Below are 88,337 nucleotides of genomic sequence, written 5' to 3'. Positions count from 1 at the left end.
AAGACGGCGGTTAAAATCGCCGGATTCGTAGAAGACTCGGCGGTTAGAAACCGCGTCTACACAGACAAAACCCGCCTCCGCGGGTTGAAGAAAAGACGGTTAAAATCGCCGGATCTGATTAATTCTCTTCATTCCGCGGAGGCGGAATTTGTTTGTGTAGACGCGGTTTCAACCGCCGTCTTTTTCTTATATTATAATTTGACTCAAAGTCCTGTAGGTGCGATCGGCTCAATGTCTGGATCGCATCCACCAACTTGATTTGTGCGAATTACCCACAAAAAAGCTCCTTGTTTTAAGAGGATTTTGGCGATCGCATCTTGGGTACGCCTCGGCAGCATTGTTCGGTAACTCATAGCAGCTTTGAACGAATTCACGATGCCAGCAAAAAAGCTTTTTTTCAGTTCAGAATCAATACCCGCCAATCTCGCATTTTTGCGCCAATCTGGACGGACAACACCGAGGGGAATTAATACTTTTTCTAAACTCTCTCCTAAGGCTATTAACTGGTTAAATCTTTCGGTTTGTGCGGCGGTGGGATGTGTTTTCAGCCAGTCTTGAATCTGAGGATTTGACTCAATTTCCGCAGTGATTTTTTTAATTGTCGCGTAAATTGCCTGACTGGAATCTTGGACGCAAGAAGTTGCTGGCGTGACTAAACTGGCGCCGGTGCCGTCTCCGCTGCGGTAGCGCGCCATCATGATATCTAGTTGCTGGTTTAATTCAGTTAAAGGCGACAAGGTGATGCCGTCAAAGTCGTAGTCGCAACACACGCAGTCTAATTTACAGATGATATCGCACACCGGGCGATCGCCCAACCAGCCGCGCTGCAAGTCTCCCATGTAACTTTGCCATTTGCTGGAACCTGCTACAATGCCGTCTGGATTGTGGGCATAAACTTGTTTGTATTCTATGTCAAAACGCAGTTCGCGGGTAAAGCGATCGCGCACAACTTTTGCTACTCCAAAAGCAAAATGTCCGGTGACAATTCTCAGCGGTGTCGGTTCGCCGCCTTTGCCGCCGATACCGCCGAAACAGTGAATCACTATACCGATATCTCCTTCTTCCCAAGGGGAGATAGAATCGTTTTCTGTAGCATCATTTGGCATCAACAATACTCTTTTGGCTTGTCCTTTTTGCGCCCTAGTATTTAACCAGTTTTGGTCTTTTAAATAAGCGAGAGATTTTTGTAACCCGAAATGTGTTTCATCTGGGATTAATTGGGCAATTTTCCGGGGTTCGATAGCCTGAACAACAAAAATATTATCTTCATCTCTTTCGCCGTAAATGTACCAGCCCTCTGAATTTAATGGCGATTGTTCGATTTGGTGATTGGTAGACCTCGCTATCCCATTTTTGTCTGGCTGTACTTGGGGAATCCGAATGATTTCGGCGGCGCCGTCAAATTGTTGGGATGTTTGGCCCAAATGCCGGACAATAAATTTGTCGCTGTCGGGTTCTGGGCGCTGTAAAATTGAGACTAAGGCACAGAAACGTCCGATAATTTGTACTGGTTCGCGATCGATAATTAGTTCTTGCGGGTCGCTGTTGCTATGGTTGATGGCAATCACCGGTCTCCGTAACATCACAGTCACGCTGTCTTCGCGTCTGCTACCTGCTAGAGTTTCTAAAGGGCCGACATTGCGCCAGCCGTTCAATCTATCTGGATGGATGTTGCCTGATTTTTGACTTTTTTGAGTTTGTTTGGTGAAGCTGATATCTTGACTGACGGCGTGGACAAAAAATTGTACTTGGCGATCTGTACTCCACTTCAAAAATGCTATTTTGCCAATGAAATTTTGATGTTTTTTGGGTGCATTGATCACTTCAAAAAAAACTGATCCATAAATCTGGCGCTGTTCGTTTGATGGCAAAATCAAGCGCCCTTGCCAAAGTGCGATCGGGTTGTAGAGATGGGCAACTGCTGCTGCATCTTCGCAGACGATTTCTGGCTCCGGCTCTTCTAAAGTATCGCTTTCTGGTTCCTCAAAAAACGCCGGATAATTGGAATCTTCTTCGACAAATTGCGGTTCTAAAAAAACGTTTTTACCTGCGGCAATATTGGCAGTTGAATCTCGGTTTTTTAGGGGTGATTTCAATTTCAGAAAATGGCGTTTTTCCTCCAGCTTGTCCTGCAACCAATTGACAAAAACCCGAACAAAAATAAAAGCTGTGAGACCGAAAATCACAGCCAAAGCTGTCATCCCCAGAGTCAAAAGAAATTGCTCTAAAGATTGACCGGAAAGTAAAATAATTTTGGGCCAAATCAAAGAATATGCCGCCATAAATATATCTAGAAACGAGTTTTAGGTTCGATCCAGTCTGTGCTGGCTTGAGTGCCGAAAACTAGGGGTTTGTCTTGGGTGACAGATACGGTTTGGCCAGTCATATCGACGGCACAAAGAGGCCAAGATCGATCGCCCAAATGACCGGCGCGGAACAGAACTTGTCCCGGGCAAACTTGACTCCAACCCAACAATACAGCATGGGTGTAAAGACTGCGAGCCGGAGCAACGGTATAAGTATAATTATCATTTTTATCCCAAATGACCGCGTAGTCGGACATATCGGAAGAGTTGAACAACGCTTCAAATTCGCGGGCGAGAACGCGGGAACCCTCTTGATTCCAAGAAACAGGTACTAAAATTGCGATCGTCCCGGACATATCTGTGTCATCGCTAGCATACATTCCGCTTTCGGCCAGGGGCGAAGCAGCCGCCACTGTTTGCAGTTCCCCAGTTTTGAGATTTTCCACAAACATGACGCTGCTAACCCGACACCGCGACAATTCCGGCTGTACTTGCAATTCAATTCGACTGTAAGCCGCGTATTGGCCGTTAGTTGAAACTAGGGAAGGACTCCGATAGTAGCGGATACCTGTGCCAGCATTTGAACTCACCTTAGCGTGAGTCTCATTAATCCATTCCCAAGGCACGGGATAGGGGCTATTTAAAGGGTCAGACATCATTTTTTTGCCAAAAGTTCTACAGTATTATCTAACAGATTTAGGCTTACAGGCAGGGGAATAGCAATCGGGTTTTTGTCGGAAATGCTGTGCCGCCAAACCCCAGATTTGTAGAAACCGGGTGAATTTTTCAGATTTGAGATTTGTCCTCCAATCTAAAATCTAAAATCCAAAATCTAAAATTGGATATATAGGATAGTATCGAAATTAATCTGGTATGTGTACCGAGAGGGAGGAACCATGACGCGATATTCTACGGAAAAACCTTCAATCCCCCCGACTCGCGTCTCTAAGTCGCGGGGAAAAGGTTTATTTTTACTGTCGCTAATCTTTAGACTGCTGTTGCTGGGAGTAGGCAGCGGTTTTGCGTGGGTTTTGGGGATGGCGATCGCCCAAATTTATCCCTCACGCGCCACGTCTATGCCGATCGCCGAGAGATTGCTGCGCGTAACTCAAAATTTGACCTCCAGCCCGAAACGCGCCCCAGCAACGCCAATTCCAGCGCTTCCTGCACCAACCGCTACACCAACTCCCCAGTCGAAAGTCAATCCCGCCCAGAGAGAGAAATTGCAGGGAGATTTAAGAAAGTTGCAGGGCGAGCTCAACGCGCTAATTGGGCGCACAGCGGCTTTAGAAAGTCAGTTGGGTAGCAGCCGCCCGACGGAAACTTTGGAAAAGCGGTTGCAGTTGATGTCGCAGGAATTGGCTGCAACCCCAACGGAGACAACTCCTCCTCTGGCTTTACCCGCGCCGAGCCCTCTCGATGGTAACGCGCAGCCACAGAATACGAGAAATCCAGTGTTTGCAGGGGATGCGCTGATGGTAACTTTGCCCAGCGATGTTTTGTTTAATACTGGCAGCATTTCTCTGCGGGCGGGTACCAGTGCGATTTTGGACAATTTGGTGGCGGAGTTGCGGAGTTACGAGGGGGCGACGGTGCGGGTTGCAGGCCACACTGACGACGCTCTTGAAGAGGCGGAAAATCGCAATGTGTCGTTTGCGCGGGCTCAGGCTGTGGTGCAGTATTTGTCTGGTGTGCTCGGGCAGAAGTATCATTGGGTGGCGATCGGCTACGGGGAAAGTCGCCCTTCGGTGGATAATAGTTCTGAGATCAATCGGCAGCGCAACCGTCGCATTGAAGTGGCAATTAGTCCTTAGTCATTGGTCATGGGGCATGGGGCATGGGGCATGGGGCATGGGGCATGGGGCATTGTCCGTAGTGCGAGCTTAAGTCATTGGTCATTAGAATTATTTGTAGGGTGTGTCGCCGTCAACCATCTCTAAATTTCACCAATAATCGATCGGGCGACGCACCGGATTATTTGTAGGGTGTGGATACGTCAACAATCTCTAAAGTTGACAAATAATCGATCGGGCGACGCACCGGATTATTTGTAGGGTGTGGATACGTCAACCATCTCTAAAATTGACAAATAATCGATCGGGCGACGCACCGGATTATTTGTAGGGTGTGTCGCCATCAACAATCTTTAAATTTGACAAATAAACTCAGGGCGACGCACCCGATCCAATATTTGAGGAAATAAGCCTTTTACGAGTTTGGTGTTTCTGGAAATAATTTTAATGAATGGTATCAGGTGCGTCGCCCTGAGATTGTCGATATTGAGTTAAGAATTTTTCATGGCGACACACCCTACAACTATTAAAATCAGTAAAATCCTCCCTCTCTCCCTCTCTTACGCCGAAGGTGTCAAAGGTGGTAAGTCAGAATTATTTTTAGCTTGATTTATTGTCTCTCGATATTCGCTCCTCAGCTTCGGTTTTAAATACAAATTCTCAATCAAAGCAGCTACTCCCGCAAACCAAGGCGGCACAATTACCGCGCCAATAATTCCTAATACTTGCACGCCTCCCAAGACAGACAGCAATTGATACAATGGATGCACGCCAACCGAGGAACCAACCAGCAAAGGATCTAGTACGTAAGTTTCCAAGTTTTGGATAAATACAAATAACAGCAATACCCACAACAACACCCATCCACCCTTAGCTAAGGCGACGATTAAGGCGGGTACTGCACCCAAAACCGGGCCAATGAAGGGAATCAGATTTGTCACACCTGCGATCGCACCCAAGCCCAAAGCAAACTCCGGCATCCCCAAAAAGCTCAAACCTGCGGTGATAAATATCCCTAAAATCCCCGAAACTAACACCCGCCCGCGAATGTAACTCCCCATTCTTTGCCCGATGGGCGTGGCTTGGGCGGCGAGTTTTGTGTCCCAAGGTTTCGGGAAAAACTGCACCAAACTTTTAATTAATGTGTCGCTGTCCGCTACCATGTACCCGGAAATAAATAATGCTAAAACTAGGCTGAAGAAGCCGCCGAGAATGCCTCTTGTTAAACTGTACGATCGCAAAACCAGTTGTTGGCTCGATCGAATCAGCCAATTTGTCAGCGATTGAGTGTCCAGCAACTGATTCACCAAAGCAGGTGCATCATCGGTGAGGCGACTGGCTAAGCTAGTCGCTACCACTTCCAGACTTTCGGCGTAAACTGGTAACTGTCGCACCAGTAACTGTATTTGATCGATGACTGTCGGCCCGATTAACACTACCGTCCCGCTGAATCCGCCAATCAGAGTTAAATAAACCAGAATCACCGCCAGCCAGCGGGGAACGCGCATGGTTTCGGCCCAATTGACGATCGGGACGATCGACGCGGCGAGCACGACTGATATCATCAGAATTACTAGCAGACTCCGCAATTGCCACAGCAGCACTAGCAGCAAGGACGATGCTACAATGAGCAGCAAGTTAGGTATAGAAATTGTAATCCGCTGTTCAGACATGATTAAATAATAAAGGTCTGTAGTTGCGCTTATCTCCTCGCACAGGGCGGGTTTATTTATCTTCTGAGTTACCCCATATATTTTGGGTAAAACCCAGCCCTACTCATTTTATAATAAAAAGTAACATCGGCACAAAAAAATAATATGCAACCACAATATTCAACTCAAGATTTATCAGCCATTTCGTCTATCAAATCACCAACGCTGTTTTACGAATGGCAAAAATATCGCTGCGCTTATGATGTTTATCAACCAACTACTGCGACAGAAGATAGCATACCTTTGTTATTAATTCATCCCATAGGAGTTGGTTTGTCAAGAGTCTTTTGGCATAGATTTTGCGAAAGTTGGTACAAATCAGGTAACACAAATCCGATTTACAATCCCGACCTTTTGGGCTGCGGTGATTGCGAAATGCCCGCTGTGGCTTGCTATCCTGAGGATTGGGCGGCACAGTTGCAGTTTTTCTTGGAGACTGTAGTAAAAAAACCTGCGATCGTCCTCGTGCAAGGTGCTTTACTGTGTGTAGCCTTGGAATTAGCCAAAATCCAGCAGAAAAGCGGTTCTAACTTAATCCATTCCTTAGTCCTCGCCGGGCCTCCAGCCTGGGCGGTGATGAACAAACATTCGACAGATAGAGAGCAAAGAATCGTCTGGAATTTGTTAGACTCTCCCTTGGGAAACGCTTTTTATCGATACGCCAGACGCGCTAAATTTTTGCGCTCTTTTTCTGCAAAACAACTGTTTGGCGATGCTGCTAAAGTTGACAGCGAATGGTTGGATGCTTTGCAAGCTGGGGCGGCAAATCCTGACAGCCGTCATGCAGTTTTCTCATTTTTAGCGGGTTTTTGGCGGCAAGATTATAGTACCACGATTCAACAGTTTATGAATCCGGCACTCGTTATTATGGGAGAAAAAGCCTCAAGCATCAGTCAATCAGGTAAGGAAGAAAAACCAGAGGAAAGAATAGCGCAATATTTGGCTAACTTTCCCAACGCAGAGGGTTTATTAATGCCGGGGCGCAATGTTTTACCCTACGAATCTACGGCAGAATTTGTGAGTGCTGTTGCGGAGTTTGTGAATGGAAGTTTGCAACCGCAGATATCAGCAGATGAACACAGATGAACGCGGATGGAATTTCGTCTGCGTTAATCCGCGTTCATCTGCGGTTAAAAAACTCTGAATTTCAACTGCGATGCCAAATTGTTGTGCCATCTTTTTGATCGATCAGAGTAATGCCCCGATCCTTGAGTTCGTTGCGAATGCGATCGCCCTCAGCGAAATTTCTAGCTATCCGGGCATCCTTCCGCTGCTGAATCATCGCCTCAATTTCCGCATCACTCAAACCGCCAACCACCGCATCGCTGTCAGCTTCCGGCTGCACTTCCAACCCCAAAACCCCCGCCAAACTCACCAAAGTCAGCCAATGAAGCTGCAACAATTCCGGCGAAGTTTCAGTTTTGCCTTGATGCACCAAAACATTGCTTTCCTTACCCAATTCCTTCGCCAATTCAAACAAAACAGCCAAAGCAGCCGGAGTATTGAAATCATTATCCATAGCTGCTTGGAATTGCTGCACAGCTTTGGTATCTTGTCCAGTTTTCTCAACATCCCAATTTAGTTTATCGGCATATCGGAGTCCAAAAAGCAAGCCTTCGTTGATAGTATTCCAGCCATTTCTAGCAGAGGCGATCGCATCTTCAGTAAAATCTATCTGACTGCGATACTGCGCCATAAACACAAACAGCCTCACCGCCATCGGTTCCACCGCTTTTGACTTATCGCCTTGATTCTTACTCCCCCCCTTAGCAAGGGCAGATTCATTTTCACTCTTACTCCCCCCCTTAGCAAGGGGGGGCTGGGGGGGGTCAGATTCACTCTTACTCCCCCCCTTAGCAAGGGGGGGCTGGGGGGGGTCAGATTCAAGTTCTCCCGACCAATTCCCCTCCAACAAATCGCGAATTGTAATAAAATTGTGCAAAGACTTCGACATCTTTCTGCCATTAACAGTCACAAAAGCATTGTGCATCCAATAATTAGCCAAAGACTTGCCAGTCGCAGCTTCAGATTGAGCAATTTCGTTTTCGTGATGCGGAAAAGTTAAATCGGAACCGCCGCAGTGAATATCAATAGTTTCGCCCAAGCAATCGCGCACCATCGCCGAACATTCAATGTGCCATCCAGGGCGACCTTTTCCCCAAGATGATTCCCAAAAAGGTTCACCGGGTTTAGCACTTTTCCACAAAGCGAAATCTGAGGAATCTTGCTTTTTTTGAGCTTCTATTTCGGAGGTTTCTAATCTGCCGCTAGCCCCGGCTGCCATTTCTTCCAACTTGCGGCCGGAAAGTTTTCCGTAGTTGTCAAACTTGCGAACGCTGTAGTAAACGTCGCCGCTGTTCGCATAGGCAAAGCCTTTGTTTTCTAACTCGTGAATCAGCCGTTTGATGCCGTCTATTGAGTGGGTGGCGCGGGGATATTCATCGGCCCTGAGAATATTTAGTTTGTCCATGTCGGCAAAATATTCGTCGATGAAGCGTTCGGCTACGGCTTCCATTGTGGAATTTGTCTCGCGGGCGCGATCGAGAATCTTGTCATCAATATCGGTAAAATTCTGTACGTAGCGCACCGAGTATCCCCGCCACATCAGATATCGGCGCACCATATCCCAGACGATGTAAGCGCGGGCGTGGCCGACGTGGCAGTAATCGTATACCGTAACGCCGCAGCAATACATCCGCACCTTTGAGGGTTCGATGGGATCGAAAGGTGATTCGCGGCGGGTCAAGCTGTTGTAAAGCGTTAGGGACATGGGATTTGAGATTTGGGATTGATGTATTGCTCTAATTTATTATAGTACCGCGTTTGATTCCGCTATTTTTTTTGCTATCAAAATTTGATTGACGAACTCCGTCGGCATGGTGTAGCATTGAATTGAATGCTAATTTAATGTTATTATTATGATCAACCTTTCAAGAGACATACATTCTCTCACCGATTTCAAACGTAATACGACTGAGTTTGTGCAGCGACTGAAGCAAACAAAAAATCCTTTAGTTTTAACTGTCAACGGGAAAGCAGAGTTAGTTGTTCAGGATGCTGAATCTTATCAGAAGCTTTTAGATGCAGTTGAGTTATTGGAGAGTTTAAAGGGAATTAAACTGGGTTTGGCACAAATGGATCGAGGGGAAGGGAAAAAAGCGGAGGATTTTTTTAATCAACTGTTTGATAAGTTAGACAGTTCCCCATGAATCAGATGAGGAAGGTAATAGCTGATGAAAGAAAATATTTGGATTAACTTTTTAGGAAAAAATAAATTAATGCGATCGCCTGATGAAGTGACAGCTTTTGAAAATGCTTTAGCCTCAGTTGCCGATCGTCCTCACAATGAAGATTTGCCAGATTTACATCTGATTTTAGACGATCGCTGCGAACAGCCAGAAGTCATGTTCGGTTTGATTCATTTTTTAGAATCTTTTGATGTGTCAGCACAGATTCAAGCATTTGTTACAGTTATACCGCAATTAATGCTCGTTGCTTCGGAATGGACGAGAATTCTCCACAACCGCATTTTGAATGATGATGATGCTTGTCGTTTGTATCGAGATATTTTGCATTCATTGAACTCCGAAGAACCTAGTTTTGTTCGTCAATTGCTGGAAGAAAGCGCTAGTTACAATTTAAGCAAGCGGGAACCAAAATTAGAGTTGGCTAGGTAAGAATGTTTAGGCAACAGCAAAATCTGTCAAAGGGCGATCGATCGTCTGGATGGTGAAAAGCCAGCACTATATCGCTTTGATGAACTTCTTCTTTTAACAGTTCGTTGGCGATTCCTTGTCTTTACAAAAGTATTGGAAAACCTGATTTTTAGGACAATAATTAATTATGGTCAGTCGGTGGCGATCGCCATTTTTTGAGTATCGTGTGAGATATGAGTTAGAATTGGGGTTGAAAAGCTCCACATTGCGATCGCCCCTAATCGCAGTCAACTGTGGGTTCCATCTACAATCCATAATCTAAAATCCGATGACTTCACTCCCACCCAACCGCGCCAAAACACTCAAGGAAGCTTACCGCGCTTGCGATGTCAAGCCTCTAGCGGGTGATGATATTGCCCGATATTATGTAGATTTGTCCGCAGTACGCAACACAGTGGCGATCGAAAATGTTAGCACGGATTTGGATCTTCAAGAACCGGGAGAATTTAACACAATTTTGTTTACCGGACATCGGGGATGCGGCAAAAGTACAGAATTAAAACGCATTCAGTCGCGGTGGGAAAATGAATATCGGGTGATTTATATAGAATTCGATCAGGAACTAGATGTTCTTGATGCTGAATATACCGATTTATATTTGCTAGTTATCAAAAAAGTAGCTGATGAGTTAACTGAATTAGGATTGAAGTTTGATCCAAAACTATTACATAGTTTTGAATTGTGGTTTAAAGAAGTCACTAAAGAAACAGAAGAAACTGTTCAATCTTCTGTTAGCATTGAAACTGAAGCAAGTGCAGGGGCAGAAATTCCCTTTATTTCTAAGCTGATGGCAAAATTGATCGGTCAAATCCGAGGTTCTAGTCAACACAAACAAGTTATTCGCGAAACTCTTCAGCGCAATCTATCCCGCTTGCAAACAGATATGAATCTGTTGTTAAAAGATGCTTTTGACAAGCTGATACGCAAATATCCAGGCCGTTACCAAAAAGGATTTTTACTGATTGTTGATAACTTAGACCGCATTACTCCAAGAGTTGCCAATCATTTGTTTTTTGATTATGCTCCTCAACTGCAAGAACTAGACTGTACAATTATCTATACAGTGCCGATTTCGGTAATTTATTCATATAAAAATGTCAGCAATTTATTTGATAGCAATCCCAACATCGTGCCAATGGTGAATATTTATGAATTTAACCGCAGTGAGTGCGATTTAAATTGCAATCAGCAAAGATTAGATGGAGTTGCCAGTTTGATCGAGAAACGAGTTGATGTTAGTGCGGTATTTGATGATCGAAAACAGTTGCTAGATTTGGCAAAAGCCAGTGGCGGTCATGTGCGACAATTGATGCAGATAACTCGATCGGCTTGTCGCACGGCCATTACTCGCAAACACAATAAAGTTTTGGCTGAAGATGTAACTTACGCTTTAAATCAACAGCAATTTGATTTTGAAAGGTCTACTCCTACACCAGAATATTATACAATACTAGCGCGAGTTTGCATCGACAAAGATATTGCTAAAGAAGAAATCGGACAAAATTTATTATTCAATCTTTCCGTCTTGGAATACAACGGCAATAGTCGGTGGAATTATGTCAACCCACTCGTAAAACAAAGTTATGCTTTCCAACAAGCCCTGGCATCAATCCAAGGAAATCCCTGAAATACACCAGCAAAGGATAATTGAATTCAATCAAGAATCTTTTGACCAATTGCTGACATTTGTCGATATTGTTCCCGATGATGCCTTTGATTTGGGATTTATTGACTGTAATTTTGCGAAGGATACAGATGCGATTATTCAGGCTTTAATTAATCATCCCGATTGTCAAGAGATGCAGTTTGAGATTTGGGATTTTCCCGATCCTGATATGCGCTTTTTGATGGATGAAATTCTGAAGGTTTTGCCAGCAGTCAAGGTTCAACCAGACAAAAAGTTGATTTTCATTGTGCGGGGAGTGGAAAATGCGATCGGGATGACGGGGGAATATCCGCCAATGTTGGTAGATTTTAATTGGGTGCGAGATGCTTATCCGGTTATGGTACGGCATCCAATGATTTTTTGTTTGCCAGATTATGCGATTACGCGAGTTGCTAATTATGCGCCGGATTTCTGGGCCTGGAATTCGGGAACTTTTGTGTTCAAAACTCCGGCAAATACTAGGGATGATGCGATTTCTCAAACTCTGAATGCTAGCAAAGGAATTAGCAATTGTGAGTTACCGGAAAAGCAGGAACGGATTAATTTATTGAAACGGTTATTGATTGAATATACTCCGTCGAATGGGCGCGAGGAAACTCCAGGGGATTTGAAAACTCGGATCAGGGTTTTGAATGAGTTGGGGATTGCTTATCGCAGTCGGAGTGAATATAAAACAGCAAAATATCATCTAGAACAAGCGTTAGGTTTGGCGAAGGATGATGAAAATTTAGGCGATGTTAAGGCAAATTCCTTGCATGAATTAGCAATTATTGAGTGCAATGTAGGGGAAATTGAAAAGGCAATTACTTTAGAACAGCAAGCTATGAAAATCTTTGAACGCATCGGCGATGTTCAAGGGAAATCTGCTACTTTGCACTGTCTAGCCATAATCTATGCGAATAAAGGGGAAGTAGAAAAGGCGATCGCATTTTATCAAGAATCTCTCGAACTTGAGGAAAAAATTGGCGATGTTCAAGGGAAAGCTGCTACTTTGCACAATCTAGCAGGAATCTATGCAAATCTTGGGGAAGTAGAAAAGGCGATCGCACTTTATGAACAATCACTCGAACTTAAGGAAAAAGTTGGCGATGTTCAAGGGAAAGCTGCTACTTTGCACTGTCTAGCAATAATCTATGCAAATCAAGGAGAAGTAGAAAAGGCGATCGCATTTTATCAACAATCTCTCGAACTTAAGGAAAAAATTGGCGATGTTCAAGGGAAAGCAGCTACTTTCGTAATGCTTGGACAGTTGTTAGCAGCGCAGGGAGATTTTGACCAAGCTTTGAATTATTTACAGCAATCTTTGGAGATTTTACAGCATTTGCGATCGCCCGATGCGGAGATAGTGAAGGAAATTATTGCTGAGGTTGAGCAGATGGATGGAGATCGTAAGTTTGCGCGCGGGATTTAGAAACCGGGTTTCTCACGAATATCTCGTGAGGATGCGTAAAATCTCGTAGAAACCCGGTTTCTGGCCGCCCTCACCCACCAAACCCTCCAAACCCATCACCAGCCCCGTCCCAGAATATGTCATCAAACCCTGATATTTGTCCGAACATCGATCCCCTGACGCTCTAAAATATCAATATTCCCTGACATATTGATCCCCGAATCCCCGAAAATGCGTATAAGTACCCATGATTAAGGCAAAAGACCCCTTGACCAGACCGGGAGTTGTCTGCAACATTAAGTCATGACAAAGCGATCCCAAAGAAATGCTTTGATTGAGCAACTTTGGGAGTCAGATAGCGCGTGTGCTGCCGGCACAGCGTTGCTAGCAGCACCGATCGCACTCGCACAATCGATCTTGTCAATCAAGAATCGATAGATAAAGCTTTATTTAGATCGGACGGTGCGCGCAGAAGCCAATAAGTCAAAAACCCCGATCGCAATTGGGGACAAGACAAGCTAAAAACCAGCAAGGCTTCAAAGGTTGGAGAGATTCAGAAGCTCGATCGTAATTGTATTTAAAAGAGTTTCTAACTCAAAAAATCAACACATTAGTGTTGAATCGAAAAATCTAACCCGCCATCCAAATTAGTGGAGAACAAACTCATGGCAAAAGAACGCCCACCATTAGAAGAGATGACTTTGCGACAACTCCGCAGAGTTGCTAGCGAATGTGGAGTCTCTCGCTACAGCCGGATGCGGAAATCGCAACTTCTGGCATCAATTCAAGAAATTCAGCGCAACAAGTTTTCATACAGTCCATCTCGCAAACTAGAGGCACAAGAAGCAGTGGAAGCAGCAAAGTTTGAACTAGGTCAAGAAGATAGAACAGGCGGTTCTTTGGCGTCTGTAGATGAAGGTTTAGCAGATTTGCCCAACGGTTACGGCGAAAGCCGGGTTGTTTTGATGCCCCGCGATCCAGAATGGGCTTACACCTACTGGGATATCCCGAACGATCGCAAACAAGAAATGCGCCGCCAAGGCGGACAGCAACTCGCCCTGCGGATCTACGACGTTACAGATGTTAACCTCGACATCCAAAGCCCCCACAGCATTCAAGAATATCCCTGCGACGAACTGGCGCGGGAATGGTACGTGCCAATCCCCGTAAGCGATCGCGATTATGCGATCGACATTGGCTACCGCTGTGCAGACGGCCGTTGGTTGGTGTTGGCGCGATCGGCAGAAGTCCGAGTCCCGCCCATCTATCCCAGCGACTGGATTGAAGACCAATTCATCACCCTCGACTGGGAAGAAGACTTGCGCGGCCAAACCTTCGCCGAACTGGTTCCCCCGGCCAAGAAAATCGCACAAGCAACCAACGGCATCGCTTACAGCACCGGCAACGCCATCTACGAACAAATCTTCGGCATGGCAGAATCGGCAGAATCGATGCGCGTAGCAGGTTCGATGTTCGGTTCCATGCAGCACGTTGCAGGTTCGATCCAGCAATCCGCAATCCACGAACAAGCTTTGAGTTCCTACGTATTCCCCTCCGGTGTTGGAATGTGGGCTGGGGCAGGAATGTCTGCCCTCACTGCGTCAGGTGTGGGTATGTCCGGCCTCACTGCGTCAGGTGTGGGTATGTCCGGCCTCACTGCGTCAGGTGTGGGTATGTCCGGCCTCACTGCGTCAGGTGTGGGTATGTCTGGCCTCACCATGTCCGGTTTCGGTATGTCCTCCGGTGTCGGTATATCGGGAGTTGGCTTTGCCGCCCCGATGCGCCCCCGCCAGTTCTGGTTAGTTGCTGATGCCGAACTGATCGTCTACGGCGCCACCGAACCCGATGCTACCGTCTACGTAGGCGGACAGCCAATCAAACTGAATGCTGACGGCACTTTCCGCTTCCAGATGTCTTTCCAAGACGGCTTGATCGACTATCCGATTTTTGCAGTAGCAGCAGACGGCGAACAAAACCGCGCTGTCCACATGAAATTCGAGCGCGAAACCCCTGAACGTCGCACCAACACTAAGGAAGATTCTGTTGTGGAATGGTTGGGCTAATCGTAAATGTCGATCGCGATCCCGGTAGGTGTCTGGGTTTGTGCCAATTTTTTAACCATCACAAGGCCTACCCGGAGCAAATGGCGATTTGTTAGGGTTAGTTTCAGACAACAACCCATAACACCCCCTATACACCGTTCTCCTATTTTGAGGAGCGGTGTTTTTTGTATTTAGAAGGAAGAGTTGACAGTTGACAGTTGACAGTTGACAGTTGACAGTTGACAGAGGGAATAAGGAATAAGAATTATTTCTTGGTAGGGTGCGTGAGGGCGAGAAATCTTTACATCCACACTTCGAGACTATTACTCACGCACCGCCCCAACGATTGAATCATATCAATGCTAGCGTCAACGATATTAGACAAGACTCTCAACATCTGCCTGTAGATAGATGTTGACTTAACTTGCGATCGAACTCGTGACCTCAAAATTTGTAATTTTCACTCAACAATTATTAAGTAAGCTAAAGTTTACTTAAATTTTCATTGCACAAACTCGGTAAATCCCGCGAAACGAAAGAAAGCGAGTTATGAGATCAGTAAGGCGATCGCACAGTCATATCTCAAAAGCCAATGCCCAAAATAAATTCCCCGCCCCAGCGAAGGCAAAAGCGCCCCCGTCTTGTAGCCTTATTCGCTGTCACATTAGCAGCCGTCTTGCTGTTATTTATTCTGCCCGCACTGACTCAGCAGCCAGTTGTGCTCACCATGTTAATGCAAGGCCAAGACATTGCCAACTGGAAACCGTTTGTCAAAGAATTTGAACAGAAAAACCGCGATATTCGCATCAACCTCGTCGAAGGCCCCTTTGACACAAATCTCGTAGAAAATCTTTACACATCTGCCTTTCTTTTAGGCGAATCGCCCTACGACATCATCAACATGGATATCGTTTGGGTTCCCAAATTTGCCGCCGCAGGTTGGGTAAGGGATTTAACCGACAGAATTCCCCCCGAACAACTTGCAAAATTCATCCCCGGTAACGTTGAAGGCGGAAGGTATCGGGGCAAACTTTACCGAATTCCCCACGCTTCGGATGCCGGAATGCTTTATTACCGCAAAGACATTTTAAAACAAGCCGGAATTCCAGCACCGAAAAATTTTGAAGAGATGGTAAAAATCTCTCAAAACTTACAGCAACAAGGAAAAGCAACTTGGGGTTATCTGTGGCAAGGTAAACAATATGAGGGAGTATCTGCGATGTTTGTCGAAGTGCTCTCGGGTTTCGGCGGCTTCTGGGCTAATCCTCAAACTTTTGAAGTTGGGTTAGATAAACCCGAGGCCATTAAAGCAGTGGAATTTCTCAAAAATACGATCGCCTCCGGCATCTCTCCAGCGGGTGTTACTACCTACGGCGAAGAAGAAACCAGGCTGTTGTTTCAAAACGGCAAAGCGCTGTTTTTGCGAAACTGGCCCTATGTTTGGAAGCTAGCAAATGCCGAGGGATCTAAAGTGAGAGGCAAAATTGCGATCGAGCCAATGCTCAGCAGTATCGGTAAAACAGGCGGTTCTTGCTTGGGCGGCTGGGGCTGGGGAATATCCAAAACATCAAAACATCCAGAACAAGCCTGGAAAGCAATTAAATACCTCACCAGCGAGGCAACCCAGCGCAAATTCATTTTAGAAACAGGTTTAATTCCCAGTTACAAATCCCTATTTACCGACAAAGAAATAGTCGCCAAATATCCCCACTACCCGCAACTTTTAAAAGTAGTGGAACGCCCAGCCTTGCGCCCGCCCATTGCACAATACGCTCAAGCTTCTGATATTTTGCAGCGCTATTTGAGTTCAGCTTTTACTGGGAGAATGACTGCGGAACAAGCAATGAAAGCGGCGGCTAGCGAAACTCGCAATTTATTAGGAAGTTTGAAACAACCAAAAGCTTCTTGAACAGTTGACAGTTGACAGTTGACAGTTGACAGTTGACAGTCCTAAAGCCGTAAATGAGGGATAAATTAGGGCTAAAAAATATGCAATCAGACAAGATGCGACAGCGCGAACAAAGAACCGGATGGATATTAGTAGCACCAGCATTGATAATTCTGCTGCTAGTATTTGCTTACCCAATCTTGCGCGCGTTTTGGCTGAGTTTATTCACCCAAAACCTCGGTACTGAATTGAAACTGGTTTTTTCCGGCTTTGCTAACTACAGTCGAATGTTAGGCGACGGGCGTTTCTGGCAAACTTTAAGCAACACCACAGTCTTTACTTTTGCCTCTGTTGTGCTGGAATTAATTCTCGGCATGGGCATTGCCTTAGTCTTAAATCAATCTTTCACGGGGCGCGGCATTGTGCGGACAATTTCCCTGCTGCCTTGGGCGCTACCTACTGCATTGATGGGTGTAGCTTGGGCGTGGATTTTTAACGATCAATACGGCGTAATTAACGACATTTTACTGCGCTTGGGATTGATTCAAAAGAGCATTAGCTGGTTGGGAGATCCGACTTTGGCAATGATGGCAGTGATTACAGCCGATGTTTGGAAAACTACGCCGTTTGTCAGTCTGCTTTTGTTAGCGGGATTGCAATCGATTTCCGGTGATTTGTATGAAGCCCACGCCATTGACGGCGCCAGTAGTTGGCAGAGTTTCCGTCAAATTACCTTGCCGCTGCTGATGCCCCAAATTGTGATTGCTTTGCTGTTTCGATTTGCCCAAGCTTTCGGCATTTTTGACTTGATTCAGGTGATGACGGGAGGGGGGCCGGCTGGGGCGACTGAGACGGTTTCTATCTACATTTACAGCACGGTGATGAGGTATTTAGACTTTGGGTACGGGGCGGCTTTGGTGGTGTGTACTTTTTTGCTGTTAGTGGCCGCAGTTGCGATCGCCAGTTACCTATTATCGAGAGCCCGCACCACTCAAGTTTAGATTTGGGATTGGGGATTTTAGGTTGGTGGTAGTTAATGAATCAGATACGTTGAGGGAGAAATTAAAATCAGACTATTCATTGCTTCAATCTTCTTCCTTCCAGGTAGAGGTAGCTGTCAACTGTCAACTGTCAACTGTCAACTGAATGAAACGTTCCTTTCATTGGTATAAACTATGTCGATCGCCCGCGAACAACCTACCACAAAACCCTTTAACATCCGGCAATTAATCTTGCCCCTATCAGCGATATTAATTGTCGCCTATTTCCTCGCACCCATCATCTGGCAGGTGCTGACATCATTCAAAGTAAACGGCGATATCTCAGCAATTCCCAACGTCTACATTCCCGCACGAATTACCTTCGATCATTACCTGTCCTTATTCCAGCGCCGTCCGTTTGCACTTTACATTTTAAATAGCGCTTTTGTTTCCATTACTTCCACACTGCTGTGTTTAGCAGTAGGTGCTCCCGCAGCTTACGCATTAGCCAGATTGCGGCTGTGGGGCGAGAGAATTATTCTGGCAAGTGTGACAATTGTGACGCTATTTCCGGCGGTGTTGTTATTTTTAGGACTGTTGGAAATAGTCAAAGCTTTGGATTTAGGAAATAATTATTTAGCCTTAATTATCCCTTACACCGCCATCAATCTGCCGCTGACAATTTTGGTAATGCGGAGTTTCTTTCAGCAACTGCCAAAAGATTTAGAAGATGCAGCTAAAGTTGACGGTTACAACACCTTTCAAATGCTGTGGCAAATCGTGCTACCGATGACATTTCCCGCCTTAGTCACAACCGGAATTTTGACATTTATTTCAGCTTGGAACGAGTTTATTTTCGCACTGACATTTATGACTCGCGAATCTCTAAAAACAATTCCCGTCGCCACGGCTCAACTCAGCGGTGCATCAGTCTTTGAGATTCCCTACGGCCCGATCGCAGCAGCCACAGTTTTAGGAACCTTACCCTTGGTTTTGCTGGTTTTGGTGTTCCAACGGCGCATCGTTCAGGGTTTAACAGCCGGGGCTGTCAAGGGATAGTAAGGAGAGTTTTGAGTGGTGAATTTGTCAATAAAACAGTCAAATAGTTAAGGATCGCGAATTAAATAATTTACACAAGTTTGTGGAATGGGCGTCCCGCCCGTCCAGAAAGAACGGGCGGGACGCCCATTCCACAAGAACAATAAAGATTGTAAGTTATTTAATTATCATTCCTAAGTTGATTCCTAGTGACGAATAACCAATAACCAATAACCAATAACCAATAACCAATAAAAAATCATGGCAAAACTGCAACTAAAAAACCTCAATAAAACCTACAGCCCCAAAGTTGTACCAGTAAAAGACATTAGCTTAGATGTCAGCGAGGGCGAATTTCTGACCTTGCTGGGGCCCTCCGGGTGTGGCAAATCTACCACGCTGCGGTTGATTGCAGGGTTGGAACAGCCGACTAGAGGCGAGATTAGAATTGGCGATCGCGATGTGACATATCTCAGACCGGGCGATCGGGATATTGCAATGGTTTTTCAAAGTTACGCGCTGTATCCGCACATGACAGTGTACGACAATATGGCATCCAGCCTCAAACTCCGAAAAATATCCGACAGCGAAATCGATCGCTTAGTGACAGAAGTTGCAGCATCCCTCGGATTGACCGAATTAGTCGATCGCAAACCGGGTAAACTATCAGGCGGACAGCGGCAGCGAGTAGCCCTCGGACGCGCCTTAGTGCGCCAACCAGCAGTATTTTTGCTCGACGAACCTTTAAGCAATCTCGACGCCTTATTGCGAGAAAAAGTTAGGGCCGAACTCAAACAATTGTTTTCATCCCAAAAAGCCCCTGTAGTGTACGTTACCCACGACCAAACCGAAGCAATGACACTTTCTACAAAAGTCGCAGTTCTCAACAGCGGCAGCATCCAGCAATTAGACCCGCCACACTTGATTTATAACCGTCCGGCAAATCAGTTTGTAGCGGGTTTTGTAGGCAGCCCGCAAATGAATTTGCTAGTGCTTAAATGCCAGGGAAATTTTGCGATGTTGGGCGATTCTGGAGTTCCGCTACCAAATCTGCCGACAGTCCCACCAGAGATTGTCTTGGGAATTCGCCCGGAACACCTCAGCTTTGCAGATGTAGAGGCCAGGAAGAAGCCAGATCCAGAGGCAATTAAAGGTGAGGTTTATTTAGTAGAAAACTTGGGAATGCAAAATTTAGTTAGCGTCCGAGTTAAAGGTTTGGAGTCAGTAACGGTGCGCGCTTTGCTCCCAAATGACCGTCAGTGGAGTTCCGAAATTGTCGAGCTGGTTTTTCCGTCTCAGTTGCTGCACTGGTTTGATGTCAAAACTGGCGATCGCTTGAAATGAAAATTTGGCCTGTATAACACGATCGATTGAAAATAGTCTAACCCTGTGCTGAAAAATACTATTTCTGCTTTTAACTAAGTTATGACTGTAGTAAGAGGTATAAGTATTTGGCTGCTGTTAAGGTGATATTTGTGCTTGAAAAAGCTAGTTGACTGGTATCATTTGCGATCGATCGCCATCACAAAAAAGGTTTGTAGTGCGGACTTAAGTCCGCAGTATAGAGGTTTTCAGAAAGATGAGGTATGACTGACAGCTTATATAATAATAAACAAAGAGGGCTGAAGCCCAACTACGTCCGCGAATCTTTTTAAGAAAGGCTATACAAACTAATCTGCACATTTTATGTTAAATTATATCGCGAACGGTAGCATCGGTATTGTGCGATCGCTCGGGCGGTGCCTCAGTACCAATAGTCTCATAGTCGGTAGTTAAAGATTTATCGCACTGGCGCACCCTACTACTTGTTTATTTATAGAAAATAATCACATGAAGAACAAACATCTTAACAGTCTTTGCTTGGCAGGCCTGCTGTTGCTCGTGCCGATTTGTCCGGGGACAATTGCCCGCGCTCAAATTTCCGAAACTTCCGATACTAACGCCAGTCCAAAAACCTTCCTCAAAGATGAACTGTATTTTGGCTTAACTAAACCCGGAGGCGAGACAATTTCTGAGTCAGAATGGCAGGAGTTTGTCAAGGAAGTTATTACCCCTCGTTTTCGGGAAGGGCTAACTGTATTAGACGGTTCCGGGCAGTTTCTCAACCAGGGCGGAATATTGATTCGAGAAAACTCTAAAATAGTTATTTTGATTTATGAAACTAGCCAGGAAAAAAATCGAGCTATTCAGGAAATTATCGAAAATTACAAGCGCAGGTTTCAGCAGGAGTCAGTGCTGCGGACGACCAGCGCAGTTAAGGTTTCTTTCTGATTAGCTCATCCAATCAGCGTTTTTATGATATTATTCCTAGTAATCAAGGTCATACCCTCAGAGATAAGTAGGGTGCATTCAACAGTTGACAGTTGACAGTTGACAGTTGACAGTTGAATTTTGACTGCTGACTGCTGACAGTTTAGGAGCGACCTCTACCCTTAAGTCAGAGAATTGGAATAATGAATAGTCTGATTTTAATTTCTCCCTCAAAGGGAGAGGCTTTCAACCAATTTTTTCTCGTAAAAATTATAATTTGTGGGTATCGATCGCACATTGCAAAAAGTCGCCAGAAAAACCAGCCCGGGAGAAAACAAAAATATGACGAACGATGGCAACCCAAAAGCCCAAGCGCCGGATAACGACGATGTACAAAAAAATTTGGACGGTATTGGGAAAGCTTTGATTGTGAGCGTGGCTTGGTCTTACGCAGAGGCATTGGAGCGAACAAAACGAGATCGAAAAGAACAGAAAGCTACGCCGGAATCTCAACCAGAATCTCAACCAGAATCTCAACCAGAATCTTAGACATCCGCCGCTGCGAAAACAGCGCAATTGCTTTCATCTACAGAAAAGCGATCGATCGCGCACCGGCGAACCATCACAATCATCGCGCTCGAACACATTGGAATCGACTTTTTCGGCAGATTCCCGAAATTGCAGCGGTTTTTATGCCATTTTACCTCAATATATTTTATTTTACCCAAAGAGATTTAAATTAAACAAAGTACGGTTTTATAGCTACAGTGTACAGAACAAACAACCAATTTTGAGATCGGTCTCATGTCTAATTCAAAAATGATTGGCAAAGCGATCGCAGGTGGCATTTGCTTCGGCATCCTCGCCAGCAGCTTCAACGGCGCGCAAGGCCCAGCATCCGCAGCAGCACCAACAATTGCCGAAGCAGCAGCCCCCGCCGCTAGCAATATCGACAAGCAACTTCTAGGTCAATGGCAAGGTACAATCCCCTCCGGTCAGTCTTTCACCTTCGTCTTTGCCCCAGAAGGCAAATTGTTCATGATGGGTAAATGCCCCGACGGAGCCCCCTGCGCCAAAGAAACGAGGTATAAAGTTAATCTCGCTGCAAAACCGATGCACCTGGATGTCAGCCTCAACAAGACCGAAACCGTTGAGACTGTTTTTGAGTTGACTCCCGAAGGTCAAATGCGCCTTCAGGTGGAAGGCACCAATCCCGGACTGCCAAGACCGAATTCCTTAAACGACCAGGCAACCGTGTTTAAAAAGGTCTCCGAGACCACTGCACTGCCTGCTGGCACTCAAGTCATCGGTTATTGAGGAAAATTCTTCCCCCGCATTCGGCAGTTAAGTAGTTCTGGGTTTTGAGTTTTGGGTGTTGTTATAGGCAGTTTTCAATTCTATGAAATATAGTAGGGAAACGGCATTGCACATTGGTGTCAACAACCAGCTCAAACCCAGTCACAGATGGCTGTTTGACCATTAAACTTAGATCCCCCCTTAGCTTGCCCCCTACTCCCCCTTAAGAAGGGGGGGACAAGAAGTTACTCAAAGTCCCCCTTCTTAAGGGGGATTTAGGGGGATCTAGACTTGGCATAAAACCCATATTTCTCAAGGGTTTCAGCCTTAAGTTGACACGCCTTGGGCGAAGCGTAGCGGAGGGAGTGCAGTGTCCCTACCGTAGCATCTGTATTTTTTTTACTAAGCGTGAAAATCACCATCAGTTAAAGAATTTAAAATTTAAAACTGAAAATTTAAGAGTTTCCCGCTGCCTTCTGTCTTTAACAGGCCCTGCTACAATCCACTTAATCTCCTTTTAACTTTTGCCATAGACTTCCATGAGTGAAACCGTCCTAGAAGTTCGCAACCTGCGGGTTGAATTTCAATCTGCGGACGCAGACAATGCGTCCGCAACAGTCAAAGCTGTTGACGGCATTTCCTTTGAGGTGAAGCGAGGGCAAACTCTGGGAATTGTCGGAGAGTCGGGTTCGGGAAAATCGGTAACATCCCTCGCTGTTATGGGTTTGCTGTCAAGTTCGTTAACGAAAATCCAGGGCGAAATATGGTTTTCTCCGACAGCAGATGGCGTTACCAAGCAGCCTGTGAATCTGCTGGAAATGCCCGATCGGGAAAAACAAACCTACCGGGGAAGCCAGATTGCGACGATTTTTCAAGAGCCGATGAGTTCGCTAAATCCCGTTTTTACGATCGGCTTTCAACTCACAGAAGCCATTTGTCTCCACCAAAAGATATCCCAGACAGCAGCGCGGCGCAAAGCTGCTTCGCTATTGCAAGAGGTGAAGCTGCTACCGGGGGACGAGGAACTGCGGCAGCGCTGTTTGGCTTTGCGGCAAGAAGCAGGTGCCCAGGACGATCGCGATTTCATGCCACAAGTCAACAGCCAAAAACAAGCTATGCTCGATCGCTATCCCCACGAACTCTCCGGCGGTCAAATCCAGCGCGTGATGATTGCGATGGCCATTTCTTGCAATCCCACTTTATTAATTGCTGACGAACCGACAACGGCCTTAGACGTAACCGTGCAAGCAACAATCTTAGCTTTGCTGCGCGAGTTGCGGGACTCTAGAGGCATGGCAATGATTTTTATTACCCACGATTTAGGCGTCATTGCTGAAATTGCCGATACGGTGGCGGTGATGTACCGAGGTAAAATTGTTGAATGCGGTGCGATCGAGCAAATTTTCAGCAATCCCCAACATCCTTACACAAAAGGTCTCTTAGCTTGCCGCCCAACTCTCGAACGCCAAATGCGCCGCTTACCGACAGTTTCCGATTTTATGGAAGTCACCACAAATGCTAGCGGCGAATTGGTAATTGTCGAGAAAAATGTCGATTTAGACGGCGACAGCAGCGGCGGACTTTCCACTTTTCCCACCGGAAAACCCCCTCGGCTGCCGAATATTTCCGAGCCTTTGCTAGCTGTTAATAACTTGCGAGTCGGTTTTCCGGTGCAAGGAATGTTTGGCGAAACTAAACGCTTGTTTATGGCGGTAAACGATATTTCTTTTGAGGTTTACCCGGGCGAAACTTTGGGTTTAGTCGGCGAATCTGGCTGCGGTAAATCAACTTTAGCGAGAGCATTGCTGCAATTAATTCCGATATCCAGCGGCAAAGTGTTTTTTGAAGGTCAAGAAATTACCCCTCCTACCAAAAGTAGTTCCCGAGGGCAGTGGATGGCTAATTATCGGCTCAAAAAAGAGTACGATCGCCAATTGCGCCGGCTGCGGCGCGATTTGCAAATTATCTTTCAAGACCCTTATAGTTCTCTCGATCCGCGCCTGAGTGTTGGAGAAGCGGTGATGGAACCGATGGTGATTCACAGCTTTGGCAAAAACCCGAAAGAAAAGCGCGATCGCGCCGCTTATTTGTTGGATAGAGTGGGTTTAAATCCCGATTTTATGCGGCGCTACCCCCACGAATTTTCCGGGGGACAGCGGCAGCGAATTTGTATTGCTAGAGCTTTGGCTTTGAATCCTAAGTTTATTATTTGCGATGAATCGGTTTCTGCATTGGATGTATCGGTGCAGGCGCAAGTTTTAAATTTGCTCAAGGAGTTGCAAACAGAGTTTGGACTGACTTATATTTTTATTTCTCACGATTTGAGCGTGGTCAAGTTTATGAGCGATCGCGCGATCGTCATGAACAAAGGTAAAATCGAGGAAATTGGCACAGCCGAGCGTATTTACCGCCAACCGCAGCAAGCTTACACGCGGCAACTGATAGCTGCTATTCCGGCGGGGAATTTGGAGCGCATTCGGCAACAGCAATTAGGTCGCCAATCTGCTTTGTCTGCTGCGAATGCGCCCCTATCGCCTGGGGATGAATCGCAATAAATGTGATATTATCTAGCTAGCTAAATTAACCCCGAGCCTTTGGCAGCATCGGACTAAATGCCTCATCCAACCAATTTGATTGTGGTGGTTTGATGGGATACAATTCTAACCAAATCCCAGAATTAAGCCTACACATGGATTGTACCAAGGTTTGTAGTGCGGACTTCAGTCCGCTTTATACTGCGGACTGAAGTCCGCACTACAAACCGTTTTTGTGATGGTAATCAACCGGACACGATATTAATACCAGATTGATAATTGTAGCAAGAGTTTTGTGAACTTGTATTAATACAGTTAAAAAAATCAAAATCCAAATTAAACACTTAACACTGGATTCTGCCTTCGGTATGGAGAATGTCCGGTTATAGCAATTTGCAACACTCGCGAAGTACAACGGATCCATTCCCAATTCCCAATTACCCGGGAACATAGGAGTTTAACTAACAACTCCTACCAACATCTTTTTATTTTTTTTTCATAAATCAACAGTCGATCTTCATTTTAACTTCACAATTAATAGGTAGTATGAAATTTGGTTGAATTTGACGGAGAGTGCGGGTTTTTCAACCAGCAGTCAGAGAGTTCCCCGCAGTATTTTAGTACATCAAACCGGGTCATAACTTACGCAAAAAGTGGTTTGACAAGATACTCTTACGCGGTAATGTGCTTCAGGCGCACTCTAGATAATTAAATTTTGCGTGCTGGACTAGCTAGATTAGGCCAAATGTCCAATGACCAACAGCAATATCTAGTCCATTATTAAAGATAAACCCTTTATGCCCTTACAAAAAATGATAAAAGCCGCACCGCAGCTAAAAAAATATTACTCGCTAATTCCGTAAATACACTTAATTTTATGGTTGTGTTGCATAAAATAAGGAAAAAATGCCAATGCTTGATTTCGCCAGCTAGAAAAAATTTACCCGAAAGAATTGGTTGAAAGCCCCAAGCCTGCTCGGGAGAAATTAAAATCAGACTATTCATTACTCCAATCCTCGGACTTAAGGGTAGAGGTAGCTCTCAAATAGTCAACTGTCAACTGTCAACTGTCAACTGTCAACTGTTGAAAGTATTTTAACATCTTTAGAGTTGTTTTTAAGTCTTAACTCATCAAAAATTAAACTTATTCAAAAAAATGAAAGATCTAGTTCATATAGAAGAATCACAAAACACTAAATTGTTTAAATTCCTGCAACTATTATTGATAAAATTAACGGCAGCAGTCACCAGCAGACAGAAGGCAGAATGCAGTATGCAGTATGAACAAACAATCAGCCTCGCGACGATCGCCTCAGGCAGTGTATTCTCAGTTGCGAGTGTGGTACTGCTTGTATTAAACGGGTTGCTGGTAACAGGCGGAGGCGATGGTTTGTGCAAGAGCCAACTCGCCCTGGGATGTTTGGCTGTAGCCAATATTGTCATGTTGGTGGTGTCCGCGCGATCGCACGCCTCTGCTGTCTGGGCCTACAACGATCGCCAAGAGAGCAAGTTCAACCAGGGCGATCGATTTTTTAGCCTGTCGCCAGATATGCTCTGCGTAGTTGCTTTTGACGGTTATATTAAGCACATCAACCCAGCAGCCGAAAAAATCCTCGGCTATTCCCCAGCCGAAATGGTGGGCAAACTCTTCATTGAATTCGTCCATCCAGGCGATCGCGAAACTACTCTAAAACAAGCTGAAAGGATTGCTGCGGGGAATAATATCGTTGGGTTTGAAAACCGCTGGCTGTGTCGCGAGGGGTCTTACAAGTGGATAGCCTGGACTGCTAGCCCTTTCTGCGAAGAAGAATTGATCTATGCTGTCGCCCGCGACGTTACCGATCGCAAACTCGCCCAAGAGTCGCTCCAGCACAGCAATTCAATCTTGCGTTCCGTGATTGAAAGCACGCCGGATGTCATTTTTGTCAAGGATATTCAAGGCCGCTACGCGATCGGAAATTCTGCCCTAGCTAATTTTTTTGAAAAACCTATTGAGGCAATTATAGGCAAAGACGATACAGAATTATTTCCCGCTGAAATAGCCAAAAGAATGATAGATTCAGACATCGAAATTCTAGCATCAAGAATACATTTCAATCAGGAAGAAAATCTCCATATAAATGGACAAATGCAAACATTTCTGACAGCAAAATGCCCTTGGTACGACTCGGAAGGAAATGCGATCGGCATCATTGGTATATCACGCGACATCAGCGATCGGAAAGCAATAGAAGCAGCACTACAAGAAAGTAACATCCTCTTTGAAAACGTCATCGAAAGTACAGGCGACAGCATTTTTGTCAAAGATATTCAGGGCCGCTACCTATTGGTCAATTCTACGGTTGCGGGCATGATTGGCAAGCCAAAATCAGAAATTTTTGGCAAAAATGATGCCGAATTATTTCCGCTGGAGATTGCGAATATGCTGGCGGAAAATGACCGCCGGATCTGGCAATCTGGGATTGAGGAAAGCATCGAAGAATTAGTAAAAGATAGTGAGGGCAACATCCTGACATTTCTTTCTACCAAAAGCCCTTTGCGCGATCGCTCTGGAAACATCACGGGCGTGGTGGGAGTTGCTCGCGATATTAGCGATCGCAAACAGGTAGAAGCCGCCCTGCGGCGCAGCGAAGAGCGGTTGCAGCTAGCTCTTTGGGGTTCCGACAGCGGAATGTGGGATTGGAATATAGTTACTGACGAAATGTATTGCAACCACGAGTACAGTGCTTTGTTGGGCTACGAACCAGACGAACTACAAGCAAATGCGATCGGTTTGTCACAGCTAGTTTATCCCGACGATTTACTGGTATTGAACCAGAAATTAAATGCCTATTTGGAAAATCCAGAAAATGGCTATGCTGTTGAGCATAGAATGTTAGCTAAATCCGGCGAATTTAAATGGATTTTGGCGCGGGGGAAAGTCGTAGAAAGAGATGAAAATAATGCTCCGGTGAGAATGATTGGCACTATTTCTGATATTGGCGATCGCAAACAAGCCGAAAAAGCTCTCCAAGAAAGCGAGCAAAAATATCGGTGTTTAACTGAAGCCACCTCCCAAATTATTTGGGATACTACCGCCGCAGGCGAAGTTGTCGCCGAACAAACAGGATGGAGTGCATTTACGGGAGCGACTTACGACGAAATTAAAGGATGGGGGTGGCTCAATAACATCCATCCCGACGACAGAGAATATACTGCCAGGATGTGGTCTGAGGCACTTGCCGATCGCACCTTATTCGCAATAGAACACCGCTTGCTGCGGCACGACGGCGAGTACAGGTATATGACCGTGCGCGGTATACCCGTATTGAATGCAGATGGCAGCGTTCGCGAGTGGGTTGGCATCCACTCCGACATTACCCCAGCCCGCCGCGCCGAGGCAGAAATGTGGCAGCAAAAAGAATTTCTGAGCAGCATCTACGACAGTGTGAACTACAGTATTTTCGTACTAGATGTCGGCGCAGACGAAGAATTTCGCTACGCCGGCTGGAATCGAGCAGCAGAGTTACTCAGTAACATCAGCAAGGAGGAAGGATGCGGCAAAACTCCAGAAGAACTTTTCCCAGCATCTACGGCAGCGTTTTTCCGGCAGAAATTAAGAGAATGCCTGCTAAAAAATAGCTCTCTTTCTTACGAAGAATCTGTTAGTCTTGAGACTCAAGAAGTCTGCTTTATCACAACTCTGACTCCGCTGCGAGACGAATTTGGGAAAATTTGTCGCATTGTGGGAAGTGCTACCGACATTACAAAACGCAAACAAGCCGAAGCACAATTGCGCGAACAAGAAGAATTTTTAAACAGCATCTATAACGGATCGAATCAAGTTATTTTCGTGGTAGATGTCGCCGCCGGAGAGTTCCGCTATGCAGGCTGGAATGCAGCTACAGAAGCATCTACAGGCATTTTGAGTGCTGATGTCAAAGGCAAAACTCCCGAAGAAGTGTTTCCCCCAGCAGTAGCAGCAAATTTTCGGCAAAGATACCTCGATTGTTTGGCCGCAGACAGCTCGATTTCTTACGAAAATAGCGCCGAATTGGCAGGTGTAGAAAATTGGTTTATCGTAACTCTGACGCCCCTGCACGATACCTCTGGCAGCATCTACCGAATTATTGGTAATTCCACCGACATTACGGCTCGAAAACTTGCAGAAGCAGCGCTGCAAGCTAGTCAGCACTTTGTTGAGCGCATTGCCAATACCAGTCCGAATATTCTCTATGTTTACGACGAAATCGAGCAGCGAAATGTGTATGCCAACCGCGAAATCACCGACCTCCTGGGCTATACAGTGGCAGAAGTTCAAGAAATGGGCAGCAATCTGTTGCCGACAATTATCCACCCTGAAGATTTAGCTAAATTTCCCAGATATATCCAGCAAATAGAAAATGCTCCCGACGGCGAGGTGGTTGAGTACGAATATCGGGTACTCGACAGACAAAATAGTTGGCGCTGGTTAGTCAGTCGCGATATTGTATTTAGCAGAACAGAGTCGGGCAAAATCCAGCAGCGTCTCGGTGTTGCTGCCGACGTTACAGATCGCAAATTCGCAGAACAAGCTTTAGCAGAACAATTGAAACTTTCTTCATTCACAGCAGATGTGGGAATTGCTCTGACTGAAAACCGCACTTTACCTGCAACTTTGCAAAAATGTACCGATGCAGTTGTGCGCCATCTGGATGCTGCGTTTGCTCGGATTTGGACGCTCAATGAAGAGGGAAATGTCTTGGAATTGCAAGCAAGTGCGGGGATTTATACTCACATTGACGGCGCTCACAGCCGCATTGCGGTCGGCGAGTTCAAGATTGGTTTAATCGCCCGAGAGCGACAACCTCACCTCACTAATTCTGTGCAAGAAGATGCCCGAGTCAGCGACAAAGAATGGGCGAAACGAGAAGGAATGGTGGCTTTTGCTGGATATCCGTTGATTGTTGACAATCAGTTGGTGGGAGTAATCGCCATGTTTGCTCGCCAGGAGTTGACGGAATCTACACTGATTTCTTTTGCGTCAATTGCCGATTCGATCGCCCTGGGAATCAAGCGCAAACAAACAGAACTTGCTCTCGCCGCCCAAAAGCAAACTTTGAGGGGAATTATTGACAATGCTCCCATCTGGGTGTGGATGGCAAATGCTAGCGGGCGGATGTTATTAGCCAACAAAACTTTCTGCGAAGATGTAGCTATTCCCGAAGAGAAGTTCTTAGCAGCCTCTCACTATTCCGAAGTTTTTGGATTAGAAGCATCTGCTAACTGCATGGTATCAGATGCACAAGCCTGGAGCCAAGATCCTCCCTGTTATTCTGAAGAATTGCTCCAGTTGGTTGACGGTGAATACCACCAGTTGGAGATAATTAAAACTCAGGTCAAAGATGATTGCGGTAATGCGATCGGCTTAATCGGTTTGGGTTTGGACGTAACGAAACAAAAAGAAGCTCAAAGACAGTTGCAAGAGTCGGAAGCGAGATTCCGCAAATTAGCAGAGCAGGAAGCGCTGCTCAACCAACTAGCTAGCAATATCCGCAAATCTCTGGATTTAGACACTATTTTGGCCACAACTGTGCAGCAAATACGTGAATTGCTGCTGCTCGAACGGTGCATATTTATCTGGTATATAACCAACGAAACATCAGCATTTTGGAATGTAGAATACGAGGCAAAAAATGATGAACTACCTTCCTTGCTGGGTGTATTTCCGGCTAACTTGACTGGTTCTAAAGCCGAGCGAATTGCCAATATTGAAATAATTCGGGTGGATGATTTTAAAAATGTTACCGATCCAGTAGAGCGGAATTTTTTCATGTGTATAGGATTACAGTCTATGCTGGACATTCCCATTCAGACATCTTCAGGTAAAATAGGGGTAATTTGCTGTAGCGCTTCTAGCAGCATCCGGTGTTGGAGCGATGAGGAAGTGGAACTGTTAGTGGCTGTGGGCAATCAATTGGCGATCGCCATTAATCAAGCCGAACTTTACGAAACATCTCGCCTCGTCGCCGCCGAAGCTTCATCAGCAGCCATGAAGCAAAAATTGCTCAACCAGTTAGGCAGTCAAATCCGCGCTTCTCTCGATTTAGATACTATATTGGCAACAACTGTACACCAAATTCGCGACTTGCTACAACTCGATCGCTGCTTGTTTATTTGGTATGTATCCGATGTCGAGATACCCGCTTGGGATGTCGTCCACGAAGCTAAAAATGATGACTTGTTCTCGCTTGTGGGTTATTATCCTGCTGACGTAACGGGGAGTCTGGCCCAAAAAATAGCCCAATCGGAAATCTACCAAATAGATGATGTTGCAAATTTGAGCGATCCCATAGAAAGAGAGTTCTTTTTGCAGTTGGGTTACAAGTCTGTCTTGGATTTGCCGGTCAAAAGTGCAGGGGGTTTAATTGGTGTTGTGGGCTGCGTGGCTTGTCGCGAGATGCGGAGGTGGACACAAGACGAAGTGGATTTGCTATCGGCAATTGGCGATCAATTGTCGATCGCCATCAGCCAATCCGAACTCTACACCCAAAGCGTCGATTCAGCCCGAATGGCGCGAGAACAAACTGCCCAACTAGAAGCAACTCTGTGCGAACTTAAGCTTGCTCAAACCCAGCTCGTGCAAGCAGAAAAAATGTCGAGTCTCGGTCAGATGGTAGCAGGAATTGCCCACGAAATCAATAACCCAGTCAGCTTTATTTTCGGCAATCTTACCTACACAGAAGAATACACCACAAACCTGATGAAACTGCTGCAAATGTATCGAGATGAATACCCGGAACCGACCGCAGCTATTCAGGAGGAAGTAGAGGCATTAGAGCTAGATTTCTTGTTAGACGACTTGCCAAAAATGCTGTCTTCGATGCAGGTGGGAGCAACTCGCATCCGAGATATCGTGCGGAGTTTGCGAAATTTCTCTCGCCTTGATGAATCTGAAATGAAAAAAGTTAACATTCACGAAGGCATCGACAGCACGTTGATGATTTTAGAACACCGTCTGAAAGTTCAGCCCGTTAGCGCAGCGGGTACGGAGTACCATCGCCCAGCAATTCAAGTCGTTAAAGAATACGGACAATTGCCGCTGGTAGAGTGTTACGCCGGACAATTGAATCAGGTGTTTATGAATATTATAGCGAATGCAATTGACGCTTTACAAGAACCGCTTCCAAATTCAGCAATTATCCGCATTTCTACAGAGGTAGAAGGTAATTTTGCTGCGATTAGAATTGCTGATAACGGTGCAGGTATCACCGATCAAGTCAAGCAGCGGATATTTGATCCGTTCTATACTACAAAACCGATCGGTTCGGGGACGGGAATGGGTTTGGCGATTTCTCATTCTATTATTGTCGAAAAACACAAAGGTGAAATCAAGTGTTTCTCTGTGGTGGGGAAAGGCACTGAATTTACGATCAAGATTCCGATTCAAAGAAGAGAAAATTAAATAGGTTCTATAGGGTTAACTCTTAGGTACGTAGTTGCGCTTCAGCGCTCTTTCGGGTGCATCTGGCGCAAGGCGAATATATCCGTATGGGCTATAGCATGACCTCGGTGAATATGAGATGATAACTAATAACTTATATGCGATCATGCTTCGCCCTCTTCCTTGCGCCAGATGCACCCGCTCTTTCATATGTATAAAAGCGCTGAAGCGCAACAACGTACCTTTATACAGTTGCGTAAATTCAGTTAATATGATATGAACAATCTAAAATCTGAAATCTAAAATCTAAAATGGCATTACCTCCAGGCACTTTCAGTTTACCGCTAATTGGCGATACCCTCAACTTTTTGCAAGATTCCCAATTCGCCAAAAAACGACACCAGCAGTACGGGCCAATTTTCAAAACCAGCATCTTCGGACAGCCTACCGTGTTTGTGTCCGGCTCAGAGGCGAATTTGTTTGTTTTAAGCCATGAAAATCAATATTTTGTTATGAGTTGGCCTCCGAGCATGAAAGCGCTTTTAGGGCCGCTTTCCTTGGCGCTGCAAACGGGTTCGGAACATCAAAATCGGCGCAAGCTGCTGTACCAAGCGTTTCAACCGCGAGCTCTGGCGGGCTACATCGGCGGGATGGAAGATATCACTGGGCGCTACTTGGAAAGATGGACGCAGATGAGCGAGTTTGCGTGGTATCCCGAACTGAGAAATTATACTTTTGATGTTGCTAGTAAGTTGTTAGTTGGGATTGATGCTGGTTCGGAGACGGCGCTGGGACATTATTTTGAAACTTGGTGCGAGGGTTTATTTTCGATTGCTTTAGATGTGCCGTGGACTAAGTTTGGAAAGGCGAAAAAGTGCCGAAAGTTACTGTTATCAGAACTTGAAAAGATTATTCGCGATCGCCAACAAGATATGGGAGAAGGGAATGATGCTTTGAGTTTGCTGATTTCGGCTCGCGACGATGACGGAAACAATTTGAGTTTGGAGGAGTTGAAAGATCAAGTGCTGCTGCTGTTGTTTGCGGGACACGAGACTTTGACTTCGGCGATCGCCTCTTTTTGCCTTCTCCTAGCTCAAAACCCCGATGTGATGGCAAAAGTTCGCGCGGAACAACAGCAGTTTTCGGCAACTGAACCGCTAGACTTGGAACAGCTCAAACAAATGACTTATTTGGAGCAGGTGATGCGAGAAGTGCTGCGGTTGGTTCCGCCGGTGGCAGGCGGTTTTCGTCAGGTAATTCAGGCTTGCGAGTTCGGCGGCTACGAAATTCCCCAGGGTTGGAGCGTGCTTTACGAAATCAATCAGACGCATCAGGATAGCTCAGTTTATCCCGAACCCGATCGCTTTGACCCCGATCGATTTAGTTTGGAGCGATCGACAAATGCTAAACCTTTCAGTTACGTGCCCTTCGGCGGCGGTTTGCGGGAATGTTTGGGGAAAGAATTCGCGCGGTTAGAGATGAAACTGTTTGCGGCGAGGATGGTTCGAGAGTGCGAATGGGATTTGTTACCGGATCAAGATTTGAATTTAATCCGAGTACCGACTCCACACCCGCGTGACGGTTTGCGAGTGAAGTTGCGGCGAAAAATTGCAGGTTCGTAGTGAGGACTTCAGTCCGCATTCAGGTTCGTAGTGAGGACTTCAGTCCGCATTCAGGCTCGTAGTGAGGACTTTAGTCCGCATTCAGGTTCGTAGTGAGGGGAGCATCTCAGTTTTGCATTTATAGTGCGAGCGTCCCCGCTCGCGTATGCTACAAATCGCGAGCGGGGACGCTCGCACTATAATAAAAAAAATGCTTTTTGCAAAATTGAGATGCTCCCAAGCGTGAGGACTTTAGTCCGCATCTATCCGAGGACTAAAGTCATCACGCTCCGGTGCATTTGGTTTTTGAAGAGGGCGAAGCATGACCGCAGATAAGTTATTAGTTATAATCTCATATTGACCGCGGTCATGCTTCGCCCCTACAAATATATTTGACAAACCCAGATGCACCTGCGATCGCCTACAATATTACAACTCCATCGGCCCCAAATACTTAGTCAAATAAGGCGAAAACACCTCATAAATCAGCGTCAGCGGCTTCCCGTGATGCCAAAACAAATAGTGTCGCCCCCAAAAAGGCCCCGACTCTTGAAAAGCAGCCTCCAAAGCCACCGACTCACCGCAATAAATACCTTGCACATCGCGATACAATTCTGTCCGCAGGCGCGCTAAACTTGCCCAAATTGGCAAAGATTTATTTTCCAAATATTCATCTACGTGACTCGCTTCCCACCAAGAAGTCGCGTAGGCGAGGCGCTGTCCCGAAGCAGTCCGCAGCCACACTTGGCGGCGCAGGCGCGGCCCGGGAACCGCGACAATTTGTGGCGGCGCGCCGTCTGCATCCTCACCCACTAAGGACATATCGATCACATCTACTTCTGTGGGTTCCCCTGTCAGCAGTTGCAGGTGACGGGTGGGGGAACCGTCGCCGAGGAGCAGTATTTGCCATGCCGGTGCTAGCTTGGTGTGGGGTAAACCCTTCTGTACTGCGTCTTCTGCTCCTTCCCACAGGGGGTTGAGAGCGTGCCAGGTTTGGCTGTTTTTTGGTGTAAATGTTGCAGTCAAGGGTCTTTACAAAACTTAATTTTTTGTTTATTATAACGCTTCTGCAATCTACAGTTTAAATCTGTTTAGAAACGGGTTCTCCGGCCCGTTCCACAATAAAATTGAGTTTTTGTGGAACAGGCATCTTGCCTGTTTTGAGAATGTTACGGGCTCTCCGGTCCGTTCCACAATAAAATTGAGTTTTTGTGGAACAGGCATCTTGCCTGTTTTTGAGAATGTTACAACATCTCAGTTAAATCCATTACCCAATCCGTTGCCGAACTTCTTTGCCCTATATGTTACGAATAACCGAAATAAAACTTCCCCTCGATCATCCTGAAGATGCGATCGCCAGCGCCATAGTCAAAAAGCTGCAAATTCCCCCCGAAGAATTGCTCAGCTATACCATCTTTAAGCGCAGCTACGATGCTCGTAAAAAAGCACAAATCGTCCTTGTCTATATTGTGGATGTCGAGACAACACAGGAAAACGAACTTCTGCAACGCTTCAAAAAAGACCCTCATGTCATGGTGACGCCAGACACGAGTTATCGCTATGTAGCCCGAGCCCCCAGCAATTTGACGACAGTTCGGCCCATTGTGATCGGTACGGGGCCGTGCGGTATGTTTGCAGGGCTGATGCTGGCACAAATGGGGTTTCGCCCGATCCTTTTGGAACGTGGCAAAGCTGTGCGCGATCGCACGGCTGACACCTTTGGATTTTGGAAGAAAAAAACTGAATTCAACCCAGAATCTAACGCCCAGTTTGGCGAAGGCGGTGCGGGAACTTTTTCGGATGGGAAACTTTACAGCCAAGTTAAAGATCCTCAGCATTACGGGCGCAAGGTGCTGACAGAACTTGTGAATGCGGGTGCTTCACCGGAAATTTTATATATTAATAAGCCGCATATTGGTACGTTTAAATTGGTGGGAATTGTCCAAAGTATTCGCGCCCAAATTGAATCCTTAGGCGGTGAGATTCGGTTTCAAACTCGTGTCGAAGATATTCATATCGAAAATGGCAAAGTGCAGGGAATTACTACAGCCAGCGGAGAATATATTGCTAGTAATTATGTAGTTCTGGCGGTGGGACACAGCGCCCGCGATACTTTTGAGATGTTATTCTCGCGCGGTGTTTACATTGAGGCTAAGCCTTTTTCGATTGGTTTTCGGGTGGAACATCCCCAAAGTGCGATCGATCGCTGTCGTTTTGGCGATCGGGCGGGCCACAAGCTTTTAGGTGCCGCCGATTACAAACTGGTTCACCACTGTGCAAATGGTCGTTCTGTCTACAGTTTCTGTATGTGTCCCGGCGGTTTGGTAGTGGCGGCGGCGTCGGAACCGGGGCGACTTGTGACGAATGGGATGAGTCAATATTCTCGCAACGAACGCAATGCTAACAGCGGGATTGTGGTGGGTATCACGCCGGAAGATTATCCGGGTCATCCGTTGGCGGGAATTGAGTTTCAGCGTCGCCTAGAAGAACGGGCATTTGAGTTAGGAGGTGGCACTTACAACGCCCCTGGGCAGCTTGTGGGAGATTTTTTGGCGAATCGCCCTTCGATCGCCCTAGGCGCTGTGCAGCCTTCTTATACGCCCGGAGTTGTGATGACTGATTTGAGCGAAAGTTTGCCGGATTTTGCGATCGTAGCCATCCGCGAAGCACTTCCGGCTTTTGACAAACAAATTAAAGGATTTGCGATGGATGATGCGGTTTTGACTGGAGTGGAAACGCGCACTTCTTCACCAATTCGGATCAAGCGCAAAGACGATTATCAGAGTTTGAATACTGAAGGGCTTTATCCTGCGGGGGAAGGTGCGGGATATGCGGGTGGAATTCTGTCGGCGGGGATTGATGGGATTAAGGTGGCGGAGGCGGTTGCTTTGAGTATTTTACAATCTTTAAAGCACAAAGTTTGAGGTAGGATTAACTAAGATTTTGCACAATGTCAATTAGCCTTTTATGAACAGGCAAGATGCCTGTTCCACAAAGATTAAATTTCTTGTGGAACAGGCATCTTCCCTGTTGCTGTTGATGTAACATCTCAGATCAACCAACTGCAAATTCGGTGTATTGTCGGACATGAGGTGCATGATAGGCTAGCACAATTTCCTGGGATGGGACGCCTCGTGCTATTAATTGATTGGCGATCGCCTCTTCAGTTCCGTCATGCTGTACCCAAATTTTCCCATCTTTAATGTCTACATGAATTATGCAGCCATAAATTCGAGTGTTACTATCTTTCCAACCCACATGAACCAGTTGATAGCGATCGCTGACTAAATCGAAAATTGTCTCGCTGGAAACTGGATCGTGAGGCGATCGCCTCTGAGATCGTTCAGTTAGCAATTCCTGAATATATTGACGATACAAACTTACTTTATCCATTCAGAAATCTCCTGTTTTTCGGTGTCGTAAACTAAAAGTGGAATTTGATTGCGTTCAATTACCGTTTGAATAAATGAGTATTTGAAAAATTTTCTGTGAATACCTAATGGAATTGCCAGGTAAAGAGTTCTCTCTGGATCGTCAAATTCTAATGCAATCCGATAGTTGATAAATTGTCCCACTGCGGTATGAAACTCTGAAATCGTCGATGGTGCCAAAAACGTTTTGATTTCAATCGCAATTTTTTCATTATCCTTTGTAGCTGCTAATAACTGTTCTGCACCCAGATCGATATAAAAATCAACAAATCCGAGATCGATATGATAAGGGTCATCGGTAATTGTCCAACCCTGATTTTCGAGGGCAGTTTTGACGAGTTCGTGAAACTTATCTTTAGCTGGCATATTTAAACAGTAGCTAATTGCGATCGAATTTGAGTATCCGTATATTCCGGTGTCCAACCGACCGTGGTGGTAAAATAGCGCACAGCTTTAACTTTCCGGGCTGCTGTCAAATAAAACCAGTGTTCCGTATTCGCTGGTACGTTGATAAATTCTTCGGGCTGTACAGTCACTTCTACTTGACTACCGTCGGGACGCACAAAACCGAAAATTCCTTCTCCTGCTACAATGTAGCGGACTTCATCGTCAGCGTGAATGTGACACTTGTCGAATTTGGAGAGCAGAGTGTCGAGGCTTGGAATGTCTGGGTGTAGTACAATTAAGTCGCGGGATTGATAGCCTGCGCTTTCCTTGAGTTGCTGAAAGTAGCCGTCGAGGGCTTGTAGCACTTGCTCTTTTTGATTGTCGTCGATCGCATCGAGAGCCAGCAATTCCCGAATTTCTGGGTTGTCACCCACCGGCCAACTATTGAGTTGAATGTTCAAAGGAGCAAGTTCGCGGGTAATATCGCTCAGTTGAGTATAGGTTCTACCGTTTTCGAGTCGCAGGATAGCCATTTTTGCACGTTCCTATTTTTGATTAACAGACACAGCGAAAGACGCTTGTCGATCGCGCCTGTACAATAAAAACAATTTTAACTCACATTTTGCAGCATTCTCAGGCAAGATGCCTGTTCCACAAGAGTTGAAGATTTATCGCGATAAGATTGATAAGTCAGGCGCCCGGTAGCAACCGCTGCGATCGGCAACACTGAGATATTTTAGATGTAACTTTTGCAACAACTATGCCTACTTATACAGGAATTTCTAGCGAAGCTTTTCAGCATCCCCTCGATCGCCAGGCCGAGGCCGCATTACGCAGCGTACCTGGATTTGACTTAATTGCCAGCAAATTTGTAGAGTTTGTCTACGAACGACCGCAGTTCGTTTACCTAATGGGAAATAGCATACAAGTCGGCCCGCGCCAATATGCCAGCATTTATCATATATTTCGGGAGTGCGTGCAGGATTTAGATATTTTTCCAGAACCGGGTTTGTTTGTGTCTCAGAATCCCGCTGTTAACAGCTATGCCCTCGGGAAAAATCAACCCTATATAGTTTTAAACACAGGTCTTTTAGATTTGCTGGATGAGTCAGAAATCAAAGTAGTCCTGGCTCACGAGTTGGGACACATCAAATGCGGTCATCCAACTTTAAATCAAATGGCGATGTGGGCGATGAGCATCGCATCAACAATTGGCGAGATGACTTTTGGGCTGGGAAACATTGTCGGTAGTGGTTTAATTTTTGCTTTTTATGAGTGGCGGCGGAAGGCTGAATTATCGGCAGATAGAGCAGCTTTGTTGGTGACGGATGATTTGAACAATGTGATGAAGACGATGATGAAACTTGCGGGAGTTAGCAGTAAATATGCAGATCAATGCAGTTTGCAAGAATTTATCCGCCAGTCTGACAACTATCAAGAACTCGATCGCGACAATCTCAACCAAGTGTATAAATTTTTACTTTACAACGGTGGCCAAGGCGTGATGCTGAGTCACCCTTTCCCGGTGGAAAGGCTGCGGTATTTGCGAGATTGGGCGGCTTCCGAGGAATACCGGCAAATTAAGCTGGGTAACTACAAGCGGGCTGTAGCTGAGGGTGCGGTTGATGTGAAGTCCCAAACATCTAACAGCGAGACGGAGGCTTTGCGCCGTCAGATTGAGGAGTTGCAGCGGGAGATCGATCAACAAAAATCTAAGCAAAAATAAGTTGAGGATGTGCCGCAAGTACCTTGCGGCTGTCATTAGCGCCTTCAACCACTGTTTGCGTAAGTCTTTGAAAATTTACCGGATTTGGGGGAGGGAGGAAAGTAAAAGGAAGACAGGCTGCGGATCTCCCATCCCGCTACCTCGGAATTATATTAGAGTGCGATCGTCCCCAAAAGCCATAGCCTGCACTCGCAACTCGCCTCCAATCTACAAACTGTCCTCTTTTTTCTGAAATCTGTTTCTCAGAAGGTGTAGTTTAAATCTAGATAAGCTTATAACTCAATCGGGGCAAGAAAAAAATGATTATTGATAAAGCAATGAATACTCACAAACCAACTTCTAATTTTTTCGGGAATATCGGAAAAATTGCGATCGCCCTCAGCGTGCTAGTCGCCGGAATGGCCTTTACAAATCCTCCGAGAGATAAATACCTAACTTATGCTTCCGGCGTGCTCGAAACCGAGTTTAAAAACACCGTGCGTAATGATTCCCGCGTACCCAAAGCTTTGAGTGGCGTTGCAGAGACTTTCCTGACTTCCCAGCGCGGCTCGATCGAACACTTGCTCGACAATACAACGGAACGTCAGAACTTTGGCGTTGTCAGCATTTACACAACTCAACTAGGTAAAAAAAGCTATCAAACGGTTGGAGCTTTTGGCAATTTCGTTACCCTCCCACCTAGTTCGGCAAATGCTGAAAAGTAATGTCAAATTAAGTTAAATTATAGAAACCGGGCTTGCGATCGAACCCGGTTTTTACTTACTAGAAATAATTGGTTTAAGGCCGGAACCTTTGTAGGGAGAAATTAAAATTAGACTATTAGACCTATTGCAAAAAACAATCTATTCTATAATTAATAGTTAGCATTTTATTATGCTAGTTTTAGCAGCAGGTACGTAGTTGCGCTTCAGCGCTCTTTCCGAGATCCAAAAAGAGCGCTTTCATCGCAACTACGTACCTAAATTTAATAGACATCTTGCCAAAAAGATATCTGCGATCATTAAAGATTTATAGCAATCCTAAATGATTGATGAAGATTGGTAGCGGTAGTGGATGGTGCGTGCCTACCACCTATCTATCGGGGCAACCTGGATCTTTAAGAGCAACTACAAAAATTATCCAAATGATGGGAAGACTACTATATTATAAAAATATTAAGTTTTATTAAACACGAAAATTTCTCGTCCCACTTACTATTAAAATAAATAAGATAAATTTTTATGTTTGACAAATAAGCAGATGGCTATGCAATTAAGTAAGGGTGAGAGATTTAATCTCTCTCAAGAAGCACCGGATTTAAAAAAAATGGCGATCGCCCTCGGTTGGCAGGTAACGGAGGCAGGACAAAGCTACGACATTGATGTCTCTGCATTTATGCTAGGTTCGGACGGCAAATTACCTGACGATAATTTTTTTATCTTTTACAATAATCTGCAATCCTCTGACGGTTCGGTACTGCAATCGATTCCTGAAAACAACCCAGCTAAAGAAAATAAGACTATTTACGGCATTATCTTAGAAAAAGTTAATCCTGAAATTGTGGAAATAACTTTTGTTGTGACTATTCACGAAGCAGATAAAATCAATGCAAGTTTTAGGAATATCAGAAATAGTTTCATCAAAATTGTCAATTTGGATACCGGAATCGAACTTGTCCGGTATGAATTAACAGAGAGTTTTACACTAGAAACGGCTCTAGAATTTGGTCGTTTGTATAGAAAGAATGGAGAGTGGAGATTTCAGGCGGTAGGAGCAGGATATCAAGCTGGATTAAAGAGTTTTGTTGACAAGTATTGTAGGTGAAATAGCAATAACATTACTGCAAAGCAGCGATGAAAAAATATCGCCGACAGATTCTGATAGCAGCACAAAAACTCGCCGCCGGAGAAGAAATAAAAGGTAAACTTTAGTCGAGTTAGTTAATAGATGACAAAATGTGCTGGTAAGCTTCGATGGTTTTTCGGGCGATCGCCTCCCAGTTATAATATTTTTTAGCATAAGCTTGCCCGTTAAAGCCCCTGCGCTGCCTTTCCTGTGGTGCGAGGAGGGCTGATTCGATCGCGCGGGCGATCGCCCCTACCTCCAGAGGCACCACCCACCCAGCCTCCGCTTGCTGAATGTCATCCCAGATATAAACGCGATCGGAAATAACCACAGGTACACCCGCAGCCATCGCTTCTGCTACGGCAATACCAAAGTTTTCGTAATAAGAAGGCAACACAAATAAGTCAGCTTTTCTCAACATCTCAGCTTTTGAATCACCGCTAACAAAACCCGTTATTGTAGTAAATCTTTCTAAAATTGATTTTTTTATTTTGACTTTAATTTTGGCTTCGTAATCGGCATCTTGGGGATTAGAACCTGCTAAAATAAAGTTAAATTTTAGACCATCTTCTAAAATACTTTCCAGTGCCGTAATTAGCAATTCTAATCCTTTTTTAGGTTCGATTCGCGACATAAATAAGATGATTGGTATTTCCGAATCAGGCAATATTTCAGGGTAAGCATCTGCCGTCACCCCCAATGGAATTATCAAATCTTTTGGAACAGACATCTTGCCTGTGCTATCTAATAGTAAACAATCTTGTGGCACAGGCATCTTGCCTGTGCTATCCAAACCAAACCTTTCTGAAATTTTAGCTTCTTGCTTGCTAGTGAAATGAATTGCTGCCGCACCTGCTAAATTAGGTCGTTCTAAAAGTGTAGCATAAACCTGTTTTAAAAGCTTTTTCTTCTGCAAATCTGCGGGGTCAAGCATACCGCAGGGCCGGATAATATACGGTAACTTGTGCCCTCTGGCAATTGTCGCGGCGAAAGTAGTTACTGGCGAGAACAAAGCGTGAATGTGAGCGAGGTCAAATTGCCGCGCATTTTCATTCAACCACTGCAATAAACTCAGAGAAAACTTATATCTGCGAAACGGAGAACAGCGGAAATAAATAATTTGATAACCGTTTTGTTTTATTGGTTGATTTAAGGGAACATCTAAGGGAGGTTGACCGATATCTCCGTTAGAATCTGTAGTTATAATTGTGACATCAATACCTTGGGAAGCGAGGGCGGCAGAAAGTCCGAGTACCATTTGACTCGGGCCGCCGTAGACGAGGGAAATTGAGGGGATAATTTGAAGGATTCGCATGATTAGCCCTTGGTCTTAATTGCGGTAGCTGGTTGTGTTATTATATAAAAAATTGCAAGATTTGCACTTTATACTAATTTAGGCGATCGGAGGCAAGTTATGCTGATTGGATTCAGCGTCGGCAACTACAAATCTTTTAAAGAAACTGTCACACTCAGCATGGTAGCTTCGTCAATTACGGAGGACGATCGAGAGCTTGACGAAAATAATGTATTTGAAATCAATCATAGATTAAAATTGCTAAAAAGTGCTGCTATTTATGGAGCAAATGCCAGCGGCAAAAGCAATCTTGTTGCTGCTGTTAACTTTATGAAGTGGTTTGTCCTTAACTCATCCAAAGAAACGCAAGTTTCAGAGGCGATCGATATTGAAGCATTCAGGCTAAGCACAGAGACAGAAAAAGAGCCATCATTCTTTGAAATAGTTTTCTTGCTAGAAGGCAAAAATTTTAGATATGGTTTTGAGATTAATTCTGAACAGGTTGTTGCTGAGTGGTTGTTTCAAAGTGATGAAGATTCAGAAACAATGCTTTTTGAACGGGATTTTGACAGCTTTATATTAGATGATTTCCCGGAAGGGCAAGGTATTAGCGATAAAACTAGAAATAATGCTTTATTTCTTTCTGTTGTTGCACAATTTAATGGTAAACTTTCTGGCAAAATCCTGCTGTGGTTCAGTAAAACTTTGCAATTGATATCAGGCTTGCAAGATAGGCAATACCGCAAGGAAACTTTAGAGTCTTTTGAGAACGATCGCCACAGGCATGATATTATTGAATTCATTAAAAAATTAGACTTGGGTATTGCTGATATCCAAATCACAAATCAACCTGTATTTATTATTTCCAATAATACAGCATTATATGGTAATTCCTACGGTAGTTTATATCCTATTTCTGAAAGCAAACCAGCCGTGAAAACAGTTCATCGGAAATATGATGCTGACGGTAAGCAGACTGCTATAGAAATATTCGATATTGAAAAGCATGAGTCTGAGGGAACAAACAAATTGTTTGCATTAGCAGGGCTGCTTCTCGATACTTTGAGGACAGGAAAGATTTTATTCATAGATGAACTTGATGCCCGACTACATCCGTTGATTACTCGTGAATTAATCTGCTTATTCAATTCTAACGAGACTAATCCCCACAACGCACAGCTTATATTCACGACACATGACACAAATCTGCTTAGCAGCAAGACTTTTCGCCGAGATCAAATATGGTTTACCGAGAAAGACAATAAGGGCGCTACTGATTTGTACTCTTTAGTAGAGTATAAAGTAGGAAAAAATGCCTCATTTGAACACGATTACATCATCGGAAAGTATGGTGCTATCCCTTTTGTTGGTAATTTCAAAGAACTTCTAGGTGAACTCTATGCCTAAAAAAAGTTCGTCCAGAAGAACTATTGATTACTCTAAAAGAAAAGTTAAAAATAGAAGATGGTTTTTAATCGTGTGCGAAGGTGAAAAAACAGAACCCAACTATTTTAGAAGTTTCGCGGTAGACACAAAGGTAATCAAGCTTGATATCAAGGGAGAAGGGAAAAACACGAGGAGTTTAGTAGAAAAAGCTATTGAGTTAAAAAATGACTCAGAATACGACGAAAGCGATCGATTTTGGTGTGTCTTCGATCGCGATATTAACGGTAAAAATTCTAACGACGCGCAAAATTTTAATGCAGCTATGACTCTTGCAAAAAATAACGGCATTAAAGTAGCGTACTCCAATGATGCTTTTGAACTTTGGTATTTACTACACTTCCATTTTTATAATACTGGAATTTCTCGCAAGGATTATCAAAATATGTTGACGAAGTTGCTCGGATACGAGTATCAGAAAAACAGTGAAACGATTTATGAGGAACTGAAAAACAAACAACAGGATGCGATTAAACACGCAAAACGGCTTTTAATGGAATACGATCGCCCTAATCCTGAAAGTGATAATCCTTCAACAACAGTGCATCTGCTAGTGGAAGAACTTAATAGTTTTATTCCTAAGAGTTGATGAATTTTGACACGATATACCTTAAATATACTTGGTATTAGCACAATTTGACTTCTTCCCATGAGTCTGTGTATCCCATACGCGAGATAAAATTTATCTGATCGGGCTAACCCAATGGTGTTGTGATACGATCGAGCAAGATTAATCATGCAGAATACCAAAAATGACTGTTCATTTTTAAGTAACTTTAGGAGTTGAATCAAAAATGGCTAAACAATCTCTCTCATTTATGCCGATCGCAATTTCGATGTTAGCCGCCATTAGTTATCCGACAACCAATGCAGCCGCTACCGCCGAAGTATCGCCATTACAGCCAACAGCATCAGCCATAACCGTCGCACAGAAGCCCACTCCCAGCGACACGAATAAAAAGCTTCCTGACGTGCCGGCAAAGCTACAAGTGCCTGCTGGTAATGCTTTAATCTCCGAAGTGTCAGCCAAAGGCGTGCAAATTTACGTGTGTCAACCCAAAACTGGCGATCGCACTCAATTTGAATGGACATTAAAAGCACCGGAAGCTGATTTATTTAATGCAAGTGGCGCATTAGTTGGCAAACATTACGGTGGCCCAACTTGGGAGTATACTAAAGACAAGAGTAAAGTCGTTGGCGAAGTAAAAGAACGTGTAGATTCGCCCGATCGCACTACGATTCCTTGGGTGCTACTAAGTGCCAAAAGCAATGAAGGTAACGGTTTATTTAGCAAAGTTACCTATATCCAGCGCGTCAATACTAAAGGTGGCAAAGCCCCAGCTACCGGATGCGATTCCTCAAAACAAAATAGCACTACCCGCGTGGATTACACAGCAGATTACTACTTCTTTGCTGCCAATAAGTAATACGCTTGTTAAAAGGTTTTGCGGCAAAAGAAGCGTTTGGTTTATTTGCACGAATCCTTGAATAACCCAGGTGCGTCGCTATGAGATTGTTGATATGTAGTTAGGAATTTTTCATGGCGACACACCCTACGACTTCTATCTTCTGCTACAAAAGTTGTTTGTAAAAGTCCAATAACTGCTCAGCTAAGGCTTGATTTGTATAACTTGTCATAACTTTATGATAACCCCGATCGCCCAAATCAACAGCAAAATCCCGCGCTTCCATCAATTGCTGCAAACAATCGCGCAAAATCCCTGCATTTCCCTCTGGGAAGACTAACCCCGCATCGCCGATAACGTGGGGAATTTCGCCGCAATCGGAACCGATAACCGGGATTTTACAAGCCATCGCTTCAATTAAAACATGACCGAATTGTTCTTTCCAGCCCACGGTAGTCAAAGTTTTGAATTTATAGCTGGTTTGCGAGGGCAATACCAAACAGTTCATTAAGTTAATGTAAGGTGGAATTTCTTCATGGGAAACGCTTTCTACCCAGATTATTCGATCGCTGATGCCCCATTCTCTACATTTTTCTTCCAAGTGCGATCGCAATTTTCCTTGTCCTACTAACAACCACTTCCAAGAAAGTTGTTTCAATCCTGCTAATGCTTCAGCTAAAGTTAGCAGTCCTTTTTCTTCGACAAATCGCCCTACAAATCCTACCACAAAATCTGTTGGTTTAATGCCAAATTTTCTAGATAACTCAATATCTTTAGCAGCAGGCACAAACAATTTTTCATCTACTCCAAGTTGGGGCATTACTGCCATTGCACCTGTGTAGCCCCGCTGGTGCAAAATTTTAGAGCCATCTAAATTGCCGGCAATAATTCCGTCGGTATTCTGAAGATTGCAATTTTCTAATAGGGAAATAGGCCATTTCAATTCATAGGATAGATTCCACCAGGTAAATAATATATTTTTGGCTTGGAGTTTGAGTAATTTATTGAGTATAATTAATTGGCTGTAGGCTAGGGATTTTGAACCTTGTTCGACTTGGATAATCTGCGGTTTGAATTTCTGTAAAAGTCTAATTATATCTGTACCAAATGTTAGCAAGCCTTGATTGTTTTGACTAAAATTGGAGATGGGAACTATTTTAAATGAGTCTTCTTGATAAAATTCGGTTTCGATGATTTTATTTTGTACGCCTCCGGGTTTCCAGCGTCGTGGCACTACAATTGTTACTTCAATATCGGGTTCTAGGTTGGCTAATATTTTGAATTTTTCCCGATTTATGTCAACTATATAGGTGTGGCTGGCAACGAGGATTCTCATTTATTGGGAATGGGGAATGGGGCATTGGGAATGGGGCATTGGGAATGGGGCATTGGGCATCGGGCATCGGGCATTGCGAATTAATTCATAAATTATTTAGGGTTGATTTTGTCTTGATTTGTGTAAATTTGTCCGTCATTCCAGAGCGATTTGATGAGTGTTATGAGGGCACTGATAAAACCGAGGATATAAAAAGCAAATCTAGTGATAATTTTTAGGGGCGATCGGCTTTTATGACAAGGTGGATGCCCCAAAACGTGGCAGTCAAAGAGTTTGGCAAAAAATCGCAGGCATTGAAAGACGGTTAAATTTTTCAATCCCATCAGGAAGTGGTTGTGATAAAATGTGGTTTGATATTCGATCGATCGCGTGCTGACATCGTGACATCCGCCGCTTTCTTCGCCCAAGTGAACTAAACAAGCACTGGGATCGTACCAAATTTTCATGCCAGTCGATCGCAATCTCAAACAAAAATCCGACTCCTCCCGCACCGCACTCCCTACAAACCGCTCGTCAAACGTCAAACCCCACTCGGCAAAAACCTGACGGCGAAACGACATATTGCAGCCTCTAGCCGAGAGTACCTGCTGCGGTTTGACTGTATGCACCAAATCGATAAAATACCAAGCAATGCCCGGATCCATGGCTTCTGGGGGCAAAAAGTCGATCGCCAAATCGCCTCCAGAATTACCCAGTTTCATTCTGTCAAAAACCCTGCCCGCCACACATCCCACATCCGGTTTTGCTAAATAATTATCAGCATGAGCGGCTAAAAAACCATCCGGCAATTGTACATCATCATCAATAAATAAAATAATCTCTCCCACAGCGCGCCGCACAGCATAATTTCGAGCTCCCGGTAAACTCGCCCAATCTACCGGAAACCACCGAATTTTCCCCGCAGTTGCCAATTCCTCTAAATAAACTTGAGTTTCCGATTCGTGAGTGCGAGTTTGATCGATTACCAGCACTTCAAAATTCGGGTAATTTTGCCGAATCGCGTCAGCCAATGTCTCTCGCAGGGGTTGCTCGCGGTTGTAGGTAGGTATCACAACAGAAATCATCATTCGCAGTTGCCACTTTAATTATTTCTCTAAACGCCAAAGCCACACATCGCCCGGTGGGTAAATTGGTGTAATTTTATATTTTTGCACTTGTTCTAATTCAAATCGCAATAGCTCGGTGCTTCTGTAGAGAAATACATCGCTAAAACCATCAGGAATTTTAACTTGCTCGGGTTTCACTGCTAGCAAAAGCTCTACTTGCGGCTTCAGCAAATAGCTGACAGACAGTATTTTTCCGGTGAGGTTGTTGCCTCCGTGACAAATCACTAAAGGTTTTTGGGCTTGATTGACAATCGCCGCTACTGCGGGATTGTATTTAGTGCTAGAAGGATACTTGTTCCACCAAAGTTGTGACTGTGAGCTGACGGCACAAGAAACTATTTCACTCGATATTAGGGCTATTAAACCGAGCTGCCAGAGTTTTTGTCGTGGATTGTTGGCGGTGGTAATTTTAGCGCTAAAGAGGTAGGCAACAGCTAGCTGGATTCCTAAAAGATAGGGAACTAGATAGCGATCGGCAATGCCTCCCACTGCTATCAATACTATCGCTGTAATTCCGATCGCTGTCAAGACCAACAGCCAAACTCGTTTGGGAGTTGAGTAGCAAAGCAAGTAGATTGAATGTGCGATCGCTAATATTAATATAACTGCTACAATCAGTCTGATTGAATCAGTAGTATTGCTCGAACCTAATTTGATGATTCCACCCGCCCAATGGGTGTCAATAAAAGTTCTACAGGTGATAATAATCAAAGGTTTAAGTGAAGATAGGGCCGAAAGAGAAAGATGGGGTAAACCTACTGTTGCAGCGATTCTGGGCGAGTTATCAACTAATACGAAAATCCAAGGAGCGAAAATGAGTGTTGCTGCCGCTGAAGCTAGTAAATAAGCAATTAATGTTTGGCGAACACGCCAATTTTCAGTGATAATTACGTAGATACCGTGGGCTAATATTACTATAAAAAATAATAAACTACAATACAGTCCTACAGTTAGGGCGATCGCATAAATCAACCAAACGCCTTTGCTCAATTTCGATGTAGATTTAAATGTAGATTTAAATGTAGATTTAAATGTGGCGGTAGATTTTTGTAGGGCGATCCTCTTCGTTGGCGCAGCCCCCGTAGGGGCGGGCTTCGCTAACGCCCGCAGCAGAATGGCATTCGACAGCAAGACGAGGACAGCAAACATCATGTACGGCCTTGCCTCTTGCGCGTACAAGACGTGAAAAGGCGACACAGCCATGATTGTCACAGCCATCCATCCCGCACGTGCAGAGCGAAATAATTCCCAGCACAGCCAATAAACGCTCGGAAAAATCAACAAACTCATCCAAGCTGAAAGACTTCTGACAGTTGCCACTTCCGGGCCGAACCACTGCACCCAAAATCGGGCTAAAATAAAATATAGCGGCGGTAGTTGAGGTTCTTCTGTAGCTAAACCTTTAACTGTATCCAACCAACTTTTTTCGGGATTTATCTGCTGGTATTTCCGCTGCAAATCTTGAACGGTAATTGTTTTTCCTTGAAAATCTTGCTGTACCATTTCCGTCCAGGTGTAGCCAGAAATTCGCAGCGAGGTGATAGATTCGTCGAAGGAGTAGACTTTGCGATCGAGGTTTGTAAATCTAAAAAATATCCCCGTTATTAATATGACGACAATTAAAATTTTTAACCAAGTTTGGTGTAACCGCCCATTTTTAATTGATTTGCTGTTCATAAAATCAGAAATGGGGAATTGAAGAAAGAAGAAGTTAGTTGTTTAGTCTATAAGTAATAAGGATGAGGGAATAAGCATGAGAAAGTGGTTTCAATATCCCCTATATTTTACTAGAGGATTCTTGCCATTGGTGTCAACTCAATCTCAAGCTTAGTCTTAGCCTAATGTCGATCGCCGAGAGCTAGATCCCCCCTAACCCTCCGTAGGTACGTTGTTGGGCTTTAGCCCTCTTTAGATATACGCCTAAAGAGGGCTAAAGCCCAACAACGTACCTAGAGAGATACACAGGATTTCAGACTCAAGTTGACACTTCCCTCTTCCTTCTTCCTTCTTCCAACTGTCAACTGTCAACTGTCAACTGTCAACTGTTAGATAGCGATGTGTTGCTGAACGGCTAAGACTAAATTTTCAGTCCAGAAGTTAGCTAAGTCGGCGCTGGCAGCTTCCACCATAACTCGGATTAGCGGTTCAGTGCCAGAAGCGCGAACCAAAATCCGTCCCTGTTCTCCCATTGCAGTTTTAGCGCGATCGATCGCCTTTTGCATGGGTTCGCACTCGTGCCATCTTAAGCGTTTTTCGCGATCGTCCACCCGCACATTTACCAACAACTGCGGATATGTTTGGAAACTGTCACTTACCAATTGTGACAAAGATTCCCCTGACTCACGCACCAGCGAAGCTATATGCAAAGCTGTCAACAAACCATCGCCACTAATACCGAAATGCGGACAAAGAATGTGCCCCGACTGTTCGCCGCCCAACATCGCACCCGTGCGCTGCATTTCAGCGTGAACGTGCTGATCTCCGACGTTTGTTCTAGTTAGTTTGCCCCCCAATTCTTCCCAAGCTCGCTCGAAGCCCAGGTTAGCCATTACAGTAGAAATAATTAAATTATCCGGTAACTGTTCGGAGGCGCGCAATTGCTGGCCCCACAGATAAAGAATGTAATCGCCGTCAATCGATCGCCCTTTGTTGTCAACACCCAAAACTCGATCGGCATCACCGTCAAAAGCAAATCCCAAATCAGCCTGGTGTTCCAAAACCGCCGCTTGCAAACTGTCGAGATGAGTAGAACCGCAGTTAACATTAATGCGAGATCCATCAGGAGAATTGTGCAAACAGATCACATCCGCCCCCATTTGCTCAAACACCGCCGGCGCCAAACCAGCAGCAGCCCCCCAAGCCAAATCCAAAACCACCCGCATTCCCCGCAAATTCATCTGTTGCAGCGAATCTGAGAGAGAATCAGCATAATCTTTAATCAACTCCGGGCGGTGGTAGTGATGCCCCAAAGCCAAGCTAGCAACCGCAACCTTAGCCCCTCGGATTCCCGCTTCGATTTGTTCCTGCAAATGCTGAGACAGCTTTGACCCGTTGGGGCCGAAAAACTTAATCCCATTGTCTTCTGGGGGATTGTGGCTAGCCGAAATCATCACTCCGCCCACAGACTGCGAAATGCTTGCCAGATAAGCAACGCAGGGAGTGGGACACAAGCCCAAATTCCACACTTCCAAACCGGCGGCTGTCAAACCAGCCGACAGTGACATTGCCAGCATATCGCTGGAATTTCTGCTGTCTTGTCCCAAAATCACAGGGCCCTGGTTGGGGGCATTTTGGCGTAGAACTTGCCCAGCCCAGAATCCAACTTGCAGCGCTAGGGGTGCAGTCAGCAATTCTCCAACTTTCCCGCGAATTCCGTCGGTGCCGAAAAGTTTTGTATTTGGTAGGGAGAGGGTATTTCCCAGCAAAATCGTATCGCGTTTGACTGGTTGTACCGAGTTAGTAGCCGAAAACTCGCTGCCGCGATGGCGCGAAGGTGTCTGAACCATATTCACTCCTTTAGGAATATTCACACTCACACTTTGCAGTTCATGTTACAACTGAAAGATCTTTTTTTCAGCGTAAAGTTAATTTATTTCGAGGATTTCTCAGGAAACTTGCTTTGACAGGCTACGGAGCAAGTTTAACTTCTTCAGAAAAATTTGTATGGTATCTAAGGGAAAAACTTTTATGGGGCGCGCCAAGAGGATCGTGGCGATCGCTCTTGGGGACGCTTCCACACGGATTTGAGACGATCCTGATGCCCTTTGAGTCGGATAAATTCGGGGGAAGAGAGGATTTTCGATTTTCGATTTGGGATTGATTCCACGGATAAATCACGTGGCGGGTACCACCTGTGAAATTCGCTTGTCAGCAACTGCGGGTATAGAAGGTTAATGCTGTGTTGCCATATACTTTTTGGCGGCAAATTTCTAGGCCGGGTATCGGTTGGGTCGATCGCTCCGGGCTGTGTTCGATCGCGATTTCGCCATCAGGTGCTAGCATTTCTTGGCTGGCGATCGCGTTCAACACAGGTTCGTACAAGTCGCTGGCGTAGGGCGGATCGAAATAAATGCGATCGAATTGCTGTGGTGATAGTGAGGCTAATTTGGCGATCGCATTTCCCCGCAGAATTTGGAACGTTTGCGAAGAGTCTGCTACTTGCTCCCAATTTTCGCGGATAATCGCACAAGCATTTGCCGACTGTTCGATGCCGGTGACACTCAAAGCCCCGCGACACAAGGCTTCTGCACCCATCGAACCGCTGCCGGTACAGATATCGAGCCATTTGCAATCTGCGATCGACCCTTGCCAAATATTAAATAAAGCCTCTCTCACTCGCGCCAGAGTCGGGCGAGTTGCCAGTCCCGGCAGAGTTTTTATTTGGCGGTTTCCGTAGATTCTGATACTCATAAGAAGAAGGAAGAAGGAAGAAGGAAGAAGGAAGAAGGAAGAAGGAAGAAGGAATAAAGTATTTGTAGGGTGCGTAGCCATTAAAACTCCCTAAATTCAATGAACAATCTCATAGCGACGCACCTTACACTTCGGGCTAGTGGAAACAAACTACCAACTCGGTTAGTACCACTAATTTTTATAAATTATATTATAATTTGACCAAAAATGGAATTTGGAGCCGACAAAGCAGCTCCATTCTTTTGGAAAAATCGTATCATTTAAAACCCAGACTTAACAGTATTTTCTGCTTGATTAGATTCAGGTACTGGTGTCTGGGCTTGTTTGACACATAATACAGCATTGCTGACTACCAGTGATACTAACACCACTTTAACAGGAAACGAAACAGGAGGAGTATTCATAAATTTATAATTGGTAATTAGTAATTAGTAATTGGGAATTGGGAATTGGTAATTGGGAATTAGTAATTAGTAATTGGTAATTGGGAATTGGGAATTGGTAATTGGTGGGAATTGGGAATTGGGAATTGGGAATTGGGAATTGGGAATTGGGAATTGGGAATTGGGAATTGGGAATTGGGAATTGGGAATTGGGAATTGGGAATTAGTAATTAGTAATTGGTAATTGGTAATTGATTCCGAAGTTTGGGCAACCACCGAGGATTGCCCTAGGGAATAACAACTATCAAAAGTTGTTGATAATCATCGGTTGGGTTTGCCGCGCCGGAGGAGATGCCGGTACAGGAGCAGGATAAGGTTGTGGATAAACCGGATAACCTGGTTGCGGATATCCAGGTGCAGGTGGATATGTTGGTTGTTGATAAATTGGCTGTTGATTGGGTTGTCCGGGATATTGAGGTACAACATTAGGTTGTCCGGGATATTGAGGTGCAGCATTTCCGGGAAAACTTTCAGGAGAACCAGCAGTTCCTTGGGGAAATTGCTGTTGATTTTCTGGGAGATTTTGAGGATAAGATGGAATTCCCAAGATGCCTTCAACAGCGCGGCGGAGAATTGGTCTCAGGGGAATTGCTAAACTCATTTCGGCGCTTGAGCCGATCGCCATTACAGACAGCGTTCCGACAATAGCTAGTTTTCCGAATCCTTTTTGCAGTTGGTGTTGAAAAATCATGGTTTGTCTTCCTTGTCAAGTGATTTTAGATTTTGGATTTTAGATTTTAGATTGAATTCATAGATGAGTATGGGTATTCAACTAAAATCTAAAAGTTAAAGTGTTGGTGAATAGATAGATGCAGCCGAGAACTAAGGCATGGGGCGAGAATTGGGTGCGTTGCCGTATTGATTCCGGTTTTTTTGTTTGTGGTTGTTTGTGGCTGCTTGCTTAACTGTTGATACTTTCCCACAAGCCAAAAGCAAGGGCTACGGAAGAATCGGGAGTTAAGCAAGGAGTTAAGAATCTCGATAAATACCGAAACTTAGGATTTATTTCATCGCACCCAAAACGAGACATCGCGGCGGCCGTTAACAGAAGTTCCAAACTGGGTAACGTTGACATTGTTGCAGTTGAATTCCCCGAACAAACCGCGATTTCCTTGGTTGCTACCTCGAACGGCGATTGTCCCGTTACCGTTAACTCTTTCAACTACTCCAATGTGTCCGTGAGTGCGATCGGCACCGGGGAATGAAGACTGCATAACAACGACTGCACCGGGTTGAGGCCCAACTTGACGGAAGCCGTTACGTTGCAACACTGAACCGTAATCTTTGGCACTCCAAACATAGGGAGGACGCAGTTGAAAACGATTGTTTGCGTAGTGTACGCACTGGCAAAATTGCGCGGCTGCGGCTGGTTTGATATTGGATAAACTCGCAGTTACGACTGTGCTAGCGGCGGCGAAAGCAGTTAACAAAGCTAGAGAAATTTTGGAGGAAGAAGTAAATAATTTCATGGTTGATTCCTTGTTTGTTTGCGGTTGTTTGCTTAACTGTTGATACTTTCGCAGAAGCGCCAAAGGATTTCTCGCCAGAAACGGGACTTAAACAAGGAGTTAAGGATGGGTCGAAATATTTTTGTCAAGCCTTTGCTCGGAAAGGGTTTCAGGCGTTATAAAATTTAAAGAGGGCGAGAAAGTTAACTCCGGCTTCTCCTGAGTCGATCGCAAATTCCGATTAATTCCGGCGTACACCCCATCTCTCGCGAGGTTTTCCCTCGCCAACCGCCGTCTCAAGCGGAGTGCGCGTGCTAACAGAGAGCCCGATTTAAAATCTAAAATCTAAAATCTAAAATCTAAAATCCAAATGAATGTACCCAAAGCAAGGCGCGATCGCGGCAGAATACTTACAGACAAAGGATGGAAGAAAATCTGGGACGCGATTTATCTCAAATTTACCGATCGCCCCAGCTTGCAAACCATCTCTGAACAAACCGATCCTGGACTTAATCGAAATTCTCCGTCTTTCGTCTCGACGGATACGGTGTCTAATATATTGAACCGGCGAGCCCCCGCTGACACAGCCAAAATGGAGAGTTTGTTTGCGAGTTTTGGACTGCGACTCGAATCTGACGATCGCACTTCCGGGGATATTTCCGGTAATCTCGCGCCCGCGCCCACTCCTCAAACCCGGCAAAATTGCAGCGAATTGCCGGATATTTCGGGGTTTTTCGGTCGCCGCGAAGAACTGGGTTTCTTGAAAAACTGGATTTCGGGCGATCGCTGTCGGTTAGTTGCGATCTTCGGGATGGGCGGAATTGGTAAAACTGCACTTTGCGCGCAATTAGCCAAGCAAATTCAAAACGAGTTTGAATTTGTCATCTGGCGGAGTTTGTCGAATCAGCCGAGTTGTCAAGATTTGGCGATCGGCTTAATTCAATTTATCTGCGACTGTCAGGGCAAAAAATTGCCAGAAAACCTCAGTGACGGCATTTCCGTTCTGATTGAATATTTGCAAGCGCACCGCTGTTTAATCGTGCTTGACGGCGTGGAAACGATCTTAGATACGGGCGGTTTTGCTGGCAAATATCGATCGGGCTACGAAGATTACGAAAGGCTGTTCAGACAAATAGGAGAATCCAACCATCAAAGCTGTTTATTGCTTACCAGTTCGGAAAAATCTAGAGACATAGCTATGTTGGAAGGTCAAACTCGTCCCGTTCGATCTTATAAACTCACAGGTTTAGACAATATGGCCGCGCGGGAAATCCTGCAAGAAAGAGGTTTGACTCAAGAAAAACAATGGGATGAATTGATTGACTGTTATGCCGCTCATCCTTTAGCCCTGAGGATTGTTTCAGCAATGATTTTAGAGTTATTTAATGGTAAAAGTTCAGAGTTTATCAGAGAAAATACCGTATTTTTAGGTCAAATTAACCATATTTTATCGCAGCAATTTCAGCGACTTTCGGTATTAGAAAAAGATGTAATCAAGCAGTTGGCTACGGCGGGAGCACCAATGGATCTAGCTCAATTGCGCGGCGGACTTTCTGAACCGGTTAAAACATCGAATTTGATGGAAGCGCTGGAATCTCTGGGATGGCGATCGCTAATTGAGAAAATCACAGTCAGCGGCAATGTCGCTTTCACGTTACAGCCGGTGGTGAGGAAATATGCGATCGAGCGATAGGTATTAGCTGGTACGATATGCTGCGAGATCGTAATTTTAGGATTGGGATAGCGATCGCAAATCATTAAGGATTGCTATACACCTTTTGAAAAAAAAGCAGGTACGTAGTTGCGCTTAAGCGCTCTTTCGGCAAATATTAAAATTAATTGAGGTATGAGGTATGTAGTTGCGCTTCAGCGCTCTTTCGGCAAATATTAAAATTAATTGAGGTATGAGGTATGTAGTTGCNTAATTGAGGTATGAGGTATGTAGTTGCGCTTCAGCGCTCTTTCGGCAAATATTAAAATTAATTGAGGTATGAGGTATGTAGTTGCGCTTCAGCGCTCTTTCCGCAAATCTTAAAATTAATTGAGGTATGAGGTATGAGGTATGTAGTTGCGCTTAAGCGCTCTTTCCGACGTTTGATAGTCAACATATTTTTGACTGTGTTAAGAAGTCCGTAATTTGGGATTTAGCGCTCTTTCCGATATCCCCAAAAGAGCGCTAAAGCGCAACTACGTACCTGGATTTAATAGACATTTTGCAAGATATCTATTACCTAAGCAGCAACTTTTGTTCTCACCAGACTGACAAAATTTGACAGCATATGCAATCCCGTACTCGAAGACTTTTCCGGGTGAAACTGCACCGCCATCAGATTATCTTTAGCGATCGCCGCCGTCACATTTTGACTTCCGTGAGTCACCATAGCCGATCGCACTTTCAAATCAACCGGATCGACATAATAAGAATGCACGAAATAAACCCAAGGATCGGAGGGTAAACCTTCCCACAGCGGTTGATTCGGCTGAGCAAATTCTAATTGATTCCATCCCATGTGCGGAATTGTCAGCCCCGGTTCCGACTGAAACCTGCGGACTTTGCCCGAAATAACGCCCAAGCCTGGTTCTACGCCTTCCTCCGAACTTTCAAACAGGATTTGCAAACCCAAACAAATGCCTAAAAAAGGTTTTCCCGAGGCGATCGCACTTTTTATCGGTTCTATCAAATTGCGCGATCGTAAATTCTGCATTGCCGGATCGAAGGAACCCACTCCCGGCAAAACCACCGCATCAGCCTGCTCGATGATAGCAGGAGAATCCGTAATTTTTGGCACTGCACCCACATTTTCCAAGCCTTTACAGACAGAGTGCAGATTGCCCATGTCATAGTCCACTACTGCGATGACAGACATTGACTTACTTGCCTTATATTATCAATATCGCTATTATTGCATACAATCAGTCATTAGTCAGTTGTTATTAGTTATTGGTTATTGGTTATATGTTGCTGCCAATTCCCAATTCCCAATTCCCAATTCCCAATTCCCAATTCCCAATTCCCAATTCCCAATCATTTATGACAACAAAATTTTTATTAACATCATTTGATACTTGGCTTCCCCATCAGAAATCCAACTCTTCCGACGATTTATTAGCCAAAATTTCCCAAATTCAATCTTTGCCTGATTCGCTAACTTTTTTGAGAAAACTGCCCGTAGATTTTCAGGAAGCGCCGAATTTGGCGATCGCCCAAATCAACCAAATCCAACCCGAAACCATTATCTGCTGCGGCATGGCCGAAAGCCGGGAAAAATTAACCGTAGAATCTTGCGCTTGCTGCGATACAGACATTCTGAAAACAAAAGTCAATCTCGAACCGCTAGTCGCTGATTTATGCACCACAGAAATCAGTTACGAAGCCGGAAAATATGTTTGTGAAGCTCTCTATTACGCAGTTTTAAAACATATTCGCAATGCTCAACTTCCCGCTAAATGTATTTTCGTCCACGTGCCAATTTTAACATTAGAAAATTCTGACAAAATTGTCGGCGATTTTTTATCTATTGTCAATCGCCTAACAATTAACCACTGTCAACTGACAACTGACAACTGACAATTGCCAATTGCCAATTGCCAATTGCCAATTGCCAAGTTGTTAACCGCCGTAATTCCAGCCCGTCGTTTCTAATAGCAACGGATCGCCCTCGCGATGAACACCGGCACCGATAACTTCACCGACATAAACCGTGTGATCTCCGTGTTCCACAGCACCAACAACATTGCACTCAATGTAACCCAGAGTATCCGAAATAATCGGACAACCGGTTTCGGCGCCTAGATAAAATTCTACATCCTCAAATTTATTGCCAACGCGGCGCTGCTGCTTGAAGAATTTCTGGGCTAACTCTTTTTGTCCAGCTTCCAGGAAACTCAAAGCAAACACACCGCTAGCTTTGATCATGGCGTGGGATTTGGAGTCTTGCTTGACGCAGTTGACGACTAAGGGAGGGGTAAAGGAAGATTGCATCACCCAGCTAGCGGTGAAACCGTTGACTTCTTCCCCGTCTTTGACACCGCAAATGTACAATCCGTGAGGGATTTTGCGGAGGAGGGTCTTTTTAGCTTGTTCGTCTAGCACGGGCTTACCTGTCGATCGATAATTCTACACCGCCCAGTTTACCAATGTCCCGTCCACAAACCCAACTGTCTTAAGGGCGATGCGCCACACGGAGAATCTTGAGATTGCCAATATTAGTTTTTTCACAACCAAATTTTCTGCTTGCCACAATATTTATTTTTATTAACTTAAATTGAGTTTTTCCGATGTTTTGACAACCAACTATATACTATGTTAAGACTTTAGCTATTAATCTTAGAATCTAAACGCAGTCACTCAATTAGTTAACAAAACCGGAGATAATTCGATGACAGAATCGTTTAAACGGAACTTTGGTTTAGGTCTTGTAGCAGTCAGTATATTATCTCTAATTTGTTTCGGCATAATAGGGATTGGCAGAGATGGCCAGCTCAATGCTGACGGTTCTGTACTTTACGCTGCTGGGCGTGCTTGGCTGAAGGGTTTAAATCCCTACAACCACGATATGCTGACTCAGAGTGTAGCGACAATAAAAGAAATTGACACGCTTCAAGATGCGGCTTTCTTTTATCCTCCTCAATCAGCCGCATTGTTTATGTTTGTCGGTCTTTTCGATTACCCTGTTGCCAAATTCGTTTGGCTATTACTCAACTTGCTGTCAATCGCAGCTATTATTGCGATGACAGTTCGCACCATCAACCAACATCAAAATAACAGTCAAAATCAACTCGGCAGTTTGGTGATGGCTGCGATGATTATCGGCAACCCATTCACTGCCCACGTTGTGTGGATGGGTCAAACTTCTTTGATGGCTTTTGCCGGGACAATGGCTGCTTGGTTCTTCAGCCAACGGCAAAAATTTGTATTGGCAGGTATCTGTTTGGGTATAGCCAGTTTTAAGCCGCAACTATGCTTATTGCTGGGTATTTGGTTTTTGCTAGAACGGAACTGGAAAATATTAGCTGTAGCCTTGGCAACGGTTATAATTATGAGCGCTTACCCATTGGTGCTGTACGGCGGGCCAGTTGGGATGCTGGCAGCATGGCATCAAGGAATTCTAGACAGCTATAGTTCTTTGCCTTTCAATCAACCGGGGTTTCAAGATAAAGTTGGTATGGAAAGTCTTTTCGCTTCTTTAGGCTTGAAGGTACCGGCTATCAAGATTGTGGCAGTAATTTTAGCGGTTGTGCTGTGGGTGTTTCGCAATAGAATTAATCGCGAAGATGTGTTGGCTCTGCTGATGGGTATATCCTTCACCTTTCTGGGATATACTCACGTTTACGATTATGTAGGTTTGTTCCCGATTCTGACTTCGCTGTGGCTGTATTGCAGCAATAACCGCAAAGCTTTGCTCGGCAGTATTGCCTTAGTTTTTCTGCTCTTTTTTCCGAGACGGATATTTTTAGCAGCGGGTTTGCCTTTTTTGATTCACTGGAGAACAATTGTTGTTTTAATTCTAGTAGTTGGTGTTGTTCTATTCAGCATGAAATCTAAATCGAGTGAGGGATTGCAACAAGAAATTGCTTGATTTTGGGTCGAGTTACCAGTGACGATATTTTTAACTGTCCACTGGCGACTCCCTTGCTCAAAACTCTCAAACAACTCCGTGCTTTTTAAACCAATCTTGCAGCTTTTTCCAAGCATCATTGGCTTCTTTTTCCCGATAAGTGGGGCGATAGTCGGCGTTAAAACCGTGGGGTGTATCTGGATAAAGCACAATTTCGGAACCGCTGGTACCAGTTTTGAGAAGTTGTTGCATTTTCTCGACTGTATCGTTGGGAATTAAGTCATCTTTGCCACCGTAAAGCCCCAATACTGGCACTTTCAAAGTTGCTGCAAGGTCGATCGGCTGTTTGGGAGTCAAAGGCGTAGAATCGCTAGCCAAACGCCCGTACCAAGCCGCGCCAGCCTTGACTTTCGGGTTGTGGGCTGCGTACAGCCACACAATTCTGCCACCCCAGCAAAATCCGGTAATCCCTAACTTATCAATATTGCCCTTGGCTGACTTTTGCGCCCAATCGACGGTAGCATCTAAATCGGACATGACTTGAGCGTCGGGAACTTTCGAGACAACTTTACTGACAATTTCTTGAATGTCGGTGATTTTAGAAACATCACCTTGACGGGCAAACATCTCTGGGGCGATCGCCAAATAACCTAATTTAGCAAAACGGCGGCAAATATCTTGGATGTGCGCGTGAACCCCGAAGATTTCTTGAATCACTAAAATGACTGGAAAATTGCTACCGCTGGCCGGCATTGCCCTGTATGCTGGAATCTGCCCGTCTTTCACGGGGATTTTAACTTCACCTGCAACTAAATTCGTTGCATCTGTGGTAATAGTTGCCAAAGAAATAGGATGAACTGCTAATGCAAATCCGGCGGTTAATGCGGTGACAGTGATAAATTGTCTGCGAGTTAAATCTTTCATTGGTAATGGGGAATAGGGAATAGGGAATAGGGCATTGGGCATTGGGAATGGGGCATTGGGCATTGGGAATGGGGCATTGGTTATTGGGAAGAAGGCCCGCGCCGGGCATTGGGCATTGGGTATAGGGCATTGGGTATAGGGAATAGGAACCAACCAATAACAAATAACCAATAACAAATAACCAATAACAAATAACCAATAACAAATAACCAATAACTACTGACGAAATAGCCGATCGTGCTCTGGATGGTACAAGCGCGATCGCCCTTGGGCCTCTTTTCCCAAAGCCGGACTAATCACATACATCGTCGTTCTGATCAAATTATGTTCGCGAGTGGCGATCGCCATTTTGTCAAGAGGAACCAGCACAATCTTCTCATCAGGCCAGCCCAACCGATAACAAATCGCCACAGGCAAATCAGACGGGTAATATTCCATCAACTTAGCTTGAGCTTGTTCGACATGGCGCGCGCTCAAATACAGACACAAACTCGCTTGATGAGCCGCCAAACCAGCTAATTCTTCACGTTCTGGTACTTCAGTTCTGCCGCTAATTCTGGTCAAAATAATTGTCTGCACAACTCCGGGAACTGTCAACTCAATTTTAAGTTTAGCCGCCGCAAGTTGGAAAGCGCTAATTCCCGGAATTACCTCAAAAGCAATTCCCGCTTCAGCCAAAGCGTGCATTTGTTCGCCGACTGCGCCGTAGAGACAGGGATCGCCCGAATGCAGTCGGACGACGCTTTTGCCGGCTCGCACTCGATCCACCATCAAAGGTACAATCTCTTCGAGAGTCTTATCTGCCGTTTGGATAACTTCAGCATCCGCGCGCACCCCCTCTAAAATTTGCTTTGGAACTAGGGAATCGGCAAATAATATGACATCGGCCTGGGCCAGCAATTTTTGAGCCCTAACAGTCAACAAATCCGGGTCTCCGGGGCCTGCACCTACAATGTATACGCCTGGAATTAGGGATTGAATCTCTGTCAAACTCATTGCTGATAAAAAATTTGCGAAATTTACTGGCGTTTCCGGATGCACCTATTTTGGTTGGAAGTAAGGGATGGTAGATGCACCCTGGTTTTGAACCCTAGAGACTAACGTCTCTGGGGTTTTTTATTGATCCTCTGGGGATTTGGGAGCAACCTTTGTGCGATCGCCCGTGGCTGATACAACATCTGGCAAAGGTCGATCGAGCAAATAAAGCCAAGCCAACCCGCCAAAACCTAACACAATCCCAGTCAAACTTACCATCTGCGCCGTCCGCAGCGGCCCGAACATCAAACTATCAGTTCGCAACCCTTCAATCCAGACTCTACCGCAACTGTAAGCTGCGATGTAAACCAAAAACAAAGCACCTGTTTTTAACCTAATTTTGCCCTGCAAATCGCGGAAAAACAAAGTCAGCAGCAACCCAAATACTGTCAAATTCCACAGAGATTCGTAGAGAAAAGTGGGATGGAAGTATTCAAAATTAGCATAGGCGATCGGGCGACTGTTTGCCGGAATATAGAGTTTCCAGGGCAAATCCGTAGGACTGCCAAAAGCTTCGGAATTAAAGAAATTTCCCCAACGTCCGATCGCCTGACCAAGAATTGCCGAAGGTGCGATTAAATCGGCCAATTGCCAAAAAGAAACTCGCTGGATTTTCGCAAAAATCAAAGCTGCGATCGTGCCGCCCAAAATTGCGCCGTGAATGGCAATTCCGCCTTTCCAAATCGCAATAATATCTTCAGGTCTCTGGGCGTATTGCTGCCACTCAAAAGCCACGTAATAAATTCTAGCGCAAGGAATAGCGCCCAGAACCAGCCAAATTGCTAAATCGCCCAGCAATTCCGGGTTAACGCGGCGTTTTTCGGCCAAATATTGGGACAGACTGACCCCAATCAAAACGGCAGAAGCTATCAACAGCCCGTACCAACGAACGGCTACGGGGCCGAGTTGAAAGATAATCGGGCCCGGGGATGTGAATTGAAAACCTAAAGGCAGCGCAAGAATATTTAGCACCATGAAAGTTGAATTATTTTTGGTGGAAAGCTGTCAAATTTGCATACCCTTTCACAAACTACAGAGTTTATTTTAGGTGACTGCGGTCATTTACACGCAATATTTGGGGAATTTCGCCGAAAATTAACTTTGTTGTCGAGATTTCTGTTATTGCAACCTTGTTGACGTGACACGACGGACTCAAAGGCTACACTCAGAATCACAGAATTACCTTGCAATGCCTCCAGGAATATACAGCAGGTTGCAGGTTTAGGAAGTACACCCGCTTATCGAGCAATTCCCGTTGGGACAAGGCACTGCCCTCCATACTGCACTTCATAAACTGGGGATAGGCTGTAAGCATCAGTCGGGCTTGACATAAAAAAACTATGGGTGTTAGTATGCACTAATCAAAAAAATAATATTCTTTAAAAAAAGATTATGGTAAAATCCAAATTTTACATTCCTTCCTTGGACGGAATTAGGACGATTGCTTTTTTCATTGTCTTTTTATCTCATGCAGGGGGCGAGAATATTTTCCCTGGGGCCTTTGGTGTAACAGTGTTTTTCTTTTTAAGTGGATATTTGATCACAACTTTGCTGAGACGTGAATATGAACAAAACCAATTCATTAATTTAAAACATTTTTATTTACGACGTATTCTGCGAATTTTGCCTGGGTTTTATGTAATTTTATTCCTAGCATCTATCTTGACCTGGATAGGTGTACTTGAAGGAGAAATACAACTACCAGCTTTTTTAAGCCAGGCTCTCCATTATTATAACTATTATGTAACTTTTTTTGGTGGTTCCGGAGTAGCTCCTGGTACTCAGGTATATTGGTCTCTGGCGGTGGAGGAACACTTCTACTGTCTTTTCCCTTTTCTCTACATAAGTTTACTCAAAATGCGTGTGAGTCCCCAAAGGCAAATGTTAATTATTTGGGGGATTTGCTTAGCTATTCTAATTTGGAGATGTGTTCTAGTGTTTGGCAGGGGAGCAGATGAAAATAGCATCATTTTTTTATCAGATACGAGAATAGATAGTATATTGTTTGGCTGTGCATTAGCGGTCAATGGCAACCCAGTATTAGATGCTCCCTATGGCTCTGATAGACTGTGGAAGTATTTCGTACTACCAGCCGGAATTACTGTAATTATTTTATCGTTTATATGTGATTCTAGTGAATTTGAAAGTACAGTGCGTTACACTATTCAAGGTATTGCACTACATGGTCTTTTTATGGCTGCTATCCGTTTTCCCGATTGGGGAGTATTTCAAATTCTCAATTGGAATTGGATGCGGTTTATCGGTTTGCTTTCATACTCGCTTTATTTAGTACACCATACTGTAATTAAGGCTGTTTATCTTTATTTACCTCAAGTTTATGTGGTTTTGCAAGGAGCGATAAGTATGCTGATTTCCTTGATATTAGCCTATGCAATATATAGGTATATAGAGATGCCATGCGGAAAGCTACGCAAGCAGTTGTCATCCTCATCAAGTTAAGTGCCACAAAAAATTTACCAAGTCTATTTTCGCCAATTTCGTCACCGATAGGTGGCAGCTTTGGTCGAAAAGTTTTAATATAGAGGGTGGTTTTAAATTTTCTGATGACCTATGTCTCCTACTTCCGTTTCTCAGGTGTACTCTTCTGGTAATTCCAGGGATGCGAATCAGTCTCGCAAGACTGATGCTTTGGCTGTTGAGTCTGGTAAAATTCCGCCGTTGTTGGGCGCGAATTTGGCTGAGTTAACGGAGTGGGTACAGCAGCAGGGACAACCGGCTTATCGCGGGAAACAGTTGTATCAGTGGATTTATGAGAAAGGGGCGCGATCGATCTCTGACATTTCTGTATTCTCGAAACAATGGCGCGAGACTGTTGCTAAAATTCCGATCGGGCGATCGACTATTCATTTGCGATCGGTCGCACCAGACTCCACCGTAAAGTATCTCCTAAAATTAGCAGACGGTCAAATCATTGAAACCGTCGGCATTCCCACCGAAAAACGGCTGACAGTGTGCGTCTCAGCCCAAGTTGGCTGCGCGATGGGCTGCGACTTTTGCGCCACGGGTAAAGGCGGTTTCAAGCGCAACTTAGAAAAACACGAAATCGTCGATCAAGTCTTGACAGTACAGCAAGATTTCGGCCGCCGAGTCAGCCACATCGTATTTATGGGGATGGGCGAACCCCTGCTGAATTTCGATAATGTCGTAGCTGCTGTCAAGTGTTTGAATCAAGACGTAGGAATTGGACAGCGAAACATCACCATTTCCACAGTCGGAATCCGCAATCGCATCACCCAACTAGCTGAACATCAACTGCAAGTTACCCTCGCCGTCAGCCTCCACGCCTCCAATCAAAGACTGCGCGAAGAGTTGATTCCCAGCGCCCACCCTTATCCTTTGGGTGAGTTAATGGCAGAATGCCGCGAATATGTGCGATCGACTGGACGTAGGTTAAGCTTTGAATACGTACTCTTAGCTAATGTGAATGATTTACCGGAACACGCCGCCGAGTTAGCAAGTCAGTTGCGCGGCTTTCAGTGTCACGTCAATTTGATTCCTTACAATCCGATTCAAGAAGCTGAATATCAGCGGCCAACTCCCAATCGAATTAACAATTTTGTGACGGTTTTGAAGGAAAAGAAAATTGCAGTTAGCGTGCGATATTCTCGTGGTTTAGAAGCAGATGCCGCCTGCGGACAATTGCGGGCCTCCGAGGTTTAATAGTAGATTTTTACTGTTAGGTAAAATTGGTTCGTAGTGAGGACTTTAGTCCTCTCTCATTTGATGCGGACTAAAGTCCTCACTACGAACGTTTTTGATTGTGTTTGTGCGAGATGACATGATATTACAACACACTCTACAAGCGTTTAACCAGTATCCACCGCAACTCCAACGGCGGCGTTTCTTGCACCGGAAATAAATCGCGCCCACTCGCCCAACTGACAAACCAAGGCGTCGGCGGCCACGCAGAATCAGGCAAATGTTTTTGTTCGTATTCAATCACCGATTCATCGGCAATAATTTCTAACGGTAAACCCTCGATAGCTGCTTCCAATTCTTGTCTGGTAATTAAATAAGACCAACACAATTCTGACATTTGTTTTGCCATCTCATCTGGTTCATAGCCCTCGACAGCTAAGAAAGTGCTGAACAAGATAAACCCGCCACTTAACACAGCATCGGACATTTTGCCGAGAAATAAGCGGATTTGTTCGGGATAGCGGAAGTGCGAGAGAACTTCGGTAGCAATCGCTAATTTGTACCGATAGGTTTTCATCCTCAATAAAGGATCTAAAACGTCGCCTTGGATGACATGAATCGGCAACTTTTCGGCGGTGGCTGCTGCTGAGAGTTTTTCGGCAAATATCGGCGTTAGCTCGATCGCATCCACGGAATGTCCTAACCTAGCTAAAGGCAGACTATTGCGCCCTGGGCCCGCACCGACATCTAAAATAGCTGCTTTACCCGGTTCCCCTAATTCGGCGACAATTGCCATGACTTTAGCATCGGGATGGCTGCCAAATAAAGGTTCGGGGCGAATATCCGGCCAGGTATGATATTTCTGGGCCATCGATTCGACTTGAATCTTGGTATTCAGAGTAATCCCGCCGCCTAAGCCAGTTTGGGGATTGGCGGGAAAGTATGAGACGATGAGATTAGCGTGGGGAGAATTTTTGAATCCTTCTGTTAAGGCGTTAGCGATTAATGTTCGCAAATTTTCGGTTTGGGCAGCGTCGAGGTTTTGTCCGAGAACTTTTAAGAAGTCTGAGAGTAATTTTAGATAGTCGTCTAGCATTGATGGCAAACAAGGTAGATAAAATTCTCCCTTGATGCCGATGTTCTTTTTGAGTCTTTCTTTGAGAATTAATTTCAGGCTATTAGAATCAGTCAGCGGCGGGCCAGTTTCGGGCGAGTCGCTGACAGGCAATTCTGGGGAAGATGCGGCACTGGTAGGGTTTTTAGTCACAATGTTTTCGATGATAACCGCGCAATTTGCGGAAAAGTGCGATCGACATTACGGACAATCATAACCTCGGTGGTTGCTCTCGGTGGCGAAATTTGGTATAATTGTCTGCTGCCAAGATTCAGACATTAAACAGGAGGTCGATCGGCAATAAGTGCGATCGCGCCTAACATAATTTTATGCTCTTGCACCTGAATTCTCGCGTGCAGCGTTTCTGGCGTATCATCAGGCAATACCGGCACCGCAGCCTGCATTAAAATCGGCCCGCTGTCTACTTCCAAATGAGCGATGTGCACCGTACATCCCGTTATTTTCACCTTAGCGGCGAGTGCTTGCTCAACGGCGCGAATGCCTGGGAAACTCGGCAGCAAACTGGGGTGAATGTTAATAACTTTGTCTGCAAAAGCATCAAGCAAAACTTTGGTAACAATTCGCATCCAACCCGCCATCACCACCCATTCTACATCATGGGATTGAAAAGTTTTAACAATTTTTGTATCTAATTCTTCGCGGCTTTTGCAATCGCGGTGATTGAGCAAAATCGAGGGAATGCCGTATTTTTCCGCTCTGGCGACAGCTTTAGCTTCGGGATTGTTGTAAATTAACACTGGGATTTTAGCGTTGAGTTGTCCCTGTTGGATGGCTTCGGCAATTACCTCGAAGTTGCTACCGCTACCAGAGGCTAAAACTCCTAGTTTTAACGGTGGATGAGTCGGATCGATCGCCGGAAAGCCAATCTCAGGAGAAATCAGGCTGGCAGTGGAATTAGTAGATACTGGGTTAACCGTCATAAGTTATTGGTTATTGGTTATTGGTTATTGGTTATTGGTTATTGGTTGTTGGTTGTTGGTTGTTGGTTGTTGGTTAACTGTCATACCAATTTAATGTGAAGTTGCATAGAATCGGATCCCCCTAAATCCCCCTTAAGAAGGGGGACTTTGAGAAAAATCTTGTCCCCCCCCTTATTAAGGGGGGTTAGGGGGGGATCGGATTTGGGAGCAGCCTCATAAAAAATTGTTATCAACTGTCAACTGTCAACTGTCAACTGTTTAAATAGCCTGAAAAACATTCAATCAGATTCTACAACAATACCATTAAAAAACTCTTCCCTCAGAAGCGAATAAATTTTCAGATCCCAATATCTGCCCTTGACAAATAGCTGCTGTCGCAAAATCCCTTCCAACTGCATCCCCACTTTTTCCATCACCCTCGCCGAAGCAATATTGTTAACTTCACATCTACCCACAATTCGATTTAGCAACATCTCCCGAAAGCCAAATTCAATAATTGCATTGACAGCCTCGCTCATGTATCCTTCTCTCCAATATCTCGCAGAAAGTGCATAGCCAATTTCCGCGCGGCTGTGCGTCATGCTCCATTCCACATATCCGCAAGTCCCGATAAACTTTTTCTCGGCTTTGTGGACAATTCCCCAATCTACAAGCTCTTTTCTTTTGTACATTTTTGTCAGAGACTTAAGAAAGTATTTAGTGTCTTCGATGGAGGTGTGGGTTGACCACATTGTGTATTCGGAGACTTCCGGGTTGGAAGCATACTCAAACATATCGCTGGCATCATTTAAAGTGATTTTTCGGAGCAGGAGCCTTTCAGTTTCTATAATGGGTAAATTTGCTAATATATCGAGCAATTTCATTTTGACATTGACCTATATTGTGAGTCTAAATCAATTGTATAATTTAGGTGAAACAAAAAAATATTACCTGTCCGAAGAGAGGAACGAAGCAATCTTAATCTTGGCGATTGCTTCGTTCCTCTCTTCGGACACTTAAAGACGGTTGTACAATTCATTTAGACGCGCTATATTGTGATACCATTTAAAACTAAAAGCTAAAATTTACAAGCCAATGGTTCCGATAAAATCTGGGCGTTTTAACTGGTTGGACAATGAGTCGATCGCAGCTTGGACATTTCTGGCCCCAGCTTTACTGTTTCTGGGTACTTTTTTGATTTGGCCGATCGCCTATTTATTCTACCTTAGCTTTACCAGAGGCAGCTTTACCCAGTCGGGAGTGCGTTTGATTGGCGCCAATAACTACTCGCGCCTGCTCACAAATCCGGATTTTTGGCAAGTTCTCCAAAACACGATCTATTTTACAACCGCGACAGTCATTCCTAGTTTAATAATTCCGTTGGGTTTGGCAGTTTTGCTAAATCGCTCGTTTGCTTGGCGAGGAGCTCTCCGCACTGCTTATTTTATCCCTTCGATTACCTCTCTAGTGGCTGTTGGCTTGGGTTGGCGGTGGTTGTTTCAGACCGAAGGCCCGGTGAATGATATGCTAAGGGCGATCGGCTTAAATCCAATTCCTTGGCTCAGCAGCACAGTTTGGGCAATGCCAGTCATAATTCTGCTCACTGTTTGGAAACAATTAGGCTTTAATATGGTAGTATTTTTAGCAGGATTGCAAGCAATTCCGGTAAATCGTTACGAAGCAGCAGAATTGGATGGAGCTAATGGTTGGCAGCAATTTTGGCACATCACTTTACCCGGTTTGCGGCCGACTTTAGTATTTGCTACCATTACTACAGCTATTTTTACTCTACGCAGTTTCGAGCAAGTCTATGTCATCACCGGCGGCGGCCCTTTGAACTCTACTAATTTGCTAGTTTATTATATTTACGAGCAAGCTTTTTCCCAATTCGATTTTGGCTATGCAGCCGCAGCAGCAACTTTTCTGATGGCGATAGCTTTGATATTAGTTTATGTTCAGCTTCGAGTTTGGGGCGAAGATTCTTAATGAGCTAGGGACACAGCTATTAGTGTCAAATTAAGAGGGTTCGCATCCCAACTACACACAAAGGTACGTTGTTGGGCTTTAGCCCTCTTTCGACGTATATATAAAGGAGGCTCAAGCCCAACTACACACAAAGGTACGTTGTTGGGCTTTAGCCCTCTTTCGACGTATATATAAAGAGGGCTAAAGCCCAACAACGTACCTAATTTTTATACTCCATTCCCAATTATCAATTATTAATTGTATATTCCATATGATCTGCTGTTTGTGCGGCTTGCGCTGTTCCCAAAAGCTTGCCGACAACGTGCAAAGACATATCAATTCCCGCAGCAATTCCCCCAGATGTAATGATTTTGCCGTTATCGACAAATCGCTGATTTTCAACAACAGTTGTATTCGGAGCTAATTCTCTCAACAAATCCAATGCCCCATGGTGTGTAGTTGCGGCCAAACCTTCCAACAAGCCAGCTTTTGCCAACAGCAGCGAACCCGTACAGACAGAAAGCACTAATTCTGCTGTTTGCGAACAATCTTTTATCCAGTTAATCACGGCTGAATTATCGATTAACTTTCTCGTGCCTAGTCCTCCCGGTACAATTAAAATATCGGGTGGCGGACAATCGGAAAAAGTACAATCGGGATTTACGCTCAAACCGTTGCGGGCGCTTACTGCACCGGGATTTTCGGCTACGGTAGAGACTGCAAAAGGTCGTGAATCCTTATTTAATTCTGATGTCACCGAAAACACTTCAAAAGGCCCGGCAAAGTCCAGTACCTCGACATCATCGAACATGAAAATAACTACGTTCCTAGTTGGCATAACACATACTTCTGATAGAGGTCAAAAATAGCAGCGATTTGTTAGAGTATAAATGCTATGATTTAAATCATTAAAGCTATGCCGAAAAATATTCGCCATCGCGACGCCATAAAAATCGGTTTTTTGTGTCTTGTTTGCGCGTTAGCAATTACTATTTCGCCAATTTTTACCCCGGCTCAATTGACCAGTCAATTAGAGTTTCGGATTACTCAATTAGAAAGTCAAATTGCTGAACTCCGCGGACAAATCAACAGTTTGCAGTCTCAAGGTTCTGGAGTTAATCGGCCTCAGTCTCCGAACCGTCCGAGTTCGAGCCGGACAAATCCTAGAATGCTTTCGGAAGATCCGATGTTTGACAATTTAGCAACTTTGGCAATTGAAACTAAGCAGGATGTGCTCAAAATTCAAGAGCGGTTGTCTAAGTTAGAAGCATCAAGAAATCGTTAGTCATTAGTCAGAAGTGCGAGCGTCCCCGCTCGCGAACAGCAGTCATTAGTCATTAGTCAGAAGTGCGATCGTCCCCGCTCGCGAACAGCAGTCATTAGTCATTAGTCAGAAGTGCGATCGTCCCCGCTCGCGAACAGCAGTCATTAGTCATTATTCATCAGGAAGAAGGAAGAAGGAAATAGTAAGAAGGAAGAGGGAAATATAGCCTTTCTCAAAAAGGTGAGGTATGACTGACAGGTTATATAACCACTGAAACCAAAAGGGCTGAAGCCCAACAACGTACCTCATCTTTCTGAGAACCGCTATAGTAAGAAGGAAAAGGTAAGTAGTAAGAAGGAAAAAGTCTCCCACTCTCCCACTCTCCCACTCTCCCACTCTCCCACTCTTCCCCTCTCCCTCTCCCTCTCTCCGACTTTGAGCTACCCAAAAGCAGGGTCTGCTCAAAGTCAACTTGCAGAACTATTCAATGATATGGAAATAATAGGCTGCAACCAGCAAATTGATACCTAACAGACCCAAAAACCAGGCTGCGCGAAAGGTGTAAGGGAATTTGCCCGTTTTCATCACGGAGTCGGATTTTAATTGGTTCTTTGCTATGTCTGCCATAATTCAAGCTCCTAATTCACAAGTCACTGTATTCACAAATAGCAGAGAGCGTCGCACATGACACAATCTAAGAGTGTTATTTTTTGTAACTAGGACTTGATACCGAGTTGAATTCAGATTGATTTCAATGGCTCTCTCCGGCGTGGTAGGAACTGCGGACTAGGGGCCCCGATCGCACTCGCTCAAACCCCATCTCGCGGGCGATCGACCCGAAACGGTCAAATTCGGCTGGCGTCCAGTATTTGCGGACTGGGAGGTGTTCTAGAGATGGTCTCATGTATTGACCGAGGGTGAGCCGATCGCACTTGGCATCCCGCAAGTCGGCCATCGCTTCCACAATCTCGGTCTCGGTTTCCCCGTGCCCCAACATCAAACCGGATTTGGTGGGAATAGTTGGGTCAAATTCCTTGACGATACGCAGAAGGTCGATCGAGCGATCGTACTTGGCCCCCCTCCGCACCGGCCCTTGCAACCGGCGCACCGTCTCAATATTGTGGTTGTAACAAGCCGGTTTTGCCTCCACCACCGTCCGAATCCGCTCCCGCTGCAACTCATCAAGCCCGGAATTCTCCCCGGGGGCGGGCGCGGGGGCACCGCCCCTACCGATGCCTCCCCAAAAATCCGGCGTTAGTACCTCAACCTCAGTATCGGGGTTTAAGTGCCGGATTTGGGCGATCGTCAACGCAAACCAACCCGCCCCTCCATCCGGCAAATCGTCCCTCGCCACCGAAGTCAGCACCGCATAGCGCAAACCCAATAATTGCACGGCCTGGGCCACCTTTTGCGGTTCCTCGGGATCGAGGGGCATCGGAGAATGACCTTTATCTACTTGACAAAAAGCACAAGCACGGGTGCAAGTCGGCCCCATCAACAAAAAAGTCGCCGTTTTTTGGGCGTAACACTCGCCCCGGTTGGGACATCTGCCTTCCTCGCAAATCGTATGAATTTGCCGCTGTTTGATAATTTTCTGCACTGCGGAAAGTTCGCTAGCTTTGCCAATCGGCCGTCGCAGCCAATCCGGCATCGCCTCGATTTCGCTCCGCATTTGAGCGGCAGTTGCTTTGACAGTAGGAGTTTGAGGAGTTTGGGGCGACATAAAACCTGCATGGCGATCGAGTTAATATATGCGATCGTATCCGAAATCAAAGTCCCTCAACTTGTAGGAATCTGACCCCAAATCAGAATCCGGATCAATTGCAGCTAAACTAAACTCGTTCAGAATTCTAGGTAGAATTCTCTTAGGGATATACTAAAGATTGCAAATCACAAGACCACACGGGAAGCGGCAAACTCAGAGACTTCATTCAGTCCTGAGAGGAAAGCGACTCGGAGGACTTTAGTCCCCGTGGTATGTAGTCTATAGCGCATCACGCGCAAACCTCGGTCTTTCAAGCCGGGGATGAAACGCAGCAGCAGCCGTTTGAAGGCTGCCATTACTCTAGATTAGAATTGAATTGTGCTAAACAAGTAGGCGTATCAACTTGCTGAACCATTCCTAGAACGGTGAAATTCCAGGCAGTAAGACACCCTCAGCATTTTAGACTGGGAAAGACTTGCAGCACAGCCAAGCAACGCAGGATGGGGAACGTACCGAACTGGCTTCGTGTTGAAAAGTGCGAACGAAAGCATAAAGCAAAAAAGTAGACGTAATGCTCATGGCGATCGTGGCGAAAGTCAGTGAGGTTGAACGTGTAGCGGCGATTTGACAGCGCCTTTAAGAACAATCGCCAGGCTGTTTCTTAAGAATCTCCGTTCCACTATAGTCGGAGAGTGTCAAAATCTAGAGGCAAGTAAGTAAATCTGTCTGCGTAACGAACTATCCTAGTACGGAGAAATTCCGGCCACTTAGTAAACGCATTGGGGCGTTAAACAAAAAGAGCAAGTAACAGCAGGATGGGAAGCGTACCGAACTGGCCAAAGTGATAGACCGAGAAAGCATTTGAAAAGGATAACGTAAGCGCGATTGCAGCATCGAAAGATAGTTGTTTTTAGCCAAAGCGAGGCACCTTGACAATGCCTTTGAAATTGGTTTCCGATCTATTCAAAAAATCTCAGTGGCTCTCAATGGCCCTGAGACCCTCAACACTCATTACTGAAGGAGTCAGTCGTGGCTGGTCAAAAAATCTTGGTAATCGATGACAGTAAAGTCATCCGCGTTCGAGTTCGAGAGATGTTACCTCAAGGTAACTTTGAAGTTCTAGAAGCAAAAGACGGCGAAGAAGGACTCAAACTGATCCGTGAAGCCCGACCGAATCTAATTATGTTAGATTTCCTACTGCCCAAAGTCAGTGGTTGGGAAGTGTATCAAAAAGTGCAAGCCCATCCGGTGCTTTGCAAGATACCTTTGGTGATCATGTCGGGGCGCGAAGAAGAGGTGATGGAGAAAATTCCAAAACCCTTCGAGAAGCATTTCTTTGCATTCATCGCTAAACCTTTTGAGAAAAAGCAGCTAACCGAGGCGATCAAATCGGCGATGGTACTGGCTAAAAAGAAACCAGTACCAGAAGCCCCTGCCGCCGCCACTGCTGTACCGAGTTCTGGAGCCGGTGCTGCCGAAATTCAGGTGATGACTAAGCAAATGGCGAAAATGCAAGCGGAAATTGATGCACTCAAAAAACAAATGACTCAGGTGATTACGATCATCAAGCAGATGAAATCGAAATAATTCTGCGGTCTTTTACAGGTACTCGTGCAGAAGACACTCATGTAGAAGGAAACTTCTACACGGTGAAACTTTCTCACTTTATTTCAATGGGTTCCTTCTCTCCGCAGTTTTTTTGCTAAATTTGTCGATCGCGCGCGATAGCCAACCGCCTGCAACCGATTTCTCACAATCTCAGTGGGAAAATCAATTAAAAGTTAAAAATCAAACCAGGGAGGAAATCAATTATTAATCTTTATTAAGATTTTTTAATTGCCGCTCGTGCCACGCTCAACTATCAACTCCTCAGTCTCATTTTTTTGGTTAATGACTAACGACTATTCCGATTTTTTGCCTCAACTGCGTGCCTCAACTGAGCAATTGTTGAAAAGATTAGACTGCTTCGATCGAGCCCAGGTATTAGCGATCGGAGATTTGACCTTGGACGAGTTTCTTACCGGACAAGTAGAGCGAATTTCCCGCGAAGCACCTGTGTTGATTTTGCGCTACGAGAATACTCGGCAATTACCCGGAGGTGGCGCAAATGCTGTCTACAATTTAGCCAAACTGGGAGGCAAAGTAAAAGTTGCTGGTTTGGTAGGAAAAGACGACCAGGGAAAGGCTTTGTGCGGTATTTTTGAGGCGGCGGGAATTGATACGGCTGGGATTTTAATCGATTCGCAGCGTCCAACCGTTACCAAAACTCGCATTTCCGGGCACGCGCGGCAGTCGGTGACTCAACAAATTGTCCGAGTCGATCGCAAATCTGACGAGTTGCCGGATTTAGACTTGCAATTGCAATTAGCAGACTACATCCGGCAGCAAATTCCGACAGTCGATGCCGTGGTTTGTTCCGACTACGGCGACGGAGTTTTGACTCGTTTGGCGATCGAATCGGCAGTGGTTCCCGGCAAAACAATTGTAGACGCTCAAACAAATTTGCAGCGATATTCTGGAGCGATGCTGTTTACTCCGAACTTACCGGAAGCCGAGCAAGCAGTCGGATATGCTATCAAAAACCCTGAAACTTTAATGCAAGCAGGACGCGATTTATTGAACTTAACTCAAGCTCAAAAAATCCTGATTACTCGCGGCGAAGAAGGGATGAGTTTGTTTGAAAGGGTGAAGGTTGAACCAATCAAAAATTCACCCCCTCCAACATCCACTTGTGAAAACGGGGAATTTGCCATTCAAAGCTGGGATATTCCCCCTTTTAACAAGACTGATGTCTTCGATGTAACTGGTGCTGGAGATACAGTCGTAGCAGCAATGACTTTAGCTTTGTGCGTCGGTGCATCCGGTTGGGAAGCAGCAGTTTTGGGCAATTTGGCCGCTAGCATTGTCGTGCGTCAATTCGGTACGGCGACGACGACAGCACAGGAAATGAAAGAAGCTTTGAAAGCAATGGTTTATGAGTAGTTATTAGTTATTGGTTATTGGTTATTGGTTATTAGTTATTAGTTATTAGTAATTGGTAATTGGTGATTGGTAATTAGTCATTTTGTAGGGTGCGTCGCTGTGAATTTTTTGATAGAACAGCAGAGATTTGTGAAGGATCCGCACCTGAATATTATGTGGTGCGGATCCATGAGATTGTCTATCTTCTTTGGGAATTTGTGAAGGATCCGCACCCTACTCACTAATTCCCAATGACCTGTTTGGCCAATGCCCAATTCCCAATTCCCAATAATTACTTACTCTTCTTCAAAATTTGTCCCTTGTCATCAATCATCAAACCAGTATTAGGAAAATCGCTCTTTGTCAAACGGCGAATCAACCCCACAGTCCGAAAATCTTCATCCACTGAGGGAATACCTTGGCTGCTAAGTTCGATGGGGATAATCTTACCAGAAACAAAATCCCCTTTTGGAGTCATTTTTACATCCAAAATCAGAGATTGACCCAGTGCTCCGGCTGTGGACAAAGTGCGATAACCCATGAAATTGCCCAGGGAATACGCGATCAATTTCCCTTTGTAAAGTTCCAAAGCTCTTGTAACGTGGGGGCCGTGTCCCAAAATCAAATCTGCTCCCGCATCAATCATCGTCCGCGAAAACAACACCATATTTCCCCGGTTTTCTCCGTAAAAGAACTCATTTCTATTGTTCACATTCTGAGCTCCGGTTCCTTCAGCTCCAGCATGAACTGAGATGACTACAATATCAGCCTTTTGCCTCGCTTTTTTGACAACTTCTGCCCCCGCTTTCAGTTCCAGCAAGGAATTGTGAACTTCGCCGTAGTTGCTGAAACCGATAAAAGCAACATTGACGCCCTTGACATTTTGATAAACAATTTGATCTCTTTTGCCAACAGCCTTCATGCCGTTGCTGTCGATGTTTTTGATCGTGTCCTTAAATCCCTGCTCGTTAAAATCGTAGGAGTGATTGTTGGCAATATTCAAGATGTCAAAACCAACATCTTTGAAGATTTTGGCATAACTCGGAGGCGTCCTAAAGGCAAACAGCATTCCTCCGCCGCCTCCTTTGGAACTGTAAGGATAATCGGTCATCGTGCTTTCAAAATTGCCAAACAGAATATCGGCTCCTTGTAGGTAGGATTTTACCGATTCAAATAAGCGCTCCTTATTTTCCGGGAGTTTATTGTAGGGGAAATTGGTGCCGGGGATCATGTCGCCAACTGCTTTGATGCTGACTGTTGCGGGCAAATTTGCAGGTATTTTTGCTGCCTGGGATGGTGATTGCGATGCGGGTTTGGCGGCGGATGCTGACGCTGGGATAGATTCCTTGCGGGATGGCTTTGCCGCGCCTACTTTTTGTACCGCAGGCTTTGAGGTGACATGGTTAATTGTAGCGGTGCTTGAGGATTTATTGAATTGAGAACCGAGTACAAAGCCTGCTATCGGTACGAAAATCAGGCTGAGAGTACCGACTGACAGCCAAGATTTTTTAGTTTTACGACGGGCTAAATCTGGTAGCGGTGATGGCTGTTGTTGGCTTTGGTTTGTGGCTTTGGGAGTTGGGATTGTATCTGGCGGCTGTGATGGCTTTTGTTGGCGTTGGTTTGTGGGTTTGGGAGTTGGGATTCTATAGGATTTGCGGGGGGATTTTTCTGGTATTTGAATGGGTGGGGTTGTGATATTTTGAGGTGTTTCTATTTTGGGCAAAATTACAGGAATTGGGGCAGTGGGTACACTGGCGACAGCTACAGGAATTTTGACAGGGGCTACACTCACTGGTGCGGTTACGGTTACGGGTGTGGCTACACTCACTGATGCGGCTGCGGTTGCCGGTGCACAAGAGGAGCGTTGTTTTAATTCTACCGTCTGAGTCCAAGCGGGCAATTGCTCGCCTTCGCGCCGCCCGTACACTGTTAATCCGTAAATGTTATTTGGTTGCAGTCGCTGCAACCCTTTGATTGCGACTCGGAGACAGGCTTCTTCTGCGGGCAATTGTTCTGCTTCCAGCAGGAGGTGCAGGGTTTTATTTTCCAAGCTGCCTTTAGCCGTGACGCCGAAGGTTTGGAGTGCTTGGCCGATCAGAAATGCGATCGCCCTGGCATCGCCTTCTTTTGCTAAATTTAAGATATCTTGTTGGCTCACAAATGCCTCTACTCTCACACGAGAAATTTAGCTCGATCTTATATCAGATTTGCGAAACACGATTAAATGCCGATCGACTGAACTTAACTAACTAGGTACAAATAAACATACTGAAAACATTCGGTGTCGCAGCCCGAAATACACTCAAAAACCAGATTTCTCCTTGCCGCTACAAATCCCCCTTGTCCGAGTACCCGTTAAGATGAATCCCCAGTAATGACTTACGAGTAAACCACCTTCAACGGAATCTGTTCAACGCCCGATCGCGCCAGCAACTCCATTCGCTCGCAAAATCTTTTCCATCCTGAAAAATTTCTCAGCACAATGCACCCAGCAGAGCCGGGAACGTTGGCATCGAAATGGATTCCGAACTCCGATCGAGTTCGCCCGCCGGGAGAGACAACCGGATCGGGGGTGATGTGAAAGAACAGACCCTCTATGCCGCGGGTGTCCGACCAATAAGGCGTTGTAGGAATTTCATAATCGAATCCTTGCGGTATCGGCCCCTTGCCACGCTCCCATTCGTCCCCAGGCTGTTGCCAGCCCGCGCAGCCGGAAGTTGCAAGGTAGTCGATCGGCTTTCCGTCGGGATAAATCAGTTGCAAGTTCCCGTCCAAAAGCTCAGTGGCAGGTTTTAACTGCATTGTAAAAATCAGCTTGTGTGGTGTCATTTGCTTTGAATTTCTATAATGCGATCGCGCAGTGCACCAATCAAATAGTCTGTTTCGCCGATCGTCTCTGTAAATCCCTGTTTTCCCTGCAAATAACCTTTGTCCTCGGACAATTTAGCTATCGCATCAACCAACTCTATTAAAGTTGGATCTGGAACTGCGAGTAAAGCTCTGGCAGTAATTCTTGGCATTCTTAACGCTCTCTCAATCCAGAATTTCCTGCAATCCACTGCTCAACACTATCCAGTCTTTTTTCGTGAAATTCTAGAGTTTTCTCTATTTCTGTCTGATGCTTAGCAACAGCAACCGCCCCTTTTTGGATTTCCGTTAGAGACTTCCAGACTAAGACCATCAACCCAAGAATGCAGCTTACTACAGCCAAATCAATCGTTAGTAAAGTAGAAGTAAAATTCATGGGCTATTGTAAATTTCAAGGGTTAACTGAATTTGCTTGTGCCACGGCGCAGGCTCAAACTTGATCCGATATTCTCCAGTGAGTTCAGGAAGTGAAATTAGCGTAGTTCTATTTAGAGGCACTTGCCAGCGTGACCCTTCAAAGTCAACCTGAGCACTACCATTATTCAATACTTGAGTTAAAGTTCCTCCCAGCCACCAGCGGGGCTTTGCCACCGAAGAACTGGCATAAGCCCTAATGATGTGCTGAGAAAAAGATCCCGGAATCAAAATTCTGCCAATACCTTGTTCTAGCCCTACCGCAGCAGAATGCGTACCGCTGTAAATAACTTCCCAATTAGACTGGTTGTCAAGACTCATTTACTAATCAATTAGAAATTCCTCGACCCCTTTGAAATCGTCTTTGTATCATTCCAATTGCTCGGGCGGTACGTACATATCGCCGTACCGCCATACAAATACTTGTTAGTTAGGGTGTAACTTTAGGTTTTTTCTTCTTGCTTTTTGTTGTAGTTGCAGTAGTTGCTTGTTCGGTTTCTGTGGTAGCAACATCTGGATTTGCTGAGGCTGCTGCAACAGTTGCAGAGGCAATAGGATAAGTCCTTCCGCCTTTAATTGAGAAAAAAGGCTCAATTTCTCCAGCCCCTACCGTTGCAGTAGTTGCAATTTTGGTAGCGGGAATCAGTTCGCCCAAAATATCAGCTATTTCGGCAACTGTCAAAAATGAGGGAAACGTAAAAGATAATTTTCGTTTATTTCCCTTAGTTGTTTTCAAGCCAGTGGTTAAAGAAACTTTTCTTGCGTTAGGACGGCCAAAAGCTAGGTAAACCGCTTTACTTGCTGGAACTGTTACTTCCCCCGTGCTTCCGTCTGCTTTGATATAGCTTCTTGTGTAACCTGCTCTGTCTGTCACATCTTCGGGGCTCGGAGTGTAACTTCTGCTTTTGATGTCAAGAAAATTTGCTACGCGGGGAATGCAACTGCAAGTTGTCCGAAAGTCGTCAGTACCTGTTCCGTCAGCGCCACTTCTGCGATATTTAACTAGAAAGCTATGTCTTGCCATTGATTATTTTTTTAGTTGTTGATTTGATTTCTTTGCCAATAGTTACTTTACCCGTTTGAAGGAATAGAACCATCAAGATCGATCACTACCAGCGAAGTGATTGAAGCAGTTCTTCGGAAAAACAAATGATTGTTTTTGCTGGTTTCTACAGCTCCATTAATTGCTGCCGGATAACCGAGAATTTTCTGCCCCACTTCTTGACTTTCATTCTTGAGTGCAGCCGCAGTTGAACACGCATGCAGCGATTTCATGAAAAATTCACACATCGTAAATTCTTCTGGAAGATTTCCGATTTGTTCCCACCAGGCTTTTAAAGTTTCATCTTCAATGGCTGCAATCATTTCCGCAAGAGTAATGTCGTTCATGTTTTTTGAGAAATTTCAGTTATTTGCTGGGTTATTTTCATTGTAATTATTTGTGTTAATCTGTCAATGCCTAAAACCCTTGTGGCTTGTGGCTTCCAGCTACAAAACATTTTGTACAACCCTAGGGTTGTACAAAATGTTTTATAAATGAATAGCGGTTATTGTAAATTTTTATTGAGCTACCCTAGAACGGGTAAATTGATGGGTTCATTTTCAGGCCACAAATCCATCTCGATCCTCTGCTCGTCCCAGACGCGATCGGACAAATCTTCCCGACCTTGCAAGTCGTCAGAGCGTCGCCGCCACACCAAAACGGCTTTTGACGGGTAAACGATGTAAGGCTGTTCCCTGCGTCGGGCGGTTGGACTTGTGTAGCCCGAGTCGCGAACGCCATTCGGTACAATTTCGGCAGTGGAAAGCGCCAACAACTCTTCGATTTTGTTCAAGCCCTCATTTTCGGTATTGGCGTAAACCTGCATCTGGCGGCCGTTGTTGAGTTGCGCCGTCACCAATTTTTGCCCGCTAGTGTACAGCTTGGCAGCTAGCTTAATTTTGTCCCAAGTCAAGTCGCGCTTAACGTCGGGAATTGTCACCTGTCGCTTGCGAGCTCGTTTGCCGTCCGGCATTACCCAGGGCGGCTGCTGCTTTTCTTTGAATTCAATAATTAGATAGCGTTCTTGAAAGTTCGGCCGCACGTAGTCGTCAACAGGAGTTCCATTGATGAGAACTCCCACGTCACGATTGCCCAGCATCTGGTGAGTTGCTAAGACATTGACCACCGTCGGCCTCATCACGGCTTCAGGGCCAGACAAGACAATGCGTTCGTCGGGAACCGATCTATCTGGAGTAATTTCTATGGTGCGATCAACACCAAGCACCGAATTGTTTGCCACTTTTTGCATTGCCAGCCAAGCATCAATGCCGCCCGCGACGGCATAGCCGGCTTCTATACAGGCCTCCGTTCCTTCTTCCCAAGCTTCCTCAACAAAATTCCTCAAAAAAGTATTGGGGATAGATTCAATTGCATTCTCAATAGCACCTGCAATTGTCCAACTTTCCCCCGTTCCCCATTTATCTATTTTTTCGCTTCCAAAAAAGCCTCTAAGAGCAATTCCCAGGGGGTTTGCTGGATTCTTTAATGCAGCCCTAACGTTTTTGTAGAGCCACAAGAATGAAGCTTGCACCCCCATCCTAAAGCCAGCCTGAATTACCTCACTAGCGGCATCAAGTAGCTCATCTAAAGCTTGCTCGCCAACTTCTTTTAGCAAGTGAGTTGCCAGCGCTTCGTTGAAAGTCATAATGGCCGCAGCCGGAACCAAACCGCAGCCAATCCAGCCGATCGCCCGCCCTACCGCACCGCCCAAGACGCCGCCGAAAGCATTCCACAAGCCCTCAATTTGTTTGTCGATACTTTCGTCGCTAATATTCCAATTGAAATTGGCAATAAATTGAACGCCGCCGACAATCCAACTCCACAGCTTAGTCCAGCTAAATGAAATTAATTGAACAACTCCAGAGACCAAAAAACCGACGAATCGCGTTGCGCCGTCCCAAATAGTTTCTAAAAATCCTTTGTCTTGAGAAGTAGTCGTAGCGCTTGCTGACCAAGAGCGAATAATATTGCCACCAGTCGAAGATTCCCGCATTTTTCGACTAGCCAAATCGCGCAGAACTAAACCAATCTTTTTTATTGCATCAGCCATTTGCTTTCCCTGCCTGACCTATATTGTCGCCAATCTGTCTGATGCGCGGTCTGCGCTCTCTGGATCGACCGTAGGGGGTTTGCGCGTCTTCGATTCCTGTCTCAAAGCCAAATCCATCCTCTACCTGATCGAGGAAGTCTTCCCAATCTTTAGAATGCTTGGGTTTACTCGGATCGTCCTCCTTTGCTAAAGGATTTTCTAGCTTGTCACTTAAGTCAGCGCTACCTTTAATTGATTCCAAAATTTGTGATTTGATATCTTTTTTAGGATCGACTTGCCGCCAATGTACCGCTCTAGTAATTGCTGCTGCCTGCAATAAATCTAATAAGATATCTCGCTGCGTTTCTTTGTTTGTGTACTCAATACCTTTGACGTGGATTATGCTTTCTTTGATGAGTTCATCAATTGACTCGGCTTTTGGGGTAAACGTTGATGGCATTTCAATGTCCGATTCATCATAAGGGAAGTTCATGTATTTTGCGATTGCCATGCTTGCCAAGTAAGCTTTGATTGCTTCTTGCCGACCCATTCCAGACTCGCACAAATTGCGAGTTGATAAAGCCACAAGGGCTGCTACGTTGGCTTGCAGGCTTAGTAGTTGCCCTTCCATTTCGGCTATCGACTCTGCCAAGTTCGGGAATTTAATCTGTTTGCCTTGGTCACCTTCTTTTGTCAAATCGGTATCTTTTACGTCGATTTGAATTTGCCATTGACCCCAGCGTTCGTCATCCCGCTGGAACATCCACATCAAGAGGTCGGCAAAGTCCTCAATTTTCTCTTGAACTGGCTCTGTTGCTGGTTGGCCTTTTTCGACTTCTTGAATAATTGTACTGGGAAGCTCACCGGGAAATTTGTTAACTCCTAATCTTTTGTGAATTTGGCGCAGCAGTTTGATGGAATCGCTACAGCATTCATCCATTTCTTTTCTAGGGGGTTGGTTGGGTGGAGGGGGGGAAGAAGGAGAAGGAGAAGGAGAAGGAGAAGGAGAAGGAGAAGGTAAACTGCAACTAGAATAAATTACAAAATATGTTTGTTTTCGGACAATTCTCATCCACCTATAATCAATTGTCTGGGAATAAAAAATCCCATTGTTTAGAAGATCAAAAATCTTGTCTTCTCTGCCTGATAGCCCCCAAAGAATGCCATCAGGCTGATAAATCCCGTTATTCGGGTTGCTTGTGTTTACGATTTGATTAAATACGCTTAGCTGCCAATTATTGTTGTATCCCCACATTCCGGCGGTATTCGGATACTGTCGAGGATTATCTAGAGGAATTCCAAAAGGGATATTTTCTATGATTAATTGACTTGCGTTTAAAACACCCGGATTGCCGTTAGTAGGTGGTGTGTAATCCCCCGCCCCTTTGTATTCATAAGAGTAGGCAAGCCTCGTCCCGTACCACTCTTCCGATCTGTAATGAATGGCAACAATTACGGTACAGGTTTTGCTTGGATCGCCAACGGGCAATACAGGTCTATCCCAATTGGGAGGGCTTGGAACAGGTGCCGGGGTTGGTGTTGGCGTTGGCGTTGGTGTTGGTTCCTTCTTGTCAGGAAACTCAAATCCAAGTTCAAAACTAATTGGAGTAAACGGAATTTGCAATGAAATTCCGACCCCTACACCTTCAGAAGACTTAGAAATATTAATTCCAATTCCAACTACCTCACCACCAATACTTCCGCCCTTTACTTGCCCCGTACTTGTATTAATTGTGACTCCCCCGCTCACACCCAAAACCCCGCCCGGAACCTCTGCGCCGGCACCTATTGAAATTGAGCTTTTTGAAGGATCTTCATAGTCGGGATTGCCACTGATATCTAGGCGAATTGGGCTGACATCAACACTGACTCCACCAGTCACGGAAACCCCCCCAATATTTGCTACCTCGCGGGTGACTCCAATTCCTCCGGTACTTACAGAGGTTTGGCTTTTCTCCCCCATATTGACGCCGCTATCCTTCCCGAGGTCGATCGCACTTGACCCCGAGGTGGCGCTGGGGGAAAGCGATGATTTGGAGCTGACCCTAGACATAGCTCGCCTCTATTCCTGAAATGCGAGATGGACTGCCTTCGGCGATCGCCCAAAGTTCCCCTGTCAACGTTTCCTCGGTTAGATTGCCACCACCATTAGCTGCTAGGTAGATTCCCGAACCTACCGCGACGCTCGAATTGCCAGCAATCCAAATATCAGCATTCCCCGTATTCGTGGCATAGAAAATCGCCCTGTTTGCATTAGCCAACCTAAACCTAGTAGGGGCTGTTGAGGGGATATTAATTCCGTAAGGAATCGCAGTGCCGACAATCTTATTTACTGGTTTGGCTATTAAATCGACGTTGAACCTAAAGTCACCTTCTAAATTAATATAATCGCCCGCTCCTAATACACCAGAGCCGTAATTGATTATTGAAATTCCCAATCTGTCATCAGGGCTAAGTAGTTTGAGTTGGTTAATAGTTAGGTACGGGATTACAAATGGAATCGTTGTCTCGCGCCCCTTATTTTGCAACCTGGCGGTTGACAAGGTTGCCCACGCTCCCGTGCCTTTGCGTGCATGAAAGCGCAATCCAATAAAGGGATAATCTTTTTCTATTTTCAGCATTTCGGCTATTTTTTCTGCCGAATTCATCTCAGGATACAGCTCGGGAAAAGGAGCTTGAATTAAAGAAGGAAGATAAATAGCGCCACTGAGTGTTTCTAAATAGAAACTTTTTTCGATATAGTAACTAGACTCTAATGCTGCGTATCCGGCAAAAGTTTCAGAGCAGTTGAGAATTTCAATAATATTAGCGCCGTCAGCGCTGGTGATTGAGCGCCGGAAAGTTCTCGTCCCGCTAAGTGAATTATCGCTCACAGCAACCAGTCCTTTCCTTCGATTACAGAACCACCACCGGGCAACTGTAAAATTTCCACAGGAAAATCTATATCGGCGCTAAACGTAGAATTAGTACCGCCTGAAGAGGCTAGTACAAGCTGACACCGACGGAGGTTACTGGCGTTATTTGGATTTTTAACAGGGTCTAGCTCTAACAACTTTAAATCTACTATTCCCTGCATGACTGCCTGAGACAAGTTCGGCGCCGTGCTGCTGCCACCAGTTCCGCTGGTGAAGGTGGAACCTGTCAAGTAATGGGTTGCTGTTGCAGTAAACTGCCCCGTGACAGCAGCAGCAGCCTGAGTATTTAACACCAGCGATACGGTTGCTATTTTTGTGGACAAGTTAACGCTAATTGTGACGGAATCAGTGCGACCGGCAATTTTAGTTAAATTGTTTTCCTCTTGTTCTAGCCTTGCCAGCAGTCCGTAAACATATCGCTCTTTACTGGCGGGCCCAGTGGGGGCAGATTGAGAAACGCCAGTTACTGTGGCACCGGCACCGGCTGTATGTACTGCCATCTTTTGGGAAACATAAATATGCTTCTAGTTTATTAACTTTTTGACACTTGATTGAACTTGAACTTTTTCTTAAGAAGTTGCTCTTTTAGATAAAAGAGCAACTTCTTAATATTTTGCGATCGCCTACCAACAAGGCTTTGAGTGGATACACTAAAAAGGGGTGTTGAAAGGTTGTCAATTGTCTAACAGTACAAAGGAAACAGCAACAAGTGAAAATATTTAGGTTTGGGCAAGCTACGCCCATGAATCAAGACAGTTACGAACTAATCAGCAAACATTTATTTACGGAAATTCACAAGGTCTTTTTAGCTATTGCTTGGTACACTGGTGAGAGACCAGATGCCATTCTAAAAAGCCAGGTCTCTCAATTTTACGTAAATCCATCCCGGCGTATCGTGCGCTCGGAAATACTCTATAGCGCGACGACTAGGAAGGATAAAAAAACCAGAGAAGTCCCTTGTCACGTAGACTTAGAAAGAATTCTTAGGGATTTTGAATGCTTGGAAAATGGCTATTTATTTCCGTCTCGCGTTCGCAAAAATGACCATCTTTGTCGGCAGGCGATCGATCGAGCTTTCCGGCGGGCTTTGAAAAAAGCGGGGCTTGAAAATCAGGGATATTCCTTGTATTCGGCACGCCGCGGGTTTATTACTCGGCTAAACAATCTCGGTTGTAGCCCTGGGCTGATTAAATCCCTCTCTGGACACGCCAGCCTTGCATCGTTGAGCCGGTATATCGAAATCTCAGAAGAACAGCGAAAAAATGCGATCGCCAATTTTTAACTAAATTATGCTAATCAACGTCAACTCAAACTCAGTAGTCAATATTTCCGAAGACTTGCGCGGCGCCAATGCTGTCGCTACTGTGTCGGCCACGACAACCGTGGGGGTAGCTCTTGCTGCTAACGCGAACAGGGCAAATTATTCTATTTACAACGCAGGCCCAGCCACCGTTTTCCTCAGGGAAGGATCTGTAGTAACTCCGGCTCTTTACACCACGCCGATTCCTTCAGGCTTCCTTTGGAAAGAAGACTTTATCTCTGCTAGATACACAGGCGTTATCTCTGTTATCACCGCGTCAGGCACGGCCTCTCTTCAAGTTTCCGAGGGGACGCTAATCTAATCAATGGGCGAACTGATTGATTTGAACCGGAAAACGATTACTGATGCGGATCTTCCGGCAACAACCGCGACGGACGCCGAAGTAGCCCAGGCGATTGCCGCGCACGAGGCAAAAACTGACCCGCACCCTAGCCTGTGGGCAAGAATAGTGGCTGGATTCCTCAGTCTGGCTGGAGGGCAGCGGATTTTAAAGAATAATCCGCCAATCACTTACACAAGCTTTTTTGGAGGTAGTAACCACCTCGAACTGACAACCGATAACGGTAGCAACCCCATTCTTGCCTTTCACAAAGGCGGGTTGTCGGCAGTAAGCCTTTACCACGCTGGCTATGGAAACGATTTACTTCGGCTTCAGAGTGCTGACGGGTTAAACGTCTCTTTAGTCCATGACGGAAATATTGGAACGAAGACTGCTGGCAGTGCAAATGGTTTGATGCTTGACGGCGGGGTGGTAATAAAAACAAGGCTGATTGAGGGTATTACCCCAGCCGGGCAAGGACTAGGCGTAGACATCGCCCATGGACTCGACCCTGCCAAAATTGTATCCGTGCAGGTCATTGTCCGGGCAACGTCCGGAGCGATCGTGCAGGCAAACAATCAAAATGGTCTGGGAGCAACAAGACATCGCTTTGACTGGGCCGTAATCGGACCCAATTTATTTATCACTAATGTTGCGGATCAGTCGGCGAGTCTCGTATCCCGGCCATTTTCTGCACTGATCACTTACCGACAGTAACAGTCATGAAAGGGTTCCGAACGTTTAAAATATTTCGCGCCACCAGCAATTCTCAGGTGGGGAAGTTCACAGAATCTCGAATAATTTTTGTCGATCGCCCGAACACGCAAATTCAATTGCCAAAGATTGGGCACTTGAGTTAGTTGAATATGGATCTGAGGAGATTGTTACGCTACGCCCCGCCCCGAAGCATCTCCACAATTTCCGCAGACTTAGCCCCGGCCGCTAGGAGCGATCGCACTTCCTCAACTCTTGCCTGCGCGATCGGCGAATCCGTATTTCCCCCGCGGATGTGAATGTGGCGCATACGCGAACCATCGCGGTAGGAGAATCGGAAGTATTCGCCACTACGGGCCGTGCCACGCGGTCGGTAGGTGGATATAGCTTTGCACCCTGATACAGAATCATTTGGGGAATTTGATTCTGTATCAACTTCGACAGGGGCGATCGCCTCTGATCGACAGGGGCGATCGCCTCTGATACAGAATCATTTGGGGAATTTGATTCTGTATCAACTTCGACAGGGGCGATCGCCTCTGATACAGAATCATTTGGGGCTGGAACGAGACTAACTTCGTCGGGGTACAAGAAACCCCATTCGTTTATGTGCGGATTCCAAAACCTCATGCTCCCATCAACGGGATGGACGGACTCTATTCTGAATACTTCGCCTCGCTTCACCCAAGCGGCGGCACTTGATGGTTTCTTTCGCAGCTTCACCCAGTCACCGGCTTTGTAGAGAGTTCCGACCGCGGGGGAAGTGGCGAACAGTGAAAGTTGAGCAGTTACCATTTACGATAATCCAAAATCTACGTTGTGAAAGCCGATCGCTCTTTTGGGCGATCGGCTTATTGTCAGTTGACTACACGATGTCGGAAGGCATTGGGGGAATGCCTGGGAAAGGGTTGCTAGGCATGGGGCTTTCCAACAGTCCTAGCAGAGACTCAATTTCTTGCAGCAGGCTGGCATCGTCTGTCGATTCCCGTGATTCTTCTTCTTCCAGTATTGCCAAGCGGCGGTCTTGAGATTGCTGGGCTTCGATAATTAGTTTCAGCAGTCTTGTGAGAATTGGATTCATGGGTTTAACGTCCTTGTTGTTGTTTAATTGCCGGTCTCTCCCGGCTGTCACGCCAGCAGGTACGCTCAGCGTTTAGCGCTTCGTTCTCTCCGAAGTGTCACGCTAGCTCTCGTTCTCAGCGTCACGTCTTACCCTTAGAATCTTGCAGGTCTCGAACCCACTTATTACTACTTGTTAGGGCAGTTATCAGCATCAGTAGCCTAGCTGTCAAATGTCAAATTCACTTTGTACTGCTACAGATAAGTGACCGCTTCATGAAAGCCTCATTTATCTGTAGCAGTCTTCTCGGAATCGTCTAGTTTTTTCAGGTCGTCTAGTTTCACCATTCTCAGGTTTGGAAATATGCAGCGGAGTTTGTCGTTGATGTAGTCGCATTCCCACTGCTCTACGTGCAGTCTGGGCCCTCCAGTGTGGTGAGCGCTGGTCTGAGGAATGAAAATTTAATAACATCAGCGATGTATAATAAATAAATGAGTGAATATGAATAGGTTAATGTTTCGGTATGGATGTCAAATATTATACCTACTTGGTTATTCTTATGTCGCCCATGATTTGTTAATTTGAATCATTTATCCTAACATAATTTATGTATTACTCAGACGAAATTACTGCTTTAATGCTCCAACATCATCAGTCTTTATCTGAAAAAGACAAAAG

83 protein-coding genes are annotated in these 88,337 nt (G+C 45.2%); 39 read left to right on the top strand and 44 right to left on the bottom strand.

Annotated elements, in window-relative coordinates; translation table 11 throughout:
* Positions 1-258 (top strand): hypothetical protein (locus JGK16_RS10105; protein ID WP_293200983.1); only part of this gene is annotated, 258 nt, incomplete at its 5' end.
* On the opposite strand, the gene JGK16_RS10100 is transcribed toward JGK16_RS10105, so the two are convergent.
* Positions 204-2,282: an abortive infection protein gene (locus JGK16_RS10100; RefSeq protein ID WP_293203026.1), complete on the bottom strand. Its 2,079-nt coding sequence runs from the start codon at positions 2,280-2,282 to the stop codon at positions 204-206. The two genes, JGK16_RS10105 and JGK16_RS10100, sit on opposite strands and share 55 nt — an antisense overlap.
* Positions 2,283-2,290: 8 nt before the next feature.
* Complete coding sequence (locus JGK16_RS10095) at positions 2,291-2,965, bottom strand: hypothetical protein (RefSeq protein ID WP_293203024.1); 675 nt, start codon at positions 2,963-2,965, stop codon at positions 2,291-2,293.
* A gap of 237 nt (positions 2,966-3,202) precedes the next feature.
* Between JGK16_RS10095 and JGK16_RS10090 the strand changes: the two genes are divergently transcribed.
* A complete protein-coding gene (locus tag JGK16_RS10090; RefSeq protein WP_293196741.1) occupies positions 3,203-4,120 on the top strand; it encodes an OmpA family protein in 918 nt (305 codons plus the stop codon).
* Between the two features lie 539 nt (positions 4,121-4,659).
* Here the strand turns inward: JGK16_RS10090 and JGK16_RS10085 are convergent.
* On the bottom strand, positions 4,660-5,772 hold the full coding sequence (locus JGK16_RS10085; protein WP_293185217.1) for an AI-2E family transporter: 1,113 nt from the start codon (positions 5,770-5,772) through the stop codon (positions 4,660-4,662).
* 144 nt (positions 5,773-5,916) lie between these two features.
* On the opposite strand from JGK16_RS10085, the gene JGK16_RS10080 reads away from it, so the two are divergent.
* On the top strand, positions 5,917-6,897 hold the full coding sequence (locus JGK16_RS10080) for an alpha/beta fold hydrolase (protein WP_293190432.1): 981 nt from the start codon (positions 5,917-5,919) through the stop codon (positions 6,895-6,897).
* Between the two features lie 61 nt (positions 6,898-6,958).
* Here the strand turns inward: JGK16_RS10080 and cysS are convergent, their stop codons facing one another.
* The gene (gene cysS, locus JGK16_RS10075) at positions 6,959-8,581 is read right to left on the bottom strand and encodes a cysteine--tRNA ligase (protein ID WP_293203022.1); all 1,623 of its coding nucleotides are present in this window, start codon (positions 8,579-8,581) and stop codon (positions 6,959-6,961) included.
* Between the two features lie 148 nt (positions 8,582-8,729).
* On the opposite strand from cysS, the gene JGK16_RS10070 reads away from it, so the two are divergent.
* A complete protein-coding gene (locus JGK16_RS10070; RefSeq protein ID WP_293185221.1) occupies positions 8,730-9,020 on the top strand; it encodes a type II toxin-antitoxin system Phd/YefM family antitoxin in 291 nt (96 codons plus the stop codon).
* A 24-nt stretch (positions 9,021-9,044) separates the two neighbouring features.
* Positions 9,045-9,488 (top strand): Imm30 family immunity protein, encoded by a 444-nt coding sequence (locus JGK16_RS10065; RefSeq protein WP_293185222.1) that lies wholly within the window; start codon positions 9,045-9,047, stop codon positions 9,486-9,488.
* Here JGK16_RS10065 and JGK16_RS10060 read toward each other — a convergent pair.
* A complete protein-coding gene (locus JGK16_RS10060; protein ID WP_293185228.1) occupies positions 9,481-9,588 on the bottom strand; it encodes a hypothetical protein in 108 nt (35 codons plus the stop codon). The genes JGK16_RS10065 and JGK16_RS10060 overlap by 8 nt on opposite strands.
* Positions 9,589-9,795: 207 nt before the next feature.
* Here JGK16_RS10060 and JGK16_RS10055 point away from each other — a divergent pair, with 207 nt between their 5' ends.
* The 10 genes from JGK16_RS10055 to JGK16_RS10010 all read left to right on the top strand — a co-directional run bounded on the left by JGK16_RS10055 (position 9,796) and on the right by JGK16_RS10010 (position 21,330).
* Positions 9,796-11,154 (top strand): P-loop NTPase fold protein, encoded by a 1,359-nt coding sequence (locus tag JGK16_RS10055; protein ID WP_293185224.1) that lies wholly within the window; start codon positions 9,796-9,798, stop codon positions 11,152-11,154.
* Positions 11,111-12,604 (top strand): tetratricopeptide repeat protein, encoded by a 1,494-nt coding sequence (locus JGK16_RS10050; protein WP_293203020.1) that lies wholly within the window; start codon positions 11,111-11,113, stop codon positions 12,602-12,604. The genes JGK16_RS10055 and JGK16_RS10050 overlap by 44 nt, the downstream gene beginning before the upstream one ends.
* 282 nt (positions 12,605-12,886) lie before the next feature.
* Positions 12,887-13,021 carry a hypothetical protein gene (locus JGK16_RS10045; protein WP_293185226.1) on the top strand — a complete coding sequence of 45 codons (135 nt, stop codon included), beginning with the start codon at positions 12,887-12,889 and terminating at the stop codon, positions 13,019-13,021.
* Between the two features lie 227 nt (positions 13,022-13,248).
* On the top strand, positions 13,249-14,646 hold the full coding sequence (locus JGK16_RS10040; protein ID WP_293203018.1) for a DUF4912 domain-containing protein: 1,398 nt from the start codon (positions 13,249-13,251) through the stop codon (positions 14,644-14,646).
* Between the two features lie 571 nt (positions 14,647-15,217).
* Positions 15,218-16,534: an ABC transporter substrate-binding protein gene (locus JGK16_RS10035; protein WP_293182577.1), complete on the top strand. Its 1,317-nt coding sequence runs from the start codon at positions 15,218-15,220 to the stop codon at positions 16,532-16,534.
* An 80-nt stretch (positions 16,535-16,614) separates the two neighbouring features.
* Positions 16,615-17,514 carry a sugar ABC transporter permease gene (locus JGK16_RS10030; protein ID WP_293182579.1) on the top strand — a complete coding sequence of 300 codons (900 nt, stop codon included), beginning with the start codon at positions 16,615-16,617 and terminating at the stop codon, positions 17,512-17,514.
* A gap of 174 nt (positions 17,515-17,688) precedes the next feature.
* Complete coding sequence (locus JGK16_RS10025; protein WP_293182581.1) at positions 17,689-18,552, top strand: carbohydrate ABC transporter permease; 864 nt, start codon at positions 17,689-17,691, stop codon at positions 18,550-18,552.
* 240 nt (positions 18,553-18,792) lie between these two features.
* Positions 18,793-19,875: an ABC transporter ATP-binding protein gene (locus JGK16_RS10020; protein ID WP_293182583.1), complete on the top strand. Its 1,083-nt coding sequence runs from the start codon at positions 18,793-18,795 to the stop codon at positions 19,873-19,875.
* A gap of 486 nt (positions 19,876-20,361) precedes the next feature.
* Positions 20,362-20,802, top strand: coding sequence for a DUF3574 domain-containing protein (locus tag JGK16_RS10015; RefSeq protein WP_293190425.1), 441 nt, complete (start codon positions 20,362-20,364; stop codon positions 20,800-20,802).
* 258 nt (positions 20,803-21,060) lie between these two features.
* Complete coding sequence (locus tag JGK16_RS10010) at positions 21,061-21,330, top strand: hypothetical protein (protein ID WP_293182587.1); 270 nt, start codon at positions 21,061-21,063, stop codon at positions 21,328-21,330.
* On the opposite strand, the gene JGK16_RS10005 is transcribed toward JGK16_RS10010, so the two are convergent.
* Positions 21,327-21,509 (bottom strand): hypothetical protein, encoded by a 183-nt coding sequence (locus JGK16_RS10005; RefSeq protein WP_293182589.1) that lies wholly within the window; start codon positions 21,507-21,509, stop codon positions 21,327-21,329. The genes JGK16_RS10010 and JGK16_RS10005 overlap by 4 nt on opposite strands.
* Positions 21,510-21,585: 76 nt before the next feature.
* Here JGK16_RS10005 and JGK16_RS10000 point away from each other — a divergent pair, with 76 nt between their 5' ends.
* Both JGK16_RS10000 and JGK16_RS09995 read left to right on the top strand, forming a co-directional pair.
* Positions 21,586-22,098, top strand: coding sequence for a hypothetical protein (locus JGK16_RS10000; protein ID WP_293190424.1), 513 nt, complete (start codon positions 21,586-21,588; stop codon positions 22,096-22,098).
* A 518-nt stretch (positions 22,099-22,616) separates the two neighbouring features.
* Positions 22,617-24,632 (top strand): ABC transporter ATP-binding protein, encoded by a 2,016-nt coding sequence (locus JGK16_RS09995; protein WP_293190423.1) that lies wholly within the window; start codon positions 22,617-22,619, stop codon positions 24,630-24,632.
* Between the two features lie 774 nt (positions 24,633-25,406).
* Here JGK16_RS09995 and JGK16_RS09990 read toward each other — a convergent pair.
* Complete coding sequence (locus tag JGK16_RS09990) at positions 25,407-25,616, bottom strand: hypothetical protein (protein WP_293182595.1); 210 nt, start codon at positions 25,614-25,616, stop codon at positions 25,407-25,409.
* A gap of 151 nt (positions 25,617-25,767) precedes the next feature.
* On the opposite strand from JGK16_RS09990, the gene JGK16_RS09985 reads away from it, so the two are divergent.
* On the top strand, positions 25,768-32,034 hold the full coding sequence (locus tag JGK16_RS09985) for a PAS domain S-box protein (protein WP_293190422.1): 6,267 nt from the start codon (positions 25,768-25,770) through the stop codon (positions 32,032-32,034).
* A gap of 290 nt (positions 32,035-32,324) precedes the next feature.
* On the top strand, positions 32,325-33,635 hold the full coding sequence (locus JGK16_RS09980) for a cytochrome P450 (protein ID WP_293190421.1): 1,311 nt from the start codon (positions 32,325-32,327) through the stop codon (positions 33,633-33,635).
* A 408-nt stretch (positions 33,636-34,043) separates the two neighbouring features.
* On the opposite strand, the gene JGK16_RS09975 is transcribed toward JGK16_RS09980, so the two are convergent.
* Positions 34,044-34,640: a chorismate lyase gene (locus tag JGK16_RS09975; protein WP_293190420.1), complete on the bottom strand. Its 597-nt coding sequence runs from the start codon at positions 34,638-34,640 to the stop codon at positions 34,044-34,046.
* 275 nt (positions 34,641-34,915) lie between these two features.
* On the opposite strand from JGK16_RS09975, the gene JGK16_RS09970 reads away from it, so the two are divergent.
* Positions 34,916-36,538, top strand: a complete 1,623-nt coding sequence (locus JGK16_RS09970; protein ID WP_293190419.1) for an NAD(P)/FAD-dependent oxidoreductase — start codon at positions 34,916-34,918, stop codon at positions 36,536-36,538.
* Between the two features lie 130 nt (positions 36,539-36,668).
* On the opposite strand, the gene JGK16_RS09965 is transcribed toward JGK16_RS09970, so the two are convergent.
* The 3 genes from JGK16_RS09965 to JGK16_RS09955 are packed head-to-tail and all read right to left on the bottom strand — an operon-like array spanning position 36,669 to position 37,965.
* Positions 36,669-37,007, bottom strand: a complete 339-nt coding sequence (locus JGK16_RS09965) for a XisI protein (protein ID WP_293182604.1) — start codon at positions 37,005-37,007, stop codon at positions 36,669-36,671.
* A complete protein-coding gene (locus tag JGK16_RS09960) occupies positions 36,995-37,411 on the bottom strand; it encodes a XisH family protein (RefSeq protein ID WP_293182606.1) in 417 nt (138 codons plus the stop codon). The genes JGK16_RS09965 and JGK16_RS09960 overlap by 13 nt, the downstream gene beginning before the upstream one ends.
* A 2-nt stretch (positions 37,412-37,413) precedes the next feature.
* Positions 37,414-37,965, bottom strand: a complete 552-nt coding sequence (locus JGK16_RS09955) for a cupin domain-containing protein (protein WP_293182608.1) — start codon at positions 37,963-37,965, stop codon at positions 37,414-37,416.
* A gap of 227 nt (positions 37,966-38,192) precedes the next feature.
* Here JGK16_RS09955 and JGK16_RS09950 point away from each other — a divergent pair, with 227 nt between their 5' ends.
* The 3 genes from JGK16_RS09950 (at position 38,193) to JGK16_RS09940 (ending at position 40,961) form a co-directional block, all read left to right on the top strand.
* The gene (locus JGK16_RS09950) at positions 38,193-39,158 is read left to right on the top strand and encodes a M48 family metallopeptidase (RefSeq protein ID WP_293182610.1); all 966 of its coding nucleotides are present in this window, start codon (positions 38,193-38,195) and stop codon (positions 39,156-39,158) included.
* 299 nt (positions 39,159-39,457) lie between these two features.
* A complete protein-coding gene (locus JGK16_RS09945; protein ID WP_293190418.1) occupies positions 39,458-39,862 on the top strand; it encodes a DUF4359 domain-containing protein in 405 nt (134 codons plus the stop codon).
* A 541-nt stretch (positions 39,863-40,403) separates the two neighbouring features.
* A complete protein-coding gene (locus JGK16_RS09940) occupies positions 40,404-40,961 on the top strand; it encodes a TerD family protein (protein ID WP_293182612.1) in 558 nt (185 codons plus the stop codon).
* 112 nt (positions 40,962-41,073) lie between these two features.
* Here JGK16_RS09940 and hpsP read toward each other — a convergent pair whose 3' ends face one another.
* Positions 41,074-42,297 carry a hormogonium polysaccharide biosynthesis glycosyltransferase HpsP gene (gene hpsP / locus JGK16_RS09935; RefSeq protein ID WP_293190416.1) on the bottom strand — a complete coding sequence of 408 codons (1,224 nt, stop codon included), beginning with the start codon at positions 42,295-42,297 and terminating at the stop codon, positions 41,074-41,076.
* Positions 42,298-42,396: 99 nt separating this feature from the next.
* Here hpsP and JGK16_RS09930 point away from each other — a divergent pair, with 99 nt between their 5' ends.
* The 3 genes from JGK16_RS09930 to JGK16_RS09920 all read left to right on the top strand — a co-directional run bounded on the left by JGK16_RS09930 (position 42,397) and on the right by JGK16_RS09920 (position 45,146).
* Positions 42,397-43,683: an ATP-binding protein gene (locus tag JGK16_RS09930; protein WP_293182616.1), complete on the top strand. Its 1,287-nt coding sequence runs from the start codon at positions 42,397-42,399 to the stop codon at positions 43,681-43,683.
* On the top strand, positions 43,676-44,308 hold the full coding sequence (locus JGK16_RS09925; protein ID WP_293182618.1) for an RloB family protein: 633 nt from the start codon (positions 43,676-43,678) through the stop codon (positions 44,306-44,308). Before JGK16_RS09930 ends, JGK16_RS09925 begins: the two co-directional genes overlap by 8 nt.
* A 205-nt stretch (positions 44,309-44,513) precedes the next feature.
* Positions 44,514-45,146: a DUF3455 domain-containing protein gene (locus JGK16_RS09920; RefSeq protein ID WP_293182620.1), complete on the top strand. Its 633-nt coding sequence runs from the start codon at positions 44,514-44,516 to the stop codon at positions 45,144-45,146.
* Positions 45,147-45,291: 145 nt separating this feature from the next.
* On the opposite strand, the gene hpsO is transcribed toward JGK16_RS09920, so the two are convergent.
* The 6 genes from hpsO to JGK16_RS09890 all read right to left on the bottom strand — a co-directional run bounded on the left by hpsO (position 45,292) and on the right by JGK16_RS09890 (position 52,381).
* On the bottom strand, positions 45,292-46,461 hold the full coding sequence (gene hpsO / locus JGK16_RS09915) for a hormogonium polysaccharide biosynthesis glycosyltransferase HpsO (protein WP_293182622.1): 1,170 nt from the start codon (positions 46,459-46,461) through the stop codon (positions 45,292-45,294).
* Between the two features lie 92 nt (positions 46,462-46,553).
* Positions 46,554-47,528, bottom strand: a complete 975-nt coding sequence (hpsN, locus tag JGK16_RS09910) for a hormogonium polysaccharide biosynthesis glycosyltransferase HpsN (RefSeq protein WP_293182624.1) — start codon at positions 47,526-47,528, stop codon at positions 46,554-46,556.
* Positions 47,529-47,546: 18 nt separating this feature from the next.
* Entirely contained in the window at positions 47,547-49,244 is a 1,698-nt protein-coding gene (locus JGK16_RS09905) for a glycosyltransferase family 39 protein (RefSeq protein ID WP_293182626.1), read from the bottom strand.
* Positions 49,245-49,612: 368 nt separating this feature from the next.
* Positions 49,613-51,073, bottom strand: coding sequence for a phosphoglucosamine mutase (gene glmM / locus JGK16_RS09900; RefSeq protein WP_293182640.1), 1,461 nt, complete (start codon positions 51,071-51,073; stop codon positions 49,613-49,615).
* Positions 51,074-51,434: 361 nt separating this feature from the next.
* On the bottom strand, positions 51,435-51,977 hold the full coding sequence (gene rsmD / locus JGK16_RS09895; protein ID WP_293182628.1) for a 16S rRNA (guanine(966)-N(2))-methyltransferase RsmD: 543 nt from the start codon (positions 51,975-51,977) through the stop codon (positions 51,435-51,437).
* Positions 51,978-52,237: 260 nt separating this feature from the next.
* Positions 52,238-52,381 (bottom strand): hypothetical protein, encoded by a 144-nt coding sequence (locus JGK16_RS09890; protein ID WP_293182630.1) that lies wholly within the window; start codon positions 52,379-52,381, stop codon positions 52,238-52,240.
* Between the two features lie 73 nt (positions 52,382-52,454).
* Between JGK16_RS09890 and JGK16_RS09885 the strand changes: the two genes are divergently transcribed.
* Positions 52,455-52,604, top strand: a complete 150-nt coding sequence (locus tag JGK16_RS09885) for a hypothetical protein (RefSeq protein ID WP_293203015.1) — start codon at positions 52,455-52,457, stop codon at positions 52,602-52,604.
* 60 nt (positions 52,605-52,664) lie between these two features.
* Here JGK16_RS09885 and JGK16_RS09880 read toward each other — a convergent pair whose 3' ends face one another.
* Together JGK16_RS09880 and JGK16_RS09875 are read right to left on the bottom strand one after the other, a co-directional pair.
* Positions 52,665-53,111, bottom strand: coding sequence for a hypothetical protein (locus JGK16_RS09880; RefSeq protein ID WP_293182634.1), 447 nt, complete (start codon positions 53,109-53,111; stop codon positions 52,665-52,667).
* Between the two features lie 316 nt (positions 53,112-53,427).
* Positions 53,428-53,889 carry a CHAP domain-containing protein gene (locus JGK16_RS09875; RefSeq protein WP_293182636.1) on the bottom strand — a complete coding sequence of 154 codons (462 nt, stop codon included), beginning with the start codon at positions 53,887-53,889 and terminating at the stop codon, positions 53,428-53,430.
* A gap of 349 nt (positions 53,890-54,238) precedes the next feature.
* Here JGK16_RS09875 and JGK16_RS09870 point away from each other — a divergent pair, with 349 nt between their 5' ends.
* Positions 54,239-55,561 (top strand): NB-ARC domain-containing protein, encoded by a 1,323-nt coding sequence (locus JGK16_RS09870; RefSeq protein ID WP_293190412.1) that lies wholly within the window; start codon positions 54,239-54,241, stop codon positions 55,559-55,561.
* A 538-nt stretch (positions 55,562-56,099) separates the two neighbouring features.
* Here the strand turns inward: JGK16_RS09870 and hisH are convergent.
* Complete coding sequence (hisH, locus tag JGK16_RS09865) at positions 56,100-56,735, bottom strand: imidazole glycerol phosphate synthase subunit HisH (protein WP_293185028.1); 636 nt, start codon at positions 56,733-56,735, stop codon at positions 56,100-56,102.
* 164 nt (positions 56,736-56,899) lie between these two features.
* Between hisH and JGK16_RS09860 the strand changes: the two genes are divergently transcribed.
* Complete coding sequence (locus JGK16_RS09860; protein WP_293185029.1) at positions 56,900-57,436, top strand: peptidase C15; 537 nt, start codon at positions 56,900-56,902, stop codon at positions 57,434-57,436.
* Between the two features lie 42 nt (positions 57,437-57,478).
* Here JGK16_RS09860 and JGK16_RS09855 read toward each other — a convergent pair whose 3' ends face one another.
* Positions 57,479-57,961, bottom strand: a complete 483-nt coding sequence (locus JGK16_RS09855; RefSeq protein ID WP_293149208.1) for a flavin reductase family protein — start codon at positions 57,959-57,961, stop codon at positions 57,479-57,481.
* A 286-nt stretch (positions 57,962-58,247) separates the two neighbouring features.
* On the opposite strand from JGK16_RS09855, the gene JGK16_RS09850 reads away from it, so the two are divergent.
* Positions 58,248-59,447 carry a glycosyltransferase family 87 protein gene (locus JGK16_RS09850; protein WP_293185030.1) on the top strand — a complete coding sequence of 400 codons (1,200 nt, stop codon included), beginning with the start codon at positions 58,248-58,250 and terminating at the stop codon, positions 59,445-59,447.
* A 66-nt stretch (positions 59,448-59,513) separates the two neighbouring features.
* Here JGK16_RS09850 and JGK16_RS09845 read toward each other — a convergent pair whose 3' ends face one another.
* The 3 genes from JGK16_RS09845 to lgt all read right to left on the bottom strand — a co-directional run bounded on the left by JGK16_RS09845 (position 59,514) and on the right by lgt (position 62,360).
* Positions 59,514-60,350: a dienelactone hydrolase family protein gene (locus JGK16_RS09845; RefSeq protein ID WP_293190410.1), complete on the bottom strand. Its 837-nt coding sequence runs from the start codon at positions 60,348-60,350 to the stop codon at positions 59,514-59,516.
* Between the two features lie 216 nt (positions 60,351-60,566).
* Positions 60,567-61,346: a precorrin-4 C(11)-methyltransferase gene (gene cobM, locus JGK16_RS09840; RefSeq protein ID WP_293185032.1), complete on the bottom strand. Its 780-nt coding sequence runs from the start codon at positions 61,344-61,346 to the stop codon at positions 60,567-60,569.
* A gap of 120 nt (positions 61,347-61,466) precedes the next feature.
* Positions 61,467-62,360 carry a prolipoprotein diacylglyceryl transferase gene (gene lgt / locus JGK16_RS09835; protein ID WP_293185033.1) on the bottom strand — a complete coding sequence of 298 codons (894 nt, stop codon included), beginning with the start codon at positions 62,358-62,360 and terminating at the stop codon, positions 61,467-61,469.
* A gap of 417 nt (positions 62,361-62,777) precedes the next feature.
* Between lgt and JGK16_RS09830 the strand changes: the two genes are divergently transcribed.
* Together JGK16_RS09830 and rlmN are read left to right on the top strand one after the other, a co-directional pair.
* On the top strand, positions 62,778-63,845 hold the full coding sequence (locus JGK16_RS09830) for an acyltransferase (protein ID WP_293185034.1): 1,068 nt from the start codon (positions 62,778-62,780) through the stop codon (positions 63,843-63,845).
* Positions 63,846-63,956: 111 nt separating this feature from the next.
* On the top strand, positions 63,957-65,066 hold the full coding sequence (gene rlmN, locus JGK16_RS09825) for a 23S rRNA (adenine(2503)-C(2))-methyltransferase RlmN (RefSeq protein ID WP_293185035.1): 1,110 nt from the start codon (positions 63,957-63,959) through the stop codon (positions 65,064-65,066).
* A 136-nt stretch (positions 65,067-65,202) separates the two neighbouring features.
* Here the strand turns inward: rlmN and JGK16_RS09820 are convergent, their stop codons facing one another.
* The 3 genes from JGK16_RS09820 to JGK16_RS09810 all read right to left on the bottom strand — a co-directional run bounded on the left by JGK16_RS09820 (position 65,203) and on the right by JGK16_RS09810 (position 67,963).
* Entirely contained in the window at positions 65,203-66,312 is a 1,110-nt protein-coding gene (locus JGK16_RS09820) for a class I SAM-dependent methyltransferase (RefSeq protein ID WP_293185037.1), read from the bottom strand.
* Positions 66,313-66,437: 125 nt separating this feature from the next.
* On the bottom strand, positions 66,438-67,100 hold the full coding sequence (gene purN, locus JGK16_RS09815; protein ID WP_293185039.1) for a phosphoribosylglycinamide formyltransferase: 663 nt from the start codon (positions 67,098-67,100) through the stop codon (positions 66,438-66,440).
* A gap of 278 nt (positions 67,101-67,378) precedes the next feature.
* Positions 67,379-67,963, bottom strand: a complete 585-nt coding sequence (locus tag JGK16_RS09810) for a GNAT family protein (protein ID WP_293190408.1) — start codon at positions 67,961-67,963, stop codon at positions 67,379-67,381.
* Positions 67,964-68,174: 211 nt separating this feature from the next.
* Here JGK16_RS09810 and JGK16_RS09805 point away from each other — a divergent pair, with 211 nt between their 5' ends.
* The gene (locus JGK16_RS09805; protein WP_293190406.1) at positions 68,175-69,065 is read left to right on the top strand and encodes a sugar ABC transporter permease; all 891 of its coding nucleotides are present in this window, start codon (positions 68,175-68,177) and stop codon (positions 69,063-69,065) included.
* Positions 69,066-69,291: 226 nt separating this feature from the next.
* Here JGK16_RS09805 and JGK16_RS09800 read toward each other — a convergent pair whose 3' ends face one another.
* A complete protein-coding gene (locus tag JGK16_RS09800) occupies positions 69,292-69,882 on the bottom strand; it encodes a DJ-1/PfpI family protein (RefSeq protein ID WP_293185044.1) in 591 nt (196 codons plus the stop codon).
* Between the two features lie 78 nt (positions 69,883-69,960).
* Here JGK16_RS09800 and JGK16_RS09795 point away from each other — a divergent pair, with 78 nt between their 5' ends.
* Positions 69,961-70,329 (top strand): hypothetical protein, encoded by a 369-nt coding sequence (locus JGK16_RS09795; protein WP_293190404.1) that lies wholly within the window; start codon positions 69,961-69,963, stop codon positions 70,327-70,329.
* Positions 70,330-70,788: 459 nt separating this feature from the next.
* Here JGK16_RS09795 and psaX read toward each other — a convergent pair whose 3' ends face one another.
* Together psaX and JGK16_RS09785 are read right to left on the bottom strand one after the other, a co-directional pair.
* Positions 70,789-70,935, bottom strand: a complete 147-nt coding sequence (gene psaX, locus JGK16_RS09790) for a photosystem I protein PsaX (RefSeq protein ID WP_293185047.1) — start codon at positions 70,933-70,935, stop codon at positions 70,789-70,791.
* A gap of 124 nt (positions 70,936-71,059) precedes the next feature.
* Positions 71,060-72,031 carry a lipoyl synthase gene (locus tag JGK16_RS09785; RefSeq protein WP_293190402.1) on the bottom strand — a complete coding sequence of 324 codons (972 nt, stop codon included), beginning with the start codon at positions 72,029-72,031 and terminating at the stop codon, positions 71,060-71,062.
* Positions 72,032-73,042: 1,011 nt separating this feature from the next.
* Between JGK16_RS09785 and JGK16_RS09780 the strand changes: the two genes are divergently transcribed.
* Positions 73,043-73,600: a response regulator gene (locus JGK16_RS09780; RefSeq protein ID WP_293185050.1), complete on the top strand. Its 558-nt coding sequence runs from the start codon at positions 73,043-73,045 to the stop codon at positions 73,598-73,600.
* Between the two features lie 303 nt (positions 73,601-73,903).
* Positions 73,904-74,995 carry a PfkB family carbohydrate kinase gene (locus JGK16_RS09775; RefSeq protein ID WP_293185051.1) on the top strand — a complete coding sequence of 364 codons (1,092 nt, stop codon included), beginning with the start codon at positions 73,904-73,906 and terminating at the stop codon, positions 74,993-74,995.
* A 271-nt stretch (positions 74,996-75,266) separates the two neighbouring features.
* Here the strand turns inward: JGK16_RS09775 and JGK16_RS09770 are convergent, their stop codons facing one another.
* The 11 genes from JGK16_RS09770 to JGK16_RS09720 all read right to left on the bottom strand — a co-directional run bounded on the left by JGK16_RS09770 (position 75,267) and on the right by JGK16_RS09720 (position 84,745).
* Positions 75,267-77,135: a CapA family protein gene (locus JGK16_RS09770; RefSeq protein WP_293190400.1), complete on the bottom strand. Its 1,869-nt coding sequence runs from the start codon at positions 77,133-77,135 to the stop codon at positions 75,267-75,269.
* 221 nt (positions 77,136-77,356) lie between these two features.
* Positions 77,357-77,806: a hypothetical protein gene (locus JGK16_RS09765; protein ID WP_293190398.1), complete on the bottom strand. Its 450-nt coding sequence runs from the start codon at positions 77,804-77,806 to the stop codon at positions 77,357-77,359.
* Entirely contained in the window at positions 77,803-77,997 is a 195-nt protein-coding gene (locus JGK16_RS09760; RefSeq protein ID WP_293185055.1) for a hypothetical protein, read from the bottom strand. The genes JGK16_RS09765 and JGK16_RS09760 overlap by 4 nt, the downstream gene beginning before the upstream one ends.
* 2 nt (positions 77,998-77,999) lie before the next feature.
* Positions 78,000-78,221 carry a hypothetical protein gene (locus tag JGK16_RS09755; protein WP_293185057.1) on the bottom strand — a complete coding sequence of 74 codons (222 nt, stop codon included), beginning with the start codon at positions 78,219-78,221 and terminating at the stop codon, positions 78,000-78,002.
* Complete coding sequence (locus JGK16_RS09750; RefSeq protein WP_293185059.1) at positions 78,218-78,580, bottom strand: hypothetical protein; 363 nt, start codon at positions 78,578-78,580, stop codon at positions 78,218-78,220. The genes JGK16_RS09755 and JGK16_RS09750 overlap by 4 nt, the downstream gene beginning before the upstream one ends.
* 109 nt (positions 78,581-78,689) lie before the next feature.
* The gene (locus tag JGK16_RS09745; protein WP_293190396.1) at positions 78,690-79,283 is read right to left on the bottom strand and encodes a hypothetical protein; all 594 of its coding nucleotides are present in this window, start codon (positions 79,281-79,283) and stop codon (positions 78,690-78,692) included.
* A 47-nt stretch (positions 79,284-79,330) separates the two neighbouring features.
* Positions 79,331-79,648: a hypothetical protein gene (locus JGK16_RS09740; RefSeq protein WP_293190394.1), complete on the bottom strand. Its 318-nt coding sequence runs from the start codon at positions 79,646-79,648 to the stop codon at positions 79,331-79,333.
* Positions 79,649-79,827: 179 nt separating this feature from the next.
* Positions 79,828-81,351, bottom strand: coding sequence for a hypothetical protein (locus JGK16_RS09735; protein WP_293190392.1), 1,524 nt, complete (start codon positions 81,349-81,351; stop codon positions 79,828-79,830).
* The gene (locus tag JGK16_RS09730; protein ID WP_293190390.1) at positions 81,344-83,383 is read right to left on the bottom strand and encodes a hypothetical protein; all 2,040 of its coding nucleotides are present in this window, start codon (positions 83,381-83,383) and stop codon (positions 81,344-81,346) included. The genes JGK16_RS09735 and JGK16_RS09730 overlap by 8 nt, the downstream gene beginning before the upstream one ends.
* On the bottom strand, positions 83,376-84,203 hold the full coding sequence (locus tag JGK16_RS09725; protein WP_293190388.1) for a hypothetical protein: 828 nt from the start codon (positions 84,201-84,203) through the stop codon (positions 83,376-83,378). The genes JGK16_RS09730 and JGK16_RS09725 overlap by 8 nt, the downstream gene beginning before the upstream one ends.
* Positions 84,200-84,745 carry a hypothetical protein gene (locus tag JGK16_RS09720; protein WP_293190386.1) on the bottom strand — a complete coding sequence of 182 codons (546 nt, stop codon included), beginning with the start codon at positions 84,743-84,745 and terminating at the stop codon, positions 84,200-84,202. Before JGK16_RS09720 ends, JGK16_RS09725 begins: the two co-directional genes overlap by 4 nt.
* A gap of 242 nt (positions 84,746-84,987) precedes the next feature.
* Between JGK16_RS09720 and JGK16_RS09715 the strand changes: the two genes are divergently transcribed.
* The 3 genes from JGK16_RS09715 to JGK16_RS09705 are packed head-to-tail and all read left to right on the top strand — an operon-like array spanning position 84,988 to position 86,602.
* Positions 84,988-85,527, top strand: coding sequence for a tyrosine-type recombinase/integrase (locus JGK16_RS09715; RefSeq protein WP_293190384.1), 540 nt, complete (start codon positions 84,988-84,990; stop codon positions 85,525-85,527).
* 7 nt (positions 85,528-85,534) lie between these two features.
* Positions 85,535-85,867 carry a hypothetical protein gene (locus JGK16_RS09710; protein ID WP_293187187.1) on the top strand — a complete coding sequence of 111 codons (333 nt, stop codon included), beginning with the start codon at positions 85,535-85,537 and terminating at the stop codon, positions 85,865-85,867.
* Positions 85,868-85,870: 3 nt separating this feature from the next.
* On the top strand, positions 85,871-86,602 hold the full coding sequence (locus JGK16_RS09705; RefSeq protein WP_293190382.1) for a hypothetical protein: 732 nt from the start codon (positions 85,871-85,873) through the stop codon (positions 86,600-86,602).
* 225 nt (positions 86,603-86,827) lie between these two features.
* Here the strand turns inward: JGK16_RS09705 and JGK16_RS09700 are convergent, their stop codons facing one another.
* Positions 86,828-87,394, bottom strand: a complete 567-nt coding sequence (locus JGK16_RS09700) for a hypothetical protein (RefSeq protein ID WP_293203012.1) — start codon at positions 87,392-87,394, stop codon at positions 86,828-86,830.
* Positions 87,395-87,464: 70 nt separating this feature from the next.
* A complete protein-coding gene (locus JGK16_RS09695; RefSeq protein ID WP_293190378.1) occupies positions 87,465-87,680 on the bottom strand; it encodes a hypothetical protein in 216 nt (71 codons plus the stop codon).
* Positions 87,681-88,337: the final 657 nt, after the last annotated feature.

This window comes from Microcoleus sp. PH2017_09_SFU_O_A (genome assembly GCF_020738625.1).
Classification (GTDB): domain Bacteria; phylum Cyanobacteriota; class Cyanobacteriia; order Cyanobacteriales; family Microcoleaceae; genus Microcoleus.
The sequence above is the reverse complement of the archived record's forward strand: the minus strand, read 5'-3'. Positions and strand labels throughout refer to the sequence as shown.

Bases quoted from the DNA above. Each gene is read 5' to 3' on its own strand.
- JGK16_RS10100 (WP_293203026.1), bottom strand. From the start codon at position 2,282: ATGGCGGCATATTCTTTGATTTGGCCCAAAATTATTTTACTTTCCGGT.
- JGK16_RS10095 (WP_293203024.1), bottom strand. From the start codon at position 2,965: ATGATGTCTGACCCTTTAAATAGCCCCTATCCCGTGCCTTGGGAATGG.
- JGK16_RS10090 (WP_293196741.1), top strand. From the start codon at position 3,203: ATGACGCGATATTCTACGGAAAAACCTTCAATCCCCCCGACTCGCGTC.
- JGK16_RS10085 (WP_293185217.1), bottom strand. From the start codon at position 5,772: ATGTCTGAACAGCGGATTACAATTTCTATACCTAACTTGCTGCTCATT.
- JGK16_RS10080 (WP_293190432.1), top strand. From the start codon at position 5,917: ATGCAACCACAATATTCAACTCAAGATTTATCAGCCATTTCGTCTATC.
- cysS (WP_293203022.1), bottom strand. From the start codon at position 8,581: ATGTCCCTAACGCTTTACAACAGCTTGACCCGCCGCGAATCACCTTTC.
- JGK16_RS10070 (WP_293185221.1), top strand. From the start codon at position 8,730: ATGATCAACCTTTCAAGAGACATACATTCTCTCACCGATTTCAAACGT.
- JGK16_RS10065 (WP_293185222.1), top strand. From the start codon at position 9,045: ATGAAAGAAAATATTTGGATTAACTTTTTAGGAAAAAATAAATTAATG.
- JGK16_RS10055 (WP_293185224.1), top strand. From the start codon at position 9,796: ATGACTTCACTCCCACCCAACCGCGCCAAAACACTCAAGGAAGCTTAC.
- JGK16_RS10050 (WP_293203020.1), top strand. From the start codon at position 11,111: ATGCTTTCCAACAAGCCCTGGCATCAATCCAAGGAAATCCCTGAAATA.
- JGK16_RS10045 (WP_293185226.1), top strand. From the start codon at position 12,887: ATGACAAAGCGATCCCAAAGAAATGCTTTGATTGAGCAACTTTGGGAG.
- JGK16_RS10040 (WP_293203018.1), top strand. From the start codon at position 13,249: ATGGCAAAAGAACGCCCACCATTAGAAGAGATGACTTTGCGACAACTC.
- JGK16_RS10035 (WP_293182577.1), top strand. From the start codon at position 15,218: ATGCCCAAAATAAATTCCCCGCCCCAGCGAAGGCAAAAGCGCCCCCGT.
- JGK16_RS10030 (WP_293182579.1), top strand. From the start codon at position 16,615: ATGCAATCAGACAAGATGCGACAGCGCGAACAAAGAACCGGATGGATA.
- JGK16_RS10025 (WP_293182581.1), top strand. From the start codon at position 17,689: ATGTCGATCGCCCGCGAACAACCTACCACAAAACCCTTTAACATCCGG.
- JGK16_RS10020 (WP_293182583.1), top strand. From the start codon at position 18,793: ATGGCAAAACTGCAACTAAAAAACCTCAATAAAACCTACAGCCCCAAA.
- JGK16_RS10015 (WP_293190425.1), top strand. From the start codon at position 20,362: ATGAAGAACAAACATCTTAACAGTCTTTGCTTGGCAGGCCTGCTGTTG.
- JGK16_RS10000 (WP_293190424.1), top strand. From the start codon at position 21,586: ATGTCTAATTCAAAAATGATTGGCAAAGCGATCGCAGGTGGCATTTGC.
- JGK16_RS09995 (WP_293190423.1), top strand. From the start codon at position 22,617: ATGAGTGAAACCGTCCTAGAAGTTCGCAACCTGCGGGTTGAATTTCAA.
- JGK16_RS09990 (WP_293182595.1), bottom strand. From the start codon at position 25,616: ATGAATAGTCTGATTTTAATTTCTCCCGAGCAGGCTTGGGGCTTTCAA.
- JGK16_RS09985 (WP_293190422.1), top strand. From the start codon at position 25,768: ATGAAAGATCTAGTTCATATAGAAGAATCACAAAACACTAAATTGTTT.
- JGK16_RS09980 (WP_293190421.1), top strand. From the start codon at position 32,325: ATGGCATTACCTCCAGGCACTTTCAGTTTACCGCTAATTGGCGATACC.
- JGK16_RS09970 (WP_293190419.1), top strand. From the start codon at position 34,916: ATGTTACGAATAACCGAAATAAAACTTCCCCTCGATCATCCTGAAGAT.
- JGK16_RS09965 (WP_293182604.1), bottom strand. From the start codon at position 37,007: ATGGATAAAGTAAGTTTGTATCGTCAATATATTCAGGAATTGCTAACT.
- JGK16_RS09960 (WP_293182606.1), bottom strand. From the start codon at position 37,411: ATGCCAGCTAAAGATAAGTTTCACGAACTCGTCAAAACTGCCCTCGAA.
- JGK16_RS09955 (WP_293182608.1), bottom strand. From the start codon at position 37,965: ATGGCTATCCTGCGACTCGAAAACGGTAGAACCTATACTCAACTGAGC.
- JGK16_RS09950 (WP_293182610.1), top strand. From the start codon at position 38,193: ATGCCTACTTATACAGGAATTTCTAGCGAAGCTTTTCAGCATCCCCTC.
- JGK16_RS09945 (WP_293190418.1), top strand. From the start codon at position 39,458: ATGATTATTGATAAAGCAATGAATACTCACAAACCAACTTCTAATTTT.
- JGK16_RS09940 (WP_293182612.1), top strand. From the start codon at position 40,404: ATGCAATTAAGTAAGGGTGAGAGATTTAATCTCTCTCAAGAAGCACCG.
- hpsP (WP_293190416.1), bottom strand. From the start codon at position 42,297: ATGCGAATCCTTCAAATTATCCCCTCAATTTCCCTCGTCTACGGCGGC.
- JGK16_RS09930 (WP_293182616.1), top strand. From the start codon at position 42,397: ATGCTGATTGGATTCAGCGTCGGCAACTACAAATCTTTTAAAGAAACT.
- JGK16_RS09925 (WP_293182618.1), top strand. From the start codon at position 43,676: ATGCCTAAAAAAAGTTCGTCCAGAAGAACTATTGATTACTCTAAAAGA.
- JGK16_RS09920 (WP_293182620.1), top strand. From the start codon at position 44,514: ATGGCTAAACAATCTCTCTCATTTATGCCGATCGCAATTTCGATGTTA.
- hpsO (WP_293182622.1), bottom strand. From the start codon at position 46,461: ATGAGAATCCTCGTTGCCAGCCACACCTATATAGTTGACATAAATCGG.
- hpsN (WP_293182624.1), bottom strand. From the start codon at position 47,528: ATGATGATTTCTGTTGTGATACCTACCTACAACCGCGAGCAACCCCTG.
- JGK16_RS09905 (WP_293182626.1), bottom strand. From the start codon at position 49,244: ATGAACAGCAAATCAATTAAAAATGGGCGGTTACACCAAACTTGGTTA.
- glmM (WP_293182640.1), bottom strand. From the start codon at position 51,073: ATGGTTCAGACACCTTCGCGCCATCGCGGCAGCGAGTTTTCGGCTACT.
- rsmD (WP_293182628.1), bottom strand. From the start codon at position 51,977: ATGAGTATCAGAATCTACGGAAACCGCCAAATAAAAACTCTGCCGGGA.
- JGK16_RS09890 (WP_293182630.1), bottom strand. From the start codon at position 52,381: ATGAATACTCCTCCTGTTTCGTTTCCTGTTAAAGTGGTGTTAGTATCA.
- JGK16_RS09880 (WP_293182634.1), bottom strand. From the start codon at position 53,111: ATGATTTTTCAACACCAACTGCAAAAAGGATTCGGAAAACTAGCTATT.
- JGK16_RS09875 (WP_293182636.1), bottom strand. From the start codon at position 53,889: ATGAAATTATTTACTTCTTCCTCCAAAATTTCTCTAGCTTTGTTAACT.
- JGK16_RS09870 (WP_293190412.1), top strand. From the start codon at position 54,239: ATGAATGTACCCAAAGCAAGGCGCGATCGCGGCAGAATACTTACAGAC.
- hisH (WP_293185028.1), bottom strand. From the start codon at position 56,735: ATGTCTGTCATCGCAGTAGTGGACTATGACATGGGCAATCTGCACTCT.
- JGK16_RS09860 (WP_293185029.1), top strand. From the start codon at position 56,900: ATGACAACAAAATTTTTATTAACATCATTTGATACTTGGCTTCCCCAT.
- JGK16_RS09850 (WP_293185030.1), top strand. From the start codon at position 58,248: ATGACAGAATCGTTTAAACGGAACTTTGGTTTAGGTCTTGTAGCAGTC.
- JGK16_RS09845 (WP_293190410.1), bottom strand. From the start codon at position 60,350: ATGAAAGATTTAACTCGCAGACAATTTATCACTGTCACCGCATTAACC.
- cobM (WP_293185032.1), bottom strand. From the start codon at position 61,346: ATGAGTTTGACAGAGATTCAATCCCTAATTCCAGGCGTATACATTGTA.
- lgt (WP_293185033.1), bottom strand. From the start codon at position 62,360: ATGGTGCTAAATATTCTTGCGCTGCCTTTAGGTTTTCAATTCACATCC.
- JGK16_RS09830 (WP_293185034.1), top strand. From the start codon at position 62,778: ATGGTAAAATCCAAATTTTACATTCCTTCCTTGGACGGAATTAGGACG.
- rlmN (WP_293185035.1), top strand. From the start codon at position 63,957: ATGTCTCCTACTTCCGTTTCTCAGGTGTACTCTTCTGGTAATTCCAGG.
- purN (WP_293185039.1), bottom strand. From the start codon at position 67,100: ATGACGGTTAACCCAGTATCTACTAATTCCACTGCCAGCCTGATTTCT.
- JGK16_RS09810 (WP_293190408.1), bottom strand. From the start codon at position 67,963: ATGAAATTGCTCGATATATTAGCAAATTTACCCATTATAGAAACTGAA.
- JGK16_RS09805 (WP_293190406.1), top strand. From the start codon at position 68,175: ATGGTTCCGATAAAATCTGGGCGTTTTAACTGGTTGGACAATGAGTCG.
- JGK16_RS09800 (WP_293185044.1), bottom strand. From the start codon at position 69,882: ATGCCAACTAGGAACGTAGTTATTTTCATGTTCGATGATGTCGAGGTA.
- JGK16_RS09795 (WP_293190404.1), top strand. From the start codon at position 69,961: ATGCCGAAAAATATTCGCCATCGCGACGCCATAAAAATCGGTTTTTTG.
- psaX (WP_293185047.1), bottom strand. From the start codon at position 70,935: ATGGCAGACATAGCAAAGAACCAATTAAAATCCGACTCCGTGATGAAA.
- JGK16_RS09785 (WP_293190402.1), bottom strand. From the start codon at position 72,031: ATGTCGCCCCAAACTCCTCAAACTCCTACTGTCAAAGCAACTGCCGCT.
- JGK16_RS09775 (WP_293185051.1), top strand. From the start codon at position 73,904: ATGACTAACGACTATTCCGATTTTTTGCCTCAACTGCGTGCCTCAACT.
- JGK16_RS09765 (WP_293190398.1), bottom strand. From the start codon at position 77,806: ATGACACCACACAAGCTGATTTTTACAATGCAGTTAAAACCTGCCACT.
- JGK16_RS09760 (WP_293185055.1), bottom strand. From the start codon at position 77,997: ATGCCAAGAATTACTGCCAGAGCTTTACTCGCAGTTCCAGATCCAACT.
- JGK16_RS09755 (WP_293185057.1), bottom strand. From the start codon at position 78,221: ATGAATTTTACTTCTACTTTACTAACGATTGATTTGGCTGTAGTAAGC.
- JGK16_RS09750 (WP_293185059.1), bottom strand. From the start codon at position 78,580: ATGAGTCTTGACAACCAGTCTAATTGGGAAGTTATTTACAGCGGTACG.
- JGK16_RS09745 (WP_293190396.1), bottom strand. From the start codon at position 79,283: ATGGCAAGACATAGCTTTCTAGTTAAATATCGCAGAAGTGGCGCTGAC.
- JGK16_RS09740 (WP_293190394.1), bottom strand. From the start codon at position 79,648: ATGAACGACATTACTCTTGCGGAAATGATTGCAGCCATTGAAGATGAA.
- JGK16_RS09735 (WP_293190392.1), bottom strand. From the start codon at position 81,351: ATGGCTGATGCAATAAAAAAGATTGGTTTAGTTCTGCGCGATTTGGCT.
- JGK16_RS09730 (WP_293190390.1), bottom strand. From the start codon at position 83,383: ATGTCTAGGGTCAGCTCCAAATCATCGCTTTCCCCCAGCGCCACCTCG.
- JGK16_RS09720 (WP_293190386.1), bottom strand. From the start codon at position 84,745: ATGGCAGTACATACAGCCGGTGCCGGTGCCACAGTAACTGGCGTTTCT.
- JGK16_RS09715 (WP_293190384.1), top strand. From the start codon at position 84,988: ATGAATCAAGACAGTTACGAACTAATCAGCAAACATTTATTTACGGAA.
- JGK16_RS09710 (WP_293187187.1), top strand. From the start codon at position 85,535: ATGCTAATCAACGTCAACTCAAACTCAGTAGTCAATATTTCCGAAGAC.
- JGK16_RS09705 (WP_293190382.1), top strand. From the start codon at position 85,871: ATGGGCGAACTGATTGATTTGAACCGGAAAACGATTACTGATGCGGAT.
- JGK16_RS09700 (WP_293203012.1), bottom strand. From the start codon at position 87,394: ATGGTAACTGCTCAACTTTCACTGTTCGCCACTTCCCCCGCGGTCGGA.
- JGK16_RS09695 (WP_293190378.1), bottom strand. From the start codon at position 87,680: ATGAATCCAATTCTCACAAGACTGCTGAAACTAATTATCGAAGCCCAG.